The organism is uncultured Ruminococcus sp., assembly GCF_934476685.1.
In the GTDB taxonomy this organism is placed as follows: domain Bacteria; phylum Bacillota; class Clostridia; order Oscillospirales; family Ruminococcaceae; genus Hominimerdicola.
This window is the reverse complement of the sequence record NZ_CAKSNX010000001.1, coordinates 229,496-344,838: the sequence shown is the minus strand read 5'-3', so window position 1 is coordinate 344,838 and position 115,343 is coordinate 229,496. Positions and strand designations below refer to the sequence as shown.

The window sequence follows — 115,343 nt, the reverse complement described above, 5'->3', positions numbered from 1 at the left end:
GGGCTTGCCTAAGTCAACTGCCGTAGGCGTTGACTTTTCACCCTGTGCGGAGCTCCTCCGTAGGGGATTTCGCTCCTGCGGGAGCGACTTAAGGCTCTGCCTTAAGAATCTGCAACCCCTTTTGAAAAAGGGGTTGATCCTAAAACTTGCTTTGTGCTATACCTACTTTGTATATATTTTTATTAATGTGACTCATTTTTTAGTTTGTTAGTTTATTATAGGCTTTGGCTTATTTATATTTGAAATTATTTAAAATGGAGGAATAGAAAATGATCAATCTTAAACTTAAAGACGGTTCTATCCGTGAAATTGAACAGGCTATGCCTGCAAGCGAGATTATTAAAGACATCGGTATGGGTCTTTACAAGGCTGCTTGCTGCGTTAAGATCAATGGTGAGGTAAAGGATCTCAGGACTATTATTGATTCAGACTGCGATTTTGAAGTTATGACTTTTGATTCAAAGGCCGGTAAGGAAACTTTCTGGCACACTGCTTCTCATCTTATGGCTCAGGCTGTTAAAAATCTTTACCCTGAGGCTAAGCTTGCAAGAGGTCCTGCTACTGAAACAGGATTTTACTATGATTTTGAGGTTGCAAAGCCTTTCGCTCCTGCTGACCTTGACAAGATAGCTGCGGAGATGAAAAAGCTTGCTAAGGAAGGCTTTGCTCTTGAAAGATTTGAGCTGCCTGCTGACGAGGCTCTCAAGCTTATGGAAGAGAGAAATGAAGATTACAAGATCGAGCTTATCCACAAGCATGATGACAAGGGTGAAAAGCTTTCATTCTACAAGCAGGGCGATTTCGTTGATCTTTGCGCAGGTCCGCACCTTATGAGCGTTGCTCCTGTAAAGGCTGTAAAGCTTCTGTCATGCACAGGTGCATACTGGGGCAAGGCTGAGGACGGAAAGCAGCTTTGCAGAGTTTACGGAACTGCTTATCCAAAGGCTTCGATGCTTGAAGAACATCTCAAGGCAATGGAAGAGGCTAAGCTTCGTGACCACAACAAGATAGGACGTGAGCTTGAATACTTCACAACTGTTGACTGCATTGGTCAGGGACTTCCTGTTATGCTGCCAAAGGGTGCGAGAGTTATACAGCTGCTCCAGAGATGGGTAGAGGACGTTGAGCAGGCTCACGGCTGTCAGCTCACAAAGACACCGCTTTTCGCTAAGCGTGATCTTTACAGGATATCAGGTCACTGGGATCATTATCTTGACGGAATGTTCATTATGGGCGATCCGCACGATGAAGAGAAGGAATGTTTTGCGCTGCGTCCGATGACTTGTCCGTTCCAGTATCAGGTATTCCTTAACAGACAGCGTTCATACAGAGATCTTCCTATGCGTCTGACAGAAACTTCGACGCTTTTCAGAAACGAGGACAGCGGTGAGATGCACGGACTTATCCGTGTAAGACAGTTCACTATTTCAGAGGGGCACTACATTCTCCGTCCGGATCAGCTGGAGGACGAATTCAAGGGTTGTCTGGAGCTTGCGAAATACTTCCTTGAAACTGTTGGTCTGCTGGAGAACTGCACATTCAGATTCTCACAGTGGGATCCTGCTAACCCGAAGAACAAGTACGAGGGTACAAAGGAGCAGTGGGAGCACGCACAGGCTGCAATGAAAACTATCCTTGACGACATCGGTCTTGATTATGAGATCGGTATAGATGAGGCTGCATTCTATGGTCCTAAGCTGGACATTCAGTACAAGAACGTATACGGCAAGGAGGACACTATCGTTACTATACAGATAGATATGCTGCTGGCTGAGAAGTTCGGTATGTACTATATTGACAAGGACGGACAGAAGAAGCTGCCTTACATCATTCACAGAACATCACTTGGCTGCTTTGAGAGAACGCTTGCTTATATGCTGGAGCATTTCAACGGTGTACTTCCTCTGTGGCTGGCACCGGAGCAGGTAAGACTTCTGCCTATCAAGCCTGAGCACGTTGAATACGCTCAGAAGATAGCAGACAGGCTCACTTCTATGGGTATGAGAGTTACTGTTGACAGCAGAGATGAGAATATCGGTCCTAAGATCAAGGCTGCAAGACTTGAAAGGATCCCTTATATGTTCATTATCGGCGACAACGAGGTAAGCTCGAACACGGTTACTGTACGTTCGAGAAAAGAGGGCGAGATGCCTGCTATGCCTGTTGACGACATCGTTGCAAAGCTTGACGAAGAGGTAAGGACAAAGGCTAAGTAAGGACGGATAAGAACATCAGACTATCCCCGCACAGGAGGGGCAGGACCGCAAAAGATTCTGCCCCTTTAATTTTGATTTTGGAGGAAAAATATGACGTCAACAATGATATGGACTCTTGCTGCATTTGTGGTATATCTGCTGGGTATGCTGCTTATCGGTGCGACTTACATGAAAAAGAACAAAAACTCGGAGGACTTTTTCCTCGGAGGACGTGGGTTATCGGGAGCGGTAGCCGCTTTATCTGCTCAGGCATCGGATATGTCGGGCTGGATGCTCATGGGACTTCCGGGAACGGTATATGCTTTGGGAACAGGACAGATATGGATAGCTATTGGACTGCTTATCGGAACGATACTGAACTGGATGCTTGTTTCGGGCAGGCTGAGAAGATACACTATCAGAGCGAACAATTCTATCACGCTGCCGAAATATCTTGAAAACAGATTTCATGACAAAAACAAGATACTGCTGGTAGTATCTTCGATCGCTATCGTTATTTTCTTTACGGTTTACACGGCGTCTGCACTTTCTTCGGGCGGAAAGCTTTTCAACTCCGTTTTCGGCATTGACTACAAGATATGCCTTACTATCGGTGCTGTTGTAATACTTGCTTACACATTTATGGGTGGATTTATGGCGGTATGCATCACAGACTTTATACAGGGTATGCTCATGCTGGTAGGAGTTATCACTATCCCTATCATTGCGGCTGTACTTGTTGGTGCAGGAAACATTATGGACAACATTGCGGCTACGGGTGTAAATGCAGAGCATTTTCTCAACGTAATGAACACAGGTGACGGAGAAAAGTTCTCGGCGGTAGACATTATCTCACAGCTTGGCTGGGCGCTTGGTTACTTCGGAATGCCTCACATACTGGTAAGATTCATGGCTATCAGAGATGAGAAGGAACTGAAGAAGTCAAAGTTCATCGGCTGCGGCTGGTGCGCTATATCACTTGCTTTTGCCTGCTTTATCGGCGTTATAGGAAGAGCATATCTCCCGCTTTTGGCTGAGGGCAAGTCGGAGAACGTATTTATCGAGATGATACAGAGAGTATTCAACAAGGACATAGGCATACCATTTATCGGCGGAATTTTCCTCTGCGGTGTTCTGGCAGCTATAATGTCAACGGCTGATTCACAGCTGCTTGTAACGGCATCATCTGTATCTGAGGATATTTACCACTCACTTATAAACAAGAAGGCTGACAACAAGAGGGTACTTCTTGTGAGCAGAATAACGGTTCTCTGCATTGCGGTAATAGCTTATCTTATTGCGCTTGATCCTAAATCAAGCATTATGGGACTTGTTTCAAACGCATGGGCAGGACTGGGAGCGTCATTCGGACCGATCGTACTTATGTCACTTTACTGGAAGAGGACAAATCTTGCCGGAGCGGCGGCAGGCATTGCAGGCGGTGCGGCGACTGTACTTTTATGGGATTATCCGAAGATCATAGGTGGACAGACCATTGCGGAAGCAACAGGACTTTACTCACTTGTATCGGGATTTATCGTTTCGATACTCCTTATAGTTATCGTAAGTCTTGCGACGAAAGCGCCTGATGAAGAGATACTGAAAGAATTCGAGGACGTACAGAACAGAGTGAACTGCGGCTGTGACGAGGGAACTGAGGCATAATGGGACTTTTTAAAAAGAAGCAGGCAGGAACACCGCTGAAAGAGATAATGACATATCACGGCAAGCGGCTGAGCTATGTGGTAGAGCGTTTCGGCGGTGATGAAGAGGTCATCGGCAGGACGGGCGGAATATCCGTTGACGAGGCGAACGGAAAGCTCACCATAGTATGCGACGGAAAGCCTGTGGCGGATCTGTCGCTGGAGGGGCTTATATGTGCGGAGCTTATGAGCCACAACGGTGCTGACATAAAGGGAAAGGATCACGTTACAGGGAAACAGAGGCATATCGTTGCGCATTATTCGGCAAGGAAATAGGGGGCAAACACATGACTGAAAGGTTTAAAAAGTGGAATGACCGTGTGTCTGAAACCACAAAGGACATAAAGATAAAAAACTGGTTTCCACTTTTATTATACTTATGTGCATATATAATAACAGATCTTTTTATGATGTATGCGATATTCAGAAATCCATATATTTCAGTAGACTCATATCTGAGGAGAATGATTTTTTCAAATCTTTTTCTGCTGTCATCATTTATATTTATGTTCGGCAAGAAAACATCGGCGATACTTTTTGCGGTATCTGAGCTTTTGTTTATCGTATATGGTTTTGCGCAGATGTGTTACAGCCACGCAAACAAAACGCTGTTCAGGATATCTGCAATTTTCTCTGCTAAGGAAGGCACAGGATTTGCAGGGAGCATAATGTCAGAGATAAGCACAAAAGTAAAGATCGGGTTTATAGTGCTTATCATACTGACGGCGGTGGTCACATTTGTTACGCTGAAATTCTCATCACCTCCTGAAAAGGGATTTGCGAGAAAATTCAAGTACATAGTAAACGGAATAATATTTGCGGCATCTCTCACTGTCGTACTGCTCATACCTTACTTTCTGTCTTCGGGAAGAATGGACAATTACGGCAGTTTTGACAAATACAATTACATTAATTTTCTTGACGCCACCACACTTTTCAAGCGAAAAGATCTTTTCACCTGTCTTGAACGTGACATTGTATGCACTGTAAAACAGCAGTTTACGGCAAGCGACAGTGTGGAAAACATCAACAACTACTTTGAAAAAAAGCAGCCTCATCAGGACAATGATATGACGGGGATATTTAAAGACAAAAATCTTATCGTTGTTCAGATGGAGAGCCTTGATTACAAAGGCATAACTGCTGAAAACTGTCCGAATCTCACAAAGTTCATGGAGGAGGGAATAAATTTCAAGAACTTTTACTCCTCACGATTCGGAAACACATTTACGTTCGGAACGGAAACGGCTATAAATACAGGACTTTTTGCTCCGTCTGGTGCGGTGCTTTCAACGGATTATGTGGAAAATTCATTCCCGTACTCGCTGGCATCAATGTTCAAGGCTGACGGATACAGCGCAAATGAATTCCATTTCAACACGGCTGACTACTACAACCGAGGTGTAATGAGCAAGGTTTTCGGATTTGACAACTACATAGAATTTGAAAAATATGCAGAAAACAAAGATCAGCTTTTCGAGGTGGATGACACGGTCGTAACGGACAACGGGCTGTACAATGAGCTTACAAAGAACGACAAGTTCCTTGACTACATTGTAACATACAGCGCACATCTGCCTTATTCGATCTACGATACTGTATACCTTGAGGCGATAAACAGACATCCTGAGCTTAAAACGGACGATCTTTATGACAAGCTTTCAATATACCGTGCAAAGGCTTCACTTACAGACGATATGGCAGGAGAACTGGTGGAGCGGCTTGAGCAGGACGGACTTATGGAAAACACAGTTATACTGTTTATAACAGACCATTTCTGTGCGGATCTTGCGGACAATGACGTAAGCGAGGCGCTTATATCCAACACGCCATGCTTTATTTACGCAAAGGGTATCGAACCGCAGACGGTGGAGAAGGTATGCAACACAAGCGACATTCTCCCTACGCTCATAAATCTGTTCGGCATGGAGAACTGCGGAAAGTACATAGGCAATGATATTTTTGACGACAGCTATGATGGATATGCCTGCTTCCAGAATCTTTCCTGGATAACAAATGACTTCTACTACTCAGGCGGCAGCATAGCAAAGAACTACACTGACGCTGTGGCAGATGATGATTTCATTGAGAAGATGAACGAGATGGTCAGAGAGAGGATAGACATAAACAATCAGATACTTTTCAACGACTATTACAAACAATAATAAAACACCGCACAGGCTTGATAATAAAAGCTTGTGTGGTGCTTTTTTGTTGGTAGAATTTTTATGCGTATGGGGTTTAATTGCGGGGAAAAATTTTTGTGGGTAAAGTTAAATGCGGAGGTTTTGGGGTGACATGGTGTCAAAGCGGCGACCGAAGGTCGCCACTACAAGTGAGCTGTGTTTTATTTTATGAGGCTTTGCCGAACATTCGGTAATATTCTAAGATATGATATTTATTTTTTGTATCGTCATAGGCGGACTTATCGGTCGCACCATGCCATTCGCCGTCGGCGGTCTTATAGCCGAATCCGCTTATTATCGGGATATCCTTTCGTATATCCTCCAATGCCTGCTGGTATGGAGAGAGGGGGATATCGGCGGCTTTCAGCACCTCATTGGAGAGGTAGTTAAGGCTTATATCCTCGATAGTTTCGGGGGAAACGCCTTTATTGCTCCAGATAAAGAACGGTGTTTGGTGGAGTCTTGAATAGTCCTCGACGGAGAGTGCGGACACTGAACTGCCGTAGAGTTTAGTGGTGAAGTCCATTATATGCGGATAGTGGTCGCCGAACATAACGATTATTACTTCACGGTCAACATTTCTGAAATAATCCACAAGCTCCCCTATTGCTTCATCGGACTTATAGATAGAACTCAGGAAAGTTTCTGCTTCTTCGCAGTCGATATCATTGAGGGTTATGCCTGTGGCTGGATTTTCAAGTCCTGTATATGGTCCATGGTTCTGCATTGTTGTTACCCACATAAAGAAAGGTTTATCCTTTGGACTATCCTCATAGACCTTTTCTACCTTTTTGAAGAGGGTTTTATCTGAATAGTTATAGTTTACAAATTCGGGGTCGCTTTCATAAGACAGGCAGTCGAAAATGCTTTTATCAAAGCCGAGATTTTCGTATGCCTCGCCTATATTCCAGAGGGTGGTACTGCATGGGGTCACTGCTTCGGTATAATAACCCATGGATTTAAGATAGCTTACGGTGCTTTCACGGCTGTCGTTCAGATATTGTGTAAAGACAGCTGTTCCTGAGGGCAGGAAGTTAAGGCTGTTGCCGCTGAGGAACTCATACTCGGAGTTGCAGGAATATCCGCCGTAGGCTGAAACTGTAACATAGCCTGAGATACTTTCCTGCTGGAGTTTATGGTAGTTCGGCATATAGTCCTTATTTGTATCAAACTGTGCGATATGTTCAAAGTCGGCAAATGACTCATTCATTATGCCGATTATGACAGGCTTTTCGTTGGTGGATACGCTGTCATCTTCATTATTATCGGTGGTATACTCGGACAATATTTCCTTGGCTTTTTCATCTGAATAATCTTCGGGTTCGGAAACTCTGTTATAGACTCCGTCGAAATAGAGCATAAGGTCAAAGCCCACAAGGCGGTAGGTATAGAGATTTTCCTCGCCTGAGAAGTTAAGGGTTATATATCTGTTTTTCACTCCGCTGTCGAAAGAATAGCCGCCGATGATATACATTGCTGCCATACCGATGATAAGTCCGCCTGCGGAAAAGGCTCTTTGTTTTTTTGACAGTTTTGATGGTTCGGAAACAAGGAGGAGCGTGGTTATAAAGACGAAATCCACTAGGCAGAAAACTACTACGGGGTTAAGGTCAAAGCTATACTGGCTTTTTATATCCAATGCGGAAACTGCATTTGACAGGTCGGAAAACTTAATAGGATTTCCTCTGAACTCATAGATATAATACTGCATAGCGGCATAGAGGTCGAAAAAGGCTGTGGCGACTATATTCCAAACCTTGCCTTTAGGGAACAGAACAAAGCCCACAAAGTGGATAAGGTAGCACAGCAGTATGCCCAGCAGGAAGAAATCTGCTGTTATTTTTACCGGCGGTGAATCCATTGCAAACTCAGGGACGTAGAACGAATTTACAGCGAGGAGGAAGCAGAGCGCATAGCGGTTTATAACAGGCTTTGACTCTGATCTTCTTAGGCTTATTATAATGGATACGACGGCAACTATGGAGAAACCCAAAAACAGCACGGCGAAAATATAGCACCATGTAGGAAAAACACCTTTTCCAACATAGTCCAAAACGAAAGAACCTATACCGAAAGAAATAATGGTATTTATATACTTCGAGATAAGGACGCTGCCTTTAACGGTTTTTGGTTTTGCATCGGACTGGTCGAGGGGCGTATCTGTTATGCTGTCGGGGTCAGTTGATTTCTGCTGATCTTCTGATTTTTTTTCTTTTACAAAAAGTTTTTTAAGCTTACATATAAAATTCTTCATATTGGTCATATATCTCCCATTTCTATCTTTTTAATTTTCTTTATTCTCTTTATTCTCTTTGTTCTCCGTCCTATAATTCTGCTTTTCTTCACGATATGTGAAAAATCGGCACACTGTTTATTATATCACATTCGGAATGAATAAGCAACTGCCGCAGGGCTTGTTTTTCTTAAATTTTAATTCGTAAATTTATAAGACATATCTTATCAGGCTTTGTCCGGCTGTCGGGACGGATATGCGCAGGAATTAAGAGATGCAGTGATAAAAAAATTAATTAAAAAGAAACAAATTGGCATACTTTCTCCTTGAAAAGCGTGAGAAAGTATGCTATAATAAATTATGTATTACTATTGACTGATATGGAGATAAACTACACTGGGAAATGAGGTTAAATATATGACTAATGAGTTTATACTTATTCTTGACTTCGGCGGTCAGTACAATCAGCTTATTGCAAGACGTGTGCGTGAATGCAACGTTTACTGTGAGGTAAAGCCTTACAATAAGGTGACTATTGACGAGATCAAGGCGCTTTCTCCTAAGGGAATAATCTTTACGGGCGGTCCGCAGAGCGTTTACGGCGACAGCGCACCGAGCGTTTCAAAGGAGATATTCGAGCTTGGCATACCTGTACTGGGAATATGCTACGGTTCACAGCTTATGGCGCACGTTCTGGGCGGAGAGGTAAAGACCTGCATAGCTTCGGAATACGGCAAGACCGAAACTGAATATGACAAGGACTGTGTACTTTTCGGTGCAGTAAAGGATATGCCTGAAAAGGCTGTTTCATGGATGAGCCACACAGACTACATTGCAAAGATACCTGAGGGATTCAAGGTAACTGCTCACACAGCTAACTGCCCATGCGCTGCTATGGCTGACGCTGACAGAAAGCTTTATGCTGTACAGTTCCACCCTGAGGTAAACCACACAGAGCATGGTCTTGAGATGCTGGACAGCTTCTTAAAGAACGTATGCGGCTGCACAGGCGACTGGACAATGGAGAACTATGCTGAAAAGGCAATAAAGGACATAAAGGAAAAGGTCGGGGACGGAAAGGTACTGCTGGCGCTTTCGGGCGGAGTAGACAGCTCTGTACTTGCGGCACTTCTTTCAAAGGCGGTAGGAAATCAGCTGACCTGCATTTTCGTTGACCACGGATTTATGAGAAAGAACGAGGGTGACGAGGTCGAGGCTGCGTTCAAGGACTGGGACATAAACTTTGTAAGGGTAAATGCAAAGGACAGATTTATGGACAAGCTGAGAGGCGTATCAGATCCTGAGACAAAGAGAAAGACTATCGGCGAGGAATTCATCAGAGTATTCGAGGCTGAGGCAAAGAAGATAGGCAAGGTAGATTTCCTTGCACAGGGAACAATATATCCTGACGTTATCGAGTCGGGTGCAGGTGACGCTGCGACGATAAAATCTCACCACAACGTAGGCGGACTTCCTGACTATGTTGATTTCAAGGAGATAATCGAGCCTTTGAGAATGCTTTTCAAGGACGAAACAAGAAAGCTCGGACAGGAGCTTGGACTTTCTGACACGCTGGTATGGCGTCAGCCTTTCCCAGGTCCGGGACTTGCGATAAGGATCATTGGAGAGATCACAGACGAAAAGCTTGAGATCCTTCAGGACGCTGACTGGATATTCAGAGAAGAGATCGCAAAGGCCGGTCTTGACAGGGACATCAACCAGTATTTTGCTGTACTCACAAACAACCGCTCGGTAGGTGTAATGGGTGATTTCAGAACATACGATTACACTCTTGCGCTGAGGGCAGTAGAAACAACTGACTTTATGACTGCTGAGTTCTCAAGGATACCATACGAGGTACTTGCGGTATGCTCAAGCAGGATAGTAAACGAGGTAAAGAACATCAACAGAGTAGTGTATGATGTGACTACAAAGCCGCCGGCTACTATTGAATGGGAATAAAAAACAAGACTTCAAAAATGACGAATTTACGTCGTTTTTAAAGCCTTAAAATCTCAGTGATAACAATTTGATAACAGGAAGTAAAACTGAAATGTTCTGCATTTCAGGCGGTTTACAGGTCACGCCACTCTTTCGAGGGTTCATGTTTACCGCAGTCATCGGTCGTTTTCGGCCAGTTAAGCTTCCATTCTGTATATTCGGCCTTGCTGATCTTACCGTCAGCAAGGTCTTTTTTTCGTCTCTGCCACTCCGCAAAGAAGTCGTTCAGAAGAATAGAGCCGAAAATAATGCCCTTACGTTTGTTTCCGTCCTCATCTGTACAGTCCTCAACGCTGATCGGGTAATGTTCGTCCAGTTCAAAGAGCATCATCATAACGCCCTCCGCTCCGAGAATTTCATCATCAGCAAGGAAACGAGGGTTTATATCAAGCACCTCGGCAAGCCGTTCCACAAGTGCTTGTTTTGGTGTACGAGTGCCTGATTCGTACTGTGCGATACGGACATCGGCAGATTTCTCGTCAAAGCCGACAGCCATACCGAGCTGCTTCTGTGTCATTCCACGGAAATCACGGATACGGTGTATTTTGTCTCCCATTATACTCATGGTGGTTTACTCCTTATAATATCGTTCTGTTAGTAGAATCATTATAACATATATGTTTAAGTCAGTCAAGAGATACTAAACAAAAAAATTTAGAAAATACGCAAAAGTGTCTTGACAAAAGCAAATTTGTTTAGTATAATGGAATTAAGCAAAAATGTTTAGAACAGATTTTGCGAATACAGAACACAGAAAGGAACAAATGTATATGTCAGAAAAATTTATTCGTGCAGAGGAAGTTGCTGAGGTTATGGAGATCTCTGTTGCCTATGCGTACAAAATCATTCGTAAACTCAATCAGGAACTTTCCGACAAAGGGTTTATCACAGTAACAGGCAGAGTGAACCGTGAGTACTTTAACGAGCGAGTGTACTCGGTGAACCCTCCTAAAAAGAAAGCTGGTGAGGAATAATGCCCGTATATAAGGATAAAAACGGCACTTGGTATGCTATGGTTCGTTATGAGGACTGGCAGGGGGAGCGAAAACAAAAGTGCAAGCGTGGCTTTGTTACCAAACGTGAGGCACAGAACTGGGAGCGAAGATTTCTGCTTCAGGCAAACAGTGACCTTGATATGCTGTTTAAGGACTTCTACAAGCTGTATGAACAGGATATGAGATCTCGCTTGAAACAGAATACATGGGAACATAAGGCACACGTCATTCAGTCGAAAATCCTCCCTTATTTCGGGGATAAACCGATGAAGGATATTCAGGCAAGAGATGTGCTTTCGTGGCAGAATGAACTGCTTCGTCACCGTGACAAAAATGGAAAGCCCTATTCGGAAACGTATTTGAAGAATCTGCACAATCAGCTTTCCTGCATCTTTAACCATGCGGTTCGCTACTATGATCTTGGCGTAAACCCAGCTGCCAAAGCTGGAAGTATTGGCGTAAAGAATGCCAAAGAGATGAACTTCTGGACAAAGGACGAATATATGCAGTTTTCTGAGGTCATGATGGACAAACCAGTTTCGTTTTATGCCTTTGAAATGCTGTATTGGTGCGGTATCCGTCTTGGCGAACTGTTGGCTCTCACACCAGAGAACTTTGATTTCCAGAATCGAAAGCTCCGCATTAACAAGTCCTATCAGCGTATCAAGGGGCAGGACGTTATTACAGAGCCGAAAACCAAGAAAAGCAACCGTACCATTGAAATGCCTGATTTTCTTTGTGAGGAGATGCAGGACTATCTCCGTATGCTTTACGATCAGAAATCAGATGAGCGTATTTTCACAATATCCAAGAGCTATTTGCATCACGAGATGGACAGAGGGGTAAAAGAAACGGGTTTGAAGCGTATCCGTATCCATGATCTGCGTCACAGCCATGTTTCGCTTCTAATCGAACTTGGGTTTTCGGCTGTTGCTATTGCAGATCGTGTGGGACATGAGAGCATTGAGATCACATACCGCTATGCACATCTGTTTCCGTCGAAACAGGCGGAAATGGCGAATAAACTCAGTGAGTTGAAGAAAGGAGATAACGCAAATGTCAGCGAAAAACCTTGACAGCAAAGGCAGATTTCGTTCCAGAACCATCGGATTTCGGGTATCTCCCGAAGAAGAAAAGCTGATAAATTCAGCAGTGGCACTTTCGGGACTGACCAAGCAGGACTACATCGTAAAAAGGCTTCTCTGCCGTGATGTGGTAGTGCAGGGCAATTCGAGAGTATACAAAGCTCTGAAAAATCAGCTTGCGGAAGTGCTTTCAGAATTGCAGAGAATAGAAAATAGTTCTGTAAGTGATGAACTTCTTGAAACGATACGACTCATCAACACCACATTAAATGGAATGAAAGGAGAATCCTGATGTCAGAAGAAAAAGAAATGACCGCTCCGAACGTATCTATTGGCGTAGATACGGAGCAGTCATCCATAAAACAAACTACTAATAGTATATCAAATCGTGATGTAAATTTCAACCCCTTTGACGAATTTTTCAAGAAAATTGATCCGTCATACATGAAAACAGTCACGATGCAGGAACTGTATCAGGATATTTACAGCAAGAAACCACCTGTTATTGAGGGCTTGCTCTATCAAGGTACTTATCTGTTTGTCGGTTCACCTAAGATCGGCAAAAGCTTCTTTATGGCACAGCTTGCCTATCATGTCAGCACAGGTACTCCGCTTTGGGACTATCCTGTGAAAAAGGGTACGGTTCTCTACCTTGCACTGGAAGATGATTACAGACGATTGCAGGAACGAATGTACCGAATGTTCGGAACGGACAGTACGGAAAACTTGTACTTTTCCGTATCGTCCAAACCGCTTGGAAATGGTCTGACCGATCAGCTGAGCGGTTTTATCCGAGAACACCCTGACACAACGCTTGTGATTATTGATACACTTCAAAAAATCCGTGAGGTGGACAGTGATTCTTACAGCTATGCCAAAGATTACGAGATCATCAATCAGCTGAAACAGTTCTCTGACAGTTGGGGAATATGTCTGCTGTTAGTTCATCATACGAGAAAGCAAAAGTCATCTGATAACTTCGACATGATCTCAGGAACAAATGGGTTACTTGGCTGTGCAGACGGAGCATTTATGCTTTACAAGGAAACCAGGACTTCCAATAAGGCAACACTTGAAATTTCAGGCCGTGATCAGCAAGATCAGAAAATCCATCTCATTCGTGATGAAGAAAAACTCTGCTGGAATTTTGAAAAAGCAGAAACAGAGCTTTGGAAAGAACCTCCCGAACCGTTGCTGGAATGTATCGCCAATCTTGTAACAGAAGAAAATCCGACTTGGCAGGGTACAGCGACTGAACTGATAGAAAAGCTTGGACTTGATATGAAGCCGAATGTGGTTTCGTTGAAACTCAATGTCAATGCAGGCAGGTTGATGAATGATTATAGCATTCGATACACGAATAAGCGTAACCACAGCGGACGCATGATTTTCTTTTCTTTGTTATCAAAAGAGTAAATTTCAAGTGGTTGGCGTGTCAGTCCGTGACGGTCGTGACGATGTTTTGTGAGCGGTGTAATCATCGTCACCATCGTCACACATCGTCACGGCGTTGGCGGTTTATCCGCCGTTCAAGCCTCGCAGAGCCCCGATAGCATTTTTGATAGTCCGTTAGGCTGTCGAAAGTGCTATGGGGTTACCGGCGGCATTCCGCAGGTAACCCGGCTCTCCGAGCCGTTTGGTTTGCCGATCTCCGTATCGCTGCAAACCGTTTTGCCCATAGGGCATTCTCTCGTCAGAGAGTCAATTCAAAAAGGAAGGTAGGTGTTTCTATGTGTCAAAAGACGATCTCAATGTGTCAGGGCAAGGGCAGCTTGTCCCACAACAACCGTGCATTTGCTGCCAAAAATATCGACAGTTCCCGAACAGCGGACAACATTACATTTGTACATCAGAATTTGCGTGATGCTTATGATATTCTTTTCAGCGATGCAGTAGAAAGATACAATGCCCGTCAGAAACGAAATGACCGCCGTATCCCCGACTACTTTCAGCATTTGTTCAGCCGTGAACCGAGTGCAAGCGTTATCACTGGGACAAATAAGCAAAAGAGTTTCTATGAAGACTTAGTCCAGGTCGGGACAAAAGATGATACAGGTGTCGGTACTCCCGATTCGGAGATTGCTGTTGCCTGTTTACGGGAGTACATGGAGGGCTTTTCAGAAAGAAATCCGAATTTCTATGTGTTCAATGCTGTGATGCACCTTGATGAAGCAACTCCTCATCTGCACATCGACTATATCCCCGTCGGGCATTTCGACAGAGGGCTTGACACAAGAAATGCTATGGCGAAAGCTCTCGAAGAAATGGGGTACGGCAAAGGTGCAAATGCGATCAACCGCTGGCGATTAGCGGAATGGGAAGTCCTGCACCAGATATGTGCTGCTCATGGTATCGAAATCTCAGAGCCGAAGAAGTCCAGAGGGTACAGCTATACGGTTGAGGAATACGGCAATCATCAAGACGAAATTAGGCGGCTGAATGAAGAAAAGGAGCAGGCTCTTTCTGAGCGTGACGAAGCCCGTGCGGAGCTTGACAAGGCAGCAAAGAAGAAAGTCAAGCTCGATGAGATCGAGAGCATTGAAGCCAAGGAGTCGATGTTTGGAAAGAAAGTTACTCTCACAAAAGAGGACTATGACAAGCTCAGCGACACGGCAAAGAAGTATGTGGCAATGGTCAAGACCAACAAGAAGCTCAGATCCGAGCATGACACGGCAGTGCAGGAGCGTGACAAGCTGAAAGAGCAGTTGTCGGCTGTTTCCTCGGAGCTTGCCGCTTACAAGAAAGCTGAAAAGGAAAAGGCTCTTTTCACTCGTGAGAAGCTAAACAAGGAAGCAAAGCGTATCAGCCGTGAGGACGAGCTTTCACGCAAACTGAAAAAGGCGGAGGCTTTTATCTCTGCTTGTGGATTGAGTTCCGACTATCAGCAGTTCAGATACAACAGCACAATAAAAAGCAAGAATTTGGAATGAGGAGAAAAATTTTATGATTATCAGAAGCAAAGACAAAGTTCAGGTGATCGGCAAAAACAAGTCGGTCTGGGTGTTGGATACCAATGCACTTACCGTTACACACAATACAGTTGATACTGAGCCAACAGTAACAGCATTCTGTTCCGAGCATATCAAGTATCACCTGCATTATTCTGCGGAGTACCGCAAGGACAGACTGAGAAAACTTGTAAATAACGGCGAAATTCTGGGTTATCTGACTGAACTTGATAAGGCAGTGGAAAATGCTATGGAAAGACAGGTTGAAAAGTGGAAAGCTGACGATAAGGAATATCAGCAGTCACTTGCTGTTGGTGATCTCTGCAAAGCTCAAGGTTTGGAGAATATGTTTAGGTTGTGTGCGAGGGAGGTGGTGTATGCGGATTTGGTGTATGTGTGATCTGAAATAGAGATTTGAGCTGTATCATTTTGTATACAGCTCTTTTTTGATGATGACTTGACAAGAATGAAGATTAGTATTATAATAATAGTATGTAAACTAACATACTATCATTATCAAGAGGGGTGATGATATGGATGAAGATGTTAAGTTCGGAGAGTTACTAAAAACACTAATCAAGGAAAATGGAATGACTCATTCTGAGTTTTATAGCAAACTGAGAATTACCAAACCTTATTTCTATGATATTATTAAAAGTCGAGTAAAGCCACCACCACTTGAAATGCAATGCAAAATGCTGAAATTATTAAATGTTTCTGATGAAAACAAAAAGCGATTCTTTCAGATAGCAGGATGTGAACGAAATGAAGTCCCAGGTGATATAGCATATTACTTAAAGAATAATCCTCAGATAGTTGAGAAAATAAGAAAAAATATTGATTACGATTCACTTTTAGGAGGAAATCAAAATGAATCTGAATGAATTATTTAAGAATACCGATTATGAAGGAACCATTTTTTCTGATCAGGATAAAGCTGCACTGGAAACAAGAATATTCACCAAAGCAGTAAAAAACATAGAAGTGCCCTATGTTAAATGTATTATTCGAGAAAAAGACATTAAGCTTACTCCGGAAGAAGCGGTAAGGCAACTTTACACTCAAATGCTGATTTCGAAGTATGGTTACCCCAAGGATAGAATCCAGTTTGAAACCCATATCCATTTTGGAAGAGAAGTTAAAAGAGCAGATATTACGATTATGGATAAGGATCGTCCTATGGTGCCTTATATTATTGTAGAACTGAAAAAACCTAAACTGAGTGATGGCAAAGAACAGTTGAAATCATATTGTAACGCTACAGGTGCGCCTATTGGTGTTTGGACGAATGGTGAGCAAATTTCATGCTACAACAGAAAAGATCCTAACTTTTTTGAAGCAATCAGCGATATTCCCAAAGCTTCACAAAAACTATCCGATATAATTAACGAGAAATACACTTACGAGGATTTAAAGCGTATTGATAAAATCAGTACGCAAAAACGTTCGCTGCGTGCTTTGATTAAAGAAATGGAAGATGAAGTGCTTGCTAGTGCCGGCGTTGATTCTTTTGAGGAGATCTTTAAACTTATCTTCACAAAACTGTATGACGAGCTTATCTGTGCAAACGATAGCACAGCATATCTTCAGTTCAGAAATAACGGAAACACTGATTATGAACTGAAAGAAAAAATCCAGTCGCTGTTTGATGAAGCAAAGAAAAAGTGGGAAGGTATTTTTACTGATGAAAGCAAGATTTTGCTCTCGCCTTCGCATCTTGCTGTGTGTGTATCAACGTTGCAGGATATTAAGCTCTTTAACAATAATCTTGATGTTGTTGATGATGCTTTTGAATATTTAATGAGCAAAGCACAAAAGGGAGAAAAGGGACAGTACTTTACTCCTAGATATGTTATTGATATGTGTGTAAAGATGATGAATCCGACTTCAAAGGATAAGATTATTGATACAGCTTGTGGCAGTTCCGGATTTACAGTTCACAGTATTTTTAAAGTGTGGAAAGATATTAGAAGAGAAAAAGGACTGGAAGAAGGAGAAGGTTTTACCGCAGCAGAACGCATACCCGAAGAGACAAATTTTGTAAGAGATAATGTGTTTGCTATCGACTTTGATGAGAAAACCGTTCGAGTAGCCAGAACTCTGAATTTGATTGCGGGCGATGGGCAGACAAACGTTCTTCACCTTAACACGCTCGATTATTCGCGTTGGGTAGAGATTACTAAGCAGGAAGATTGGATTGACACTTATAATGAAGGTTTCAAAAAGTTGAAAAAACTCCAGCCTAAAGGTGTAAGTGATTTTAGCAGATTTAGCTTTGATCTTGTAATGGCAAATCCTCCTTTTGCAGGAGATATAAAAGAAAACACGATCATATCTCGTTATGAACTGGGTAAAAATACTGCTGGTAAATGGCATAAGAAGGTTAGCAGAGATATTTTGTTTATCGAACGTAACCTAAGTTTTCTGAAACCCGGTGGCCGAATGGCGATTGTTTTGCCGCAAGGACGTTTCAATAATGCAAGTGATAAGGCTATTAGAGATTTTATTGCTGAGCGCTGCCGTATTTTAGCTGTAGTAGGCTTGCACGGAAATGTATTCAAGCCCCATACTGGAACAAAAACATCGGTGCTGTTCGTTCAGAAATGGGATGACGTACTTTGCCCCCGTAAGGATGACTACCCTATATTCTTTGCAACAATGCAAAAGCCCAGTAAGGATAACTCCGGAGATAAGATCTATGTAAAGAATCCTGAAACTGGTGAAAATCTTCTGGATAGTCACGGACATTTGATCGTGGATCACGATTTGTATAACCATGATGGAATGACGCAGGACGGAATTGCAGAGGCATTCGCTGAATTTGCAAAAAGGGAAGGTTTAAGTTTTTTTCAGTAAGCCCGTCCATTGAACCTTTCAATGAAGCTAAATATAAGGCTTTGATGGATGGGCTGGAATGCAGCGAAATATTAATAAAGAATCAATCGTTTTATGCTAGAATAGATGCCGAATTCTTTTCCAAGAAAAACCTTTTTTTGCAAGAAAGATTGAATGCTTCTGGAGCATATCCCATGAAAAAATACGGAGCATTACTCGATTGTAGCGCGTTTTATCCTTCTATTACAGATTATTATAGCCATGATAGATCGCAAATCCCTTTTTTAAGAGTTAATGAAATACAAAACGGACTTATAAACATTACTGATGAAACAGTCTTTTTACCAGAAGAGATACTTGTAGCAAATAGAAAAACAATTGCAATTGCATATCCGGGTGATATTATTATTGCTAAAGGCGGAAACACCCTTGCTAAAGTTGGGCTTGTTACAGATGAGTTCCCCTGTTATGCAACTTGTCGTGATGTAATCATTTTAAGAACTGATAATCTAAAAAACTTAAACAAGTATTATTTATGGGCTTTCCTTCATTCTGCATATGGACAGGGAATACTTTGGCGATCTGCAAGTCAAACAGGTCAACCTCATCTTACGCTCCCGTCAATCCTTGAGATAAGAATTCCCGATATAACTAATATCCAGAATGATATCGAAACATTATATTTAAAATCGGTAGAAAAGAAACATCAAGCAGAATCTCTTTATGATTCGGCACAGCAACAATTATTAAACGGCTTGCAATTTGCATTACCATCAGTATCTGCAAGCAGTATAGCTGAAAAGAAATTATCAGACTCGTTTGGATTATCCGGAAGATTAGATGCAGAATACTACCAGCCTAAATATGACGAACTATTTGCTGTTTTAAGTAAACAAGTTAGAAGACCGCTTGGTCAGCTTGTAAGCAGGATGAAATCCATCGAACCTGGCAGCAAGTATTACGGTGATACAGGCATTCCTTTTATTCGTGTTAGTGATGTAAGCAAAACGGGAATAGACAATCCATCTATTATGATACCAGAGAACATTGAGCCTAATATTGATAGACTCTATCCTAAAAAAGACACCATACTGTTTTCAAAAGATGGAAGCGTCGGTATAGCATTTAAAATCACAGAAGATATGAAGGCTGTCACATCAAGTGCTTTGTTGCATTTGCGTGTGAATAATACATCAGAAATACTTCCTGATTATTTAACCTTAGTACTTAATTCTGAGATTGTACAGCTTCAGGCAGAACGAGATGCAAGTGGTGCTATTATTCAGCATTGGAAACTAAGCGATATAGAAAAAGTGGTTATTCCTGTTCTTCCGTATGATATGCAGTTTGAAATTGCTAAAAAGGTTCAGCAGTCATTTTTGTTGCGGGAAAAAGCTAATGATCTTATACAGATTGCTGTAAAGGCTGTAGAACTTGCAATTGAAGATAGCGAAGAAATCGCTTCTAAATGGCTGGAAGAAAACACAAGATTGTTGGAGGGGTAACTATGCCAGAATCACCTAAATATAAAAATTGGAAAGTTGTTACCGAAGCCGATTTTGTGTCTTTGTTCATAAAGACATGGTTTGCATATATTTCTACACTAAGAGTAATGTTTCCAGAAGCTCAAAATAGACGTGGTGACGGTAAGTATATTAATGCATATAAGTCATACTATAAGAAAGACGGACGGAAGCAAGTTATTGTAGATGATAAAATTATGCATTCAATAGAAACATTATATCGTGAAGGCAGAAAAATAATCATGTCACAGTACCCAGAATACTACTTTTGGGATTTCTATCATGTTAATGAAGATTTTGAATATACCTTCAAAGATATACCTCCTGACAAATCAGAGTGTTTGATTGTAGGATTAAAAATGAATCGAAATCGTGGGACTAAATGGAGCTTTATAATATCAGGATTTGTAAGATTTTGGGGTACTCATTATAAAGTAGATTACAAGGGAAATGTCCAATTTCAATATAATATTTCTGAAATACTGAATAGCTCAGCGGATTATATCAAAGAAAATCCTTCAATATCTGAACAAGATTATTTATCATGGATCTTGCAAAAAATAAGCGAAGAAGTGACACATAGCCTTGTACAATCTTTCAAATCATATTATAAGCAATCTAATGATGGAACAAGGCAAAAAACGAAAATAGGAGAGCTGGAGAAGAAAGCAATATGGATGATTTGGTCAGTGTTTAATCTAAATGGAAAAGATGACAGTAATAAATCCAAAGAGGAAATGGAACGCTCCAGAAATACATATGAGATAATTCAACAACTCCCTATAAGCTATTTTCAATATCACATGGATGTAGATATACAGCCTCAAGATCGAGTACTGTCTTCAAGTGAGGAAGAATGGTTTAAAAAGTTATATGAAAAACGAAATCAGAATAGTATATTTTGGTTTTTGAGTTTTGTGTATCGTTTAAGGAATGCTTTGTTTCATGAAATCATTGATCCTTTGAATGAAGAATGGCAAATTGTGTTTAAGAATGCATATCTTGTGCTAAAGGAAATCGTTGATCTAAATATACATATAATTGATGAAAAAAAGAAGAGCTAACCTCTTGACAAACCACCCCTACCTGCGCTATAATACCAAATAAGGAGCAAGCCACCAGGCACACATCGTCTCCATAAGTCGCACGGCGTGTTATCAAGGCGATAACAAATTGATAACGGAGCATCAGCAGCCAAGTACAATACAGAACAAAATGTATAATTGAGATACCACAGCTCAAATCTCCTAAACAAAATTGTTTAATCTAGAGGACGATTTGAGGAGTGGGAATAAAATATAATAGTTCATACCAAAATAGCTGTCTGATAAAAATCAGACAGCTATTTTTTTACTTCATATATTCTGATAACCATTTGTTTTCTTTGAGCAAAACTGGAAAGCACTTTTTGAATTTACTTAAAAGTGAAAATTCAGGCTCTATTCTAAAAGGAATACTGTTATCATACAAAAATTCACAGATTTCAAGTATATTATAGAAAGTTACTTTTTTAATCAGAGGTAATTTATTTTTTATTATGGTATAAATATGAGTTAAAGTCATATCCATATATTCACTCACAACATACATTTTCTCTTTAGATAACTTTGATATAATATAAATATCATATTCTTTATAAAGCATCTCATATTCACATTTTTTCGTACAGCTAAAATCAACAGCAAATGATGTGATTTTATGATGGTTAGAACAAAAAATCTCTCTTGTATACAAATCTCCTATAACTTTTCCTGTATGGCATTCTGGGCATTGCCCCAAATCAATATAACGATTCCCATACTCACAATATTCACACAAACTATCCATATGCAATGCTCTTCCAAATGTTATTCTTATGAAATCTATATCACTTTCCTGTTGAGCCGAAGCCGCCTGCTCCTCGGGTGGTGTCGGAGAGGGTTTCCCTCACTTCGACTTCGGGGGTAAAGACGGGGGTCACTACCATTTGCGCTATGCGGTCGCCGTGGTTTATTGTATAATCCTCCTTGCTTGAATTATGGAGGGCGCAGATTATCTCACCTCTATAATCCCAATCGACTACTCCGACGCAGTTTGCCGGGGCGATGCCGAATTTTGTGGCGAGGGAACTTCTTGCGTAGATAAGCAGGACGACGTCCTTTGTGCCTTCGATCTCGGCGCTTATTCCTGTGTGTATTTTTGCGGTTTCCCCTGCTTTTATGACTATCGGCTCGTCTGTGCAGGCGCAGAGGTCATAGCCTGCGCTGTACTGAGTCTGTCTTGCGGGGACGATGGCTTTTTCGTTAAGTTTCTTTATAAGCAGTTTCATTTTACAATACTCCTCTGAAATATAATCCTCGTGTTATGACGCTTTTTCCGCTTTTCGCTTTGTTTAAATAGCGGCTGACGATATCATTAACTTCTTCGGGGGATTCGTCATAAAATTCTAAAGTGATGAAATCTATCCCTCTGAACTCGTCTAGCTTATCGGCGAGATACAGCACTTCCGAATTAAGTATCTCTGTATAGCCGCAGTGCTTTGAACATTTTACGGGGAAATCACGTCCTGTGCGGTCGGTGACTTTTCCTGTGCAGTTTTTACAGCCTGCCGCCTGCTTTATAGGGCAGTTCACCGTCAGCATAAGGGGCAGTCTTCCATAGGCTGTGATGCCAATGGGGAGAGGTTTTTTAAGTGCGGATATCTGACCTGCTTTAAGCTCAAATGACACGACTGCGTCAGCTGCGCCGAGTTTTTTCACTGCGTTTAGGGCGGCTGAATTTGTGATATTAAAGCCGAAATCGGTATGCAGTTCAAAGCCTTTTTCCTGCGCACATTTGACGTGGGCGATATTTTCGGCAAGCAGTTTTGTTATGCCTGCGGCTTTTATGATATCAAGCTGTTTGTTTTGTTTTTGTTCGTCAAAGGTGAACCTTGGCATTACTGCCATAAGCTTATGGGCAGGATATTTTTCTGCTGCTTTTGCCGCAAAGGACAGGGGCACTCCGCAGAGGTCGATCTTATCAAAGTCAAGCTGTTCAAGCTGGTATGGGTAGCTGACCTTCACTCTTATCTTTGGCTGTGAAAGACGTTTTTCGGGACATTCAAAGCTGAGGATATCAGCGTTTTCAAAATCAACGGCGGCAGAATTTTTCTCCGCACGTTTTTTATCCAGTTCTTCGCATAGGGTACGTCTGAGGTCATTAAGCACAGAGGGACTTACAAAAAGGTCATCGTCTATATCACATTCCAATCCGCCGAACGAATAGATCGTATCGCCAAGTTTGGAAAGCTGTTTTTCAACTGACTGCGCTGAACAGGCTTTGCTTTTGGCTTTTGCGGGGATATCACCTGCGGCGGTGACTGAACAGCCTGCATTATCCTGTGCGGTAATGGTCAGAGGTTGGTTTGATCTTATTTTGACGCTGAATTTAATTTCGGCACGTTTTTCTTCACGGCGGTAAATTTCATGTATTTCGGGGAGTATCTTTGCGGAGGCTTTTACGTCCTCCTTTTGTCTTATGCCGAACATTTCTCTGCCTGTTTTTCCATAGAGGTAGCCGTCGGTAAATCCGCCTCTTGAAAAGACATCTGAAAGGGCAGATCTATCGTATTTTTCGCCTGCAAGCGCCTGTTTAAGGCTTTTTACGGAGAGGGCGACATATTCGGGACGTTTCATTCTTCCCTCTATTTTAAATGACGTTACGCCTGCGTCGGCAAGTTTTTGTATGCTGTCGAGATAGGACATATCTTTAAGAGAGAGGTCATAGCGGTCTGCGCCTTTAACTGCGCTGCATGGCAGGCGGCAAGCTTGTGCGCACAGGCCACGGTTTGCGCTTCGTGAGCCGATAACTGCGCTCATATAGCACTGTCCCGAAACGGACATACATTCTGCGCCATGGACAAAGACTTCGGTTTCAGTGCCGAGATCGGACAACTCTCTGATGATATCCAGTGGAAGTTCTCTTGCGAGGACGGCTCTTGAAAAGCCAAGGCGTTTTGTCATTTCCACTCCGTTGGCGGTATGGACTGTCATTTGGGTAGATGCGTGTATCTCCATATCGGGGCAGCATTTTTTCACTATTTCCACAAGGGCAAGATCCTGCGTGATAAGTCCGTCTATGCCTATTTTTGCGCAGTACTCCACAGCCTTTTTACACTCTTCAAGCTGGCTGTCGAAAATGACGGTATTAATGGTACGGTAGACCTTTACGCCACGCTTATGGCACTCATAGACGGCTTTTGCAAGCTCCTCATCAGAGAAATTTACTGCGTTCTGTCGGGCGGAAAAGCTGCTTCCGCCCAGATAAACTGCATCACAGCCTGCTCTCAGGGCGGCGGTCAGGACTTCGGGAGAACCGCAGGGCGCAAGTATCTCCGTCATTTAGTTTCTTCCTCCGTCTTTAGTTTCAAGGTCGGGATTATAGTTCATTGTTCCGACAAAATTTGAGCGGCGGTCCTGATTTGTTGCGGCAGGTCTTTCAACAGGCTTTGCTATTGCCTCTCTTATATCCTGCGAAATTATATCCTCAGCGCTGACAGTTTCCTCGGTAGTTTTAGCGGCATCGAAATTTGTACGCTCGCTAAGCTCCTTTTCCAATGCGGCGACCTTTTCTTTAAGGGCATTTATCTCACGCTGAGAAGCGTTCGCCTGATTTCTTGCTCTGCCTGCGTCGTCAACGTAGTCCTTTATCTGAGAACGGATATTGTCTATATTCTGATTAGCCTTTATAAGCTCGTCCATACAGTCCATTGCGGTAAGCACGGCGCAGTCGGTAACGGAAAGGCTTGGGAACTTGACTTTAAGCTCCTTTATTTTCTTATCGAGAGTCATACCGAGCTTGACTGTATAGTCCTTGCTTTCCTCGCTGACGAGGGTATAGTCCTTATTGCAGACGGTAATTTTATATTTATTCACCATAAAAAAGCCTCCTTAATGATATGATAGATATGCTCATTTTAATTATACAACATTTTTCTATAAAAATAAAGTCCTCACGGCAAATATTTTATCAAAAAAAGCGGAGAAACAAAAATTTCTCCGCTTTTGAAATATCAGTTCTGTCTGTAATCCTTTAGGAAATTCCTAAGTTCGCCCATGGCAAATTCGAGATCCTTTCTTTCGGGCAGGTATACTATTCTGAAATGGTCGGGGTTTTCCCAATGGAATCCGCCGCCGTGGACAAGAAGTATTTTCTTCTCTTTCAGAAAATCGAGTACAAACTGCTCGTCATTTGTGATATTAAATCTCTTTGCATCTATTTTCGGGAATATGTAGAATGCCGCTTTCGGCTTTACTGCTGAAATACCGTCGATATCGTTGAGCATAGAGCAGATACACTCCCTCTGCTCATATATTCTTCCCCCTGGGAGAAGTTCCTTTTCGGGAGCGCCGCTGCCTTTAAGGGCTTCTGGTATGATATACTGAGCCTGAACGTTTGAACAAAGTCGCATTGAGGAAAGCATATTTAATCCCTCTATATAGCCTTTTGCTCTGCTCTTATCCCCGCTGAGCACCATCCAGCCTGCTCTGAAGCCTGCTGCCATATGGGATTTTGAAAGTCCGTTAAAGGTCACGCAGAAGAGGTCTGGAGCAAGTGATGCGATAGAAGTATGCTCCACACCGTCCATAAGAAGTCTGTCGTATATTTCATCTGCAAAGATGATAAGCTCATGCTTTCTTGCAAGCTTGACTATATCCTCAAGGACTTCCTTCGGATAGACTGCGCCTGTTGGGTTATTAGGGTTGATGATTACGACAGCCTTTGTTTTCGGGGTTACTTTCTTTTCCATATCCGCAATATCGGGATACCATTCAGCCTGCTCGTCGCAGACATAGTGGACGGCATTTCCGCCTGCAAGGGTTATGGCGGCTGTCCAGAGCGGATAGTCTGGAGAAGGTACAAGCACTTCATCGCCGTTATCGAGAAGTCCCTGCATAACCATAACTATAAGTTCGGAAACTCCGTTTCCTGTATAGATATCGTTTATGCTTTCGATAGAAAGTCCTTTTCCTCTGTGGTAGTTTATGATAGCCTCTCTTGCGGCGGCTATACCCTTTGAGGTAGAATAACCCTGAGCGTTTCTAAGGTTATCGGTCATTGCTGAAATTATATTATCGGGCGCATTGAAGCTGAAAGGGGCGGGGTTGCCGATATTGAGCTTTACTATCTTTACGCCCTGAGCCTCCATACGGTCTGCTTCGTCCAGTACAGGTCCTCTGATATCATAGCAAACGTTATTGAGCTTGCTTGACTTTGAAAAAGTTCTCATTTTACTAACCTCTTTTATTGAAATACTAAATCAAATTGTATCACTATTTTTTCCGCCTGTCAAGTCAAAGCGTCAGCATATTCTCGGCAGGAGCTCGCCGTTAGGCTGAGGTAGGAGGGTCTGAGAGCCTATTTCGGTTTTCATTATGACTTTTCCTGCATTCTCGGCGGTCACAGTACCGATGATGGCGGCATTTTTTGAATATGGGCATTCTCTGAGGGCGGCAACTATCTTTTCAGCCTCGCTCTGTGGGGCGAATATCACAAGTCTGCCCTCGCAGGCAAGGTAGAGGGGGTTAAGTCCAAGCATACCGCAGACGCCTTTTACTTCGGGGGCAACAGGTATTTTTTCCTCGTCGATAGTTATGCCTACTCCGCTCTGACCTGCTATCTCATAGAGGACTGTGCCTGCGCCGCCTCGTGTTGCGTCACGGATAACGTGGATATCGTCGGAAACTTCGTACATTTTTTCAACTGTTCCCCACAGCGGAGCGCAGTCGCTTGTGACATCGGCTTCGATACCGAACTCATCTCTTGCAAGAAGTATCGTACAGCCGTGTCTGCCAACATCTCCGCTGACGATAACTGCATCGCCTGGTCTTGCATATGTACCGGAGGTATGGGCTTTATCCATTATTCTGCCTATGCCTGTGGTGGTGATGAAGATATTATCCACCTGTCCTTTGCCTGCGACCTTTGTATCACCCGCGACGATCTTTACGCCAGCTTCCTTAGCGGTCTTTTCCATGGCGGCGGCTATCTCCTCCAGCTTATCGAGGGGGAAACCCTCTTCGATAACGAAGGCACAGGTCATATACAGCGGTTTTGCGCCCATACAGGAAAGGTCGTTCACTGTTCCGCAGATAGAAAGTTTTCCGATATTTCCTCCTTCAAACTCATAGGGGGAAACGATAAAGCCGTCGGTGGTAAAGGCTAATCTGCCTGCGTCCATATTCAGGACGGCGGCATCATCGGCGGTAAATTCGGGGTTTGAAAAATGAGCTTTGAACACCTTATCAATAAGCTCGCTGGTCTGTTTTCCTCCTGCACCGTGGGCAAGGGTAACACATTTATCATTTATATCTGACATATTGATCTCCTCTTTTCAATTTTTTACTTAGTCCATTCCGTACTGATAGTAGGCTGAGCAAGCGCCCTCGCCAGACACCATACACGCTCCTACGGGGTGCATAGGGGTACAGACTTTGCCGAACACTTTACAGTCGCAGGGGCGGCACTTGCCTTGAAGGACATCTCCGCAGCGGCAGGCCGGGTTCGGCTTGCCTTTTATTTCGTCTATGCCGTACTTTTTGAGGGCATCGAACTGGGCATACTCGTCACGCAGTGCAAGTCCAGACATAGGGATAATGCCAAGACCTCTCCACTCGCTGTCGCAGGGGATCATAACACGCTTTACAAGCTCCTGCGCAGGCTTACTGCCCTCTGAGGTTACTACTCTCGGATAGCAGTTTTTGAAAAAGGGTTTCCCCTCCTGCGAAAGCTTTATGATAACGGCAAGGGCGGTCAATATTTCGGCGGCGGTAAAGCCTGCCACAACTCCGCTTATACCCTGCCCGCAAAGCTGTTCACAAAGTTCTGTGCCTGTTATGGCATTAACGTGGCCTGGGTAGAGAAAAGCGTCGGCAGAGCCTTTCAGCGCTTGATATGCATTGGGCATGGTTTTATTTGCGCCGAGGATAGAAAAGTTTTTCAGTCCCTCTTTTTTTGCTTTTTCCACGGCAAGGCAGGCGGCAGGGGTAGTCGTTTCAAAGCCCACCGCAAGAAAGACCACCTGTGTATCGGGGTTATCCCTTGCTATATCGACAGCGTCAAGGGGGGAATAGACTGTTTTAAGCTTTGCGCCCTCAGATCTTGCGCCTGCAAGGCTTTTTTTCGTTCCGGGGACTCGGATAAGGTCGCCGAAGGTACAGATAAGGCAGTTCTTTTCAAGGGCAAGCTTTACAGCCTCGTCGATATATCCAACGGGGGTAACGCAGACGGGACATCCGGGGCCTGAGATAAGCCGAACATTTTCGGGCAGGAGTTTTCTTATGCCGAGGCGGAAAATCTCGTGGGTATGAGTGCCGCAGACTTCCATTATCCTCAGCGGTTTTCCGTTATAGCTTTGGATAATATCCTTTGCGGTCTGCACCGCTTTATTATCTTTCAGACTTTTTGTATTATTCATATCGCTCATAGCAGGCTCTCCATTATATCCTCAGCCTCGTCCTTATCGTCAGAGGTTATTTTTGCGATAGCCGCTCCTGCGTGTACCATTACGTAATCACCGGGTTCGAGATCCTCGATAAGATCTGCACTGACATTTCTTTTTGCGCCGTTTGCGTCAATAAGGGCTGTACCGTCCTTTACGCTGACAACTTTTGCTGATAGACCTACGCACATTTTTAATTACCTCACTTTAAATTATAAAATTATAATATCTATGTTATTTACTTTATTTCATTGTTTTAGGATACTGTATGCATAAAGAGCCTGCCCCAATGCTATGCCGCCGTCGTTAGGCGGGATAAGGCTGTGGGTAAGCACCTTAAAGCCTGCGGCAGAAAGCCTTTTTACGGTCAGCTTTGTAAGCAGGCGGTTCTGAAAAACTCCTCCGCTGAGGGCGCAGACATCAAGTTCTGTTCTCTGCCGTATCTTTTCACAGCCTGCGCATATCATATCCGCAAGGACTGCATGGAACTCATAGGCAAGCTTATCACGGACAGAACTGCTGAAGCCGCTTTGGATATATGCTTTGGCTATGTGGTATGCAAGCTGAGTGGTATTGAGAGTAAAGAAGTTATTCTTTTCACTTTTTTCACTCAGCATATTTTCTGACTTTTCATAGCTGTTTTCGGCATTTGAGTTAAGTTCTTCATAGTGTTCCGCCGCAAATTCAAGGGACATTGAGGCTTCACCCTCGAAGGAAGAGCTGTTTCTTATGCCGAGTATTGCAGAAACTCCGTCGAAAAGCCGTCCACAGGAGGTGGAGTCAACGCAGTTTATCCTTTTATCCGCCATGGCTTTCTGGAACACAAATGTTTTTTCATCGCACAGACCGAGGACAGAACACATTTCCTGTGCTTTTGCTTGTTCCTTTACTGCGCTGTAAATAAGCTGGACGGCTATGCGCCAGCCTTCTTTTGCGGAGATATCTCCCCCTGCCTGAGTAAATGGTTCTATACTGCCTGCACGTTCAAAGCCGTTTAAACTGCACAGGAGAAATTCTCCGCCCCATATGGTTTTATCCGTTCCCATACCTGTGCCGTCAAATGAAACGCCTATAACTTTTTCCCTGTAATTATTTTCAGCCATACAGGAAAGGATATGGGCATAATGATGCTGGACCTGAACAAGCGGCAGAGAATTTTTCTGCGCATACTCCTGCGCAAAGGCGGTAGTATTATACGCAGGATGGAGGTCGCAGACCACTGCCTGCGGCGTACATTCAAGTAGATCGAGCATTCTTTCCGCACAGTCGCCTAGTGCTTTTACGGTTCGGATATCTCCCATATCGCCCACATAGGGGGAGGGGTAAAACAGGCTGTTTTTTGCGGCGCAGAATGTATTTTTAAGTTCGCCGCCAACTGCAAGCACCTGAATATCCTTTCCTGCGTTTATGCCCTCAAGCATAACGGGCAGGGGGGAAAAACCTCTTGAACGTCTTATCATATATGGCTTATCTAACAGCCAGTCGCAGACGGAATCATCTGCACGGATAAGGATATCCCTGTTATGGGACAAAATTATATCGCAGAAGTCTGATATCTCGTTAAGAACGTCCTCATCACATCTGCATATAGGCGCTCCCCTTGCGTTTGCGCTGGTCATAACAAGGCAGTCGGTCATTTTCACATCGTCGGGATAGCTGAAAAGCAGCATATGCAGAGGAGAATACGGCAGCATAACTCCTACGGTGGGGTTATGGGGGGATATTTCCTCGCACAATCCGTTTTCGGCTGAATTTGCACGTTTTTTCAGCAGCATAACAGGCTTTTGCCAGCCGTCGATATATTTTTCCTGTGCAGGTGATATCTCACACTCACGTCTGACGGTGGAGAGGTCTTTCATCATCACAGCGAAAGGTTTTGCAGGGCGGTTTTTGAGCTTTCTCAGCCTTGCACAGGCTTTGCTGTCATAGGCATTACAGCAGAGGTGAAAGCCGCCTATGCCTTTTACGGCGGCTATCTTTCCGCTCATTATTTCCTTTCGGACAAGGCTTATGGCTTCTGCACCTTTTATATCTTTGCCGATCACATAGACCTGCGGACCGCAGTCGTTACAGCAGACAGGCTGGGCATCATATCTTCTTGTTTCGGGGGAAAAATATTCCTCCTCACAGCTTTTGCACATAGGGAATTTCGCCATGCTTGTACGCTCTCTGTCATAGGGCATTTTATCAAGTATGGTCAATCTTGGTCCGCACTGGGTACAGTTTACAAATGGGTGGAGATAACGTCTGTTATGAGGGTCGAAAAGCTCCTTTTTGCACTGTGGACAGACGGCTATATCGGGGGAAACGAATATATCCCCATACTCCTTTTCGCTTTGGATTATGTGAAAATCCTCAAAGGGGATATCCTCACAGGGCTGAACGTCAAAGCTGAGTATGACCGCTCTTTCGGGCGGGGAATTTTTTATTTCATCGGCAAAGCGGCGGATATGGTTTTCTTCGCCCTTTGCTTTTATCTCAACATACGAACCTTTATTTGCAACTGTTCCTTTGATATGGTTTTTATCGGCTGTTACGGCAACGAACGGACGGAAACCTACGCCCTGAACTATGCCGCATATTCTTATAACAACGCTCTGCAAATTTTCCCCGCCTTTCATTTTAAATTTCATAAATTTGGTTTAAAGAATCATTTCAGAGAACGGGCGACCGCAGGTCGCCCCTACGATGTGGTTTTATATTAGCTGTCTGACAAGATCCTTTATTTCGTCTTCTGTATCGTTTCGGTCGAGGACGGCTCTGATGATATCCCTGTAATCCTCGGCTTCCTCATCTCTTCCCTCGTTATCGAGATAGGTCCTTATGCGGTCGAGCATCCAGACGTTATGGAGATTTGGTCTGCGTTCAATGGAGGAAACAAGCAGCTTTTCATAACCTTTCCCGAAAAACTGCTCCGCATAGCGGACTATTGCGTCAGACATTCCGAAATCGAGCAGAGGGTGTCTTTCCATTAATTCAAGCAGGGGTTCTACCGCCTGTATGCCTGCGCCGCTTTCGTCAAGCTCCTGCATACAGTTTTCAGCTATATACCCAAAATCGTCATCATCTATGCTTTCTTCAAGCTGTTCAATTACATCTTCCGTCATATCTATGCTCCTTTACAGGCGGTCATAAAGTCTTCCCGAAAGGGCGAAGTGGGGGAAATCCACGAACTCGCCCTCAAAGCCTTTCAGCACACGCTTACAGGCTTTATCGGCTATGACCACATCATAATTTTCGGCTTTAACTTTTTCGGCAAGGTCGGTTTCGTCCTTTATATGAAAATCATTTGTCTGAGAGAACTTATCTTCAAAGGCGAACCAGCCTGCACAGCTAACTTTACAGTTACAGTTTGTTTCAAGTATCCTTTCACGGAGGGCATTTGCGGCAAACTGCTGGTGGATAATGAGTACTTTTTTTGCTTTATCAACGGCTGTCTGCGCCGCTTTTACCACGCTTTCGGGGAGGCAGGGGAAAGCTGTTTCGTATGGGATACCGAAACGCTCCTTTAGATACTCTGCGGCGGCAATGCCTGAGGGGGATATGACAATATTCTTTTCGCACTCCCCTGCTCTTTTAACAGCCTCGATATCGCTGCCCATTCCAAAGCACACAGCCTCGCCGCCGTTTTTTTCAACTGCGGCTTTTAGTCTGTCGGCGGAGGTTTCGGAGAGATTAAGCGGTGTTGCGCCGATAACTCCGATCTTACCCTGCTTTTTTTCACAGCCGTCAAGGCAGAAAGTCTTGAAAAGCTGGAGATAAGTCTTTTTTTCGCCCTCGTCATACAGCTTTGTGCCGTCGGTGTCGATACAGATGCAAGGCAGGTCGGTCTTGCGCTCGGTCATTCTTTTTAAGGCTCTGTAATCCGTTGCTATGACGGCAGGGACTGGAGTGCCGATAATGGCGCAGAACTGAGCTTTAACGGCTTTTGCGGCTTTGGAGAGTTTTTCCACAAGCTTATCATCTCTGCCGAGGACGGCATCCATATCACGAAGTCCTGCGCTGAAGAGGGCGCTTTTTCTGTTCTCCCAGCGAGGTTCGTCAAAGCCGCAGATATTTCCTGTACAGCCGCCTGCGTCGCAGACGACGATAATTCCCCCAAGCTCGAAAAGCACACCGCTTGCGCCTGAATCGTCCGGAGCGGGAGGAGTCATATATTTCAAAAGCTTTTTCATTCTGATAAACGCTCCTTTCCCTGAGAAGATCTCGTCAATGCGCTGTCGAGTTGTTCAAAGAGGGACACTATGCCCTGATAGCCGAAAGGCTGAGTTTCCTCATTGAAATGTATGCCTGCGATATCGGGGTGATAGTACACTGCGTCACTGCCTATGGCGGCATCTGTTTTTTCTGTATTTTCGTAATAGAGCATGGTAGGCGAAAGGTTTGAATATATCCTCGTCTGAGGGGAAAGCTGTGCAAGCTTTTTAACGAAAACGAAATTGCGCTGGGTGACTGTGCCGTATATTTCGGACACTTTAAAGCCGAATCTTGTAAGCGCAAGGGAAAGTTCAAAGCTGTCTGCGTTAAGGCATTCGCCAACGGCAAAGGTGAGTTCGCCGTATTTTTCCCTAAAATCAGCAACGGCTTTTTCAGCCTGTGCGAGATATTCACTGTCGTCAAGGACAACGCCTATCGCCTGCGCAAAAAGCATATACTGGTTATGTATTTTGTCCGGCTGATACATTCTCACAAGCTCGATACTTGGTATGCCGTACTCTTTTTCCATTTTCTGCGCCGCATATCTTGCTTCTGCATTTAAGACAAGGTTGAAATTCGCTCTTGAAAGCTTTTTATACTCGTCAAAGGTCTTACAGCGTGACAATTCTCTTACCTGTTTTATGCCTGCTGAGCGGAGCAGAGGATAGAGTTCGCTTTTATCGTCGATGGGTGAGAAAAAGCCTAGTATATTGCACTCGTCGGCGGCACGTTTCTGCGGTTCGAGGAGAGAATAGACCGACCACCTTACTGCCGCCATAGGGGGAAGGCGCTTTTCCCTTGTGAGGGCATACATATAGCACGGTGCGCAGGGAACGTTTGCGGTATCGGAACATTTTCTGCACACTCTTTCCATATCCGTGCCGAGGAGAGCGTCAACGCAGGTTATGCATATCATCACCACGGAGGGGGTATAGTCAAGCTCGTCAACTATCTCCTTTACCGCCTGTGGTATTTTGGAAAGATGTCTGCCTGTGACGATATCGGTATCGTCAAGGAGGAGATAGAAAAATCTTTCGCTGTACCCCAGTTCGCTGAGCAGGGCGGTATTTCTTCCGCAGCAGCCAGGTGCGACAAGGAGCATAACGGAATTCGGAACGGCAAGTCCTGCTCTTTTCACTCCGAAGCCTTTTGCTCCCGGGGAATTGAATGCCAAGGCGGCAGGAGAGCTGTATATAAGATGTTCGGAAGAGGTAAGCTCTTCGGGGATATCCCCGTTCATAGCCGCAAGGTTCTCGGCGGTGATATAGAATGCTTCGGACATGGTTTTGTTCCTCTCTGATTATTTTTCACTTTTTTCATTTTTATCTTTTTCATCTTCGTCTATGAGTTTTTTTGCAAGCTCCAGAAATCTTTGGGCGGCGACAGAGTCGGGTGCGCCTTCTATTACGGTTTGTCCTTTATCCTCACATCTTATGATATCATCTGATCGGGGGATATCCGCAAGTATCTCTGTTCCTGAGTTTTGGGCAAAGGCTCTGACTTTCTCTTCTTCATTTTCCACATTGCGCCTGTTCATTATAAGTCCACGGACTTTGGCATAGCTTCTGTCCTCAAAGTTTCTTACGGCGCTGCATATATTATTTGCGGCATAGAGAGCCATTTTTTCGCCCGACGTTACTATGATGACTTTATCCGCATAGCCCTCTCTTATAGGTGCGGCAAAACCGCCGCAGACTACGTCGCCGAGGACATCGTAAAGCACCACGTCGGGGGTATATTTTTCAAAAAGCTCCAGTTCTTCAAGCAGGCTGAATGTGGTTATGATACCTCTGCCTGCACAGCCAAGCCCAGGGGTAGGTCCGCCTGTTTCGATACAGAGTATTCCGCCGTAGCCTGTTTTTGATATTTCCTCTATGCTGTCGGGTTCGTCATTTTCTCTGAGGTAGTTCATCACAGGCATAACGGGTGTTCCGCCCAGCAGGTTTATTGTGGAGTCAGCTTTGGGATCACAGCCTATTTGTATGACCTTTTTGCCGAGGCTTGAAAAGGCTGCTGCAAGGTTCGCTGTACAGGTGGATTTTCCTATACCGCCTTTGCCGTAGACCGCTATTTTTATCATATCTTATGCTTTTTCCTTTCCTTTTTAGTCGGCGAAAAGGGCTTTAAGATCGCCGTTTATAAGATCGGGGATATCCTTTGTATAGCATCTTCCCGAAAAAGCCTGATGGGCAAGCTCGATGAATTTATGCTCCCCTGCTATCGGCTTATACATAGGGTCGGCTGCAACGCTCTCTATATCCTCAAATGCCAGTTCATTTTCGATATCCTCTTCGGAGGAAAGCTGTTTATCACAGCCTGTGAGCAGGGCGGTTTCGGTATCGAGCGGGCAGATTATCCTTGTGCAGATATCAGCGTCCATTCTTAGGGCGGCGGCGAGAGAGCCTGCAAAAATACTTTCGCCGATTATCACACAGCCGTCCTCATAGGTCTTTCTTTCTGCGCAGGGGTAGAGGGTAAGCTCATCATTTGCCGCTGACCAGAGATGTTCCATAAGGCGGGCGGAGAATTTTGTTCCTATCGGCACTCCGCAGACATATGGTATGCCGTAGCGTGTTCTCATAAACTCTGCCGCAGGGATACCGCTGTATGAGATAACAAGGTTTGCTCTTGCGGTGGCTGCGTTTGCGATCTCTTCGAGGGAAGAACCCATTCCGAAGCAGGAGATGATATCAAAGCCGCTGTCGGAAACTTTGGCTTTTATTCTGTCCATTGTGCCGTCGATAGGGAAATCGAGTGGGGTTGCGCCGAGAATATTTACGGCAAGGCCGTTTGACTTAGGCTTATTTCCAACAAATTTTTCTGCAATGGCTTTGAAAGCTTCACCTGCGCCTGCAAGGTAGGACTTCATTCCGTTGGTATGGAGGGCGAAAGAAGTTATGCCTGTTCTCTGCTGTATCTCTTCTGCAACGGCATCAAAATCCGTGCCTGTCATCATCGGCATAGGCGAGCCGCAGAGGGCGATAAACTTCGGCTTTTCCCTTTCGGCAGCCTCACATATATCGTTTATGAGCTTTTCGTCGTTGCCCATAACAGCGTCCATTTCCGTAAGGGCGGAAATAAATATCATTGACTTTTTATCGAACCAGCGTGGTTCGTCATGGGTGGAATATGTAGAATTGCAGCCTGATGCATCATGGACTATTACCATTCCTCCCAGTTCATAGAGGGCGGAACATACTCCTGCTGTATCGGCAGCATAGCATGGGATTATTTTTGCGTTATTTTTCATTTGATTCTTCCTTTCGTATGGGTCTTGTATTTTACAGACATGAGGGGCAGCCTATTCCCTTATGCTGGATAACTTTTCTTCTGTCTTTTGGGGTTTCGGCGGCATCTGAGATAAGCTCGGCAAGCTTTTTTACGCCTGCGATGCCGTAAAGTCCGCCGTTTGCAACGGTATTGACAAAATGGTCGGTACGGCAATAGAAAGCGGCTTTCTGCCCTATGGCGACTATTTTACTGCATTCGCTTTCATCTGCTGATGTGAAGAGCATTGCCGAACCTGTGACGGAACATATCCTTATATTTGGGAAGTTTTCTTTCAGCCACTCAAAGGACAGTTTATCCTCTTCGGAAATCGAATCGGCGAAAATATATTTAACTTTAAAGCCGTATTTGCAGAGGACTTTCGCAAGCTCGAAAGGTCTTGCAGCGGCGGTAAAATCTATGGCTATCACCCTGCCGCTGAGCTTTTCCGCTGCGGTTTTCATTGTCCTTTCTGCGGCGGAGATATCCTTTGAAAAGTCGGGGATATCTATATCCAAAGTATCACAGAGCAGCTTATAATTTTCTTCAATAGTCTTTACATCAAAGCTTATGGGGAGATAGAGGTGCTTTGCGCCGAAACGGTCGGACAGCCTTTCCCCTGACAGCTTTGCGGCCGGCATACAGGTTATATTTACTGCACTTTCAGCCATTTCAAGATATTCGTCATATGTTCTGCACAAAGTCAGATCCCTTAAAGTAAAGCCATTGGAGCGAATAATTTTCAGCAGTTCTGTATCTTCGTCAAGAGGTCTGTCGCAGCCTATGATATTCACAGATCTTTTATTCAGCGACAGAGGTCTTAATGCGTCATACAGCTGCATACGCATTTTTGCGTCGGGAGAAATGGTTTTCCTCATGGTAGGGGTCATATAGCAGTCTGTGAAATCTATATCGGGGAACTGCGCTCTCAGCTCGCTTAGTATCATTTCAAAATCACAGCCTGCAAAAAGCTGTATACAGCTTATAAAAAGCAGCACCGATCTTGGTCGGCAGGGCAGCTTTTTCAGTATATCTGCTGTGCCGTCTATTATATCCTGCTCCATAGTGCCGTCGAACATATCCTCTTCCTCGACGGCTATCCAGCTCATTCTGTCCATTGCGTTCATTTCGGCTGCGGTCAGGAGAACTCCTCGAAGGCAGCCTTGTGCGCAGGCGAATATCTGATGTGACTGCGGGACTAACATTCCTGTATGGACTATATTCCACACTCCCCTTGCGGGGGGATTATATTCAAGTCCCGCTTTGAATGGTGCAGGGTAAAAAGCTTTTGATATCTCAACGCTCGCAGGCTTTTCATCAAGACGTCTGAGCATTCATCTTCCCCCTTTATTTTTTCATTTGTTCATTTCTTTAAGTATATTTTCCGCAAGCACATTAAACTGTTCTGCGGCTTTGCTTTCGGGGAATGCATTCACAACAACTTCTCCCAGCTCATCACACTTCGCTATATCCTCGCTGCGGTCGATATAGCCTGTTACTGAGGTATTAAAATCCTCCGCAAGCTCTTTTACAGCTTCATCTTCATTTGCCACGTTCCTGCGGTCAAGAATTATGCCGCCGAGAGCAGCATATCCTCTGCCTTTGAAGTTTTCAACAGCCATACAAATATTTGCGGCTGCATAGCGTGACATTTTCTCTCCCGAACAGACAACGAAAACTTTATCTGCATAGCCTTTTCGCATAGGCATGGAAAATCCGCCGCAGACCACATCGCCGAGGACGTCATAGATAACTATATCGGGAGAAAATTTTCCATATGCGCCCTTTTTCTCCAGTGCTTCAAGGGCGGCGATTATACCTCTTCCTGCGCAGCCTAACCCAGGCACAGGACCGCCTGCCTCAACGCATTTTACTCCGCAGCTGCCCTCATAAACTATATCGGAAAGCTCATATGCGTCGCCTTTTTCCCTTATGGTATCAAGGACTGTGGGGATACGCTCCGACTTTCTCAGAAGTGCGGTGGAATCGGCTTTAGGGTCGCAGCCTATCTGCATGACCTTATATCCCATTTTTGAGAACGCAGCAGAAAGGTTTGACGCACAGGTGGATTTTCCTATGCCGCCTTTGCCGTAGATAGCTATTTTTATCATTTATATGTACCTCCGAAATCTCCCCTTGAAACGGATATCTCGTAGCCTATGGATCTCATTCGCATTTCAAGGCAGTTTCTGCACTGGGCGGACTCGTCGCCTGTGCAAATCTTATTATCATAGAGCATATACTTTTTTCTCACCGCAAGCGGGGAAAGGTTCGGCATTATAACGTTCGCTCCTGCGAGAACGCCCTCCTCACGTCCTTTCGGGTTTATCGTACCGAGGGCGGTAGTGGCAGGCAAAAGGACTTCGGGCAGCATTATCCTGCACAGGCTCAGCAGGAATAGTGTAAGCTCATAAGATCCAGACGGCATATCCCTGAAAGGAGTATCCTTATGGGGGATAAACGGACCGAGCCCTATCATATGCGGTCTGAACTCAGAGAGAAACTGCATATCCTCCGCAAGACATTCTGCGGTCTGATATGGCGAGCCTATCATCATTCCTGCGCCTGTCTGAAAGCCGAGGTCTTTAAGATCACGCAGGCATTTCATTCTATGCTCCCATGACATTGAAGATGGGTGAAGCTTTTCGTAGTGGGTTTTATCTGCTGTTTCGTGGCGCAGGAGATATCTGTCTGCTCCTGCGGCTTTGAGTCGGGCATAATCCTCACGCTCCATTTCGCCCATAGACAGGGTAACGGCGCAGTCAGGGAAAAGCTTTTTTATCTCTCTGACGATATCGGCTGTTCTGTCAACGGTGAACCATGCGTCCTCTCCGCTTTGCAGCACAAAGGTACGGAAGCCGTACTCATGACCCCCTTTGCAGCAGCTTATGATCTCTTCCTTTGTGAGCCGATATCTTGAAAGCTCTGCATTTGATCTTCTTATGCCGCAGTAAAGGCAATCGTTCCTGCATATATTTGAAAACTCGACTATACCACGAATGAATATCTTTTTGCCGAAAACGGACTGAGATATTTCCCTTGCCATATCCGCCGCATATTTTCGGTCGGTATCGGAAAAGTCTGATATAAGCCGTTCCCACTCGGTGAGGGAAAGCTGTTTTTGCGCATTAAGTTTATCTATAAGATCTTTGTTCATTAGTTTATCCCTTAAAGCTGATCGTACAGGTAAGGGAATACCTCCAGACTTCTTTTTAGTATGCCATGCATATGGGCGATAGCAGTTCCGTAATTTGTGAAAGGCACGTTCTGATCCTCGGCACATTTCATACGGTACATCATTTCTCTTCCGCCGAGCATACAGCCGCCGCAGTGTATACAGAGGGCGATACCCTCAAGATCTTCGGGGAAATCCCTGCCTGAGGTGGTGCGGATAACGAGGTCTTTTCCTGTATGCTTTTTAAGCCAGTTTGGCAGCTTTACTGTTCCGATATCTCCGCATTGTCTATGGTGTGTACAACCCTCGGATATAAGAACGGTGTCACCGTCTTTCAGCGTATCAATGGCTTTGACGCCTTTTACGGCGGTATCGAGAAAGCCTTTGTACCTTGCCATAAGTATTGAAAATGATGTGAGCTTTATATCGGGCGGGGTATCTGCGTTCACTTTTCCGAAAGCCTGACTGTCGGTTATAACAAGGGCAGGCTTTTTTGAAAGTCCGCTCAGTGCAGTTTTTAGTTCGGTTTCCTTTACCACCAATGGACAGGCAGAGGCTTCGAGGAGATCCCTTATGACCTGCTGCTGAGGCAGGATAAGCCTGCCTTTCGGAGCGGCGGAATCTATGGGGACTACCAGCACGGCAAAATCCCCCTCATTCACAAGGTCGCCTGCAAGCCGTCTTGTATCATCACCCGATGAAGTAAGAGCCGCTATTTTTTCACGCAGGCTGTTGATGCCTGTTTTTTCGGCGGCGGAAATGTATATCTCATTATCGGGAACATTTTCTGTTGGCATTTTTTCAAGTAGATCGCATTTATTTCTTGCGATCATATATGGGATATTTTTCTCTTTAAAGACAGAGATAAGCTGCTCCTCACACTCCCCTTGCGGCTGTGTACAATCCGTCACAAGCACTGCGCAGTCGGCACGGTTAAGCACCTGTTTAGTTTTTTTCACACGCTGTTCGCCAAGCGCACCCTCGTCGTCAAAGCCCGGGGTATCAATTATGACAACAGGTCCCATAGGGAGGATCTCCATTGCTTTCATAACGGGGTCGGTAGTTGTTCCGAGAGTATCGGAAACCACCGCAAGTTCCTGCCCTGTGACAGCGTTCACAACGCTTGATTTTCCTGCATTTCTTCTTCCGAAAAAGCCGATATGCACTCTTTCGGAGGACGGGGTATCGTTAAGTCCCATAGTTTTCGCTCCTTTTCATATTTGATAGTAAAAATGTTGGTCTGATGATATGGTCGGTCTTATGCTGAATGAATATAAAAACTATAAAAACAATAAAAAAGGGGACGCTGCTGTATGCAAGAAGATACAGCTGTCCCCTGAAAATACATTTATGCGTTTTTGCAGTCAATGTACAATGTACAATAGTACAAAGCTATCTATCTTTCACCTCAAATAAAATTTTCGGCGTCAGGAGATCGTTATTATATTTTATTAAGTTTATTATCTTTAAACGGCTGAATAAAGCGTTTTGGCTGTAACGCCGTCAAGTCTGCCTATTTTGCCTGCGAGGGTATTTATCTTATCCTGCGGAGCGTCTATGGCTACGCTTATGATATTTACTCCTTTACTGCGGTAAGGCACACCCATTCGTCCTATTATATAGGCGCTGTAATCGTGCAGAAGAGCATTTATGCTCTCGGCAGAATCGGTATTCTGTGCAATAATGGCAATGACTGCCACCCTTGTTTCCATAGGCTTACTTCCTCCTGATTGATATGATATCACTTTTCCCGAAAAAAGTCAACAAAAAAGGAGGGAAATTATGATATATCACATACGGGCATCAGCATTATATTACGCTTTTCAGGCGATAATTTATATCTCTTTTTACAGAAATTATTATATAATGTATTTTAATAATTGACGAAATTAAAATTATGTGCTATAATTTAACGTAATAAATAAATCATAACATATAGAAACAGGAGTGATATAAATGGCAGCAGGGGAATATAATTTATCCGTACAGATACTCGACACCATACCTATGGGGATATGTGTGTTTACCTACGATCACATCATATACAGATGTATTCACTGCAACTCATATTTTTTCAAGATGTTTTCAAATATCCCTGAGCCGTCATTTGAGGACGGTGCTTTCACTCCATATGACTATATTCACGAGGACGATATCGAAGAATACAAGGAAGTGCTTGAAAAGGCATATCTTACAGGGGAAGAATTCAGCGTAAGAAAGCGTATACTTTCAGAGGGTGGAATATACAAGTGGTACAGCATAAAAGGCTCGGTAACAAAAGAGTCCGACACGCTATGCTGTATGACCACAACATACACGGACATAGACAATCTCGTGAAAACGCAGGATCAGCTGAAGCTGACGGAGCAGATAAAAAACATTGCGCTGGACAGCGAACAGCTTGTTATATGGCGATACGATCCCCAGACAAAGGCAAACTCGATCATTTCGGGAAATTCATTGTTGACGAAAAAGCCTGTTGTGGAAAATGCGCCCGAAAGCAGTATTCAAAACGGATTTGTAAAGAACACAAGCATAGAGGATTACAGGGAACTTTTTGCGGCGGCTGACAGGGGGGAAAGGGTTACAAAGAGGATACTGCTTTTCGACGGTCAGTACAACGCTTTCCGCTGGAAGCAGATAACTTTTATCCCTATGTCGGAGCGTTCGGGGGATTTTTCCTATGCTATCGGCTGTTCAAAGGATATAGACAGGCAGGTAAAGGAAGAGCAGAGATTTAACGAGAAGATATGCTCTGTAACGGCGGCAAATCAGAACACGCTGGGAGTATTCCGTTTTGACCTCACAAAGAACCGCTGTTTTGACGGGTATTCCAGATTCAGTCAAGTACTGAAAATGGCGGAGAAAGGCACTGTTGACGGATATTATGAATATGCCTATGCTGTATCTCCCGACAAGAAGGAGCTTGCGGATTTTAAGAAGGAATTTAACCGTGAGGCACTCATAAAGGCATACGAGGGCGGACGCTCGACCATACAGCGTGAACACAAGGTATATGATCCGAACGGAAAGGTATGCTGGATAAGCTCGGTGGTGGAGCTTGCGAAGAACCCTGTTACGGGAGATATTGAGGGAGTAACATACTCAACGGACATTACAAAGACAAAGACCATGGAGGCTCTGCTGTCGGCAGTAATTGATGTTGACTATGATATGCTATGCGTATTCAATGCTGAAAACGGTATTCTGAGCAGTCTGCATCAGAGCAGCAATTTCAGTCTTACAGATCTGAGCGATGCAAAGAACATTTCGAATATAACGGACAGATATGAAAAGCTGATGAGCGGTTCGGGAGAGAAAGACACTGCAAAGGCGGCGAAGGTCTTATCAAGAGAGGCGATAGTAAAGGAGCTTGCAGAAAAGCCTGTATGCTATGCGGCTTACTCGATAACTGCGCCGGACGGAAAGGAATACAGAAAGTACAATTCATACTGTTATCTTGACGACAGTCATTTTGAGATATGCTGCATACAGCACGACATAACTGAGGTATATCTTGAACAAAAGCAGCGCAGCGAACAGCTGACGGCGGCATTGAAAGAGGCTGAGAGAGCGAATGCGGCAAAGAGCGAATTCCTGTCGAGAATGAGCCACGAGATAAGAACGCCGATGAACGCTGTCATAGGCATAGCGGATTTCGGTGCGGAGGAAAGCACTGAGCCTGCAATAAAGGACTACTTCACGAAGATAAAATCCTCGGCGGACTATCTGCTGGGCATACTCAACGACATACTGGATATGTCGAAGATAGAGAACGGAAAGGTGACGCTTTATCCGAAGCCGTGCAAGCTGGAAGATTTTGCGGAGAGCGTGAACACTATCATTCTTCCGCTTATGCAGAAAAAGAACATTGATTTCAGATTTGAGCTGCATGACATTTACGCTGACACACTCATTATGGACGATATGAGGGTAAAGCAGATATTTATAAATCTTCTTTCAAACTCGGCGAAATTTACTCCCGACAAGGGCAGGGTGGATTTCACAGTATCACAGATGCCAGGCAAGGGCAGCAGGATAAAGACCATATTCACTGTCCGTGACACCGGAATAGGAATGAGCAAGGAATTTATTGAGCATATTTATGAGCCGTTTGTACAGGAGAGGACGGTAGAAACTTCTTCCGTTCAGGGTACGGGGCTTGGTTTGCCTATATCGAAAAATCTTGTGGAGATAATGGGCGGAACGATGTCGATAGAGAGCAAGCTTGGCGAGGGGACAAAGATAACGGCGGAGATAGAGTTTGACTCTGCGGCGGCGGTAGGTGCACAAAATCAGCCTAATGCGGCGGAATTTGATTTTTCGGGCAAGAGGGCGCTTATTATAGAGGATCACTCAATAAACAGGATACTTGCGGTAAAGGTGCTGAAAAAGGCAGGTTTTGAGGCTGACAGCGCCGCAAACGGGTTAGAGGGACTTAAAAAGTTCATGGACTCGGAGGACGGCTATTATGATGTAGTGCTGATGGACATAAGAATGCCTGTTATGGGCGGTCTTGAAGCGGTGAGAAAGATAAGGGCGCTGAACAGAGCGGACGCAAAAAAGGTCATTATACTCGCCATGAGCGCAAACGCTTACCCTGAGGATATACAGAACTCACTTGACGCAGGAATGAACGGACACGTTGCAAAACCTATCATACCAGCTCTTCTTCTTTCGGAGATAGAGAGGAATATTGAGTCGGCTGACGCTGAGAAGCCGTGATGATATGCCGTTTTGTACATAAGGTATGAAGAATTTTTTTGATATTGCGCTTGACTTTTAATATGAAAAGTAATATAATTAGATTATCAATTTTAATAATTTATTTGGAGGGTATTAAAAATGGGTAGAGTTTATAACTTCAGCGCAGGTCCTGCGGTACTTCCTGAGGAAGTTCTCAAAGAGGCTGCTGACGAAATGCTTGACTACAAAGGCACAGGAATGAGCGTAATGGAGATGAGCCACCGTTCCAAAGCTTTTGACAACATTATAAAAGAGGCTGAGGCTGATATCAGAGAGCTTATGAATATCCCTGACAACTACAAGGTACTTTTCCTTCAGGGCGGAGCTTCTCAGCAGTTCGCAGCTGTTCCTATGAACCTTATGAAGAACAAGAAGGCTGCTTACATAATCACAGGTCAGTGGGCAAAGAAGGCTTATCAGGAGGCTCAGAAGTACGGTGACGCTGTTGCTGTTGCTTCATCAGCTGACAAGACTTTCTCTTACATTCCTGACTGTTCAGACCTCGACATCCCTGAGGACGCAGACTATGTTTACATCTGCGAGAACAACACTATTTACGGCACAAAGTTCAAGACTCTTCCTAACACAAAGGGTCACACTCTGGTAGCTGACGTTTCATCATGCTTCCTTTCTGAACCTGTTGACGTTACAAAGTACGGTGTTATTTACGGCGGTGTACAGAAGAACGTTGGTCCTGCCGGCGTTGTTATCGCTATCATCAGAGAAGATCTCATCACAGATGATGTTCTCGAAGGCACACCGACAATGCTCAAGTGGAAGACACAGGCTGACGCAGATTCTCTTTACAATACGCCTCCATGCTATGGCATATACATCTGCGGCAAGGTATTCAAGTGGATAAAGAAGATGGGCGGTCTTGAGGCTATGAAGGCTCACAACGAGAAGAAGGCTAAGATCCTTTATGATTTCCTGGATCAGAGCAAGCTTTTCAAGGGCACAGTAGTTCCTGAGGACAGATCCCTTATGAACGTTCCTTTCGTTACAGGCGATGAGGAGCTTGACAAGAAGTTCGTTGCAGAGGCTAAGGCAGCAGGCTTTGAGAACCTCAAGGGCCACAGAACTGTCGGCGGTATGAGAGCTTCTATTTACAATGCTATGCCTATCGAGGGCGTTGAAAAGCTTGTTGAATTTATGAAGAAGTTCGAGGCTGAAAACGCATAAAGCATTACTGATATGAAACTTGATTTTCAGCTCAGTGAAGAATATAAGGATAAGATAAGGCGGCGGAACAGGTTCCGTCTGAAAGCTGCCGCTGTATTTCTTGTTCTTGCAGTCATCGGCTGTGTGGTCGTAAGGATCATAAGCTGATGATAATAACAGAAAGAGGTAATTTCAATGTATAATATTCTTACTCTTAATAAGATCGCCGCAGTAGGAACAGATAAGTTCGACAAGGCGGCATATACAGTAAGCGATAATACTGCTGAGCCTACCGCTATCATGGTTCGTTCGGCAAAGATGCACGACATGGAGATGCCTGAGAGCCTTCTTGCTATTGCAAGAGCAGGCGCAGGTGTAAACAACATTCCTGTTGACAAGTGTGCTGAGCAGGGCATCGTTGTTTTCAACACTCCAGGTGCAAACGCTAACGCAGTTAAGGAGCTTGCTATCTGCGCACTTCTTCTTTCATCAAGAAAGATCACAGAGGCTGCTGCATGGGCTGCTTCACTCAAGGGTACACCTGACGCTCCTAAGACAGTAGAGGGCGGCAAGTCAAAGTTCGCAGGTCCTGAGATCTACGGAAAGACACTTGGTATCATTGGTCTTGGTGCTATTGGCGGAAAGATCGCAAACGCAGCAGTTGCACTTGGCATGAAGGTTATCGGATACGATCCATATCTTTCAGTAAACGCAGCACTTAAGCTTGACTCTTCCGTTAAGGTCGCAGCTGACATCAATGACATTTACAAGAACAGCGATTACATTTCAATACATATGCCATACACACCTGCAACAAAGAACACTATTGATGCAGAGCAGATTGCAATGATGAAGGACGGCGTTCGTCTTATCAATCTTGCAAGAGGCGAGCTTATCAACAGTGAGGCAGTTGTAAAGGCAATAAAGGACGGCAAGGTAGCGAAGTATGTAACTGACTTTGCAGATGACGTTGTACTTGGTGAAGAGAACATAATCGTTCTTCCACACCTTGGCGCATCTACACCTGAGTCAGAGGACAACTGCGCAGTAATGGCAGCTGACGAGCTTATGGATTACATTGAGAGAGGTACGATTAGAAATTCTGTAAACTTCCCAAATGCAGAGCTTGCAAAGACAGGCGACGCACTTGTATGCGTACTTCACAAGAACGTACCTGCACTTCTTGCACAGATCACATCAGCAGTAGGCAGCAAGGGTGCAAACATTGAGAACCTTGTAAACAAGTCAAAGAAAGACTGGGCTTACACAATGCTTGATGTAAACGGCGAAGTTGACGCTGAGGCTATAAAGGCTGTTGACGGCGTTGTAGGCGTTCGTGTACTTTAATTTCAAGAATAAAAATTATGCAGCAAAGGGGCTGTCTTTTCACAGGGGTGTGTCAAGGCAGTCCCTTTTTGGCAGCATACAACAGAAAGGAATGTTCAGACGATGGGGAAGGTATTAGCGGCTTTATTATTCATAGGCGGACCGATGGCGATAATGCAGGTACTTTACCGAATAGTTGACAGAAAGGGAGTAAAGACTGCAAAGCTTGTAGAGAAATTCCCGATACTAAAGCGCAGGAAATTCATAATACAGATACTTATACCGATGCTGTTTATAGTATTATTCGGTATTATTTCTGTACTATGCAACATTCCGTTATACGCATTCTTTATAGTATGCGGAGCATTTGTGGGCATAATAAACGGCTTAGCAGTAACCATAATGTATAATTCCTAAGTGTCCTCGCCGGACGGGCGTCCTCGGGCGGACGGCTCGGTTCGGGACGCTCGGTCCTCACCGGACGGGGTAATTCGCTACGCTCGACAAGCTCGCTGTCTGTTGTGGGAACTTTTCATTTTGCGCTCGGAAGAAACGGAGTGCTGTCTTTTACTGAAACAGGGTTTGATAAGGTCTTGTATTGGTTCTTTTAGGTTTGATAGGTCTTATCTCGGCTTTAAAAGTTTGCACACAAACTATAAACACCCAACAAAGAAAAAACAATCACAAACCCTCAAACGCACAAGGCAAAGCGGTCGATCAAGCCCGCCGCTAGAGGGCTTGCAGGGGTAAAATTCTTACTCGACAAGCTTGTAAGAATTAAAAGGGGGCAGCGCCCCTTTGTCGCTCCCTCAGGAGCGAAATCCCCATCGGAGGAGCTCTGCATAGGGTGAATTTGAAAATAGTCCAGCGGACTGTTTTCAAAGAGGGGCATGCCCTGCGATAGAGTGCTGCCCCTTACTTGCCTACCGCACAAACTCCCCCGCAAGGGCTTGCCCCTTGCGCTGTCCTCGGTCGGGTCTTCCCAGACGGGGTAATTCGGGACGCTCGACAAGCTCGCTGTCTACTGTCGGGGCTGTTACTTTGCGCTCGGAAGAAACCGATATATAGATTTTACTTAAACCTACTTTGATTAGGTTTTATGTGGATTTACAAAATTTGCGTAGGGGCGACCTTTGGTCGCCAGTATTTCCTAACTAAAATCTGCATTGTGGCGGATTTTGGTTAGCTGTTTTTTACTTCTTATTTGCATTTTATCAGAAAGAGCCGCATTTTCTGCGGCTCTTTGTTGATATATTATCATTTTTCCTGCTGGCTTGCACTGGCTATAACGGACTCGTCGTCTTTTTTGATAACAAGTTCGGGTTTGATTATATAGCAGGGTTCTCCGTCAAGGAGGAACTCTCCGCTTATAAATCTTGCGTTGACCTGCTCATTTATATCGGGGGCAGGCTGGATATTGCTGCTGTCTATCTCTCTGAAACCTGAGATACTGTCGCAGAGAAGTCCGATATTTTTTTCACCGTCGCAGACGATTATACAATCCCTGTCGGAAAAATCCTTTACTGCATAGCCGAAACGCTTACGCAGATTTATTACGGTTATGACCGTTCCGTCATAGACTACTGTACCCTCTGCATAGTCGGGAAAATCGGGGATCTTTTCGGCTTTCTGAGATGGGATAATAACTTTGACGTCCGTAAAATTTATCGAGAACGTTCTTCCGTCGGCGGAAAATATCAGATACTTATTTTCTGCGCTTTCGGCACTTTTTTCATCTATTTTATCTTTTTTATCTTTTTCTTCGCTCATAAACGTTTCTCCTTTATTTTCAAATATACGTTGATCTTATCCCCGATCTCTTCAAGAGGACATCGTATGTTCACTGCGCCAAGTTCATATGCGGCTTTCGGCATACCATAGACCACGGAAGAACTTTCGTCCTGTGCTATATTGTATGCACCCATTTTTTTCATATTGAGCATACCGTCTGCGCCGTCCCTGCCCATTCCTGTTAAGATCACTCCTACTGCATTTGACTTTGCGGCATAGGCTACCGAATCGAAAAGCACATTTACTGAGGGGCAATGGCCGCCTACTCTTACGCCGCTCTCGCTTGTGATGAAATAGCCTTTTTTATCACGGAACACACGGAGATGTTTTGCGCCTGCGGCGATTATGACCTGTCCCTGACTGACATACATTCCGCTTTTCGCTTCGCAGACGTTAAGGTCAAGGGAAGAATCTAGCTGTTTTGCATATATGCCTGTATAGCCTTCGGGCATATGCAGGACGCACACTACGGGAGGACAGTCGGGTTTAAGGCGCTTTAATATTTCGGGGAGGGCATTTGTGCTGCCTGTTGAGCCGCCTATAGCTATTATCCCTGAGCTGCCTGCAAGGACGTGTATTTTATTTTCTTTTACTGCACTTGCGGCACTTTGTATACTTCCTGCAAGGCGGCTCATAAACTTTCCGCCGTTTTCGTCTGTATTGCGGTGAAATCTTATTACGTCTACTGCGCCTGCGCTTATCATAGCGTACCGCAAGTTGAGCTGTTCGGTGACCACGATTATCGGGACGGCATATTTCGGGGCAAGCTTTACGATATAATCCGCCATATCAATGCTGACATCAGCGTCTGCATTGAGTATTACAAGTTCAGGCTGAAAGGCTATAAGACTTTTTCTGCCGTTTTCGGGTTTTGCGGAAAGTATCTCGCATTTTATGTTTATATGGGAAGCTGCGCCTTTCACAAAGTCGGTCAGCACATTGCTGTCGGTGATAACAAGTATTTTCATATACCCGACTCACCTCCCGATTTTCTGTAAACGGCAGGCTGTTCCTTTATGTAAGGCATATCATCGGGCGGGCATTCCGCTGCGCCGATATAGAGATAGCCGCCGTCCTCGGTGGCATTATAAAAACGTTTACAGAGTTCGGATTTTGTTTTATCGTCAAAGTATATCATAACGTTTCGGCACATTATGAGGTCGAACTGCTTTTTAAAAGTTATGGGCTCCATAAGGTTATGATATTTGAAGATAACATTGCTGCGTATCCTTTCGCAGACCTGATAAAGACCGTTATTCATCTTTACAAAATACTTTGCCCGCCAGCTTTCGGGCATATTCTCCAATGACGCCTCGGTAAAGACGCCTTTGGAGGCTGCACGGAGGGCATTAAGGGAGATATCCGTTGCAAGTATTTTCAGATCCCATGCTGTCCGTCTGAAACCGAAATACTCATCAAGGCACATTGCCAGATTATAAGGCTCGTTTCCGAACGAACAGCCTGCCGACCAGATACGCAGGTCATGATCCTTGCACGTCTGCTCCGCCTGCGGCAGGAAAACGTTCATAAAATGCTTGAAATGCTCAGGCTCACGCATAAAATATGTGAAATTTGTCGTAAGCTTATTGATAAGGTTTGCGATCTCCCCTCCCGAAGTATCGCTGTAAACAACGGACAGATAGTCGGAAAAATCTCTGAAACCGCAGTCGTCAACATAGTTGCTCAGCCTTGACTGGACCATGGCTTTTCTGCCCTCAAGATCTATACCGAATTTCTTTTTTATAAAACCCACAAGCTGCATGAAATCAGCGTCGGAAATTTCCTGCAAGGTTATCCCTCCCTCATAATTTTACCGTGTATCTTTATGCAAATTACCCCTTTGCCTGATACCAGCTTTCGCCTCTGCCAACGTCCACGGTAAGAGGAACGCTGAGCTTTACGGCATTTTCCATTTCATTTTTCAGTATCTCAGCCGCTTTATCTGCGTCCTTTTCAGATACCTCCACGATAAGTTCATCGTGTACCTGAAGGATAAGTCTTGCGTCAAGATCCTCTTCCTTTAATTTGCTGTACACTTTGACCATTGCTATTTTGATTATATCTGCGGCTGCGCCCTGTATTGGGGCATTCATTGCTGCTCTTTTACCGAAAGCCTGAAGAACTTTATTTGCGGCGGACAGTTCGGGGATATATCTTCTTCTGCCGAAGATAGTTTTTACATAGCCGTTCTTTATGCCGTCCTCGACGGTCTTATCCATAAACTCGGAAACTTTCGGGAAGTTGTCAAGATAGTTCTTTATATATCTTTTAGCCTCGGCAACGGTAACACCGATATCCTTTGACAGGGAGAACGCACCTATGCCGTAGATGATACCGAAGTTTACCGCCTTTGCGGCTGATCTCATTTCAGGCATAACGAAATCTTCAGGGATATCAAAGACCTGTGATGCGGTCATGGTATGGATATCCTTTCCCTCTGCAAAGGTCGCCTGCATATTTTCATCACCGCAGACAGCGGCAAGGACACGCAGTTCGATCTGACTGTAATCGGCATCGAGAAGAACGCAGCCTTCCCTGCTGACAAAGAACTTACGCATATTTCTGCCTATCTCCTTACGGACGGGGATATTCTGCATATTCGGTTCGGTGGAGGAGATACGGCCTGTTCTCGTTTCGGTCTGCTTGAAAACGGAATGAACTCTTCCATCGCTGCGGACGGATCTCAAAAGTCCGTCAACGTATGTTGAATTAAGCTTTGTGAGTGTTCTGTATTCAAGGATAAGCGGGATAATGGGGTGCTTATCGGAAAGAGATTCAAGCACCTCTGCATTGGTGGAATATCCCGATTTAGTTTTCTTTTTGGCCGGAAGTCCAAGCTTTTCAAAAAGCACCTCGCCAAGCTGTTTTGTGGAGGCGATATTGAACTCGCCGCCAGCGTAGGCATAGATATCGTTGGTCAGCTCGGTTATTTTTTCTTTCAATCCCTCGCCGAAAGCCTTTATTCCGTCCGTATCGGCTTTTACTCCGTAATGCTCCATAGACGCAAGTACTTCGCAGAGTGGAAGCTCCACGTCATTATAGAGGCTGAGCATTTCGGTCTGTTCAAGCTGCATTTTCAGATTTTCGGACAGGGCAGTAATTGAAGATATATCGGCATAATCGCCCATATCCGAACGATAGAGGACTTTATATGACAGGCAGAGATTTTCAACTGTATACTCGCTTGCCTGTGAATTGAGCAGATAGCCTGCAAGGTCGCAGGCGAAGATCAGTCCGTTAAGTCTGCTATCGTTATCAAAGGCGAACCTATGGGCAGTTTTTCCCTCAAAGGTCAGCTTTTTGCAGGCTGAGGCGAAAAAGGCAAGTATTATATCCTTATCCGAACAGGTGAAAATCTTGTCGCCGCAGAACACCTCCAGCTTTTCGCCGTCAAAGATAAAAGCTGCTGTTTTATCCTCTCCGAAAGCCGCATTATCGGCAGTCAGTTCAGTCACCTCATACTTAGGCAGGTCTTTCAGTTTCAGCTTGCTTTCGCTTTCGTTTGCACTGCTTTCGGTTGTGTCTGAGGATTTTCCTGTCAGACCGAGCCTGTCCATAAGTCTGAGCATTTCAAGGTCGGCAAGGAGCTGTTTTGCTGTCTCTGTATCCATATCGGCGAGCTTATAATACTCTGTATTTTTCTCAACAGGTGCTTCAAGGCAGATCTCTGCAAGGAAGTGGCTGTCAAGAGCGTCCTGTTTGCCGCCCTCAAGTTTTTTTCTCACCGACGGGGTAAGCTTTATCTCATCAAGCATTTCATACAGCTTATCCACAGAGCCTGTCTGCTGGATAAGGGAAAGGGCTGTTTTCTCACCTATTCCCTTTACGCCAGAGATATTATCAGAGGTATCGCCCATAAGCGCTTTTACCTCGATCATCTGACGTGGGGAAACACCGTACTCGGTCATTATCCTGTCGGGGGTATATATTTTTGTTTCCTTTGTGCCTGCAAGGCGGACGGTGGTATGCTCGGAAACAAGCTGAAAGCTGTCCCTGTCACCTGTCAGTATAACGCAGTCATTGCCCGAATCTGCGGCGGCTTTGGAAAGCGTACCGAGGATATCGTCAGCCTCGTAGCCCTCACACTCGACAATTTTTATGCCAAGGACAGTAAGGAGCTTTTTGATGATAGGCATCTGCTGTGCAAGCTCCTCAGGCATACCCTTTCGGTTTGCTTTATAGGCTGCGTTGGCTTTATGCCGGAAAGTCGGCGCACGGAGATCGAACGCCACAGCAACGCAGTCAGGCTTTACCTCTTCCTTTTCTTTAAGATAAATATTCATAAAGCCTGTTATGGCATTGGTGAAAACTCCTTTAGAGTTTGTCAGCACCTTTATGCCGTAAAAAGCTCTGTTCATTATGCTGTTGCCGTCTATTGCAAGCAGTTTCATTTTTGCACCTCTTTATCGTAATAACAATCCTGTTCCCATTTTTCAGGATTTTCATATATATATTTTATTATCATAAGATATTCTTTTTCACTTCTGATAATATGATCATAAAATGATTTTTGCCATATGTGGAAACCAACCTTTTTTGTTACCGCACCTTTGAATTGCTGAACTATCCTCGATATGGTAGGGGCGACCTTTGGTCGCCAGTTTTCTGAAAAACAACTCCCGCTTATATTTTTATCCAGCTTTATTATAATGTGTATATGGTTCGGCATTATAACATATTTATCTACTGCAACACACCCATCATATATGCTGTCAATATGGTTTATCTCATTTTCAACTATTTTTCCATACTCACTCAGTACTCTCTCCTGCGATCTATAATCACAAGGCATACGATATTCCTCAGATGATTTTCCGCACAACAGACCTATGTCGGCTTGTGGCTTCCAAAATACTTGCGCTTGATACTGTGTACAGATAGTTATAAAATACAAGCCGTTTTGCGAATAATCATAATTCTGCAACCGAATTTGCTTGCGCTTAGGTAATTCCATAATTATCACCTGCGAATATTGATACGTTTTTTCCAGTACATAAACATTACAGGCTTAATGCCTTGAAACACGGGCGACCACAGGTCGCCCCTACAAAGTCAGCCGTCTTTACTCAGATATCTTATCCAGCGACAGGGTGGCTATGCCGTTAAGGCTTTCGTCTGCACGTTTTCCTGCGATATAGTCATAATATCCCTGACAGGCTATCATTGCGCCGTTATCTCCGCAGTATTTAAGTTCGGGCATATACAGCTTATATCCACGCTTTTCACATTCCTGCGAAAGCTTTGCTCTTACTCCTGAATTGGCGGAAACTCCTCCTGCGAGAGCTATGGTAGTATAACCGAGATCCTCTGCGGCAAGCATTGTTTTTTCCGTGAGGATATCTGCGACAGTTTTCTGAAAGCTTGCTGCCATATCCTCTCTGCATATCTCTTCGCCCTTTTGCTGTGCGTTATGAACTGTATTTATAACGGCTGTTTTAAGTCCCGAAAAGCTGAAATCATACTTGCTGCCCTGAACCTTTGGCTTAGGCAGTTTGAATGCGTTCGGATCGCCTGTTTTTGCGGCATTGTCTATGAACTTTCCGCCCGGATACTCATAGCCGAGGGTTCTTGCAGCCTTGTCAAAGCACTCGCCTGCTGCGTCGTCCCTTGTTCTGCCCACTACATGATAGTGAGTATAGTCCTTTACCTCAACTATGTGGGAATGTCCTCCCGACGCAACAAGGCAGAGATAAGGCGGTTCAAGGTCGGGGTGAGAGATGTAGTTTGAGGCTATATGCCCTGCAATATGATGAACAGGGACAAGGGGCTTTTTTGCACTCATGGCAAGTCCCTTTGCAAAGCTTACGCCCACAAGCAGCGCTCCTATAAGTCCAGGCGCATAGGTTACGGCTATGGCCTCGATATCGTCAAGGGTACAGTTTGCCTCTTCAAGAGCGGCATTCGCCACCCAAAGTATATTTTCCGCATGGCGGCGTGAGGCTATCTCAGGCACTACTCCACCGTAAAGCCTATGCTCGTCTATCTGACTTGCAACTATATTTGAAAGCACTGTCTTTCCGTCCTCAACAACGGAACAAGCAGTTTCGTCGCAGGAACTTTCTATTCCTAATATCTTCATTTTAATTCCTCCGCTATCAGATCTTTATAATAGATCCGTGATAATTCTCCCGCTAAACTATTCAAGTCCGTATATCCTTTTCATCTCTTCCGAATTTCCGCCGTCGGCAGAGCGGACATACAGTGGTTTTTCTATTTGAATAAACGGCTTTGCTCCCTTTTTCCCCTCCACCAGTATGAGCCATGGCGGACATTCGGGGTTTTTATGCACTGTTCTGAGTCTTTTGGGTTCAAGTCCGTTTTTGCGCATTGCGGTCATTATATCGCACAGCCTTTCGGGGCGGTTGCATACGCACAGCCTGCCGCCGAATTTAAGGTTTGCCTTTGCCGCAGCGCAGACATCGTCGATGGTACAGAGCATTTCGTGCCTTGCAACAGAAACTGCCATACTATCATTTTTTGCACCTGTATTATTTATTTTATACGGCGGGTTGCAGGTTATAAGGTCAAGCTCCTTTTCCGATCTCCATTCTTTCAGATCAGCCAGCACGGGAGTTAGATTATCCAGCTTTGATCTTTCAATGGATATCTTCAGCTGGTCATGAGCCTTTTCCTGTATCTCGACCGCATATATTTTCTGCGGCTTATAGTATTTTTGCAGCAGCAGTGCGATTATGCCGCTGCCTGTGCAGAGATCTGCGCATATATCCTTATGCCTTGCTGCCGAAAAATCAGCCAGCAGAAAAGCGTCCGTACCGAACCTATGCTCGTCCGATATGCATATCTCTATGCCGTCCCCAAGGGACTCAAAGGTGAAATCCGTATAGGTCATATTCAAAGTTTTCTCCATAAATTTTTATGCTATGTATTTTGATACCGCTTTACCATTATGACGGCATTCTCGGTGGGGGCAGAATAGAAATCCTTCCGTTTGCCCTCGGCTTTAAAACCGAAACTTTCGTAAAGCGCTATTGCAGGGGCATTTGACTCCCTTACCTCCAGCACACAGGACACAGCCTGCGGAAAGTCATTTTCCATACGTTTGAGCAGCTGTGCGGCTATACCTCGGCGGCGGAAGTCTTTTGACACTGCGATATTATTTATCTCTATCTCTCCGAGGACATACCAAAGGCTCAGAAATCCGCAGTAAACTCCGTCCTCCTGCGCAAGATAGGTGGTATCGTTTGGGTTTGAAAGCTGCTTGAAATAGGTCTGCTCGCTCCATGCCTCGGCAAGATTTTCTGCGGCTATTTTTGCGGCAGCCTTATAATTTTCCTCCGTCATAGGGACAATGTTCATGGCTTTTCTCCTATAAGGCAGAATGCTTTATCCTCTTTCAGTATCTTGACTTTCACATTGACAAAGCCGTTTTCCCTTGCCATTGCTCTGAGCTTCTGAGGGGTAAATTTTACAAAGCCGTCCTTTGCAGGGGGAAGCTTATCGAGAAATTCGTCGCTGTAAAACGTGCAGATAAAATTTCCGCCGCTTTTCAGCACTCTGAGTATCTCTGCGAAAGCCTTTTCATATTCTCCCCAGAAATAAACTGTGTTGATAGTATAGACCGTATCGAACCAGCCGTCATTATATGGGAGGTCTGTGACGCTTGCCTGCGAGAGCATTATCCTGTTGAGTGAAACGCCGTCCGCATTCAGCGCCTGAGCTTTTTCAAGCATATCGGGGGAGATATCTATACCGTAAAGCTTTACCCCTGCATATCCGCTGAGGAGTTTTATCATATGCCCGTTGCCGAAGCCGATATCCAGTACCCTTGCTCCGTTATTTTTGCACACATACTTTTTAACGGCTCTGTAATGCTCCTTATTTATGATGTTCATTGTCTTTGCGGCGATAGTTCCGCCTATGCCAACAGGGTTTGAAAACTGTCTGCCCACATATTTATTTATAGTTTTTAATGCCATTGTTCTCACCTTTTTTCTTACGTTCTGACAAGCCTGTCCAGATTGAGCATTGAGATACGCTTATCGTCCTGTGTGACAAAGCCGCTCACCACGCCGTTTTCCGCAGGAGATACTGCGGTCTGCTCAGGCAGGACTCTTATAACGTCGGAAACACGGTCAACCTTTATGCCATAGGGCAGACTGTTTATTTCCGTCACGATTATGCAGCTGCGCTCGTCATACTCCCCTTCGGGAAGTCCAAGCCTTAGTCTGAGGTCCATAACTGGGACAGCTTTTCCTCTGTGGTTCATTATGCCGAGAACATAGTCGGGAGTTTTCGGGATAAGTGTAACGGGAGGTATCTCGATTATATCCGTTACCTCGCTTATGACGAAAGCGTAATATTCTCCGCCGACGATAAAGGTCAGCGCCTGTCCGCCATGTTCGGCAAATTCTTTTATATCAGCCATAGCCTTTACCTCCCTTATGATTTTTCATTTTTATCTGCGTTTATCATTTCCTTGACATCAAGTATGAGGGTTATGCTGCCGTCCGCCAGTATCGAACAGCCGTCAAGCCCGCTTTCTTTCAGTTTGAACTGATTGAGCAGAGGTGAAAATGGTTTTACTACCACCTGCTGATCGCACACAACGCTGTCGGCAAAGAGGACAGTTTCATTTCCGCCGTCCATACAGTATATAAATATACCCTTTTCGATATCCTTTTCTCCGTCCAGTCCGAAAAAGTCTGTCAGCCTTATAACCGGCAGACATTTTTCTCTGAGGTAGACGAATTCATTGCCGTCGGGGTCTTTAACAAAGCTTTCGCTTGTGCAGGAGAACACTTCTCTTACGGACATAGACGGCACAGACAGGCTGTTTTCGCCCACCATAACGCTGAGTACATTAACGATAGAAAGTGAAAGCGGTATCCTTATGGTGAACACAGAGCCTTTGCCGAAAACTGAGTCAACGTAAAGCTTTCCGCCGACTTTCTCTATATTTTTCTTTACAACGTCCATACCTACGCCACGTCCGCTGTATTCAGTTACCTTTTCGTTGGTTGAAAAGCCTGCTGCGATAACGAAATTGAATATCTCTTTTTCTGTATACTCACTCTCAGGTTTAGTGAGAAGTCCGTTTTTCTTTGCTTTCGCCATGATCTTTGCGCTGTCCATTCCTGCGCCGTTATCGGTACAGGATATAACGACTTCGTTTGAGTCATAGCCTGCTTTAAGGGTAACGGTTGGCTTTTCGGTCTTTCCTGCCGCCGCACGTTCTTCCGGAGTTTCTATGCCGTGATCGACGGCATTTCTTACGATATGCATAAGCGGGTCGCCGAGGATATCAGCAATGGACTTATCAACCTCGGTTTCCTGTCCCACAAAGGCGAGGGTAACGTTCTTGCCAAGTTTTGCGTTCATATCTCTTACGACACGGTTCATTTTCTGGAAGGCAGTTGAAACAGGCACCATTCGTATGGAAGTAACAACGTCCTGAAGCTCGTCCGTAAGCTTTTTCAGCTCACGGGAGGATTTATTGAAACGATCCATATTTTCGCTTACATTTTTCAGATCTGGTGAGGATATTACCGAGCTTTCGGCTATAACTATCTCCGAAACAAGGTCGAGAAGTCTGTCCAGCTTTTCAAGCTTGACGGATATCATACTCTGCTCTGCTCCGTGAGGTTTTGCGGGGGATTTCGGTTTCTGCTCGGCTTTCGGCTGGGCAGGTTTTTGTTCGGGCTGCTTAGGCGGTTCTTTTTTCTGCGGCTTTTCAACGGCAGACACCGCCGCAACGTCCTTTCCGCTCTTCATTATTTCGGCAGCGGCATTTTCATCATCGGTAATAAGCTTTATGTAAAGTCCACTGGACATTATGGCGTCATCTGCGCTGTCATCATCAAGGTCGGGCGGAACTGTACGGCACACCTCGCAGACCTTGCCGAGCTTTCGCATAATGACCATTGCTCTTGCCGACGGCATTGCGCAGCTTTCCGCATACTCGACCTTAAAGGTCTTTATGTTTTCCGGGTCGGAATCTTTGAAAACATCATCGGGGATACCGCCGCTTTTTCCTGCGTGGGAAGTTTTTTCGGGAGCGCCTTTCATCTTCGCCGCCATAGCCTCTATCTTACCCATAAGCTCGGTGAAATCCGACAGAGGGGTGTCCTCATCGGGCAGGCTCTCAAGTTCATTTTTCAGACAGTCTGAGCTTGTGAAAAGCAGTTCATAGAGGGCAGGCTTATCGTAGCTTACGTCCTCGTTGGATCTTATGATATCGAAAAGATCCTCTACGCAATGGGCAAGGGCAGACATATTTGTAAGCCCCATCATAGCCGCAGAGCCTTTTATGGTATGCATTGTACGGAAGATCTCATTTATATCGTCGGACGAGATCTTCTCTTCCTGCTCGGTCTGCATAAGCATATCGTCAAGCTTTTCAAGCAGACCGCCTGTTTCAAACATAAAGGTATCGAGCATAGACTCCATACCAGCCTCAAATTTCGGCATACATTTCCCCGCACCGCTTTCTGCGGCACAGGCTCGCCCCCTTTCTGCGTTTTATTCGTTTCTGAGTTCCCTCAGAACGGATATCCGCTGCGTTTGAGCAGCTTTGTCAGCTTTTTATAGTTAAGTCCTTTTACAACGTGCCTGCTGACAGTTTCGGCATTTGTGTATATCCTCAGCGTACAGGTACGGCTGACTTTCTGAAAAGGATTTTGTGTTACGGTTATCTTGCTTATCCTGTCACGGTTCACTACTGTTCTGTGGAATCTGTAAAAGCGGCAGTATGAAAGCGTACAGTGATCTTTGTCAAACCCTACTGCTGTAAAGAACGCTGCATTGAGCTTTACAAAAAACAGCCACACCAGCGGCAATGTTGCGAGCAGGGCAAGATTTTTCAGATACATCTGCCAATCTGGGAGGATATCCCCCACGAAAGGTATCATGGGTATGAAAAAGCCTGCTGTAAAATACACCGCTGTCGGCACAAAGCAGAACACAGCAGGTATCGTAACAAATCTTCCGATATCAGCCTTTCCTGTTCTGACATCATATTTCGCCGCAGGCACTCCCGGCATAAGCATTTTGATAGACGTTTCCGCCTGATTATTTGTTGTTATCGGGATAAGGGCGGATATCTCCATTCGCCTTTTTCCATAGCCTGTACACTGCACCGAAACCGTACATATATCGAACAGCTTCATAAACATAGACTGCTGATAGTCGATATAATTTATCCTGTCACGCTTTAATGCATGGCGGCGCTTTGTTCCTTTTCCGCTGGATATGAGCAGCATATCCGCACAGCGCACACAGGTAAAGTTCCAATGCCGCATAAGGTTCGATATAAATGACAGAAACCAGCCGCCTGCTATGACAAGCGCTGCTATAAGCAGATATTTCGGTATGAATATGGTCAGCTTTTCTATCTCGGTATTAACTCGCTCGATAAAGCGTTCCTCAAATTCTCTGCCGAATATCTGATACACTTCATAGATAAAGGTCAGCGCCAGCAGCACTCCCGAAAGCGTTGATGAGAACAGCAGGGAAAATATCACAAGGTTGCTTTTCTTTGAGTTGAAAACATATTTCGGTTTATTTGCACACTTTTTTGTTGCAAGCTCATATATCCTGTAAGCCTGACGTGTGCTTATATCAAGCTTTATATCAGAATCGCTCAGCGACTGTGCGTCTGTATCAATATATACTGTACAGGCGTGTATGGCTCGGTAGATGTACCCCTGACACATGGACATGGAGGACATCTCGCTGAAATATACTCTTGTAGAAGCTATACCGAAATAACCCGTATGGGCTATTATACAGTCGTCCTCTATCTCATAGTAAATGAACATCCATCTTAGTATGCCGTAGCCGAATATGACCGACAGCGTGAGGATATCCACCCAGTTGGTCTTCACCCAGTCCTGAAAGTCGAACCTTGTGGCGATGAGATACTTCGCCAGCGGAATGACCAGCAGCCAGAGATACTTTGCGATATAGGTCAGTATTTTTACAGGGTGCTGTCTGCTGCGGAAAAAGTTTCTCAGCCAGCTGTGTTTTTTCCTTGTTGTATGATTTTTCGTCATTATGATAAAGTTTCCTCTTTAGAACTGACTTCTGTTTCTCGCCCTTATGGAATTATTTATAGCGGCAGATATCTCCTCTGCGTCCTTTCGGGAAAGAAACGGCATTATAAGCTTTGCTCCCAGCGTATTGAGAATGATGAAATTCAGTCCCGTAAGCCTGCTGAGAGGGGTGATTATGGAAGTTACCGACTTCACCGATTCGGTGAGCATAAAATGCTTTGCGGTAACGAAAAGTCCGCCCACCGCCGTTATCTCCTTGGAGGAAACAGTAAATTTCACCTTATGGAAATAAAACGGCAGGACCAATACTGCAAACAGCGCCGCTATCACCCACAAAGGCAGCAGTACATAATAATCTGCAAAAGGCACAAATCTTGTTATAAGATTGAGTGCGAAATTTATAAGAAGCAGCACCGCCGCAAGCAGTGCATATATCAATACAAGAGGTTTTCTTGAAAGTCTGTATATCTTTATTTCAGCCTTCCTCCGTTTCTGTTGGATTTAAAGTCAAAAACTTTAGTCTTTATTCTGCATTAATCTGTCTTGTAAGTCATAAATTATATTATATATTTTAAAACTCTTAAAACTCAGAAGGCAGGTCAATTTACATATGACAGAGCGTTTAAATAATGCGGTGGAGCAGATCAACGCCGCTTTATGGGGGATACCCGTACTGTTCCTGCTCATAGCGGGAGGGATATATCTCACCGCAAAGACAGGCTTTCCGCAGCTGCGGATAATAAGCATATTCAAGACCACCGCAGCCACCATTTTCCGCAGCAAAGCAGGCGGCAAAGGCGGTTCGGGCCTTTCAGGCTTACAGGGATTTTCTACCGCTCTCGCTGCCGCTGTGGGAACAGGTTCTGTGGCAGGAGTAGGTGCGGCTATTGCCGCAGGGGGAAAAGGCGCAGTTTTCTGGATGTGGATATCCGCACTCATCGGAATGGCTGTATCCTACTGTGAAAACTATTTAGGTGTAAAATACTCACGCATGACAGGGATATGCGGCGCAATGTCGTATCTCCGCCGTCTGAAAAAGGGAAAATACATTGCCTGCGCATACGCAGTCTTTACCGTTCTCGCCTCCCTCGGTATGGGGAATATGGCTCAGGCAAGCTCTATCGTAACAGCCGCTGAACACGGATTTGGTCTTTCAAAATACATCACAGCTTTTGTGCTGCTGCTTTTCACCGCTCTCACCATAGGCGGCAGGAACTTTTCGGCAAAGCTCTGCGAACGGCTCGTACCTTTCATGGCGCTTATTTTCATAGGCGGAAGTCTTTTCGTTATCATCACCCACCCATTCAAAGCGGCTGAGGCTGTAAAGGACATAGTTATGTGTGCATTTTCTCCGAAAGCCTTTGCAGGCGGCACTTTAGGAACGGTCTGCATCGAGGGGATAAAGCGTGGAGCATTTTCCAACGAGGCAGGTCTTGGTTCTTCTGCCGCAGTACATTCCTCCTGCGCAGACGAGTCAGCCGACTGCTGCCGCAGGCTTGGCATAATGGGAATGGCTGAAGTTTTTATCGACACCATAGTTATATGCACTTTAACTGCACTGGTCATAATCATAAGCGGAACGGATCTCGGCTCTGCGGACAGCGCCGCAGAGGGATATTCCGCCGCTTTAGGCATATTCGGGAAATACTTCATCTGCTTTTCACTTATACTTTTCGCCCTCGCCACCATTGCAGGCTGGTTCTTTATCGGGGAAAAAGCTTTCCTATACATTTTCGGGAAAAGTCAGACATACCGAATGGTATTCCTGATATGTATATATTTCGGGTGCATTTACAGTCCCTCTTTAGTATGGGGGATAAGCGATATTTTCAACGGTCTTATGGCTATTCCAAATATGGCAGGTGTTCTGCTACTTTCGGGGGAGATACCAAATCCGTTGCCTTGCAAGAACAAAGCTAAGTAAGACTTGGTCAGATCACACCCTCTGCATGACGTGTAACGTGACAGCCTATGTTTACTGACACAGGCAGTCCTGCGATATGGGTCGGTGCCTGCTCGATATTTACTGCAAGGCAGGTCTGCGTTCCGCCAAATCCCTGAGGACCGATACCGAGCTTATTTATCTTCTCAAGCATTTTCTTTTCGAGGTCGGCATAGAGAGCCTTTGGATTGCGCTGTGAAACAGGGCGGCAGAGGGCTTTCTTTGCAAGGTATGCGCACTTTTCAAAATCGCCGCCGATACCAACGCCGATAACGATAGGCGGACATGGGTTAGAGCCTGCCTTTGCACAGACGGAAACTACCCAGTCAACTATTTCGTCCTGTGTGACGGAAGGCGTCATCATTTTGAGGGCGGACATATTTTCGCTGCCGAAGCCTTTCGGTGCGACCATTATCTTCACCTTATCTCCGTCTGTATATTTGAGGTGTACAACAGGCGGAGTGTTGTTGTTTGTATTAACTCTTTCAAGAGGGTCTGACACTATGGAACATCTTAATCTGCCGTCGATATATCCCCTTGCAACGCCGTTGTTCAGAGCATCGTTTATCGAGCCGCCGACAAAGTGTACGTCCTGTCCTACCTCCATAAAAATCACAGCCATTCCCGTATCCTGACAGATCGGGATAGTTTCGTTTCTTGCGACGTTTATATTTTCGATTATATCATCGAAAACATTTTTGCCGACGGGTGATCTTTCAGCCTTTGCGCCGCACTTTATACATTCCTCCATATCCTCCGGAAGATAGAGGTTAGCTTTTATACAAAGCTCTCTTACAAGGTCCTCGACCTGTGAAACATTGACTTCTCTCATTATGATTTCTCCTGAATATTTGAATATTATTTTATATTATTTTTTCTCAATTTTTCGCCGTAATCAGATCACTGCGGCTATATTTTCAATGGACTTGCCTATAAGCTTTTTGAACAGCGGGGCAGCTTTATCTGCACACTCCTGCACCTCGTCATGGGTAAGAGGGTTATTTGTCATACCTGCCGCAAGGTTTGCAACGCAGGATATTCCGCATACTTTCATACCTGCGTGATTTGCGGCGATAGCCTCGCAGACTGTTGACATTCCCACAGCGTCAGCACCGAGCGTTCTTAACATTCTTATCTCGGCAGGGCTTTCAAAGGACGGACCTGTAAGCTGGACATAAACGCCCTCTTTAAGGTCGATATCAAGTTCCTTTGCGGCAGCCTTTATCTGCTCACGGAGATCCTTCTTATAGACCTCGCTCATATCAGGGAAACGTGTTCCCATTTCTTCGACATTCTTACCGATAAGCGGATTAGGGACAAAAGATGAGATATGATCGTTGATGAGCATAAAATCTCCTGCGCCGAACTCAGGGTTTATTCCGCCTGAGGCATTTGTGAGGAAAAGTGCTTTTGCGCCCATCATTGACATAAGTCTTATGGGCAGGACAACGTCTTCCATTGAATAGCCTTCGTAATAGTGTACTCTTCCCTGCATGATAACAACGGGGACTTTTCCAACATAGCCAAAGACAAATCTGCCTTTATGACCGATAACTGTTGAGGTAGGGAACCCTTCTATCTCGCTGTAATCCACTGTACCCGCAACTTCTATCTCATCGGCGAATGCGCCAAGACCTGAACCGAGGACGAGGGCGATCTGCGGCTTGAAATCTATTTTTTTCTTTACACAATCCAGACATTTGCATATCTTATCATAAGCTGTCATATTTATTCTCCTTTAAGCTTTTAAGTTATAAATATCAAGGCTTTAAACCATACAATTACTCACTATATATTTTACTCCATTAAGGCTGATTTGTCAACCGCAGGACAGGTCTGATCTGCCCGAAAAATGCGGAACGGGACAGCCTTTTTCTCCGCCCCTTTGCAGCATTTTTCGCACTTGACTTAAATGGGCAAAAGTAGTATAATAATTGTAACCGTATTTTTGTACAGGATTTTATCCTGCCGACGAAAAATACCTATCCTATTCACGAAAGGGGCTCAGAATGATATGAGCAATAATGAGAATAAAAAGCCTTTTTATATCACCACACCTATTTACTATCCGTCAGGCAATCCGCACATCGGTCACTGTTACACAACAGTTGCCTGCGACTCTATCGCAAGATACAGACGTATGCAGGGATATGACGTGATGTTCCTTACAGGTACAGACGAGCATGGTCTTAAGATAGAGCAGAAGGCTGCCGAAAAGGGTGTTACTCCGAAGGAATACGTTGACGAGATCGTAAAGGTATTCAAAAATCTGTGGAGCTATATGAACATAAGCTACGACAGATATATCAGAACTACTGACGATTACCACATTGAAACTGTACAGAAGATATTCAAGGCTCTGTACGACAAGGGATACATTTACAAGGGCGAATACAAGGGCAAATACTGCACACCTTGCGAAAGCTTCTGGACAGAGTCACAGCTTGACGAGAACGGCTGCTGCCCTGAATGTCACAGAGAGGTAACTGAGGCAAAGGAGGAGGCTTACTTCTTCAAGATGTCGTCTTTTGCAGACAGGATAGAAAAGCTTCTTACTGAAACTGATTATCTCCAGCCTAAGACAAGAGCGACCGAGCTTGTAAACAACTTCATCAAGCCCGGTCTGGAGGATCTCTGCGTATCGAGAACTACATTTAAGTGGGGCATACCTGTAACATTTGACGAAGGTCACGTTGTTTATGTATGGATAGACGCACTTTCAAACTACATTTCCGCTTTGGGATTCTGGAACGAGGAATACGCTGATTTTGAAAAGTTCTGGCCTGCTGACGTTCACATGGTGGCAAAGGACATAATGAGATTCCACGCTATCATCTGGCCTGCAATGCTTATGGCGCTTGATCTTCCGCTGCCGAAGCATCTTGCTGTACACGGCTGGATAACATTCAACGGACAGAAGATGTCGAAATCTCTCGGTAACGTTGTTGACCCGTTCATTCTTGGTGAGAGATACGGTGCAGACTCTATCAGATACCACATTCTCAGAGAAATGGCTCTCGGTGCAGACAGCTCATTCTCAAATGAGATAATGATAAACAGAATAAACTCAGACCTTGCAAACGGACTTGGAAATCTTGTTTCAAGAACTGTTGCCATGGCTGCAAAGTACTTTGGCGGAACTCTTCCTGTGGAGAGAGAAGCAGGCGAATTTGATGACGAGCTTATTGCTGAGGCTTGTGCGCTCAGGGGCAAGGTCGATGAATTCATGGACAAGACCCAGCTTAACAATGCGCTTGCGGAGATATTCAAGGTAGTATCGAGAGCGAACAAGTACATTGACGAAACTGCGCCATGGGTACTGGGCAAGGATGAGAGCAAGAAGGCAAGACTTGCAAGCGTACTTTACAATCTGCTCGACACAATAAGGATCGTATCGACTCTTCTCAGCAGCTTTATGCCTACCACAATGCCAAAGGTATGGGAGCAGATAGGTGCAAAGGCAGAGGACGTAACATACGAGAACGCAGGAAAGTTCGGTGTTCTGCCTGCTGACGTAACAGTTTGCAGAGGAGATATCATTTTCCCAAGAATAGATGTTGACAAGGAGATCGAGGAGCTTAACAAGATCATTGGTTCAAAGGCAGAGCAGCCTGCTGAGGAAGAGGCTGACGGTTTTGAGCCTGCGCCTGTTGCAGACGAGATATCCATTGAAGATTTCGCAAAGGTAGATCTGAGAGTTGCAAAAGTAACAGCCTGCGAAAAGGTAAAGAAGTCAAAGAAGCTGCTTTGCTTACAGCTTGATGACGGATTTGGCGGCAGGCAGGTAGTATCTGGCATTGCGGCATGGTACAAGCCTGAGGATCTTATTGGCAAGAAGGTAGTTATTGTAGCGAACCTGAAGCCTGTAAAGCTTTGCGGAGTTGAGTCAAACGGCATGATCTGTGCGGCTGACGCACCTGACGGTTCTGCAAGTGTAATATTCCCGGATCAGGATCTTCCTTGCGGAGCGAAGCTCAGATAAGATACAAAACTTAAAAACAAGCGGGGGCGGAAAATTCCGTTCCTGCTGATATGCGTCTGTAGCTCAGCTGGATAGAGCGCAAGACTCCGACTCTTGAGGTCGCAGGTTCGACTCCTGTCAGGCGCACCAGTCCTCCCGGACGGGGAAATACGCTACGCTCGTAAACTCGCTGTTTGCAGTGCGGACTTCTCATTTTGTACTCGGAAGAAACAGAGATATGGCTTTTACTTAGGAAAATTTGATTAGATTTTATATGCGTTTTTCAAAGTTTGCGTAGGGGCGACCTGTGGTCGCCTGTATAATGTGCAAAGCGGATTTTCATTCTTTTGCTCACAAAAACAAATATATGGATTTTACCTAGGCAAAATTTGATTAGATTTTATATGCGTTTTTTCAAAGTTTGCGTAGGGGCGACCTGTGGTCGCCTGTATAATGTGCAAAGCGGATTTTCATTCTTTTGCTCACAAAAACAAATATATGGCTTTTACTTAGGAAAATTTGATTAGGTTTTATATGGCTTTTTCAAAGTTTTCGTAGGGGCGACCTGTGGTCGCCTGTATAATGCACAAAGCGGCTTTTCATTCTTTTGCTCACAAAAACAAATACACGGATTTTACTTAGGCAAAATTTGATTAAGTTTTATATGGCTTTTTCAAAATTTGCGTAGGGGCGATCTGTGGTCGCCTGTATAATTTGCAAAGTGTCTATTTGTTCTTTTGCTCTGCTGAAATTTATTCAATACGGCACAACATTACAATATTTTCATCAACGAAATAACGATTGCGGATAGATCCGCTTTTCTCCGCAAAGTTTTCTCTGCGGAGATTTTATTTTCTTTTGGCTTTTTTATTTACATTAACCTATATCTGACTTAGAATAGAAAGGAAACTATATGATAGTAAAAAACGTTAAAATATACACCATGAACGATGCGGCTGAGGTCATTGAACACGGTTATGTAAAGATAACCGGCGGCAAATTTACTGAGGTCGGTTCGGGTGAACCTTCCTTTGATGATAAGGATATCATTGACGGTGAGGGCATGGCGCTTTACCCTGGGTTTATTGACGCACACACTCATCTTGGGCTGACTTCCAGCGGAGTTGGCATTGAGGGTGAGGATCTTAATGAAGAGTTCGATCCATGCACTCCTCAGCTGAGGATAATCGACGGAATAAACCCTATCGACTACTCTTTTGAGCAGGCGAGAAAGGCTGGCGTTACCTCTGTACTTGTTTCACCGGGATCAACAAACCCTATTGCAGGGCAGATCTACGCTATAAAGACGGCAGGAAAAAGAATAGACAAGATGATAATACGAAATGTGGGAATGAAGTTCTCCATGGGTGAAAATCCTAAGCTTACATACATGGACAAGGACGATTCGCCATGCACAAGAATGGCTGTAGCAAGCACCATTAGAGAGGCTTTGTTCAAGGCTGTGCGTTACAACAGTGACATTGATGCGGCGGAAAGTGAAGAAGATCTTCCTGATTACGATATAAAATCTGAGGCTTTGCTGCCTGTGCTTCACAGAGAGGTCACAGCTCATTTTCACTGTCACAGGGCGGACGATATTTTTACTGCAGTGAGGATAGCGAACGAATTCAATCTTGATTACACGCTTGTTCACTGCACAGACGGTCATCTTATTGCAGACGAGCTTGCAGAGGAGAACACGACCTGTATTGTCGGACCTGTGATATGTGACAGGTGCAAGCCTGAAATGGCAAATCTCACGCCTGAAAATGCGGCTGCGCTTACAAGGAACGGCATAGATACGGCTATATGCACAGACCATTCGGAAGTTCCGATAGAATATCTTCCGCTGTCGGTGGGAATAGCTGTAAAGAACGGTCTGAGTTTTTACAACGGACTAAGAGCTGTTACAGAGATACCTGCAAAGATAGGCAGGATATTTGACAGGACAGGTTCGATAGAAGTCGGAAAAGACGCTGACTTCACATTATTTGAGGGAAATCCTTTTGAGGTATTCAGCTCACCGTCGCTCGTTTCGATAAACGGCAGCATTGTATACAGAAATACAGGAGAATAAAAATGGGAAAATTATATGTAGTCGGAACGCCCATAGGCAACCTCGGCGATATGACATACAGAGCGGTGGAAACGCTGTCCAACGTGGACTTTATATGTGCAGAGGACACGAGAGTGACCGCAGGTCTGCTCAATCATTTTGAGATAAAGCGTCCGCTTGTAAGCTATCACGAGCATAACGCAAAGCAGGTTGGGGAACAGATAATAAACAGGATACTGTCGGGAGAGAATGCGGCTATTGTAACGGACGCAGGTATGCCCTGCATATCCGACCCGGGAGAGCTGCTTGTAAAGCTTTGTGCGGAAAATGATATAAAGGTCGAAGTCGTTCCGGGTCCGTCGGCTGTGGTATCTGCGCTGGCGATAAGCGGATTAAGCACATCACGCTTTCAGTTCGAGGGATTTTTGTCCACGGCGAAAAAGCAGCGGTTTGAACATCTTGCGGCGGTAAAAAACTGCACAAACACACTTATTTTCTATGAAGCTCCCCACAAGCTGGAGAACACGCTGAGGGATATGCTTGAATATCTGGGCGACAGAAAAATATCGCTTTGCAGAGAGCTTACAAAGCTCCACGAAGAGGTCATAAGGACGACCATAGCTGAGGCACTTGCTTTTTACAGTGAGAACAAGCCTAAGGGAGAATTTGTGCTTGTAATAGAGGGGGCAAATGAGGAAGAGATCTCCCCTGCGGAAACTATCGAGCAGGCTTTTGAACAGGTAAAAGAACTTGTGGGAAAAGGTATGCGTGGTGCAGACGCTTGCAAGCAGATAGCAAAGGCAACAGGATTTTCAAAGGGCGAACTGTATTCCATGCTTGTTTCTGCCCGTGAGGAATAAATTTAATAAACAAATAAACAAAAATAACGGACAAATATAAAGTGACAAATGAAAGAGTGAAAAAATATGAAGTATGAAAAGAACGACCCTGTCCGATTATCGGAGGACGGAACAGCAGTTGAGATAATAGACCAGACGCTGCTGCCGAATATGTTTAAGATAAAGCGTCTGCACAATGCGGACGAGATATGTTCGGCTATACAGCTTTTGGAGGTCAGGGGCGCACCCTGCATAGGGATATGCGCAGCTTACGGAATTTATATCTGTGCTTTGAAAATAAGCGCTGAAAACGAGAGCGAATTTTTTGTTCAGCTTGAAAAGTGTGCAGAGCAGATAGGCTCGGCAAGACCTACCGCAGTAAATCTTTCCCTTGCGGTAAAGAAAATGCTAAGACGTGCAAAGCTATGCAAGGGCAGGACAAGAGATGAGATGATGGCGGCGCTTAAAGACGAGGCTGAAACTATCCACTCGGAGGATATTGAGACCTGCCACATTATTTCCGAATTCGGTCTTACGCTTATGAAAGACGGTGACAGCGTTCTTACACACTGCAACGCAGGCGCACTTGCAACATCACGCTACGGCACAGGTCTTGGAACTCTTCTTCTCGGTGCGGAGAGAGGATATAACTTCCACGCATACGTTGACGAAACACGTCCTCTTTTACAGGGCGCAAGACTTACTTCATATGAACTTTCAAACGCAGGGATAGACACCACCCTTATATGCGACAATATGGCATCATATGTTATGTCAAAGGGACTTATCGACGCCTGCTTTGTGGGCTGCGACAGAGTGGCTGCAAACGGCGACACGGCGAACAAGATAGGAACGTCGGGAGTAGCTGTGCTGGCGAAACATTACGGCATACCGTTTTATGTTTTCTGTCCTTTCACTACCATAGATACGGAATGCAAAACGGGAGAAGATATTGTTATAGAGATGCGTGACGGCGACGAGATAAAGAAGATGTACTTTGAAAAGCCTGTCGCTCCCGAAAATGTCAAATGCCTTAACCCCGCTTTTGATGTTACGCCTGCCGAACTTATAACCGCTATCGTGACGGAAAAGGGTATATTCTATCCGCCTTACGATTTTTCTGAGAAATAAAAGAGGTAAAAATTATGATAAGATTTTACAACGGAAAAGTTATCACAATGAACAACGGCATTGAGCCTGAGGATATCGAGGTATGGACAGACGGGGCAAAGATAGCCTTTGTCGGAAAGCCTGACGAGAAAAAGCTGAATGAAACGGAGTTTGAGCGTGAGTATGACCTTAATGGCAACCTCCTTATGCCGTCATTCAAGAATGCCCACACACACTCGGCCATGACCTTCCTGCGTTCATATGCAGACGATATGCCTTTGCAGGACTGGCTTTTCAAGCAGATATTCCCTATGGAGGCAAAGCTTAACGGCGAATATGTTTACTGGCTCACAAAGCTTGCGATACTTGAATATCTTTCAACAGGCTGTACGGCGGCATTTGATATGTACTTTGAGCTTGACGATTATGTAAAAGCCTGCACGGAGAGCGGTTTCAGAAGTGTACTCTGCGGTGCGGTGAGCGGTGACAAGTCCAACGCTGAAAGGCTTGAAAGCAACTATCTGAAATTCACAGGCAAAGATCCCCTTATTTCATATATGCTCGGTTTCCACGCTGAATACACCTGCGACTTTGAGCTTTTAAAGGCTGTGGGTGAGCTTGCACAGAAATACAAAGCTCCTGTCGCAACACACAATTCGGAAACTGCAAAGGAAGTAAGAGAATGTGTTGAAAAATACGGCAAGACTCCTACTGTGCTTTTCAACGAACTCGGCATATACAACTACGGCGGCGCAGGATTCCACTGCGTTCATATGTCGGACGAGGATCTTGCCATATTCAAGGAAAAGGGAGTTTATGCTGTACACTGCCCAGGCTCTAACGTAAAGCTTGCCAGCGGTATCGCACCTATCGTGAAGATGCAGGATATTGGTATAAACATCGGTCTTGGAACAGACGGTCCTGCAAGCAACAACTGTCTTGATATGTTCAGAGAAATGTTCCTTATGACAGGTTTGCAGAAGATAGCGCAGAATGACGCTGCTGCCTGCCCTGCCGACAAGGTGCTTTATGCTGCGACAGCAGGCTCGGCAAAGGCTATGGGACTTTCCGACTGCGACATTATTGCAGAGGGAAAGCAGGCTGACCTTACAGTTATAGATCTTAACAGACCAAATATGCAGCCGCTCAACAACATAGGAAAGAACATTGTTTATTCCGGTTCAAAGGAAAATGTAAAGCTGACAATGTGTGCCGGAAAGATACTTTACGAAAACGGCGGATTTGCTATTGGTGAAAAGCCTGAGATAATTTACGCAAAGGCAAACGAGATAATCAACACGCTGAAAGAGCAGTAAAAAGTGCATACACAAGTGGGGCGGTCTTTGACCGCCCTCTTTTTGTCTGACATTTGCCACCGACTTAAAAATTTTATAACAGAAAAGGACTGACGCAAGCAAATACGTCAGTCCTATATTTTAGTTTTTATTTACTGCTGTCATTATCCGAATCGTCTGCCTCGGTCAGCGAACCCGAATCTTCCATAAGCTTGAAAGTAATATCAAACTCCTTTGCAGGTTCGGTATCGGTCTTTTCCCTGTAAACGTGGCAGGTGACTTCATCTCCTGCTTTCTTTTTGTTCACAAGGGCAGGCACGTCATCACAGTCGCCTGTATCTGTGCCGTCTATATTTGTGATTATGTCGCCGACCTCAAGCTCGGTATTGGCAACATCGCAGCTTTCGTCTATGCTTGCTACGCATATTCCTGCTTTTACGCCGTAGATATCGGCTGTTGTGCTGCTTATCTGATAGAACGTTATGCCTATCTTTGCTCTGTCAGCAACGTGGCCATACTCGATAAGCTGCTCGATTATCCCAGACGCTTCATCTGAGGAAATTGCAAATCCTATTCCCTCATAGTCCACAGATGACAGCTTTGAAGATGTTATGCCGATGACCTGACCGTACATATTGAAAAGCGCACCACCCGAATTACCGGGGTTTACGGCTGCGTCTATCTGTATACAGTTCACTCCCGAAGAAGAATTTTCAAGACGTATCTTTCGGTCGAGTCCCGAAACTATTCCCTTTGTGACGGAGTTTCGATAGCCTGCGGGAGTGCCGATAGCTACGACCTCCTCGCCTAGCTTAACGTTCGCAGAGCTTGCGAACTCGGCTGGGGAAAGATCTGTGGCAGGTATCTTTATAACGGCGATATCCGTTTTCGGATCAGAACCGATTATCTCGGCTGCATACTCTCTTCCGTCGCTGAGGACAGCTTTCACAGCCTTTGTGCCTTTATCCACAACGTGGGCATTGGACACTATATAGCCGTCCTTGCTGAGGATAATGCCGCTGCCCTGTCCGACAGGGACAAACTCTGAATCCTCGGAATAGATATCAAGTGACACCACAGACGGAGAGCATTTTTCGGCTATCCCCTGTGCGGTATACATTCCGTTTTCGTCCTTTTCAGCACCGCTGTCCTCGGGCTGTTCAGACATAGGCAGGCTGAAAGTCATATGCTTGCCGCCTGTGACGAGGTTTGAAAGCACACCTTTTCCTCTTGCGGAAACGCAGGCTATACCAAAGCCTGCTGCGACGAACACAATAGATGTGACTATCGTCATAATGATACGCTTTGGGCTGCGCTTTTTCGGAGCAAGTTCCGTTTCGGGGAGAGTTATCCCTTTCCAGAAATCGTGACCCACTATCCTGCTGCCGTCCTCTGCACCTTCGGGCATCTTAAAGCTTTCCTCTGCACTTTCGGTAATATTTTCGATGATACTTTCATTGGTCTGTTCAGAAGTATCTTTGATGATATCAGCATTATCTATGCTTTCCATGCTGTCTTTGTTATCAATGTTATCCATATTATCCATTTAAGGCTTTCAGTCCTCCTCAGGTTTGTTAGGCAGAGTGAAAATAAACTCAGTATATTCGCCTTTAACACTCTTGACCATAATTTTACCGCCGTGCAGGCTGACGATCGAACGGACAATATTAAGTCCCAGACCAAGTCCCTGAGCGTCAAGACCTCTGGACTTGTCTGTTTTATAAAATCTGTCGAACACAAGAGGAAGTTCCTCCTCGGACAATCCTTCTCCGCTGTTTTTAATGGATATAGCCGTCATATCTCCCTCAGGCACAAATGAAAACTCCATATATCCATGGTCGTCAACAAATTTTATAGCATTTTCTATAAGGTTATACATTACCTGATGCACAAGGTCGATATCCGCATAGAGCGGCACTCTGTCAACATCAAGCCCTCTTATGTCGATATGCTTTGCATCTATCCTCGACTCAAATGTAACGAGGGTATCCACGATAGGTTCGAGGGCAGAGAACTTCGTCTTTGTCAGCTTCATTTCTCCCGCCTCTATCTTCGCAAGATTGAGCATACTCTTGACAAGTCTTGTAAGCCTATTGACCTCGGAGGAGATAAGCTTTAGATAGTATCTCTCCTGATCCTTTGGTATCGTGCCGTCAAGTATGCCGTCCACAAAGCCGCCGATAGAAGTCATAGGCGTTCTAAGCTCATGGGAAACATTCGCCAGAAAGCTGTTACGCATAGTATCGTAACTCTTTAAGTTTGCCGCCATATCATTGAAAGCCGTACTAAGCTGTTTGTACTCGCTTATGCTGTAATCAGGCAGGGTAGCGGAAAAATCTCCTGCGCCCAGTTTCTTTGAAACAGCAGCGATCTCCTTTATAGGCTCTGTCAGCTTCAGAGTTGCAAAATACACAAGGAACATAACGACTATCAGAACCATTACGGCTGAGATAATAAATATCTCCATTATATTCCATATATAATCATCCTGATCGGATTTTGGAGAATAAGCCAGCATATAATATGTGGGGCCATTCGCCTTGAACTGCACGCCCATTATATGAGAAGTTTCCCCTATCGCCCCGTCAAGGTCGCTGTAAACATAGCTGCCGCTTTCGCCGAACTGTTCAAGGTCGGCTGTACTTATCCCATTCTCTGTTTTTCCCGTGGAGATAACGATATATCCCTCGCCGTCGGAAAGAACAAAGTCTGCGTTGCAGCTTATAGAGTAATCCTTCATTTCCCCTGCGCAGTCATCACGCCACTCTTCAGGATCTTCCAGCATTTTTTCCTGCGTATATGAAGCAAGAGCTTTCGCATTTTTCAGCAGCAAGCTCTTTTTTTCATCTATAAAATAACGGGAAGAAACAAGCAGTAATACTGTTCCTAAGCAACAAAAGCTTACCAGTATTACTGCCGAACAAATTGCAAAGTACCTGAGGAATATACTTTTGCCGTTATTCATTATTCTCTGCTACTTCAAACTTGTATCCAACGCCCCATACTGTTTTGAGCGCCCACTTGTCTGAAACGCCTTCGAGCTTTTCACGAAGTCTTTTAACGTGTACGTCGATAGTTCTGGAATCGCCGTAATACTCAAAGCCCCATACTTCGTCAAGAAGCTGATCTCTTGTATATACTCTGTTTGGATTTGACGCAAGGTGGAAAAGAAGTTCAAGCTCCTTCGGCGGTGTATCCAGTACAACACCGTTTACTCTCAGCTCATATCTTGTCATATTTACTGAAAGCTTGTCATACTTGACTTCCTTGATCTCAGCCTCTCCTGAGGACTGACCAACTCTTCTGTAAACAGCCTTTATTCTTGCGATAACTTCCTTTGTATCAAAAGGTTTTACGATATAGTCGTCTGCACCAAGTTCAAGTCCCAGGACCTTATCGAATGTTTCTACCTTTGCGGTTATCATTATAATAGGTACATTTGACTTCTTCCTGATCTCTCTGCATACCTGCCAGCCGTCGATGCCGGGCAGCATGATATCAAGCAGGATGATGTCAGGCTTAAGTGCATTGAATTTTACAACAGCTTCCTCGCCGTCATGTGCAAGGATAACTCCATAGCCTTCCTTTTCAAGATAAAGACGGAGCAGCTCACAGATATTTTTATCGTCGTCTACTACTAAAACTCTGCCAAGTGACATATTCATCTTCCTTTCATCACCGAATATTTATCGGTTATTTTTAAATTCTTTACGGTTTTTAATAATACAATAACTTATGTTCGTATTATCTAACTCGTCGTATCCCCAATTTTGAACAAAGCTAAATCAAAATTTCAATTAATGTCTACATTATAACAAATTCACAAACGGAGTGTATGACTATTTTGTTAATTTTTAATTAATTCTATAAATTTTTACGTCAAAATAAGAACAAATGTTAATATTATTATCACATATCCAGACTTTTGAAACGTTTAAGTAATTTATTATTATCAATTAATATTATATCACACGTCAAGCATATTACAAGAAGTAAAATGCAATAAATATTAAAATTTGAAAGCCGCAAATTTGTGCAAATCTCCAAAAATGTTGAAAATCAGCTGAAAAACAGAATAAATGACTTGAAATTTATAAAAAAGGTGGTACAATATATTTAGCACTCAGAGAGAAAGAGTGCTAACAGTCTGGCAGGCTGACCGCTAAAAGCGTAAAAGTCAATGCAGGCTGAAAGCAAAACAGAGAACTTTTTCAATAATATAAAGGAGGACATTTATTATGACGATCAAACCTTTAATGGACAGAGTTGTTATCAAGATGACAGAAGCAGAGGAAACTACAAAGAGCGGTATAATCCTTGCAGGTTCCGCTAAAGAAAAGCCGCAGGTAGCAGAGGTCGTTGCGGTAGGTCCGGGAAAAACTGATGTTGCTATGGGCGTTAAGGTCGGCGACAAGGTTCTTATCTCAAAGTACAGCGGCACAGATGTAAAGCTTGAGGGACAGGAATACACGATCCTTAAAATGGAAGATATCCTTGCAGTTGTTGAATAAAAACAGATATATTATACATTTATAATGGAGGTAACTTATAATGGCAAAGCAGATTATTTACGGTGAAGAAGCCAGAAAGGCTCTTCAGTCAGGTATTGACCAGTTAGCAGATACAGTAAAGATCACACTCGGACCAAAGGGAAGAAACGTTGTTCTTGACAAGAAGTTCGGCGCTCCGCTCATCACAAACGATGGTGTTACTATCGCAAAGGAGATCGAGCTTGACGATGCTTTTGAAAACATGGGCGCACAGCTCGTTAAGGAAGTTGCTACTAAGACAAACGACGCAGCAGGCGACGGTACAACTACCGCTACTCTTCTCGCTCAGGCTCTTGTAAGAGAGGGTATGAAGAATATCGCAGCAGGCGCAAATCCAATGATCCTTAAGAAGGGTATGTCAAAGGCTGTTGACACTGCTGTTGATTCTATCATTGCAAACTCAAAGAAGGTAGAAAGCTCTGACGAGATCGCAAGAGTTGGTGCGGTTTCAGCTGCTGATGACAACATAGGCAAGCTTATTGCCGAGGCTATGGAAAAAGTAACAGCTGACGGCGTTATCACTCTTGAAGAGTCAAAGACTGCTGAAACATACAGCGAAGTTGTAGAGGGTATGCAGTTCGACAGAGGATACATTGCACCTTACATGGTAACAGATACAGACAAGATGGAAGCTGTTCTTGATGACGCTTACATTCTTATCACAGACAAGAAGATCTCAAACATTCAGGAGATACTTCCGCTCCTCGAGCAGATCGTAAAGTCCGGCGCAAAGCTCCTTATCATTGCTGAGGACGTTGAGGGCGAGGCTCTTTCAACACTTATCGTAAACAAGCTGAGAGGAACATTTACCTGCGTTGCAGTTAAGGCTCCTGGATTCGGCGACAGAAGAAAGGAAATGCTTCAGGATATCGCTATCCTCACAGGCGGCGAAGTAATTTCTTCAGAGCTTGGTCTTGAACTCAGCGAAACACAGATCTCACAGCTCGGCCGTGCAAGACAGGTAGTTGTTCAGAAGGAGAACACAATTATCGTTGACGGTGCAGGTGACTCTGACGCTATCAAGGCAAGAGTTGGTCAGATCAAGGCACAGATCGAAACAACAACTTCTGATTTCGACAGAGAAAAGCTTCAGGAAAGACTTGCTAAGCTTTCTGGCGGCGTAGCCGTTATCAAGGTCGGCGCAGCTACCGAAGTTGAAATGAAAGAAAAGAAGATGAGAATAGAGGACGCTCTTGCAGCTACTAAGGCAGCTGTTGAAGAGGGTATCGTAGCAGGCGGCGGAACAGCTCTTATCAACGCTATGCCAGCCGTTAAGAAGCTTGTTGACAAGCTGACAGGCGACGAAAAGACAGGCGCACAGATCGTTTACAAGGCACTTGAAGAGCCTGTAAGACAGATCGCAGCAAACGCAGGTCTTGAAGGCAGCGTTATAATCGACAAGATCATTCGTTCAAGAAAGGTCGGCTACGGCTACAACGCATATTCTGACGAATATGTTGAGATGATCCCAGCAGGAATCGTTGATCCTACTAAGGTAACACGTTCAGCTCTCCAGAACGCAGCTTCTGTTGCAGCAATGGTTCTTACAACTGAGAGCCTTGTTGCTGACAAGAAGGACCCACAGGCTGACGCTGCTATGGCAGCTGCCGCAGGTGCAGGCGGAATGGGCGGAATGTATTAATAAACAGCTTATTTCTCCCTATATAAATATAAAGGCAAAAGGCTCTGATCTCAGAGTCTTTTGCCTTTTTTACTGATCTTATTGATTATAGTACACATAAAAATAAGCCGGCGCATAAACGTCGGCTTATCTGTTATTAGGAAATTTTCAAATCAGAACTCTATCTTCTTTGCGATATAGTTTACAAGCTCGTTGATCTTTACTCTCTCCTGCTCCATTGTATCTCTGTCACGAACAGTTACGCAGCCGTCCTCAAGTGTGTCAAAGTCATATGTAATGCAGAATGGTGTTCCGATCTCGTCCTGACGGCGGTATCTCTTACCGATAGAACCAGCCTCGTCATAATCAACGCTGAAATGCTTTGCAAGCTCGTCAAAAAGCTCTCCGGCCTGCTGGCTGAGTTTCTTTGAAAGAGGAAGTACGCAAGCCTTGAAAGGTGCGAGAGCAGGGTGGAAATGCATTACTGTTCTTACGTCAGGCTTTTCCTCTGTTCCGATATTTTCCTCATCATAAGCCTCTACTACGATAGAAAGGAAGAGTCTTTCTACGCCAAGTGACGGCTCGATAACATATGGTACATATCTTTCGTTTGTTTCAGGATCAAAATAGTCAAGGCTCTTGCCGCTGGTCTTGATATGCTGTGTAAGGTCATAGTCAGTTCTGTCTGCTACGCCCCAAAGTTCGCCCCAACCGAATGGGAAGAGATACTCGAAGTCTGTTGTAGCCTTAGAGTAGAAGCAAAGCTCTTCCTGTGAGTGGTCACGGAGTCTGATGTTCTCCTCCTTGATATTAAGGCTGAGGAGCCAGTTCTTACAGAACTCTCTCCAATAGCTGAACCATTCAAGGTCTGTGCCAGGCTTGCAGAAGAACTCAAGCTCCATCTGCTCGAACTCTCTTACTCTGAATATAAAGTTACCAGGAGTGATCTCGTTTCTGAATGACTTACCTACCTGTGCAACACCAAAAGGAACTTTCTTACGGCTTGTTCTCTGGATATTTGCGAAGTTTACGAAAATACCCTGTGCAGTTTCAGGTCTGAGGTAAAGTTCAGACTTTGAATCCTCAGTAACACCCTGGAAAGTCTTGAACATAAGGTTGAACTGACGGATATCTGTGAAGTTATGCTTACCGCACTCAGGGCAAACGATATTATGCTCATTGATGTAATCCATCATCTGCTGATTTGTCCAGCCTGCAACATTTGTTCCGTCAAAATCTTCGATAAGGTTATCTGCTCTGTGTCTTGTCTTACACTCCTTGCAGTCCATAAGAGGGTCTGAAAATCCGCCGATGTGACCTGAAGCCACCCAAGTCTGCGGATTCATAAGGATAGCGGAATCAAGACCTACGTTATACTTATTTTCCTGAACGAACTTCTTTCTCCAAGCGTCCTTGATATTATTTTTAAGCTCGACGCCTAAAGGACCGTAATCCCATGTATTAGCAAGACCGCCGTAGATCTCACTGCCCGGATAAACAAAACCTCTGCCTTTACAGAGGGCAACGATCTTGTCCATTGTCTTTTCTGTATTCTTCATAATCAATGACTCTCCTCTACTGTTTTGGAATATTTCTGATAACTTCTATTTTACCGCAAAAAGCCGATATTGTCAAGGGAAAAAGCCTTTACAGGCACATTTTATGCCGAAATTTTCCCTTTTGCATTTTTTGTGTGTTGGTACGGAGAAAAGTCGGGCGGTGTGCGCATAATGCAGACCGCCCGACTTTTACTTATCATGATTTTTCAATTTATTATTTAGCTGATACGATCTACACTTCCTGACTTACCATTATAGGATCGCCGTAGTAATATCCACAGCCGTTTATATTGTTTTCTTCATCGCCCATGATTTCTATTTTCAGTAAGAAATACAGATAAACCGTATTCTGGCCTTCATCATTCCAATAATTATCATCTTCATTGGCATAATCATTCAGGAAAGTTTCATAATACACATCATAGCTTTTTATCATTGTCGAATGTGCATCAAGCTCGCCCATTTCAAAATCAGCTGTGATCGTATAGTCACCTGTAAATTCAGCATTTATGCCCATTCGTGGATGCGCACGGCAGTCAGCAACTATATCATAATCTGTATTGTTTGTAAACTTCATTATAAGCCTTGCTGAACCTTCCCTGCCCTCAGAAAACGAAACACTGCATTCAACTGTAAAAGCGCCGTCCTCAGAAACATAGCGGTTATCTCCGTCCTGTATCAGCCGCATATCTGTATTTTCTTTTAAAAATGCGTAATCAGTTTTTTCAGGCTCGGAGGATACCGAACTGCTGTCTGTATCCGTTTTGCTGTCTGAAATATCATAGTCTGCTCTAACGGTATCTCCCATATTTATAACTCTTTTGATAGGGAATGACGATGGATCAGCGGTCAAGCCTTTTATTCCACGGTGCACCTTGAAATCTTTCCAGTCCTCATCAGTTATCTCAAAGCCTATACTATAATTATCTATATCCTCATACAGATTACCAAGATAAACAGGATCAAAACCGCCGCCTGCCGCTATCCTTAATGCAAAAGCGGCTATCGCTTGATCTCCGTCAAGCATCACATAAATATTCGCAGGATCATTTATATCACCATAGTAATCATAAGGCTGGCTGAGGGTACAGCTTTTAAGCCCTGCTTCCTGCATATAATCCTTGCATTTTTCAAGTGCAAAATCATACATAGCTTTCTGATTGCTTAGATATCCGCTGCTGATGTCCTGTTCATCATACATATCATTCTGTTCTGAGAAATACAGCTGACTTAATGTAAAGCTCATTCCGTCGGGGTCATTCACTGAGGTACATACTCCGTTATTGACCTCAAAAAGCCACTGCCGATCATTAACAGGCTTGTTGCCGTCAACGGTAAATATCACATAGACTTTTCCTGTTTCAAAGCCTAACATACCTTCCGAATCGTCCCCAAGGGGAAAATATGTTTCATACATCGTCACGTCATACTCTTTGTTTTGACCTGACGGCTCTTCAGACCACTGGTAATGTTCATCCTGACTGTTCATTTTACTGTCGTCATAGTGCCATACATATTGATCGTAGCAGCTTGTATAGAGATAACCGTCCTTAACATCTCCCCATATATATAATATCTGCTTCACCATTCCTGATGCGGATATAAGCGACTCAAGATCGTTGTAATACTCATCGGGAGTGTCATTATTTATACTGCTATCTGTATCACTTTTACTGCTCATATCCGAAATGACGTCCGTTTGCGGTGATGATACTGCCTTGTGAGTATTCACATCAGCCTTTCTGCTGCTGTTTAAAGCTGCAAACACACCCGCTGTACAGAATACGACAGCTGCCACACACGCTGCGGCAAATCCGCCTCTGCGAAGTCTGATCTTTTTATTGCTTTCTGCATTTTCTATATTTTCTGTATTTTCTTTAATATTATGGGATATGCCGTCATCTGAAAGCAAAATTCTTTTTTCTATCTCATCAAATTTACCCGATGAGGGAGATCTCTCTGTATCAGAGCTTGTATCGGTCATATACTCGTCAATCAGCTTTTTATAAAAATCCTTTTCTCTCATAATGATTCCTCCTTTCCATAAAGGCTGCGAAATTCCTTTAACGTTCTGTATAATCTGTTCTTCACAAAGGATTCTGACACGGACAGGCTTTCTGCAATTTCCGGGATCGCCATATCAAGGCTGTAAAACATTGCGAATATCCGCTGAGTTATATCAGGCTTTTCTCTGAGTCTGACCGATATTTCTTCATACAGCTTAACGTTCACAACGCTGTCCTCAATACTGTAATTTTCAAGAGCCATTTCATCGGGATCAATATCTCTGTTTTCGTCCTCCGATACGGCTGTTTCTCTTTTTCTTACCCTGTTGAGCTGTTTGTAATAAACATAAAGCTTGCGCCTAGCGATAGTCATCAGATATGCTTCCGGCTCTGATATCTCCCGTCCTGTTTTTAATGCGTTAAATAGGTCAACATAGGTTTCCTGAAAAATATCCTCTGCGTCAGATCTGTCCGCTGCCCCTGCAATGATACGGCTGTATATCTTTCTGTTTGTCTGCTCATATATTTTTCTGAAAGCTTCAGTGCTGCCGTTATCAATGCTTCTGTTTTTCTGCTTTAAAATTACAGCCATCAGCCTCACCTCCCTTTGTTATAATAGTAGCGTTTCAGGCTGCGGCAGTTTCAAACTAAATGTTAAATTTATGTTAAAAGGAAAACGCAGGATATATTCAAACGCAGTTTCACTGCGTTTGCAATTTAACTGCGTTTGAAATACCCTGCGTCTGAGGTTTCATATACAAGCTCATACCCGTCTGCATTGAGCAGATAAACATAGAGCGGTCTTGATTTTGAAATAAGAAATCCGTCGAAATCATATTTGTCTATCATTTTTTCAACATCAATATATTTTTCTGTTGAATTTTTGCTTGTCTGCTGAAGATAGAGAAGTCCTACACCGTCCCTCATTATATTTTTCTGCGCATACAAGTCTGCTCTTGCGTCAAAGAACACCTCTACATTATTATATATAAGAGTTTCACCATAGTTATAGTCATTGAACAGTCGCTCTGAAGGATCATTTTTCACATAGTCAACCATTTTCTGATCCAGCGCTGTTGATACAAGGCTGTCGGAATCATTCAGTATGACCATTTTTCCTGCGCCGTAAAAGCTTAGTCCTGCAAACAGCACGCACAGCAAGCCGACCGCTGCTTTCTCAGATTTTTTCTTTATATTCCTGCTCTTTATATCTGCTATATAGTCCGCTGCAAAGAACACAGCCGCAATACAGAAAAGCATTATAAATCTTGAACTTCTGAAAAACAGATAGAGGAACATCAGAAAATATGCTGTATCTGTGAAATTCAGTTTCTTTTCCGAAAAGATCATACCATGTCCGATAAGGAATATCGGCACAAAGAAGCAAAGTATCTGCGAGATCTGTTTTGCGTCGGGTGAGGCCCACTCGCTGATAACATCAAGCATAAAACTGTCGCTCATACTTTTATAAGGGTAAAGGAAAACATCTTTTCCAACAGGGTTTACAAATATGGCTGCCGCTGCACCTATTATCATTGCACAGGTTATAATGATCTGTTTTTTGGTAAACTTTCTGCCCTCAAGTCTTGCGCAGCTGAACTGTTTAAGATTTGTCACAAGGAAAACTATCGGTATGATATATGCCATATTCGATGAACCGCCGTGGAGGTTGCTCCACAATGCAGCTATAAGCGGCAGGGCAAATATGCCCTTATAATTTTCGTTATCCCTGAACTTATACAAAACATAAAACAATGCAAACATAAGAAAATAGCTGAAAAGGTGCGGTCTGCCGTAAAAGAACATACTTGTCAGTACTGTAAAAAAGCATATATAGCAAAGGGTAACAGGCATATTGCAGAAAAGCTTTTCTTTTAGTCTTATACCTATGAGCAGCACCATTATGGCAGCAGACAAAAGTGATAAAATAAATATCCCCGCTTGTCCTGCCGCTGAATATACAAGATAGAAAATAACGTCCGAGAGCCATTCGTGCGGTGTCCACGAGATATTTTCACTCATACCATACCATGAAAAAATGTCATGGCTAGGCACATAGCCGTTATCCAGTATCCACTCGCCGACCTTTATATGCCACCAGAAATCATTTCCCGATATGCCCCTTGAATAGCACAGCATAAGCACAGCCAGAGAGATAAACACCGTTATCATCATTATTATCTTCTTTGTCTGAGAGGTCAGTTCTTCACTGATTTCTTTTATTTCTTTTGGTTCTTTGTTTTTTGCTGTCTTACTTTTTGTAAACATCATAGATCAATACCTCATCTTCTTTTTCTGCATTTTTTCTTACTTCTTCATCACACTCTGTCGGGTACTGCCAGTTGTGTGAAAGTCCTTCCTTTAAAACATAAATATAGTCAAACTCAGCTGATCTTTCGTTCAATATATCCTTTGCTTTTCCGCCAAGATTGCCTTTTAGGAACATATCAAGATCTTTATTGTATATATCCAGCGGTATCATATAAACAGCTGCCGAGGCGTCAAGTATGGCTGTTTTCCCGTTCATTTGTATGATACTTTCGTCTATAAGCTTTATCTGTTCCTCTATTGAACTGTCCATAGGGATAAACTTATAGTGCTTTATATCGGAAAAATTCATCTTATCATCGAATGTAAATGCGGCTGATGACACAAGGCATATTGCTGCGGTGAGAAGTATGCCTAAATTTTCGCCTTTCATATTGATCTTATCTGACTTTTCTTTCAGCAGATATACAAGAAGAATTATTATTATCATAAATGGGATAAATGAATGTGTTATATCTGCTATGGGATAAACTGTCGGCAGAAGTCCAAAAAACGCTGCAAGAATTATCTGTGCGGTGATATCGCTTTTTTTCACACACCTTATCATTGCACACAGGAGAACAGCTATTGTGCATACCACAGTTACAAAACCTATGGGCGATTCAAGCGCAAACTCCATGATGGATTCCTTATTGTCAAACTCCTTTATGCCGATAAAGCAGTACCTTATAAAATCCCCTGCGGTATTTGTAAAAAGAAGATATGAAAGAAAGATAATTCCCATTATAAGCAAGGCTGCAAGTCCGCTTAAAACTGTTTTTGCAGTCTTTTTACTGCCTTTGCCGTATTTCTTTGTGCATATCAGCACATTTGAGATAGTCACAGCTGCAAAGACAAAAATACCTGTTGTCTGTTTGCAGAACACCGCAGCCGCACCTATGACCTCAGCTGCTATGAGAAAATTCTCTGCTTTCCCCTCCTGCATATCCAGTGCTTTAAGCTGCATATAAAGAGCTAAGATCGTCATATTCAATATAAGTTGATTATAGTCATATGTAAATACCATTGAATACAAAAGGCTCACAAAGCCGCTTATTATCAGCGAAAAAGTCCTGTTCACTTTTACTGTACACAAAATCCTGTAAACAAGCAGACAATCACCAAAGGCGAGCATTACCGCAAGGAAACGCATTACAGCAAGCTGTTCGCCGAATATTTTTATGACAAGGGCAGATATCATATGGGACAGCGGTGTAGTTATGATGCTCACCTCGCTGTAAGGTTTAAGTCCTCTTGAGATATTAAGCCCCATATTGAATATCCATAATTCGTCCAGCGAATCAAACTTTCTAAACATTATCCAGATAAAAAGTTCCGCAAATACCGCTGTAAAAAATATGGCTTCTATGATACGGGATCTGTTCGCCCCTTTTTTCATTTTTTATCTTCCCCATTCGTTTGCCTGCTGTGCAGATTTTTGCTGTAAAAAGCGGATAATGGTGAACATTATCCGCTTTCACAAATTTCTCAGACAAAGAAAATATACGTTACTTTATCTTCTCTTTTTCTTTACTATAACAAATACCACTGCTGCGATCAGAAGAAGTATTCCGCCCAGAGTTCCGAAGAACGCAGGCTTGTTGTTATAAAATCTTACCCAGAAGTTGGTCGTTACATAGAAGTCTGTAAACTCAGCCTCGGAAGTATTTCCGGCCTTATCGGTGCAGATTATCTTCATAGTATGTGCCGAAGTTGAATTTCCGTCAACAGAAACGATAAAGTCGCCGTTTGCACTGAGTATCTTTTCTGTTTCCGCTTCATTCCAGCTGCCTGCTTCCTTTCCGTCAAGCATTACCTGTACACTTGAAAGCTGTATATTATCACTTGCTGAAATGCGAACGTCAAGCTTTGTTACAGGATATGTTTTATTTGATTCAAGGTTTGTGACGATTATCTCTGGCGGAGTTTTATCTACCGCAAAGCTTATGTCTGTTACCTTTGTATCAAGAGTATTTTCCGCAACATTTCCTGCCTCATCCACTGAATGTACCTTTATGCTGTAAATACCGTCATCTTCAAAATTGCTCTTGAAAATAGTATAAATGTACTTGTACCATTTTCCGTCGCCGCCCTCAACGCTTACGGAATAATCTTTATCCTTAACGAGAGTGATGACCTTTTCATTCTTTACGATAGTAATGGTCTGATCTGCAAGCTTGTTTGCATTGTATTCCGAGATCACTACATCCTGCGGTTCTTTTATGAATGAGTTATTGAGCTTTCCTGTTGCGCTGTCCAGTTCATATGTTGAACCGAAACGGTTTACTGAGAAAACTACCTGGGCTTTTTCATTCTCATTGCCAGCCATATCCTTTGTTACGGCTGTAAGAGTATAGATATCATCATTATCCTTTATCTCTTCGATATTATCAAATACATATTTTACGCCGTTCTTTGTTTCCTTGACGGTGTATTTGAAGTTCTTTACCTCGCCCTTGTTTGCGCCTGTCAAAGTAACGCTGATGCTGTCGGCGTTAAAGTTTATATCGGAGAATGTTATCTCAGGAGCTGCCTTTGAACTGTATGCCGCCTTATCCTCAACACCGCTGATCTTTACGACCGGCTTGACTGTGTCGATATGGAAACTGTCATCTGCATATGTCTTTATCTCGTTTCCTGCAAGGTCCGTATACTTTATGCCAAAGGTGTAATCTCCGTCGGCTTTGTACTCTATCGTGGAAACATAACTGTCGTTTGAGCCGCTCCAGTCTGACTGCTTAGGCTTTGAAATATCCTTGCCGTCAAGTCTTGCTGTAAGGGAAACGCTTGCGTCATTTTTGCTGAAATTATGTTCCTTTATGGTGATAGTTGCTTTTCTTGCTGAATCGTAGTAATTGCCGTGCTGTGCTGAATTATTGTCATAGCTTACGGTAAGTTCAGGAGCAGTCTTGTCGATCACAAAGTCCTTTGCGGCAGCTGTGCCTGACACGATATTCAATCCGCTGTCGCTGTTTCCTGCCTTATCTGCGCCTGTGATATTTACATTATACTTTCCGTCAGTATCAAATTTAACTGTCGTTCTCCATACTGCATTATCACCATTGCCCGAACCGCTTGACACCTGCGTCCAGCCTGATACACGGGGAACTGAACCCTCTGAGTTCTTTATGTCTATCTTGATATCGTCTGCGCTGAAGTTACGCTCCGTCACCTCGATAACTGCCGTTCTGTCATTCTTGAAATACTTATCATTTCTTACGCTGTTATTGTCATATGAAAGTCTGATAGAAGGCTTTGTTATGTCGATAGAAAGGTCATAGTTCTTTGCACTTGAATTTCCTGCATTATCTGACGCATAAATTCTCAGCGTTACATCATTGCTGTTGTTTGCGGCACTGTTTATTGTAAGCGCTGCTGTTTTGTCATAAACCTTTGTCATTTCAGCTCCGCCTCTGAACAATGTTCCGCTTGACGTTACTGTACCCATATTTATGACTTCATATGTTACGCTGGAAAGTCCTGAATAAACATCTGCGCCTGTTGACGGATCAACTACTCTGATATCGAAAGGAACATCTGAGTTGAACACGCCTGAGAATGAGGTCTTGCCCGGAGTGATCTTTATCTGCGGTGCTTCCTTTTCAACAACAGGCTTTGTCGCATCGAAGATAACACCGTTTGAGGAAATGTATGTTTCATTTCCCGCCTTGTCCACTATATGAACATAAATGATGACCTTTTCATCTGGAGAGATGCTGAATGAAGTACTGAGGTTATCTGCTCTCATCCAGCCTGCCGCCTTAGCAGCCTGCGTTTCATTATAGATCTTATCTGTTCTGAGATATTCAACATGATCTATTCCGCTGAGAGTGTCGCTGTCGGTAATGGATACCTCCTGCGATCTGTTGCTCCAGCGTGTGAAATCATAGCTGTTTCTGAAACTGCTGTCGGAAGTGAGCGAGCCTATCTTTACTGTACCCTGAGGCTTTACAGTATCAACGGTAAAGCTTTCGGGAGCTTTTGAACTGCCGTAGTTCACTCTTCCGCTTGTGTTTCCAGCCATATCGGTGTAAGCAAAATCAAAGGTGTAATTTGCATCGTCCTTGAACTCGACCTTTGCGGTGTAGACATCGCCGCTCTTTGTCCATGAGGTTATTGAATCAGCATATGTCTTTACTGTTCTGCCGGATGCGTCCTTTGCTGTTACGGTAAGCTTTGAACCGTTTTTTGTATCAAAGTTATGCTCTGTGACCTTTATAGTCGCTGTTCTTGCTGCCTTGAAATACCTGCTGTTTGATGCGCTGTTGTTATCATATGTTACATTGATAACAGGCTTTGTCTTATCCACAGTAAACTCATCTTTATAAACAGCATTCTGTTCGTTGCCTGCAAGGTCTGTACACTCAACGCTGAACTTATAATCTGCATCGTCGCTGAACGTATAAGTCATTGTGTGGATATCACCATTTGAGGTAAAGTCAGGATTTACAACAGTTGAAGTATAGCTTGAAGAGTTATTTGCTCTCTTCTCGACAACTATCTTTACACCGTCTGCATAGAAATTATGCTCATTGATCTTTATTGTTGCCGTTCTTGATGATTTATAGTAGTTTCCGTTTTCTGCGCTGTTGTTGTCATATGTTACGTTTACAACAGGCTTTATCTTATCTACTGTGAAATCTGTGCTGTATGCCTCCTCCTGCTCGTTGCCTGCAAGGTCTGTACACTCAACGCTGAACTTATAGTCTGCATTGTCGCTGAATGTATAAGTCATTGTATGGATATCACCATTTGACGTAAAGTCAGGCTTTACAACAGTTGAAGTATAGCTTGAAGAGTTATTTGCTCTCTTCTCGACAACTATCTTTACTCCGTTTGCATAGAAGTTATGCTCATTGATCTTAATTGTTGCTGTTCTTGATGATTTATAGTAGTTTCCGTTTTCTGCGCTGTTGTTGTCATATGTTACGTTTATAACAGGCTTGATATTATCTACTGTGAAATCTGTGCTGTATGCTTCCTCCTGCTCGTTGCCTGCAAGGTCTGTGCATTTTACGCTGAATTTATAGTCTGCATCGTCGCTGAACGTATAAGTCATAGTATGGATATTTCCGTCAGATGTAAAGTCAGGCTTTACAGTTGATGAGATATATTCAGAAGAATCATTTGCTCTTCTCTCGACGATGATCTCAACATTGTCTGCGCTGAAATTATCCTCTGTTATCTTTATTTCCGCTGTTCTTGATGATTTATAGTAGTTTTCATTTTCTGCACTGTTGTTGTCATATGTGACATCTATCACAGGCTTTATCTTATCTACCATAAAGCTGTCGCTGTATGTGCTTGTATGACCTGAATAATCCTTAGCCTCAACATACAGTTTGTATTCGCAGTCCTCATCGAAAGTTACCTTTGCGGTGTATACATTACCCTCGGTATGTTTAAATTTAAGGTCATTAAGCACCTCGTCAACAAACTCACTGTTGCCAAATTCACGCTTGCTTACGGTAACTTTCACGTTTTCAGAGTAGAAGTTATCTTCCTGGATCGTTATAGTTGCTGTTCTTGGTGATTTGTAATAATCATCATTTTCAGCACTGTTGTTGTCATAAGAAACGTCAATTACAGATCTCTCGTTATCAACAACATCAACAATATCTCTGCCGTCCTCATCTTTCTTATTGAACGTCTTGGAATTATTCGATTTATCGTATGCTGTAAGCTTTATCTTGCCCTTGAACTGAGGCTCAAGTGTGAATGTATAAGATACAATTGAGTTATCAGCATACGTTGTCAGAGAATTTTCCACAACGCTGTTGTTTCCTATGCCGTTTCCGTTTACATCCACATAGTCATAATCCAGCTTGCTTATGCCTGCTATTCTGTCTGATGCGGTGATCGTAACGTCTACTGAGTCATTAAAGAAATTGATCGGCAGCTCGTTAAGCAGCTTATTTATAACAAACGAAGATGTATCATATGTTATATTCAGATCAACAGGTGATTCCTTATCAACGCAGAATGATTTTGCATCTGCTTTTTTTCCGTTGTATGATATTTCAAGAGTATAATTTGCTGAAGCAGTAAATTCAAGCGGATATTCTGATTTGTCGTAAAAAAGATAATAATTTTTATCTCTGCCTGTGCCCTCTGTTCTCCAGTTATCGGGATCTTGGATCATATCGTTAAAATCTGCCTGAAGTTTTTCAGCTATGCTGCGGTGGTCCTGATCAGCAACTTCATTGCCGTTTACATCAACAGCTGTAACTTTCGCACTCAGTAATTTGACATCTATGCTTTCCGCATTTATGCAAAGGCGTGCATTTCTTGTATTATCAAAATACTTCTTGTCATTATCACCCTCGAACTGGATTATTTTATCCGATTCATCTAAATTCTCGACGACAGAAAACTCAATATATTTCTGCTCTGCTTCATTGCCTGCCTTATCCGTGCTGTCAACAACAAGCTTGTATATGCCTGCCTTGTCAATAGTGACCACAGCAGTATGTACATTTGAACCCTCTTCACTGGTAAATTCAGGTGTGAAATTTTTCACCGGTTCATACTTGCTGTTCAGATCTCTGTCGAAAAGCTCGATCTTAGTTTTGGTCGGATCAAAATTCTCTTCTGTGATCTTTATCTTGACCTCACCTATTTTATTGCTTACCTTATCTGTGGAAAGTTCAATAACAGGCGGAGTCTCTTCAATAACAAGATTTTCTTCACTGTTGCAAACCCTTCCTGCTTTATCTTTTGCAATAAAGTGTATCTTGCCCTTGTACGTTTTATTTATATTAAAAGTATAGCTTGCAAATACGCCGTCGGAGCTGTTTTTTATTGTGATATGTTCAGATTCGTTTCCATCACTGTCAACTGTCCAGTATTCAAATTCAGCTATGCCGGAAATATTATCTGACGCTTTTAACGTTACATCAACATCAGGCTTATAGAAACCAAACGTGATCGTTTCAAGGAAAGTATCAAAATTTTTCTGCTTGTATTCTATGCCGAGATCAGTAGGCTCTGACTTGTCTATGCAAAAACTGAACGTTTCTGTCAAAGTTTTATCGCCGTAATTGATATAGAATTTATAATTTCCTTCGACATCAAATTTCAGACCTTCAAGCTTATATGTTCCGCTTTCCTCGTCATGTTTCCAAAGAGTCTTGTCACTCAGCTTTTTAGTTAATTCCTCAGCAAGGCCGTTAGAATTAATTTTCGTTCCGTCAAGTGTTGTGATCTCGCATACTGCCTTTAATGACCCAAAATCAACATACTGAGAATTTATCTCCACTGCTGCAGTGCGGTCTGCGCCATATATATCTGCTTCATTTGTGCTGTTGAATTCAACGCTAGTTGACGGCTTTTCCTCACCGACAATAATTCCGTCTTCATCACTCACAGCACTATTGCTGTTGCCGCAGATATCTTCGCAGGATACATTTATTCTATAATTACCGACCTCTTTAAAAGTCACGTTGGCAGTATAGATGCCTGTATTCTTTCTCTGTTCAACAAATTTTATAGGCGGGATACCGTTATATTCTTCACCGTCTTTTTCAATGTTGACGGTTGCTATATTGCCGCCGCTTAGGGTCTTTATATTAGGTTCTTCGATCCTTATTGTAACGGTCTTTGAACCGATAGCTACCTTATCCTTGTCCTTTTCAACACCATCAAATGTTATTTCCGGTTTGGTATTATCAGATACAAAATTCTTTGAGGTCTTTTTCCATTCTGTACTGTTTCCTGCTCTATCGACTATCTTGTACTCCAGCGATGATACTCTCTCAGGAGCAATATCCAATTTCGCATTAACTGTTCCGTCTTTTAAGACCTCGATATTATCAGAACCGCTGTCTGTGCTTATCTCGGTTTTGGTACCACCAAGCTTGAAAACGAACTTTTCAATGCCCGAACCATTGTCCATTGCAGATACGCCAATACTGATATTACCCTTTGAAGTAACAAGATCGTCAACATTGTCTAATGTCTCTCCGTTACAAGTTACATTTACCACTTCCGGAGGAACGGTGTCTATTTTTACGTCAACGCCGTTCTTGTCCTTTTCTATTGATTCGTCACTTTTACGCTTTCCGAAAACATCATTCTTGTGAATTCCATCTTCCAGTATCAGTTCTTTCTGGAACACGTCATTCTGACCATAGGCTATGCCCTCATAATCAGCTTTCGGACTTATTGTAACATAAGAAGTATACCAGCCGTTTTCGCCTTCTGTACCTTTAATATCAATAACATCAGCAGATTCGTTCATTACAACGCTTACTTTTATTTTAAAAACTTTATCCTCGTAATTTTCTGCTTTCGCTGTTATTGTTACGATATAATCGCCAAGCGCCAATTTGTTGTTTATAGTAAGCTTTCCGCTTTTCGGATCTATTTCGGCAATATCATCATCAGATGAACAGCTGAACACTGTATCAGCGGCATCATCGTTCTTGCCTGTAAAGCCGGGGTCAGCTTCCCTTTGAGATGAACCGAACTTTATTTCACAGGTATCTTTAGCCGCACGGATACCGAGAACACCTTTCTTAGTTTCTACCTCAAAGGTGCTGATTTTTTCGTTATACTTGTTGTCGCCTGCTATTTTTACAACTATTAATGCCTTACCGCCTGATTGCAGTGGTTCTATCAGACCTTCTTTTTTATCAACAGATACAACATTTCCTCCTGATTGTACACTGTATGTCAATTCGCCGCTTGAAACCTTATTGAGGATCGCCTTATTAAGTGTTGCACCACACTTTACTGTAAGGCTTGGATCACTATAGACAAATTCCGGCTGATCTGCTCTATTTACTATAAGAGTGTACTCAGTATAGGCAGAAGAGTCTGAACTTGATTCTGCTTTCACCACAAACTCGCCTGCTGAATTTACTGTCAGTTCTCCGCTTTCGGAGTCTATTTCAGCACCATCAGTTATTTCCTTTCCGTCAAGGGTCTGCTTTATAATAGAATATTTTAATTTCTCATCGCCGTACCTTGCTGTGTTCTGAAACTTCATATCAGGCTGATATACCTTTTCCATAGGCTCGGATATATCAAAGTAAATTTCATCATGGCTTTCAAGGGCGGTTATCTTATATGATGCGCTGAAAGCTTTATAACTGTCATTTTCTTCAGCTGTTGCTGTTATCTTGACTGTTCCTGCTTTTTTGAATGTTACAGTACCGTCCTCATCAACTGTGGCAACATCATCATTATCCGACGAATATGTCACCTCATCAGCAAACGTTCCCTCTATCGGGTTTTCAAATACTGTTTCATTTTCATCATCGAAAATTATGTCGCTTGGGTCTGGATATTTGAAAGAAAGCTCTCTTTCGCCCTTTTCCACAACTGCGGTATAATATTTTGTGCTTGTCTTATAACCGCTCTTGCTCAGTCTTACGCCGACCTTATATGTGCCTGTGTCCTTTACGGACGGTACTTCCTCTGAAAAATCTCCGCCGTCGATATTATACTTTACTGTACAATCCTCGTCATTGCTTATGACCGCAACGGCATCATTCTCCTCATCATTGAACGGCGCATTGTACGGCTGAACAGTTACATCTGAAAAATCCACGCTGTCGAGCGCCGACAGTATAACGTTTCTCGTATTTTCTTCGGAAACATCTATGCTGTCCGATGAGCTCTTATAGCCGTTTTTGCTTACCTCAAAATCAAGGATAAGCGCATCATCTGAGTTTTTCCACTCTTCAAATTCAGGGAACTCAACTGTGCCGTTTTCGTCTGTTGTTCTGTCGATGAGTATGCCGAGATCATCGTTTTTCAATGTGACCTTTGCCCCTTTTACAGGAGAATCCTTTATATTATGCACATTGAAAACAAAGCTTTCCGAACCGTCCGGCGCAAGTCCCTCTGCTGTGACTTCCAGAACCGATGTTGATGACACCATCAGCGCAAAAGCCATAGATAACGAGCAGACCCGCTGAAAAGTGCTGATATTCTTCATATTCTCTTCGTTCCTTTCCGTTTTATCTGACTTAATAGCCTAAATAAGATCAAATTTATTCCTGTATAAATTACCCCTGCCGCAAAAAGCGCAGACGATACAAAGACGTTATCTGCACCAATGCCGTTTTTTACCCCTATAAATATCATTACCGCCAAGACCGCTGCATCTGCAAGAACAAAGTACAAAGGCTTTTTCCCTGCAAGTACCGCCGCTTTTCGGAATATATGATTTTCTATTTTTTTACTTCTTATCATTGCCGCCGATACTGCAAGCCCTGCCGCACTGCCCCAGAACAATATTCCGTTGCAGACAAGCGGCACCCTTGAACCTATGCGGAATGACGCTCCGCTCATTATCGGCATAAGGAACACCGATAAAGCAAGAACAGTCAGCGCACAAAGCTGAACTATCGGCAGTTTGCTTTTTTTCTTCACATTCAGCCTCCGGATTACTGTATGATCTCTTTGCTGTCTGTATAATTTATTTCATACAGTATATTGAAAATAAATGCTCCGCTGTTTATCTGCTGACCGCCGCTTTGACCAATATCTGTGGCAGTGCTGCCTTGACTTCCGCCTGCGGTATTCTGACTGTTCAGCAAAGTTGTCTGTTCGCTGAGGATAGTCGTTTCAGGTGAAAGGACTTCCGTCTGTGCGTCTGAAAGCACGGTGGTTTCATTTTTCGCTGCATCTATCCTGCTTGTGCTTATCTTCTCGGTTTTCGCAAGATTTCCGCTTGCCGACGTTCTGAGTTTTCCGCTCAGTCCGTCTGTATGCTCCAAATTCTGACCTCTTATGCGGCTTATTGCCTTTGCCCTGTTTTTGCCTGTAAGATATCCTATCAGATCAGGCACTTTAAGAACAAAAAACAGAACAACTGCGGCGGCGAACATTACACCCGCCATAATGAACGATACCAATGAAAGTATCTGCTGTAACTCAACCGACATCGCTCATATCCTCCTTAGTCTGCTTTTTGGTAGAAAATGCTGTGCTTATTTCCTGCTGAGCAGAATCCATGCTTTGGATTATATCGTCATAAAGTTCGGTGGTGCGGTCAGTTGTGGGAGTTATGCTGTCGCATATCTTCTTTATCCTGCTGCACATATCCTCCATATCCTTCTGAGTAACGCCGTCCGTTTTGAACTTTGTGGGGTATGCACACATTGCGTCACCTGCAAGCTTGAGAAGTTCCAGTCTGACGATCTCGCTCTCATTCTGATCGGCTGCCACCGTATCTATAAGCTCGTTAACGTCATCAAAGAACGGCTTGTATTTTCCCTTATCGTTCGCTTCAATGGTGTTTACGGATATCTCGGTATAGAATGTTCCTATTCTTGAATAGACCTTAGCCATACCAAGCTGTATCTTATCCGAATTTTCTCCGGCAGCGTCGATGGCATAATCGAACCATTTTACAGAGTTCTTTCTCCTCGTCATATCGCTGTCGCCGTCATAATAATACCAATATAGCTTTCCTATCTCAAAGCATATCTCTGCATATCCGTCAGGATCTTTTTTCAGCTCTTCTTCATTGTTTTTTACCAGCTTTACGATGTTTTCAGCCTCGTCCTTGGTAAAGACGGAATCGCTTTCATCATTTTCCTTATAAAGGGTTATCAATGCAAGATAAGCCGCTTTATCTCCCTCTTTATTCGGGATCTCTATACACTGCTCATACATACGAGCCTTTTTGTCGTAGTCAACTTCTGTTGCAGCCTCGTCCATAAGAACATCATACTGATCCTCTGCATTCAGCTGCGCCATATGATCGAATATAAATCCGCCTGCCAGAAATACTATGGACATAAAAAATGTCAGCAAAAATGAGGCAAGCTTTCTTTTCTGTTTTCTTCTATACGTTTCATCAATGGTCTTATAGTTTTCAAGATCGTACATCAGCTCTTCGCAGGACTGGTAACGATCGTCAGGATTATCCTGAATACATTTCTGAATTATCTTCTCCAGACCTGTGGACAGGTTTGGATTTATCTCTGTTATGGGTCTGATAACATACGGCGGTTCGCTTGGGTTACAGCCCGTCACAAGATGATACAGCGTTTTACCCAGACAGTATATATCTGTTCGCTCTGTGGTCTGCCCCATTCCGCCGAACTGTTCGGGGGCTGCATAGCCTATTGTGCCGAGGCACATGGTATCGGCAAGATTTTTCTCCTTGAATTCTCTCGCCGCACCGAAATCTATGAGAGTTATATCCTTCTCATCTCTGCCCGAATCAGGCTTGAGCATGATGTTGGCAGGTTTCATATCACGGTAGATTATCTTAGGCTCTCTTGTATGGAGATATGCAAGCACGTCGCAGAGCTGCTTTGCCCATTTTATAACAAGCTCCTGCGGCTGTGCGCCGTATTCTTCAAGAAGTTTGGACAGCGGTTTTCCCTCTATGTAATCCATAACGATAAGGAGGCTGTCCTCATTTTCTATTACGTCTATTATACTGGGCAGGTTAGGATGCTTCAGCTTTTTAAGCAGCTCGGTTTCTACAATAAGTCCCTGAGTTACTGCCTCAAAGTCCATTACGCCGTTTTTTCTTACTTCCTTTATCGCCCACGTTTTATTCGCTTTTTCGTTGATAGCAAGGTAAACTATACTCATTCCGCCGTGTCCTACTTCACGCAGTATACGGTATTTGCCGTCAACCAACGATCCTATTTCCAGCATATTGCACCTCTGGTTCTGATAGTATTGCTAAGCTTGGTCAGAATGTTCTGACAGTAATGACAGAAATATTATCACGCTCGCTGCGCTGCTTGTTCAGACCGATCAGATATAGCTCATTTTTCTGCATATCCTCGGCAGACATCATATTATCGGCATTAAAGCATGAATATATCTCTTCGGGCGTGATCTCGTGTCGAAATCCGTCGCTGCAAAGCATATAGACCGCATTCTGAACAGGCTGTCCGAAAAATATATCGGGGCGCACCGTATCCGACGCACCTATGCATTGCAGCAGAACGCTTCTTCTCGGATCGACAGCAGCCTGCTCTTCTGTAAGCAGACCGTTTTTCACTTCCATTGCTACTACTGTCTGATCTTCTGTAAGGGGACGGGCAGCTGTGCTGATCTCATATGCTCTTGAATCTCCCACATTGATGATATAATATCTGTCCTGTGTTATGAGCATTGCCGTTACAGTCGTACCCATCTTAAATCCGTTCTGTGCGCCGTAGGCTTTTATCTTGTTATTCATATCAACGGCGATATCCGTCCAATCCCTGCTTATGTCCTCGTCTTTTATCCCTGCGGCTGCCATAGCAGGCAGGCGCTCTTCCGACCATTTGCAGAAAGCATTTACTACGCTTGCGCTTGCGACCTCGCCGCACTGCAGACCGCCCATGCCGTCGCATAAAACAGCCAGCACCATTTTTCCGCCCGATGTTTCAAGCACCCTTACATTCAGGCTGTCCTGATTGGTGGATTTCACGTTTCCGATATCAGAACTGGCAGAAATAATAAACTCCATTCTTCACATCTCCATCTTCACAGACGTACTGATCCTTTACTCAAAGAACTCGAAATACTCGTTGGCAAGTTTTATGCTGTCGCCATTTTTGAGTTCGACCTCCACGTTGCTCTGAATAATACTTTCATTTACATAGGTATGATTTGTTGAGTTAGTATCAACTATATACACCTTTCCGTTCTTTGTAACGATATTTGCATGAGAACGGCTTATGGCGGAATTATCGCCTATAAAGTAGTCAACAAAGCTTTTTTCCTTGCCTATTCTGATAACTTCCTTGTTTAGGTCGATACGCTCCTTGTTCTTTGTTCTTATAAGATAAGGCAGTGACGCTGCCGCATTGTTGTATTCGCTGAGGATAGTTGTATCCTGTACAACAGACTTGCTGTTGAGTACAGTAGTTCCCATAGGCATTGGCTGAGCCTGCGGAGTCTGCTGCATGGGAGCAGGATTCATTGCCTGCTGAGGCATAAATGATGACGCTCCGCCTGTTGGTATAGCTGACATATTGTTATTGTTCACAGGCATAGCCGCTGATGGCTGAGGCTTTGGTTGTGATGAAGGCTGCGGTACAGGTACCGACTGTGATACAGACGGCTGAGGTGCGCCAGGGATAGCAAAGGAAGAATTCTGATATGCGTTGTTCTTTGCCTTTGGTGCAGCCGGCTGTGCTGCCTGATTTGCTGCCTTTGCGGCTTTCTGTTCTTTATACTTAGCTGCATTTTCCTTGCTGTAATGCATAAGAAGATAAGCCATAGACATTTTATCCTTATCGTCAACAGGAGCAGCTGCGACATTCTGATTATTCACAGTTGTCTGCGGCTTTGGCTGCTGAACAGGAGGAACATTCATCCGCTGCGGTGCAGGCTGAGGTATCGGCTGTGGAGCAGGAGTCGGGATAACATTCTGCGGCTGCGGAATAGGGTTTGCGCTGACTGGGCGCTGCTGTGCTATAACCGACTGAGCCTGCTGCATATTATTCACTGTATTTGCTGCTGCGGGAGCTGTCTTTACCGCAGGCTTTGGAGCGGCTGAACCGTCCAGTCTGCTTACAAGCTCATAAAACTCGTCAATTACAAATCCGCTCTTGCGGTTAAGATAGCTTATGATCTGAGCGACATAGTCGCAGTTTTCGGACTGATCGTACTGAGTTGAAAATACGATATTCTTAAAGAAAGATACGATATCAGTAGTTTCTTCGCTGATAACAGGCAGGCATATCACCTCTGCTTTGCAGGTAGACACATCAACGAAAATATATTCAAGATCGAGCAGAAGAGAATTTATCTCGATCATATATTCGTCTGCACTTTTTATAGCTTCAAGTACGCTCTTGAACACGCCAAGCATCTGCTTTCTGCCAACAGTTTCTGCAAAGAACTGACTGCATGGTATCTTTGCCGTTACATTGTACTTCATAAGCTTGCGGTCATCTGACTGCGTGTAAAATGCAGGCGCAAGTCCGCTGATCTTATTGTTGATTATCATGCCCATGCTGAGGGTATCAACATTGCCGTAATCGCTTATCTCATAGACAAGATATGTATTTGTTCCCTGCGTTTCATAAGAAAACATATTTCTACCTCCAATTACTCCAATTAGTTGTCATAGCTGTATAATTTAAGGAGCGACCAATCTTCTCCGTCCTTTACATAAACCGAACCTGCATCGGTAAAGTCCTTTGCATCATCGAATGTATAGTCGATACAAAGCTTATTATCACTATCTATAAATCCCCATTTACCGTCCTTTTCAACTGCGGCAAAGCCGTTGCTGAAACTTCTTGCATTATCGTAAGCAGGCTCTATTACCCACTTTCCTTCGGAATCTATAAATCCCCATTTGCCGTTTTTCTTCACCGCCGCATAGGTAGCGTCTGCAAAAAGTACAGCGTCCTCAAAGGCTTCGTCCGTTATCTCGCTGCCGCTGTTGTCGATCATATAATATGAGCCGTCCTGCTTTACAAAAAGTCTTTCGTTTCTGTAAGCTATATCCTTTTCATCAACATATATCTCATCATACTTTTCAGAGGAAAGCTCTTTTCCATCTGAATCAACAATGCTCCACTTGCCGTCCTTTTCAACAGCTATGGTGTCGAGATTTATAGATGACGCATAGTCATATCCGTCTGATATCTTTCCTTTTTCGACATTGTATATCGCCCATTCCTTGCCGTCATAGGCTGTACATACATCTCCCGAAAGTATGCCGAGAGCATTTGCACTTGGCAGCGCTTTGATATACTTTACCTTTTCGCCTGATTCGTCTATAAAATAAGCGTAGCCGTCCTGATCTATGACCGCCGCATAGCCGTCTGCCATAGGACCTGCATAAACATATTTTGCGTCTATTTCCACGTTTCCCGATGTGTTGACATATCCCCACATATCTTCCTGCTGCATGATACAATAACCGCCGCAGTAAACGCCGACATTTGAAAATGTTGATTTAAGATAATATGTATACTTTATATCTTCCATTATCTTTTCTATCTTATCTGAATGATCGCTGCGCTTTTTGTATACCTCATAAAGTTCAAAGCATGAACTATAACTCTTTCTTTCGAGATCCATATCCATTGCAAGCTCATAGCCCTTTGCATACTTCGGATATTCTTCCATTATGTCAGAGCATACTGACATTGCGTGTTTATAGTCCTGCTTATTATAATAGTAAGCTGCAAATTCATAATACAGATCTTCTGAAGGCTTTATATCCAGAGCTGTTTCATAATTTTCTATTGCATACTTGTCTATGCCGTCTTTTACATACTGACGTGCAGCTTTTACAGCCTCGTCATACTCAGCCTGCACCTGTGATCTTGCATCATAAAGCATATATATAGAACCGAGCATTGCGACAACAAGTATCACAGGGACTAATAATTTATAACTTTTCATATGTACAGCACCTCAACAAATTGACAGGAATAATGACAGATATGTACCCAGCACGATAGCAGGTCCGAACGGTATAGTATCTTTTCTGCCTTTCTTTTTGGTTATAAGAACATAGCAGGCGATAACAAACGACACCACCAGCGAAAAGAAAACTGCGCTGAAAATGCCGCTTATACCGAGGAACAAACCGAGTACGGCGAATATCTTTATATCTCCGAAACCGATAGAATTTTTAATTATCATCGTGCAGAGGAAGGAAACTCCGACTATTATTGCCGCAGCTATAAAGTCTGACATAAATACAGACAGAGCCGCTTTTTTCAGAGTTATTATCTCATATATCAGCACCGCACCTCTTATGCCCAGACCGCAAACCACAAGCTTGTTAGGTATGCGGTAGGTTTTCAGATCTATAAATGCAACGGGCCACAAAACGCTTGTAAGACCAATGGTCCTGCTGAGATATTCTATATCTCTTATTCCACGGAAATATATGAACAGCGCAAATCCGATATTTATGACCACTGCCACTGCACAATATATGACCGCCGCCTTGCTTACCGTAAGCTCAGTTTCCGTATCATGTATTTTGTAACCGTCTTTTTTTAATATGTAAAAGAACATACCTGCTGTCAGCGCATTTAAAAGCACGGTTATCAGAATATAAATTCCTATCATTAAATTGCCACCTCAACTAAGCTGCATTTTCATTTGAAGATCCGCTTGAATCATTCTGCTGTTCGACCTTCGGATCTCCGTATCCTGTTTTTATCTCATATTCTATGGTAACATCAGGATATGAACTCTTCAGATTTTCAACAGCCTTTTTCACCATTGTCTGATCTCCGCTGTCAGGAACGACTATTACCAAACGATAAGTTCTTGTTGCGGGGTCAGATCTCTGCGTTACGTTTTCACCATTCTTTGTAACAGTTATATCCTCAGGCATACCCTTTACGCTGTTATACATAGCCCTAAATTCTTTTTTGACACGGTCATTTACACCGCTCTGAGTCTTATATGTGTCATATGTTATATTGTCAATAGAGAATATAGTTACAAACTCATTCTTTCCGTTCTTATTGTTGTAAGCGTCATACTTTTTTCCTGTTGATTCATAAGGGAAATTCTTTTTTTCATTAGCAACGATCATCTTACCACGAGCCGTACTATCCGGTAAATCCCATATAGACTGAGGCTCTATCTCAGATACACCGCTGCCCCATGCATTTGTTCTTGCGCATTGAGTAATTTTAAATGTGTAGTCGATATTCAGCAGTTTAAGCACCTTTATTTCGTATGTACACACCAGCTGTATAGAATTTTTTCCTGCCGGCAGCATATATGAGCCGCCGAAATCCAAAGCATCAAGTCCTTTTTTCTCTCCGCCCCCTGCTGTGCTGACTATATGCATTCTGTTGAGAAATCCCTCAGGATCCTCATCAGCAGCAGACTTGAGATTTTTCTCCATAAGAGCCTTTGCTGCAAGCTGAGCAAGGTAAACCTTTGCTTTTTCTTTAGTTTCTGAAACGGCTAGCTTTCCCATACTCATGGCAAAGCCTTTCGGGTCTTTCGATATCTGTTCCTTATAGGAATTATACAAAGTATTTACGTCCGTTGCGCCGCTTTCAAGACTGTTCAACATTCCGTCAAAGTCATATTCCTGAGCACTTTCAGTCGCATCTGTCATTTTTCCTGTAAAGGTCACAAGGGAATCGACTGTCTTTTTAGACTGCTCCTTTGCATCCTCAGTACCAGCCGACAGGTTTGCATCCATTTCATCAACGCCCAGTTTAAAATAGAGGTATGAATACTGTGAAAGTTCCTTTGTGGCATAATTCAGCGCCGAACCGATCTTAGCCTGCGCATATGCCATATTCACTATCATAAGCACCATTACCAGCGCAAAAATAAATGCTGTAAAACTAATGGTCGCCTCAACAACGATAGCTCCTCTTTCAGAATTTCTTTCCATACTCACACCCCTGATTTTTATATCTCTTTAATTTTACTTTTTTATTCTGCCTCGAAATTTACACCCAGTTCATTTGCATAAGTTTCTGCATATGATCCTGCCTCACCCACTATTGTAAGGTTATCAGTTCCGCTTAAGAACATATATTTATTTAGTTCTGTTACCCCTGCTGGAATATACAGTTTTTCTACACCTTTTTCAAAATAATTACTTTTATTTAAAGAAGTAAGATTATCACCCAAATTAACTACCTTAAGTGCCGTATTATTTGCAAAAGTACCTTCACCAACAGTTTCAACTCCAGATGCTAAAACCACTTGCAATGCCGCATTATTTCCAAATGTCCATTCAAGTTCTTTTATTGTGCTTGGCAATGAGATGCCCTTTACAAAGCTGTCATTTGTAAAAGGTCCGTCTGTTATTCCTACAACATCTTTTCCGTCTATCTGTTCAGGGATAACAACTATCGGATCACTGCCATTATATGCCTTTATTGAAACATTGTCGCCATGATCCACATATTCAAAATCTGACGCAGGTGTTTCTGCATGATTTCTTACATCATCTTCTGTTATCTCTGTATTGTCTGTTACTGGTGTTTCATCATCATTATTATTCTCATTGCCGTCTGCTGCATCGGCTGCGGTGCTTGCTGTTGTATTTTCTGCATTGCTGTTTGAATCATTTTCATCTCCGCAAGCTGCAAAGCTCAGCATTACTGCCATTACCGCCATTATTGTTATCAGTTTTTTCATAATAAAAGATCCTTTCTTTGCATAACTTAATTAAACAGATCAGGAGTATCCTCTTGTTGTGGATATCTTGTATGTACACCAATCCTTCTGATCCTTAAAATCACTGTTAAAGTTTACGAATGTCGGCAGAGCCACCATAAGCGGTCTTACTCTTACCTCTGCTTCAAGCTTAAAATACACAACGGAATTTTCAAGCTTATATGAACTCTTGCTGACATCTCCATGACCTATGAGGTATCGCATATTCATTTGTATGACCTCAGCCATTCGCTCATACATTACCTGACTGGTTTTTGAAGAACTTAGTCCTGAGATAAGGAAGAATGTCAGATAGTCACTATAAAAAAGGCCTTTATCTGGATTAGGGTGTTCGTCAAGCTTAATATTCGATAGCGAACTTAAAAACGATCCTACCGATCTTATATCTCCGCTCAAAGAAAACCACCACATACTTACTTCCTTTTTATAAAGCTCAACAGGAAATCCTTTTTTTAAGCGCTGCATATCTATAAAAGTTTCAAAAACAGTTAACAATGGTATCAATATAACTTTAGTAACCGGTGTTGGGATTATTCCTCCCGTTAAAGAGGCAATTGTAACTGCTACAAGATCTATACAAGCTGCTGTTGCATTATCTCCACTCCAAAAATGCTGGAAACCTGAAACAAGATTTAAGCCATATCGAATAGTATATATCTGACCTATCGCCTTGTTCATGTTATCCTGATTCTTCTGACCATACAGAATGTACTCAATTTCACCTGTATAAGCAAAATTATTGGTTTTGTTTATCAGCTTATTGGTCATTGATTTATTATAATCATCTGTAAGAAGTGTACTCAGCCACTTGCCCTGATTATCAGTTGGATTTGCAGGATTTTCAGAACCCATATAATTTTTATATGTGTTCTCTGCATTTTTTAGGTTTAACTCCTCCGCTTTACCATCTTTCTTTACAAGATTATAACAGCCCTCTTTTTCGTAGGTTGAGTAGCTGAACATCTCACGGATATATGTTGTGGTATAGAGCGTATCACGCATATCTCCGAGATTATCCAGTGCATCACCAGTGAAAAATTTTCCAACTGTATCGCAAACACCTTTAAGGACATCATCAAGACCGAATACAGAGTCGTTGGTGGCTATCTTTCCGTCGCCAAGACTATTCTTTATATCATGATCGCCTAGTGTTCCGTTAAGATCACCTGTTTTAGCCGCTTCTTCTTTTTCTTTCTGTGCATCCTTTGCCTTATCCTGATCATCCTCCGCCTCATCTACGGCGCCTTTCTTGTCCTCCTTATCCTTATATGCCTCATGCATATACCTGTAAAGTTCAGGTATATTGTTGTTTCCTGTTTCAGGATCAAGCGTTGGATCATATGCGTCATTATTTATCTGACTCTCAGCATTAGTGTTTGCATCATTGTCAGTTGTAAATGAAAATGACGAATCCGCATTGCTGTCAAGCTCTGAATTTTTCATTGGGATATCACTAACACTTACCTGGCCTTTCAGCTTGTCTTTAAATTTATCAAAGCTTGTTATATCTTTGACTTTTTTGCCGCAGTACTCCATATCATTGAGCATGCCCTTGACATTCTTGAGCAATGTACGGATATTTGTAAGTCTGGTTTTTAATGCCTCAACATTTTCTCCTGTTATCTTATCTATACACTCATCTTGTGTACGATCATTTATCTCGGTCTGGTCTTGCTGCCACATACTAGGCTCTTGACCGTCACCTACGGGGTCTGTATCCCGGCTGAATGCCTCATCGTTCCAGCCATTAAGATCAGTATTGTACTGACCGGCAAGATCTTTAAGCTCATCAAGCTTTTTAACTTTTCCCTTACCGTCAATAACTATGTCCAAGTATTTTATTGCTTTATCAAGTTCATCTATCTTGCTATCCAACTGCTCTGATATATATTTCAGAGCATCTTCATAGCTTTTTTTCTGTCCGTCAACAGTTACCTTATATTTTGATACATCTATTTGATCCTTATTATCATTTGATATCTGCGAAAGCTTAGATACAAACTTATAATAATTTGTGCTTGTATCTATGGTCGAACTGTTCAGATACTTTTTATAAAGGTCATCTGCAAAATCAATAAGCTCCTGATATGTTTTATCATTATTATACAGTGAGTATCTGTATCCGCCATCATTAGTGTCATTGTCCTTTTTATCCCAGAAAGTCTGTGCTTCTGCAGTTCTTGAAAGCTTTTTATCGTCACTTTCATTACTAAGAAGCTTTGCTTTTGCATAGGCTTTCATAAAATCATTGGCTTTATCACTAAGGTCACCCAGACTGCTGTCTTTTTCCTTATTGGCTTTTACCCACCACTGAACAGGATTATTCTGTCCTGCGTCAAAGCCACAGTCCATTCCTGCCAGATTAGAGATGTTACCATTTTCGTTTATACCGTTAAAATAATCACTAAGATCCTTGCATGCATCTCCAAGATCGTCTATGTAAGTTCTCATATCTGAATCGTTAATGAAATATTCTCCATTTTCTGAATATGAATACACCTCACTGTTATCCCTGCTGTATGTATTTTCAAAGGAACTGAGATCACGGTACTCTATGGAATATGTTGAAAGTCCATCTGTATTAAGAAGATACTTATATGTGTTTTTATGCATCTCTTTGTATGCTTTCTCATATTCCTTGTACTTATCAATATAATCTGATTTTATTTTATCCTTTGTTATTCCCATATCGGAATAATCTCTTATTGCCCAATAGCTGCGGAATGCTGCTGAAGTAAATTTACCCTCAGTTTCATAAAAATCCTGCTTGCTGTCAACGAGCGGTTTTTGCTCTCCTGCGTCTGAAACAGCACTTATGGTATCGTCCTGATTTTTTATTCTGTCGATCAATTCTTCTGCAAGATCTATTGGCGCACGATATTTCAAAAATTCGATAAGCTGATTTTTTATCATCGTAGCATTTGCCATATTTGCGCCTTCAACAGCTGATACTATATTCCCACTATCTGTCTGAACATCAACAGCTATAAGGTCTGCCGCTTTTTTCGTAGGCTCATCATCATAACCGAAAAACTCCTGAAGAGAATCGTATATCGCACCATTCTGAGTTGCCGCAGCATAGTAATCTGACAGCAGCATAACTTCGTCTTTGGAAAGGTCTTGTGATGAGAGCATTCTCAGAAAATAATCCGCAGATATCTCATAAAACTCGTCTATGTTCTGGCATGATGAAACAAGTCCATACCATTCATTCAGATCTGCATCATAATTTGTCATAAGTGAATTAAGTGCAAGATCTGCCGAAGAGCTTGCCTGGCTTTTGCTCAGCTTTACTCTTGAAAGGTCCACAAACAGGCTTGTCACGAGCAAGCAAGGCACTAATATCAGAACAAGAAATACAGACACCGCACCTTTTTTCAGATCACGCTTTTTTATTCTCTTTATGCGCTTTTTTAATTGTTTCAACTTCATAATATTACCCCATTAATCTGTTCCTGCATCTTTATATTTCTTTGTCCATTCCGTAACCTTGTTTAGAACATCATTTATACTGTCCATAAAGCCTGCTCTTTCCAACAGATCCTCCACAAAATCAGTATTCTGAATAAAATCAGGTGAATCTGTTACAGGAAGCTCATTATATGCCGAAAAGTGGATCATATAATTGCTCCTTTCGCCCAAAAGACGTACAGGCATCTGTATTTTATAATCTAAGTCTATCGAAAACGTCGAATAGATAAAATTGCTGTTATAATTTACATTAAGATCTGTATCTGTAAATATAGGTTTCATTCCTGAAAACAGACCCGATGACAGCTTTTTAAGTTCCTTTTCAGTATCGCTTTCGATATCCGTTACTACATTATCCATATTTCCGATCAAATATCTGTAAGGCTTTGAATGATAGTCACCGAACTTAGGCACTTCGCCCTTCTCCTCAATAGTTGTGAGCATAGGGTCAACGCACCTTGCCGCTCCTTCAACAGCCATTCTGTTGACAAGCGATTCGATACGGGCTTTCTGAAGATAAGCGTTCCCCATAAATATCATAAAAAAAATCGCAAGAAACATTACAGGAAAGACTATCGTTGCCTCAACTATGACCATTCCTGATTCATTTCTTTTTATCTTCTCCTTGTTCACTATCGCTTCACCCCATAAATATTTTTTCGTCAGTAACACAAATAAGTAAGTCAGAATATACGCATAAAGCATATATTCTGCTTACTCACTGTCTGTGTTAGTTAGTAATTGCGTTTGTTGCGCTGTTGTTGATCTGTTCAAACAGCATATTGAGAAGGTTCTTTACCTGTCCCTTGAAAATGATCGCAAGAAGTACAGCTACGCCGATAAGCAGAACTGTCGCTACGATATTTACCTCACCTTCTTCTCTGGCAGCAAAGTTCATAGCCTTTACATATGCCTTGATAGAAAGCATCTGAAGCTTATTCATAATTCTTTCTCCTCCTTTCTCCCCTATTTATTCTATGCACCCAGATTTGTGAAAATCGGGATCAGAATCATTATCAGGATACCTACGAACATCATCATTATAGGTATCATAAGTTTGCTGGCGGCTTTTTCGCCCTCTCTTTTTACTCTCTGCTTTTTCAGATTCCAGACTTCTGCACTCTGCTGCTGGAGCATAGAGGTAAGCTCGCTGTTGCCCTTGATAAGACCTTGTATAATGGTCGATGAAAATTTCTTTATCTCAGGTATTATGCAGCGTGAACCGAAATTGAAAACTGCGTCTACTTCTGAAACGCCGTTATTCATCTCTTCTATGGACTTCTGCATTTCCTTGTAAATAACTCGATCGCCTGTTCCCGCTACTTCTTCCCAAGCCTCTCTGAATATCATACCTGCATTGGTGAGGAGTGCCAGCTTTGATATTACCTCGGAAAAGTCATTGAGCATCTCTTCCGAACGCTTTTTAATTCTTTCAGATGTGAGCGTACCGAAATAGTAGTATGCAAGACCTGCAAACACCAGCATGACCACAAAGCCCGCTATGGAATCCGCCAAACCGTATATTGCAAATGCAAGCACGAACACAGTAAATGATACTGTCACTTTCTGCGCATAGATCACTCTGAGATAGTAATCCGCATATTTTCGGTCGTAAATGACCTCTACCTCTCTGCGCAGCCTTCTGTCGGCAGCAGATTTATATTTATACTTTATCGTATCCATTATCTCCAGACCGACAAAGTATATCTCTTTGAGCGGATATTCCTTTTCTGTCAGCGGTTCAAAAAAGCTTGCCTTTTTATATCCCTTGATATAAAAGAAGAGCCACACCAGCAGAAAAAATCCGCCTACCGAAAATAAAACTATGTCTAATGTTGTCAGCATTCAAATCCCCCGCAATGTCAAAATAAGGAGCTTAAACCTTTATATCGAGAACGATCTTTCCGATATAGTAAGCCGCAACGAACAGTATTACACCGATGGTCGTAGCGATGATACCTGTTACAGTTGTAAAATTCGCTGCAAAGTCAGGGCTCATATACTTTATTACGCCGATAAGCACTATCGGCATGATTATCATGATATTCTGCTCGTTTTTATTACCCGTTACAACAGTTTCGATCTCTTCTCTGATCTCCATTTTGTCGCTCAGGATCTCATATGTACTTCTTATAGTATCCTTGATATTTCCGCCTTTACGGTAGCTTATCTTGAATACGTTCGCAAAGCTTTCGATATCGCCGTTTCCGCTGCGCTTGCCCAGATCTTCCAGCATATCTTCGATATCTATATTGTTAGCCATTCCGTTTACGATAACTTCAAGCTCTTTGAGTATAAAAGCTGATTCATCATACTGCATACTCAGGTCGCTGTAAACGCTGCGGAAAGAGTCAGGAACGTTCTTTCCTGCGCCCAGTGATGTATTCAGCGCTTCAAGCATATCTCTGAACTGAGAATTTAGCTTTTTCTTTCTTGAATTTATTATCTGCGATGTTCTTATAGGAATAAATCTTTTTCCTGCAAACAGTCCGACTGCACACGATACTGTAATATCGATCACATGAGTCAGCGTTGTCGGCTGGTCGAACTCGTCCTTGCCTATTCCGCCGTAGAAAAGATATCCTACCGCAGCACCTATCGCAAAGGCAATAATGAAATACAATGCCTTTTCAAGCGGTTTCATATAATAGACCTTATAGTTCAGCGTCTTCATATTGGTCGCAGAAACGTAATACTGCGGTTCCTTGACCTTTTTTTCTTTCTTGCTATTTTTCTTCTTTGTATCTTTAGTTTCTTCCTTTGACAAAAGATCTCACCCCGTTAAATTACTGTTTTTATGCCCGAAAGCTGGAGCTTAAACACATTTTTCATAGGATTGTCCGTACGTTTCAGCGAACCGGACACCTTTTCAAGCGTACTTTTTTCGTCCTCTTCAAAGACGTACAGCGGATTAAGCTGTATCTCGCCGTTTTCATAACCCAGCACTTCTGTTATCTCCATTGTCTTTCTGGAATGATCTCTCAGTCTTGAAAGGTGGATTATAATATCTATCGCCGATGCGATCTGCTGTCTTATAGCTTCAAGAGGCAGTCCGTCCGCACCCTGAAGTACCATTGTTTCAAGACGGCTGAGCATATCGTGAGTGGAGTTTGCGTGACCTGTTGAAAGAGAGCCGTCATGACCTGTGTTCATCGCCTGAAGCATATCCAGAGCCTCGCCTCCACGGACCTCTCCGACAACTATTCGTTCAGGACGCATACGGAGAGATGATTTGATAAGATCTCTGATAGTTATTGCACCAACACCTGCCGCATTGGCATTTCTTGTTTCAAGACTTACCAAGTTATCTACGCCGACGATCTGCAGCTCAGCAGAGTCCTCAATAGTGATAACACGCTCGTCCTTCGGGATATAGTTGGAAAGTGCGTTCAGGAATGTAGTTTTACCTGAACCAGTACCTCCGCATATAAAGATATTGTACTTTGCCTTAACTAACATCTGGAGCTTATCGGCTATGTCCTGCGTAATAGAACCATACTGAATAAGACGCTCGATAGTCATAGGTGTTTTTGAAAACTTTCTTATGGTAAGGGTCGGGCCGCACAAAGCGATAGGCGGCAGTACCACGTTTACACGGGAGCCGTCAGGAAGTCTTGTATCGCATATCGGGTTAGCCTGATTGACTTCACGTCCTGCAAGACCAACGATACGCTGAATGATATCTTCCAGTCTGCGCTGGCTTTCAAAACGCTTGTTGAGCTTAAAGAGCTTACCGCTCTGCTCTATGAAGATATTATCAGGGCCATTTATCATGACCTCTGTGATAGTATCGTCATTTATTATCGCATCAAGAAGTCCGAAACCTCTTATCGAGCTGTAAACCTGTTCAACGATAGAAACACGCTGTCTGATAGGACAATACTCGTTTTCAAGTTTCTGCTCGGTTAGTTTCTCTACCTTTTCCTCCAGCTCTTCATCTGAAAGCTGGCTGAGAGGGAGATTTTCCGTTATATACTGTTTAAGCTGTGCAACTATTTCCTGTTCACGTTCAAATGTCATTTCAGCATTCTCTCCCGATCACTGTAAATTATTAAATACATTCATACCTGCGATCTGATCTATTATCTGCTTATAGTCAGCATTTTCAAACCTTGGTATACCGCCGAGATTTTTAAGTTCAACTGTATCAAGCACCTGTGAGGTCTTGTTGCTGAACTTGTTGTAGAGTACATAAGACTTGCTCTGGAGCCATATCTCGTTCTGTTCCTCCACAGCTTTAATAGCCACATATGCTCTTGCGAATTTCATTCTTGAAATATGCGAACCGTCGCTGACAAGCACGATAGAATCTGCCAGTCCGAGAAGTTTAAGCTTGTCCTTTTCAAGACTGAATCCCATATCAATAACTATGGTGTCATAGCTGCCTGTAAGAGAAAGCTCTTTTATCATCAGCATTTTATCGTCCTCTGTCATCTCCATCATATCAAGAGCAATAACAGGGTTGCTGAAAAAATATACTCCGCTTGGATCCTGCTTTACAGCACTTTCGAGTTTGAGTGCAAGGTTCGACTTCTTGCTTTTCATAACATAGATTATGTCGCTGAGATTGCTCTGTCCCTCGCCGCTGAAAAATACGTCTGCGCAGCCGAAGTCTTCAAAGTTTATGTAGATAGCCTTTTTGCCTTTCATAGTCTGATTTTTAGCAAAAGCCGCAGCCGCAGTAGAACTTCCTGCTCCGCCGCTCACCGGCATAAACACATATATGTTTGCAACGCCCTCCTGCTTCATCTTCATACCTGAAACAACACTGGAGTTTTCAGCATAGAATCCGAGTATCTGCTTGTATATAAGATCAGCCTTCTGGAATTTTGATATGGCTCTCTGATCCTTGATAGTTTCTATCTCGGAGTTCTCCACAAAGTATGCAAATGCACATCTTGGAGGTATCTTGCTTACGTCCACATCAAAGTCCGGTGCTGCAAGGAAAATATCTATTTTGTTTTCTTTGATACATCTTACTGCGGCATCAAGCTCGGTAAATGAATAGATCTCAGTCTTTTCCGAGTATCTTGCCGAAAAAGCAGAAACCATTCTCGATAAATAGTTTTTATCACTGTCTAAAATAGCAATTTTAATCTTCATAAAGCCGCTCCTTATTAAAAATTAACTTTGAATATCAAAGTAATATTGATAATATTTTCTTGAAATTTTGATATTTGAACCTACTGCATTTGGGTACAAAATAGGCATATTTTTTAACTATACAATATAATTATACCAAACATTTCCCATTCTGTCAACGAAATTATGACAGCGGCCGTGGAGTTTTACGAAAATTTGTGCATTTAGCACCTTATTTTCTGAATTTATTAACTAATTTGCTTAAAAGCTATACAAATAAACCGTTATCTTATACTTAATATTAACTAGACAAATTTCGACAAAGTTAAACTTTTGCTTAGCGATATCCGTTCTGTTTACGGTGTTAGCGAGTGTTAATCATTTAGTTCAAAAACAGCCAAATTATTAATTTTTGAACTTTAATTTTGCTTGCCATTCTTCGCATTTCCCCTTATTCCCCAAAAAAAGATAAATAATTCTTGCATTTAGTTCATTATTATGGTATTATATATTAATAATAGCTTACAGACGGACAATGCCGCACGGGTGAGCTTTATTTATCAGCGGCACAACACAAAAACAAATCAAAAAAACTAAATTAGAAAGGGATTTTATTTTTTATGGATCTGGTCATAATCGCCATACTCATCGTTTTATCTGCAATATGCTCCGCTACGGAAACGGCTTTTTCTTCCTGCAACAGGATAAGGCTGAAAAAAATGGCGGACGGGGGAAGCAAGAGCGCAGCAAAGGCACTTTACATTTGCGATAATTTTGACAAGGCGCTAACGGCAATTCTTATCGGAAACAACATCGTAAACATAAGCTCGTCATCACTTATGACGGTTTACTTCACACAAAAATTCGGTCCAAGCAGCGTTGGTGTTGCTACTGTCATTATGACTGTGCTTGTGCTTGTTTTCGGAGAAATTCTTCCGAAAAGCCTTGCAAAGGAAAGCTCGGAAAGCTTTGCCACATTTATGGCTGTTCCACTTTCCATATTTATGTTCATCATAACGCCTGTAATTGCGATCTTTACAGGACTGAAAAAACTTGTCAGCAAGGCGATCGGCACAAAGAATGACGCACCGTCTGTTACTGAGGAAGAGCTGAAATACATCATCGACGAGATCAAAGACGAGGGCGTTCTTGAAGAGCAGGAATCTGACCTTGTACGTTCGGCACTGGATTTCGACGAGATAACCATAAGCAAGATACTTGTTCCGAGAGTCAGCATTGCGGCGGTAGAGATATCAGACAGCATAGAGGAGATAAAGGATCTGTTCATTCAGACAAAATATTCCCGTCTGCCTGTTTATGAGAAGGATATAGACCACATAGTCGGCGTTATACATCAGGCTGATTTCTTTGAAATGTACGTTTCGGACAGTGCAGATGATATAAGCAAGATAATGAGCGAGCCTATTTACATAACAGAAAACAAGAAAATATCGGAAACCCTTAAAGTCATGCAGAAAGAAAAGGTACATATGGCTGTCATCATCGACCAGTACGGCGGAACGGCAGGAATATGCACCTTAGAGGATATTATTGAAGAACTTGTGGGCGAGATATATGATGAAAGTGATGAGGAAGATACTTCATTCATTAAGCTTTCGGATAACTCCTGCGATATTTCAGCGGAGCTTTCAGTACACGATTTCCTCGACAGAATGGATCTGCCTGAGAATGAGATAGAAACTGAACGTCACTCAATGGGCGGCTGGATAATGGATTACCTTGACAGGATACCTGAGCAGGGCGAGCATATAAACAATCCGCCGTTTGAGATAGAAGTAAAAATGCTTGACGAACAGAAGATAGACAGACTGAAGATAACATACACAAAGCCTGAAAAGACTGAGGACGAGGACTAAAAATATAGCTTTGCAAGACGTGCAAAGCTATTGGAAGGAAGTAAATAAAATGCCGAAAAAAATCAAAAAGCCTGCATTTCTGCCATGCGAAAAGAAATACCGCATAAGCACGATCGTTACCCTTGGCACATCAATGCTGTTTTCCGTGCTGCTGGGAGGACTTATGAATATGCTTCTGAAAAAAGAAAGCATATTGGCAGGCATAATAATATTTGCAGGATATATACTTTTCCTTGCCGCAGGAGCAGTATCCCTTACACTAGGGGTAAGGTGCTATATAAAAGAGGACAACACAGCCGTTCTCGGGCAGAGCGCATTTTTCCTTGCACAGGTAATAATTTGTCTGATGAATTTAAGATTTGCACTTGTGCTGTTGTTCTCAGCATTGAACCTTGATTCCGCAGCAAGCGCTCTAAAAGGCTCTGCATCATACACGGAATTTGTCCAGTCGCAGTACACAAACTGGGTATGCCTTGCGGCGGCAATGCTGCTTATGATAGTAACGGGCATATTCGGAATGGCTAGGCTGATAAAAGTAAAAAACAGTTGACGGAAGATAGGCAGAAAATATAATAACATTACATAGAAACAAGGACGGTAAGTAAAATACCGTCCTTGTTTTTTATCACTATTATGATTATGGTTTATGCGTTGTCTGTGGAAAACCGACCGTGGACAGTGCAAGGGGCAAGCCCTTACGGGGAGATTTGTGCATAAGAAAAGAGGCGACCACAGGTCGCCCCTACGCATACTTTGAGAAAAACCTGCTTTAGACCTCATCAAAGTAGGTTTAAGTAAAAGCCCGCACTCCGTTTCTTCCGAGTACAAAATGAGAAGTCCATATCACTGACAGCGAGTTTACCGAGCGTAGCGTATTACCCTGTCCGGTGAGGACTCTTCCGAGTGCTAAATGAGAAGTCCGTACAACAGACATCAAGCTTGCGAGTGTCCCGAATTACCCCGTCTGGGAAGACACTGGCGACCACAGGTCGCCCCTACGCATACTTTGAGAAAAATCTGCATTATACCTCATCAAAGTAGGTTTAAGTAAAAGCCCGCACTCAGTTTCTTCCGAGCGCTAAATGAGAAACCCGACAGTAGACAGCGAGTTTACCGAGCGTCCCGAACCGAGCCGTCCGCCCGAGGACATTAGTCTTCGCCGAGTTTGAGGGCTTGGGAGATCTTTATCTTGCCTATCAGCCTTCCCAGTACTGCAAATGCCGTTAAAAGCATTGCTCCTATTACTGCGTATAACTTTAGGTAATCTCCCCTGTCAGGGATAACTGCAAATTCAGGTACTTGCGTGCTGGCATCAAATATGCTCTGGAACAGCGGTACAAAAAGATCACTCGTTATTCCGCCTATGAATATCGCCGCAAATATCGCAACTCCCGATACAAGTATCTGCTCGTATACTATCATCGCTATTATCTCACGGTATTTCATACCCATTGCCCTGAGTATTCCGAACTGCAATGTCCTGCTCTTTATTGACATTATCCAGTATATAAGAAATCCGATTATGCACATTATCATTATCGTGATAAATCCTAAAGTCAATGCACCGTTCATTCCCTGCAGCATAGGATCGTTCTTCTTCTCGGTTATCTCCTGCTTTGCACAGGTAACACCCGTCGTTTCTATGTCGGAATTGTCTATGCTTTCGTAGAAATCCTTTATGGACGCATCATCTTCAAGATCTATCCATACCTGATATGGCTCCATGTTCGTCTGTACGTTCACATAGTCAAGATTCATTACCGCAAAATCCATGTATGTGCCGTCCTTAGCCTCAGCATATGGACTGAGTCCGGGCCAGTAGTCAACAAATGCCAGAACTGTCGCCTCAAAAGCATCGTTCGCTCCCCACTCACATTCTATGGTGTCGCCAAGCTCTAAACCGTAATCCTTGAAACTTGACGAAAGGATAACTCCAGGTGCGTATTCCGCAAGTGCGTTGAGATATTCGTTTATGTGAACCGGCAGCAGCCTGTCCTCAAACCAGCAGACCTTTGAAAAATCTCCAGGCTGTACAGCCATAAGCTGTACGTTCGTGTCGGCAGTCTTGCCCGAACTTGTGTCCTGATCGAGATAATCGTCACGCCTGCGGTCAGCGTTGTCATCACTCTGCTTTGAGGATTTCTTGACAACATTCAGCTTGTTGCTCTTTATGGTAACTCCGTCATGTCTGAGTACCTTTGCCGCCGCTTTCACTCCGTCCAGCTTTTCAAAACGTTCGAAAACCGGTTCGATGTATGTGACAACTGTCTTTGTATCACTATCATCACTGCTTTCGTCTTCCGCCGCTGTTTCCTGCGCCGCAGAAACGTTCTGCATTGATGATGAGGTGGTTTTCTGTGCCTCTTCCGTTTTGCTTGAATACCATTCCTCCGTTATAACTGCGTCACAGCCTACCGAGTAGGATACAGTTTCCTCTGCGCTCCTGTTAAGCGCCCTCGCCGTGTTGGCAAAGAACACACCCATTGATACAGTCAGCACAAGGAAAAGCATAAGAAATCTCTCCCTGCCTGTGGAGGAACGTCCTATATTGGTCAGCGACACATACTGTGCAGGCGACCAGAAACGCTTTCCAATGCAGCTTATGAGCCTGATGATGTAAGGGTGTATCCTTATGAGGAAAAGTCCCAGACCGAGGATAAATGCTGTTGACGCAACAAACATCATAGGGTTGACCGTTGCGGTGGTGTCTGTCAAGCCCTGTGCAAC

At 43.4% G+C, this 115,343-nt stretch carries 92 protein-coding genes and 1 tRNA gene (1 of these 93 cut by a window edge); 31 read left to right on the top strand and 62 right to left on the bottom strand.

Annotated features, from left to right (window positions below; genetic code table 11):
- The first annotated feature begins 269 nt into the window (after nt 1–269).
- The 4 genes from thrS (at nt 270) to Q0E19_RS01540 (ending at nt 6,063) form a co-directional block, all read left to right on the top strand.
- Nucleotides 270–2,216 (top strand): threonine--tRNA ligase, encoded by a 1,947-nt coding sequence (gene thrS, locus Q0E19_RS01555; protein ID WP_294406519.1) that lies wholly within the window; start codon nt 270–272, stop codon nt 2,214–2,216.
- Between the two features lie 90 nt (nt 2,217–2,306).
- Nucleotides 2,307–3,860 carry a sodium/proline symporter PutP gene (gene putP, locus Q0E19_RS01550; RefSeq protein WP_294406516.1) on the top strand — a complete coding sequence of 518 codons (1,554 nt, stop codon included), beginning with the start codon at nt 2,307–2,309 and terminating at the stop codon, nt 3,858–3,860.
- Complete coding sequence (locus tag Q0E19_RS01545) at nt 3,860–4,174, top strand: hypothetical protein (protein ID WP_294406513.1); 315 nt, start codon at nt 3,860–3,862, stop codon at nt 4,172–4,174. The genes putP and Q0E19_RS01545 overlap by 1 nt, the downstream gene beginning before the upstream one ends.
- A gap of 11 nt (nt 4,175–4,185) precedes the next feature.
- Nucleotides 4,186–6,063: an alkaline phosphatase family protein gene (locus Q0E19_RS01540; RefSeq protein ID WP_294406510.1), complete on the top strand. Its 1,878-nt coding sequence runs from the start codon at nt 4,186–4,188 to the stop codon at nt 6,061–6,063.
- A gap of 187 nt (nt 6,064–6,250) precedes the next feature.
- Here the strand turns inward: Q0E19_RS01540 and Q0E19_RS01535 are convergent, their stop codons facing one another.
- Nucleotides 6,251–8,338, bottom strand: a complete 2,088-nt coding sequence (locus tag Q0E19_RS01535; RefSeq protein WP_294406507.1) for an alkaline phosphatase family protein — start codon at nt 8,336–8,338, stop codon at nt 6,251–6,253.
- A 396-nt stretch (nt 8,339–8,734) separates the two neighbouring features.
- Between Q0E19_RS01535 and guaA the strand changes: the two genes are divergently transcribed.
- Nucleotides 8,735–10,279: a glutamine-hydrolyzing GMP synthase gene (gene guaA, locus Q0E19_RS01530; protein ID WP_294406504.1), complete on the top strand. Its 1,545-nt coding sequence runs from the start codon at nt 8,735–8,737 to the stop codon at nt 10,277–10,279.
- Between the two features lie 112 nt (nt 10,280–10,391).
- Here the strand turns inward: guaA and Q0E19_RS01525 are convergent, their stop codons facing one another.
- Nucleotides 10,392–10,883, bottom strand: coding sequence for a helix-turn-helix transcriptional regulator (locus Q0E19_RS01525; RefSeq protein ID WP_021680832.1), 492 nt, complete (start codon nt 10,881–10,883; stop codon nt 10,392–10,394).
- Nucleotides 10,884–11,088: 205 nt separating this feature from the next.
- Between Q0E19_RS01525 and Q0E19_RS01520 the strand changes: the two genes are divergently transcribed.
- From Q0E19_RS01520 to Q0E19_RS01475, 10 genes are all read left to right on the top strand, one after another.
- Nucleotides 11,089–11,292, top strand: a complete 204-nt coding sequence (locus Q0E19_RS01520) for a transcriptional regulator (protein ID WP_040646623.1) — start codon at nt 11,089–11,091, stop codon at nt 11,290–11,292.
- A complete protein-coding gene (locus tag Q0E19_RS01515) occupies nt 11,292–12,389 on the top strand; it encodes a site-specific integrase (RefSeq protein ID WP_294406490.1) in 1,098 nt (365 codons plus the stop codon). The genes Q0E19_RS01520 and Q0E19_RS01515 overlap by 1 nt, the downstream gene beginning before the upstream one ends.
- A complete protein-coding gene (locus Q0E19_RS01510) occupies nt 12,370–12,690 on the top strand; it encodes a hypothetical protein (RefSeq protein ID WP_294406488.1) in 321 nt (106 codons plus the stop codon). Before Q0E19_RS01515 ends, Q0E19_RS01510 begins: the two co-directional genes overlap by 20 nt.
- On the top strand, nt 12,690–13,814 hold the full coding sequence (locus Q0E19_RS01505) for an AAA family ATPase (protein ID WP_294406486.1): 1,125 nt from the start codon (nt 12,690–12,692) through the stop codon (nt 13,812–13,814). Before Q0E19_RS01510 ends, Q0E19_RS01505 begins: the two co-directional genes overlap by 1 nt.
- Before the next feature lie 314 nt (nt 13,815–14,128).
- Entirely contained in the window at nt 14,129–15,328 is a 1,200-nt protein-coding gene (locus tag Q0E19_RS01500; RefSeq protein WP_294406484.1) for a plasmid recombination protein, read from the top strand.
- 13 nt (nt 15,329–15,341) lie between these two features.
- On the top strand, nt 15,342–15,746 hold the full coding sequence (locus tag Q0E19_RS01495; protein ID WP_294406481.1) for a hypothetical protein: 405 nt from the start codon (nt 15,342–15,344) through the stop codon (nt 15,744–15,746).
- 133 nt (nt 15,747–15,879) lie between these two features.
- Nucleotides 15,880–16,230, top strand: a complete 351-nt coding sequence (locus Q0E19_RS01490) for a hypothetical protein (RefSeq protein ID WP_278868489.1) — start codon at nt 15,880–15,882, stop codon at nt 16,228–16,230.
- Nucleotides 16,217–18,202, top strand: coding sequence for an N-6 DNA methylase (locus Q0E19_RS01485; RefSeq protein ID WP_294406479.1), 1,986 nt, complete (start codon nt 16,217–16,219; stop codon nt 18,200–18,202). Before Q0E19_RS01490 ends, Q0E19_RS01485 begins: the two co-directional genes overlap by 14 nt.
- Before the next feature lie 44 nt (nt 18,203–18,246).
- Complete coding sequence (locus Q0E19_RS01480) at nt 18,247–19,686, top strand: restriction endonuclease subunit S (RefSeq protein ID WP_294406477.1); 1,440 nt, start codon at nt 18,247–18,249, stop codon at nt 19,684–19,686.
- A gap of 2 nt (nt 19,687–19,688) precedes the next feature.
- Nucleotides 19,689–20,768 carry a hypothetical protein gene (locus Q0E19_RS01475; RefSeq protein ID WP_294406476.1) on the top strand — a complete coding sequence of 360 codons (1,080 nt, stop codon included), beginning with the start codon at nt 19,689–19,691 and terminating at the stop codon, nt 20,766–20,768.
- 286 nt (nt 20,769–21,054) lie between these two features.
- On the opposite strand, the gene Q0E19_RS01470 is transcribed toward Q0E19_RS01475, so the two are convergent.
- The 19 genes from Q0E19_RS01470 to Q0E19_RS01380 form a co-directional block, all read right to left on the bottom strand.
- Complete coding sequence (locus Q0E19_RS01470; RefSeq protein ID WP_294406475.1) at nt 21,055–21,531, bottom strand: hypothetical protein; 477 nt, start codon at nt 21,529–21,531, stop codon at nt 21,055–21,057.
- A gap of 40 nt (nt 21,532–21,571) precedes the next feature.
- Nucleotides 21,572–22,012: a dUTP diphosphatase gene (dut, locus tag Q0E19_RS01465; protein ID WP_294406474.1), complete on the bottom strand. Its 441-nt coding sequence runs from the start codon at nt 22,010–22,012 to the stop codon at nt 21,572–21,574.
- A 1-nt stretch (nt 22,013) separates the two neighbouring features.
- Nucleotides 22,014–24,065, bottom strand: a complete 2,052-nt coding sequence (locus Q0E19_RS01460; protein WP_294406473.1) for a U32 family peptidase — start codon at nt 24,063–24,065, stop codon at nt 22,014–22,016.
- Nucleotides 24,066–24,602, bottom strand: a complete 537-nt coding sequence (locus tag Q0E19_RS01455; protein WP_294406472.1) for a cell division protein ZapA — start codon at nt 24,600–24,602, stop codon at nt 24,066–24,068.
- 134 nt (nt 24,603–24,736) lie between these two features.
- Nucleotides 24,737–25,954 carry an aminotransferase class I/II-fold pyridoxal phosphate-dependent enzyme gene (locus Q0E19_RS01450; RefSeq protein WP_294406471.1) on the bottom strand — a complete coding sequence of 406 codons (1,218 nt, stop codon included), beginning with the start codon at nt 25,952–25,954 and terminating at the stop codon, nt 24,737–24,739.
- Nucleotides 25,955–26,026: 72 nt separating this feature from the next.
- On the bottom strand, nt 26,027–27,043 hold the full coding sequence (gene hypE, locus Q0E19_RS01445) for a hydrogenase expression/formation protein HypE (protein ID WP_294406470.1): 1,017 nt from the start codon (nt 27,041–27,043) through the stop codon (nt 26,027–26,029).
- Nucleotides 27,044–27,070: 27 nt separating this feature from the next.
- Nucleotides 27,071–28,141 carry a hydrogenase formation protein HypD gene (gene hypD, locus Q0E19_RS01440; protein ID WP_365904422.1) on the bottom strand — a complete coding sequence of 357 codons (1,071 nt, stop codon included), beginning with the start codon at nt 28,139–28,141 and terminating at the stop codon, nt 27,071–27,073.
- Between the two features lie 5 nt (nt 28,142–28,146).
- Nucleotides 28,147–28,356: a HypC/HybG/HupF family hydrogenase formation chaperone gene (locus tag Q0E19_RS01435; protein WP_294406468.1), complete on the bottom strand. Its 210-nt coding sequence runs from the start codon at nt 28,354–28,356 to the stop codon at nt 28,147–28,149.
- Between the two features lie 57 nt (nt 28,357–28,413).
- Nucleotides 28,414–30,768, bottom strand: coding sequence for a carbamoyltransferase HypF (gene hypF, locus Q0E19_RS01430; RefSeq protein ID WP_365904341.1), 2,355 nt, complete (start codon nt 30,766–30,768; stop codon nt 28,414–28,416).
- Nucleotides 30,769–30,861: 93 nt separating this feature from the next.
- Nucleotides 30,862–31,272: a hypothetical protein gene (locus Q0E19_RS01425; RefSeq protein ID WP_294406466.1), complete on the bottom strand. Its 411-nt coding sequence runs from the start codon at nt 31,270–31,272 to the stop codon at nt 30,862–30,864.
- A 12-nt stretch (nt 31,273–31,284) separates the two neighbouring features.
- Nucleotides 31,285–32,340 (bottom strand): nitrogenase component 1, encoded by a 1,056-nt coding sequence (locus Q0E19_RS01420; RefSeq protein ID WP_294406465.1) that lies wholly within the window; start codon nt 32,338–32,340, stop codon nt 31,285–31,287.
- Nucleotides 32,337–33,644, bottom strand: a complete 1,308-nt coding sequence (locus tag Q0E19_RS01415; RefSeq protein WP_294406464.1) for a nitrogenase component 1 — start codon at nt 33,642–33,644, stop codon at nt 32,337–32,339. The genes Q0E19_RS01420 and Q0E19_RS01415 overlap by 4 nt, the downstream gene beginning before the upstream one ends.
- Nucleotides 33,645–33,662: 18 nt before the next feature.
- On the bottom strand, nt 33,663–34,442 hold the full coding sequence (locus Q0E19_RS01410; RefSeq protein ID WP_294406463.1) for a nitrogenase iron protein NifH: 780 nt from the start codon (nt 34,440–34,442) through the stop codon (nt 33,663–33,665).
- Between the two features lie 24 nt (nt 34,443–34,466).
- A complete protein-coding gene (locus Q0E19_RS01405; RefSeq protein ID WP_294406462.1) occupies nt 34,467–35,612 on the bottom strand; it encodes a nitrogenase component 1 in 1,146 nt (381 codons plus the stop codon).
- Between the two features lie 31 nt (nt 35,613–35,643).
- Entirely contained in the window at nt 35,644–36,963 is a 1,320-nt protein-coding gene (locus Q0E19_RS01400) for a nitrogenase component 1 (RefSeq protein ID WP_294406461.1), read from the bottom strand.
- Nucleotides 36,964–36,984: 21 nt separating this feature from the next.
- On the bottom strand, nt 36,985–37,740 hold the full coding sequence (locus tag Q0E19_RS01395) for a nitrogenase iron protein NifH (protein ID WP_294406460.1): 756 nt from the start codon (nt 37,738–37,740) through the stop codon (nt 36,985–36,987).
- Nucleotides 37,737–38,786, bottom strand: coding sequence for a [FeFe] hydrogenase H-cluster radical SAM maturase HydE (gene hydE, locus Q0E19_RS01390; RefSeq protein WP_294406459.1), 1,050 nt, complete (start codon nt 38,784–38,786; stop codon nt 37,737–37,739). The genes Q0E19_RS01395 and hydE overlap by 4 nt, the downstream gene beginning before the upstream one ends.
- Nucleotides 38,787–38,797: 11 nt before the next feature.
- A complete protein-coding gene (hydF, locus tag Q0E19_RS01385) occupies nt 38,798–40,003 on the bottom strand; it encodes a [FeFe] hydrogenase H-cluster maturation GTPase HydF (RefSeq protein ID WP_294406458.1) in 1,206 nt (401 codons plus the stop codon).
- 267 nt (nt 40,004–40,270) lie between these two features.
- On the bottom strand, nt 40,271–40,516 hold the full coding sequence (locus Q0E19_RS01380) for a TM1266 family iron-only hydrogenase system putative regulator (RefSeq protein ID WP_294406457.1): 246 nt from the start codon (nt 40,514–40,516) through the stop codon (nt 40,271–40,273).
- Between the two features lie 244 nt (nt 40,517–40,760).
- Between Q0E19_RS01380 and Q0E19_RS01375 the strand changes: the two genes are divergently transcribed.
- The 5 genes from Q0E19_RS01375 (at nt 40,761) to Q0E19_RS01355 (ending at nt 46,454) form a co-directional block, all read left to right on the top strand.
- Nucleotides 40,761–43,529, top strand: a complete 2,769-nt coding sequence (locus tag Q0E19_RS01375) for an ATP-binding protein (RefSeq protein WP_294406456.1) — start codon at nt 40,761–40,763, stop codon at nt 43,527–43,529.
- A gap of 120 nt (nt 43,530–43,649) precedes the next feature.
- Nucleotides 43,650–44,732 carry a 3-phosphoserine/phosphohydroxythreonine transaminase gene (serC, locus tag Q0E19_RS01370; protein WP_294406455.1) on the top strand — a complete coding sequence of 361 codons (1,083 nt, stop codon included), beginning with the start codon at nt 43,650–43,652 and terminating at the stop codon, nt 44,730–44,732.
- A 12-nt stretch (nt 44,733–44,744) separates the two neighbouring features.
- Nucleotides 44,745–44,879 carry a hypothetical protein gene (locus Q0E19_RS01365; protein WP_294406454.1) on the top strand — a complete coding sequence of 45 codons (135 nt, stop codon included), beginning with the start codon at nt 44,745–44,747 and terminating at the stop codon, nt 44,877–44,879.
- A 27-nt stretch (nt 44,880–44,906) separates the two neighbouring features.
- Nucleotides 44,907–46,058 (top strand): 3-phosphoglycerate dehydrogenase family protein, encoded by a 1,152-nt coding sequence (locus tag Q0E19_RS01360; protein WP_294406453.1) that lies wholly within the window; start codon nt 44,907–44,909, stop codon nt 46,056–46,058.
- A gap of 102 nt (nt 46,059–46,160) precedes the next feature.
- On the top strand, nt 46,161–46,454 hold the full coding sequence (locus tag Q0E19_RS01355) for a hypothetical protein (RefSeq protein WP_294406451.1): 294 nt from the start codon (nt 46,161–46,163) through the stop codon (nt 46,452–46,454).
- Between the two features lie 840 nt (nt 46,455–47,294).
- On the opposite strand, the gene Q0E19_RS01350 is transcribed toward Q0E19_RS01355, so the two are convergent.
- From Q0E19_RS01350 to Q0E19_RS01290, 13 genes are all read right to left on the bottom strand, one after another.
- Nucleotides 47,295–47,807 (bottom strand): chemotaxis protein CheW, encoded by a 513-nt coding sequence (locus Q0E19_RS01350; protein WP_294406448.1) that lies wholly within the window; start codon nt 47,805–47,807, stop codon nt 47,295–47,297.
- Complete coding sequence (locus tag Q0E19_RS01345) at nt 47,804–48,796, bottom strand: CheB methylesterase domain-containing protein (RefSeq protein ID WP_294406446.1); 993 nt, start codon at nt 48,794–48,796, stop codon at nt 47,804–47,806. Before Q0E19_RS01345 ends, Q0E19_RS01350 begins: the two co-directional genes overlap by 4 nt.
- Nucleotides 48,793–49,617, bottom strand: a complete 825-nt coding sequence (locus tag Q0E19_RS01340; RefSeq protein ID WP_294406444.1) for a protein-glutamate O-methyltransferase CheR — start codon at nt 49,615–49,617, stop codon at nt 48,793–48,795. The genes Q0E19_RS01345 and Q0E19_RS01340 overlap by 4 nt, the downstream gene beginning before the upstream one ends.
- Before the next feature lie 43 nt (nt 49,618–49,660).
- Complete coding sequence (gene polA, locus Q0E19_RS01335) at nt 49,661–52,219, bottom strand: DNA polymerase I (protein WP_294406442.1); 2,559 nt, start codon at nt 52,217–52,219, stop codon at nt 49,661–49,663.
- Entirely contained in the window at nt 52,216–52,620 is a 405-nt protein-coding gene (locus Q0E19_RS01330; RefSeq protein ID WP_294406440.1) for a transposase, read from the bottom strand. The genes polA and Q0E19_RS01330 overlap by 4 nt, the downstream gene beginning before the upstream one ends.
- A gap of 270 nt (nt 52,621–52,890) precedes the next feature.
- Nucleotides 52,891–53,907 (bottom strand): tRNA (adenosine(37)-N6)-threonylcarbamoyltransferase complex transferase subunit TsaD, encoded by a 1,017-nt coding sequence (tsaD, locus tag Q0E19_RS01325; RefSeq protein WP_294406438.1) that lies wholly within the window; start codon nt 53,905–53,907, stop codon nt 52,891–52,893.
- Between the two features lie 57 nt (nt 53,908–53,964).
- Entirely contained in the window at nt 53,965–54,678 is a 714-nt protein-coding gene (locus tag Q0E19_RS01320) for a methyltransferase (RefSeq protein ID WP_294406436.1), read from the bottom strand.
- Between the two features lie 29 nt (nt 54,679–54,707).
- Nucleotides 54,708–55,145 (bottom strand): ribosomal protein S18-alanine N-acetyltransferase, encoded by a 438-nt coding sequence (gene rimI, locus Q0E19_RS01315; protein WP_294406433.1) that lies wholly within the window; start codon nt 55,143–55,145, stop codon nt 54,708–54,710.
- Nucleotides 55,142–55,765, bottom strand: coding sequence for a class I SAM-dependent methyltransferase (locus Q0E19_RS01310; RefSeq protein ID WP_294406430.1), 624 nt, complete (start codon nt 55,763–55,765; stop codon nt 55,142–55,144). The genes rimI and Q0E19_RS01310 overlap by 4 nt, the downstream gene beginning before the upstream one ends.
- Before the next feature lie 17 nt (nt 55,766–55,782).
- Complete coding sequence (locus Q0E19_RS01305; RefSeq protein ID WP_294406428.1) at nt 55,783–56,214, bottom strand: chemotaxis protein CheW; 432 nt, start codon at nt 56,212–56,214, stop codon at nt 55,783–55,785.
- Between the two features lie 14 nt (nt 56,215–56,228).
- A complete protein-coding gene (locus Q0E19_RS01300) occupies nt 56,229–58,256 on the bottom strand; it encodes a chemotaxis protein CheA (RefSeq protein ID WP_294406426.1) in 2,028 nt (675 codons plus the stop codon).
- A 71-nt stretch (nt 58,257–58,327) separates the two neighbouring features.
- The gene (locus Q0E19_RS01295; RefSeq protein ID WP_294406425.1) at nt 58,328–59,839 is read right to left on the bottom strand and encodes a PH domain-containing protein; all 1,512 of its coding nucleotides are present in this window, start codon (nt 59,837–59,839) and stop codon (nt 58,328–58,330) included.
- 18 nt (nt 59,840–59,857) lie between these two features.
- On the bottom strand, nt 59,858–60,277 hold the full coding sequence (locus Q0E19_RS01290) for a PH domain-containing protein (RefSeq protein ID WP_294406422.1): 420 nt from the start codon (nt 60,275–60,277) through the stop codon (nt 59,858–59,860).
- 172 nt (nt 60,278–60,449) lie between these two features.
- Here Q0E19_RS01290 and Q0E19_RS01285 point away from each other — a divergent pair, with 172 nt between their 5' ends.
- Entirely contained in the window at nt 60,450–61,763 is a 1,314-nt protein-coding gene (locus Q0E19_RS01285; protein ID WP_294406419.1) for an amino acid carrier protein, read from the top strand.
- 7 nt (nt 61,764–61,770) lie between these two features.
- Here the strand turns inward: Q0E19_RS01285 and Q0E19_RS01280 are convergent, their stop codons facing one another.
- Both Q0E19_RS01280 and Q0E19_RS01275 read right to left on the bottom strand, forming a co-directional pair.
- The gene (locus tag Q0E19_RS01280; RefSeq protein ID WP_294406417.1) at nt 61,771–62,613 is read right to left on the bottom strand and encodes a fumarate hydratase; all 843 of its coding nucleotides are present in this window, start codon (nt 62,611–62,613) and stop codon (nt 61,771–61,773) included.
- Between the two features lie 63 nt (nt 62,614–62,676).
- On the bottom strand, nt 62,677–63,507 hold the full coding sequence (locus Q0E19_RS01275) for a purine-nucleoside phosphorylase (RefSeq protein WP_294406416.1): 831 nt from the start codon (nt 63,505–63,507) through the stop codon (nt 62,677–62,679).
- 288 nt (nt 63,508–63,795) lie between these two features.
- Between Q0E19_RS01275 and metG the strand changes: the two genes are divergently transcribed.
- The 6 genes from metG to Q0E19_RS01245 all read left to right on the top strand — a co-directional run bounded on the left by metG (nt 63,796) and on the right by Q0E19_RS01245 (nt 71,063).
- Entirely contained in the window at nt 63,796–65,763 is a 1,968-nt protein-coding gene (metG, locus tag Q0E19_RS01270; protein WP_294406413.1) for a methionine--tRNA ligase, read from the top strand.
- 52 nt (nt 65,764–65,815) lie between these two features.
- Nucleotides 65,816–65,892 (top strand) — tRNA-Arg (locus Q0E19_RS01265).
- 763 nt (nt 65,893–66,655) lie between these two features.
- Entirely contained in the window at nt 66,656–67,819 is a 1,164-nt protein-coding gene (locus Q0E19_RS01260; RefSeq protein WP_294406411.1) for an amidohydrolase, read from the top strand.
- A gap of 2 nt (nt 67,820–67,821) precedes the next feature.
- A complete protein-coding gene (rsmI, locus tag Q0E19_RS01255; protein ID WP_294406409.1) occupies nt 67,822–68,658 on the top strand; it encodes a 16S rRNA (cytidine(1402)-2'-O)-methyltransferase in 837 nt (278 codons plus the stop codon).
- Between the two features lie 66 nt (nt 68,659–68,724).
- Nucleotides 68,725–69,768, top strand: coding sequence for an S-methyl-5-thioribose-1-phosphate isomerase (gene mtnA, locus Q0E19_RS01250; RefSeq protein ID WP_294406406.1), 1,044 nt, complete (start codon nt 68,725–68,727; stop codon nt 69,766–69,768).
- Between the two features lie 14 nt (nt 69,769–69,782).
- On the top strand, nt 69,783–71,063 hold the full coding sequence (locus tag Q0E19_RS01245) for an amidohydrolase (RefSeq protein WP_294406403.1): 1,281 nt from the start codon (nt 69,783–69,785) through the stop codon (nt 71,061–71,063).
- A 127-nt stretch (nt 71,064–71,190) separates the two neighbouring features.
- On the opposite strand, the gene Q0E19_RS01240 is transcribed toward Q0E19_RS01245, so the two are convergent.
- From Q0E19_RS01240 to Q0E19_RS01230, 3 genes are all read right to left on the bottom strand, one after another.
- On the bottom strand, nt 71,191–72,588 hold the full coding sequence (locus tag Q0E19_RS01240; protein WP_294406401.1) for a trypsin-like peptidase domain-containing protein: 1,398 nt from the start codon (nt 72,586–72,588) through the stop codon (nt 71,191–71,193).
- A gap of 9 nt (nt 72,589–72,597) precedes the next feature.
- Complete coding sequence (locus Q0E19_RS01235) at nt 72,598–73,827, bottom strand: HAMP domain-containing sensor histidine kinase (protein WP_294406398.1); 1,230 nt, start codon at nt 73,825–73,827, stop codon at nt 72,598–72,600.
- Nucleotides 73,828–73,999: 172 nt separating this feature from the next.
- Nucleotides 74,000–74,701 (bottom strand): response regulator transcription factor, encoded by a 702-nt coding sequence (locus Q0E19_RS01230; RefSeq protein WP_294406396.1) that lies wholly within the window; start codon nt 74,699–74,701, stop codon nt 74,000–74,002.
- Nucleotides 74,702–75,280: 579 nt separating this feature from the next.
- Here Q0E19_RS01230 and Q0E19_RS01225 point away from each other — a divergent pair.
- Entirely contained in the window at nt 75,281–75,553 is a 273-nt protein-coding gene (locus Q0E19_RS01225) for a co-chaperone GroES (RefSeq protein WP_294406394.1), read from the top strand.
- 40 nt (nt 75,554–75,593) lie between these two features.
- Nucleotides 75,594–77,234, top strand: coding sequence for a chaperonin GroEL (gene groL / locus Q0E19_RS01220; RefSeq protein ID WP_294406393.1), 1,641 nt, complete (start codon nt 75,594–75,596; stop codon nt 77,232–77,234).
- Between the two features lie 152 nt (nt 77,235–77,386).
- On the opposite strand, the gene Q0E19_RS01215 is transcribed toward groL, so the two are convergent.
- The 22 genes from Q0E19_RS01215 to Q0E19_RS01110 form a co-directional block, all read right to left on the bottom strand.
- On the bottom strand, nt 77,387–78,772 hold the full coding sequence (locus Q0E19_RS01215) for a glycine--tRNA ligase (protein ID WP_294406389.1): 1,386 nt from the start codon (nt 78,770–78,772) through the stop codon (nt 77,387–77,389).
- A gap of 232 nt (nt 78,773–79,004) precedes the next feature.
- Complete coding sequence (locus Q0E19_RS01210) at nt 79,005–80,798, bottom strand: hypothetical protein (RefSeq protein ID WP_294406386.1); 1,794 nt, start codon at nt 80,796–80,798, stop codon at nt 79,005–79,007.
- Nucleotides 80,795–81,370: a sigma-70 family RNA polymerase sigma factor gene (locus tag Q0E19_RS01205; RefSeq protein ID WP_294406385.1), complete on the bottom strand. Its 576-nt coding sequence runs from the start codon at nt 81,368–81,370 to the stop codon at nt 80,795–80,797. The genes Q0E19_RS01210 and Q0E19_RS01205 overlap by 4 nt, the downstream gene beginning before the upstream one ends.
- A gap of 125 nt (nt 81,371–81,495) precedes the next feature.
- Entirely contained in the window at nt 81,496–83,049 is a 1,554-nt protein-coding gene (locus Q0E19_RS01200) for a hypothetical protein (RefSeq protein WP_294406383.1), read from the bottom strand.
- Nucleotides 83,030–84,484, bottom strand: coding sequence for a glycosyltransferase family 39 protein (locus tag Q0E19_RS01195; protein WP_294406381.1), 1,455 nt, complete (start codon nt 84,482–84,484; stop codon nt 83,030–83,032). Before Q0E19_RS01195 ends, Q0E19_RS01200 begins: the two co-directional genes overlap by 20 nt.
- Before the next feature lie 114 nt (nt 84,485–84,598).
- Nucleotides 84,599–93,028, bottom strand: coding sequence for an Ig-like domain-containing protein (locus Q0E19_RS01190; RefSeq protein ID WP_294406380.1), 8,430 nt, complete (start codon nt 93,026–93,028; stop codon nt 84,599–84,601).
- Nucleotides 93,025–93,465, bottom strand: a complete 441-nt coding sequence (locus tag Q0E19_RS01185) for a hypothetical protein (RefSeq protein WP_294406378.1) — start codon at nt 93,463–93,465, stop codon at nt 93,025–93,027. The genes Q0E19_RS01190 and Q0E19_RS01185 overlap by 4 nt, the downstream gene beginning before the upstream one ends.
- 14 nt (nt 93,466–93,479) lie before the next feature.
- Nucleotides 93,480–93,980 carry a hypothetical protein gene (locus Q0E19_RS01180; RefSeq protein ID WP_294406376.1) on the bottom strand — a complete coding sequence of 167 codons (501 nt, stop codon included), beginning with the start codon at nt 93,978–93,980 and terminating at the stop codon, nt 93,480–93,482.
- Nucleotides 93,970–95,712: a serine/threonine-protein kinase gene (locus Q0E19_RS01175; RefSeq protein WP_294406373.1), complete on the bottom strand. Its 1,743-nt coding sequence runs from the start codon at nt 95,710–95,712 to the stop codon at nt 93,970–93,972. The genes Q0E19_RS01180 and Q0E19_RS01175 overlap by 11 nt, the downstream gene beginning before the upstream one ends.
- A gap of 37 nt (nt 95,713–95,749) precedes the next feature.
- Nucleotides 95,750–96,517 (bottom strand): protein phosphatase 2C domain-containing protein, encoded by a 768-nt coding sequence (locus Q0E19_RS01170; protein ID WP_294406372.1) that lies wholly within the window; start codon nt 96,515–96,517, stop codon nt 95,750–95,752.
- A gap of 36 nt (nt 96,518–96,553) precedes the next feature.
- Complete coding sequence (locus Q0E19_RS01165; protein ID WP_294406370.1) at nt 96,554–98,092, bottom strand: DUF6382 domain-containing protein; 1,539 nt, start codon at nt 98,090–98,092, stop codon at nt 96,554–96,556.
- 23 nt (nt 98,093–98,115) lie between these two features.
- Nucleotides 98,116–99,417, bottom strand: a complete 1,302-nt coding sequence (locus Q0E19_RS01160; protein ID WP_294406368.1) for a WG repeat-containing protein — start codon at nt 99,415–99,417, stop codon at nt 98,116–98,118.
- A gap of 12 nt (nt 99,418–99,429) precedes the next feature.
- Nucleotides 99,430–100,095 carry an A24 family peptidase gene (locus Q0E19_RS01155; RefSeq protein WP_294406366.1) on the bottom strand — a complete coding sequence of 222 codons (666 nt, stop codon included), beginning with the start codon at nt 100,093–100,095 and terminating at the stop codon, nt 99,430–99,432.
- A gap of 16 nt (nt 100,096–100,111) precedes the next feature.
- On the bottom strand, nt 100,112–101,392 hold the full coding sequence (locus tag Q0E19_RS01150) for a hypothetical protein (RefSeq protein WP_294406364.1): 1,281 nt from the start codon (nt 101,390–101,392) through the stop codon (nt 100,112–100,114).
- 41 nt (nt 101,393–101,433) lie between these two features.
- Nucleotides 101,434–102,147, bottom strand: a complete 714-nt coding sequence (locus Q0E19_RS01145) for a leucine-rich repeat protein (RefSeq protein WP_294406362.1) — start codon at nt 102,145–102,147, stop codon at nt 101,434–101,436.
- 39 nt (nt 102,148–102,186) lie between these two features.
- Nucleotides 102,187–105,618, bottom strand: a complete 3,432-nt coding sequence (locus tag Q0E19_RS01140; protein WP_294406360.1) for a DUF5702 domain-containing protein — start codon at nt 105,616–105,618, stop codon at nt 102,187–102,189.
- 12 nt (nt 105,619–105,630) lie between these two features.
- Nucleotides 105,631–106,290 (bottom strand): TadE family protein, encoded by a 660-nt coding sequence (locus Q0E19_RS01135; RefSeq protein WP_294406358.1) that lies wholly within the window; start codon nt 106,288–106,290, stop codon nt 105,631–105,633.
- A 97-nt stretch (nt 106,291–106,387) separates the two neighbouring features.
- Nucleotides 106,388–106,600 (bottom strand): Flp1 family type IVb pilin, encoded by a 213-nt coding sequence (locus tag Q0E19_RS01130; protein ID WP_294406356.1) that lies wholly within the window; start codon nt 106,598–106,600, stop codon nt 106,388–106,390.
- 32 nt (nt 106,601–106,632) lie between these two features.
- The gene (locus tag Q0E19_RS01125; RefSeq protein WP_294406353.1) at nt 106,633–107,502 is read right to left on the bottom strand and encodes a type II secretion system F family protein; all 870 of its coding nucleotides are present in this window, start codon (nt 107,500–107,502) and stop codon (nt 106,633–106,635) included.
- A gap of 31 nt (nt 107,503–107,533) precedes the next feature.
- Nucleotides 107,534–108,424, bottom strand: coding sequence for a hypothetical protein (locus Q0E19_RS01120; RefSeq protein WP_294406351.1), 891 nt, complete (start codon nt 108,422–108,424; stop codon nt 107,534–107,536).
- 14 nt (nt 108,425–108,438) lie between these two features.
- Nucleotides 108,439–109,677 carry a CpaF family protein gene (locus Q0E19_RS01115; protein ID WP_294406349.1) on the bottom strand — a complete coding sequence of 413 codons (1,239 nt, stop codon included), beginning with the start codon at nt 109,675–109,677 and terminating at the stop codon, nt 108,439–108,441.
- Nucleotides 109,678–109,695: 18 nt separating this feature from the next.
- Nucleotides 109,696–110,760 (bottom strand): chromosome partitioning protein ParA, encoded by a 1,065-nt coding sequence (locus tag Q0E19_RS01110; RefSeq protein ID WP_294406347.1) that lies wholly within the window; start codon nt 110,758–110,760, stop codon nt 109,696–109,698.
- 599 nt (nt 110,761–111,359) lie between these two features.
- Here Q0E19_RS01110 and Q0E19_RS01105 point away from each other — a divergent pair.
- Both Q0E19_RS01105 and Q0E19_RS01100 read left to right on the top strand, forming a co-directional pair.
- Nucleotides 111,360–112,616: a hemolysin family protein gene (locus Q0E19_RS01105; RefSeq protein ID WP_294406345.1), complete on the top strand. Its 1,257-nt coding sequence runs from the start codon at nt 111,360–111,362 to the stop codon at nt 112,614–112,616.
- Between the two features lie 49 nt (nt 112,617–112,665).
- Nucleotides 112,666–113,166 carry a hypothetical protein gene (locus Q0E19_RS01100; protein ID WP_294406343.1) on the top strand — a complete coding sequence of 167 codons (501 nt, stop codon included), beginning with the start codon at nt 112,666–112,668 and terminating at the stop codon, nt 113,164–113,166.
- A 599-nt stretch (nt 113,167–113,765) separates the two neighbouring features.
- Here the strand turns inward: Q0E19_RS01100 and Q0E19_RS01095 are convergent.
- Nucleotides 113,766–115,343, bottom strand: the 3' portion of a protein-coding gene (locus Q0E19_RS01095; RefSeq protein ID WP_294406340.1) for an FtsX family ABC transporter permease. It continues 1,401 nt past the right edge of the window; 1,578 of the gene's 2,979 nt are visible here — the last part of the coding sequence; its start codon lies beyond the right edge, outside the window; its stop codon occupies nt 113,766–113,768.

Coding starts and splice junctions, on each gene's coding strand:
- thrS (WP_294406519.1), top strand. CDS start 270: ATGATCAATCTTAAACTTAAAGACGGTTCTATCCGTGAAATTGAACAG.
- putP (WP_294406516.1), top strand. CDS start 2,307: ATGACGTCAACAATGATATGGACTCTTGCTGCATTTGTGGTATATCTG.
- Q0E19_RS01545 (WP_294406513.1), top strand. CDS start 3,860: ATGGGACTTTTTAAAAAGAAGCAGGCAGGAACACCGCTGAAAGAGATA.
- Q0E19_RS01540 (WP_294406510.1), top strand. CDS start 4,186: ATGACTGAAAGGTTTAAAAAGTGGAATGACCGTGTGTCTGAAACCACA.
- Q0E19_RS01535 (WP_294406507.1), bottom strand. CDS start 8,338: ATGAAGAATTTTATATGTAAGCTTAAAAAACTTTTTGTAAAAGAAAAA.
- guaA (WP_294406504.1), top strand. CDS start 8,735: ATGACTAATGAGTTTATACTTATTCTTGACTTCGGCGGTCAGTACAAT.
- Q0E19_RS01525 (WP_021680832.1), bottom strand. CDS start 10,883: ATGAGTATAATGGGAGACAAAATACACCGTATCCGTGATTTCCGTGGA.
- Q0E19_RS01520 (WP_040646623.1), top strand. CDS start 11,089: ATGTCAGAAAAATTTATTCGTGCAGAGGAAGTTGCTGAGGTTATGGAG.
- Q0E19_RS01515 (WP_294406490.1), top strand. CDS start 11,292: ATGCCCGTATATAAGGATAAAAACGGCACTTGGTATGCTATGGTTCGT.
- Q0E19_RS01510 (WP_294406488.1), top strand. CDS start 12,370: ATGTCAGCGAAAAACCTTGACAGCAAAGGCAGATTTCGTTCCAGAACC.
- Q0E19_RS01505 (WP_294406486.1), top strand. CDS start 12,690: ATGTCAGAAGAAAAAGAAATGACCGCTCCGAACGTATCTATTGGCGTA.
- Q0E19_RS01500 (WP_294406484.1), top strand. CDS start 14,129: ATGTGTCAAAAGACGATCTCAATGTGTCAGGGCAAGGGCAGCTTGTCC.
- Q0E19_RS01495 (WP_294406481.1), top strand. CDS start 15,342: ATGATTATCAGAAGCAAAGACAAAGTTCAGGTGATCGGCAAAAACAAG.
- Q0E19_RS01490 (WP_278868489.1), top strand. CDS start 15,880: ATGGATGAAGATGTTAAGTTCGGAGAGTTACTAAAAACACTAATCAAG.
- Q0E19_RS01485 (WP_294406479.1), top strand. CDS start 16,217: ATGAATCTGAATGAATTATTTAAGAATACCGATTATGAAGGAACCATT.
- Q0E19_RS01480 (WP_294406477.1), top strand. CDS start 18,247: ATGGATGGGCTGGAATGCAGCGAAATATTAATAAAGAATCAATCGTTT.
- Q0E19_RS01475 (WP_294406476.1), top strand. CDS start 19,689: ATGCCAGAATCACCTAAATATAAAAATTGGAAAGTTGTTACCGAAGCC.
- Q0E19_RS01470 (WP_294406475.1), bottom strand. CDS start 21,531: ATGGATAGTTTGTGTGAATATTGTGAGTATGGGAATCGTTATATTGAT.
- dut (WP_294406474.1), bottom strand. CDS start 22,012: ATGAAACTGCTTATAAAGAAACTTAACGAAAAAGCCATCGTCCCCGCA.
- Q0E19_RS01460 (WP_294406473.1), bottom strand. CDS start 24,065: ATGACGGAGATACTTGCGCCCTGCGGTTCTCCCGAAGTCCTGACCGCC.
- Q0E19_RS01455 (WP_294406472.1), bottom strand. CDS start 24,602: ATGGTGAATAAATATAAAATTACCGTCTGCAATAAGGACTATACCCTC.
- Q0E19_RS01450 (WP_294406471.1), bottom strand. CDS start 25,954: ATGAGAACTTTTTCAAAGTCAAGCAAGCTCAATAACGTTTGCTATGAT.
- hypE (WP_294406470.1), bottom strand. CDS start 27,043: ATGTCAGATATAAATGATAAATGTGTTACCCTTGCCCACGGTGCAGGA.
- hypD (WP_365904422.1), bottom strand. CDS start 28,141: ATGAATAATACAAAAAGTCTGAAAGATAATAAAGCGGTGCAGACCGCA.
- Q0E19_RS01435 (WP_294406468.1), bottom strand. CDS start 28,356: ATGTGCGTAGGTCTATCAGCAAAAGTTGTCAGCGTAAAGGACGGTACA.
- Q0E19_RS01425 (WP_294406466.1), bottom strand. CDS start 31,272: ATGACGGAAGATGTAATTGAACAGCTTGAAGAAAGCATAGATGATGAC.
- Q0E19_RS01420 (WP_294406465.1), bottom strand. CDS start 32,340: ATGAAAAAGCTTTTGAAATATATGACTCCTCCCGCTCCGGACGATTCA.
- Q0E19_RS01415 (WP_294406464.1), bottom strand. CDS start 33,644: ATGTCCGAAGCATTCTATATCACCGCCGAGAACCTTGCGGCTATGAAC.
- Q0E19_RS01410 (WP_294406463.1), bottom strand. CDS start 34,442: ATGATAAAAATAGCGGTCTACGGCAAAGGCGGTATAGGAAAATCCACC.
- Q0E19_RS01405 (WP_294406462.1), bottom strand. CDS start 35,612: ATGAAAAATAACGCAAAAATAATCCCATGCTATGCTGCCGATACAGCA.
- Q0E19_RS01400 (WP_294406461.1), bottom strand. CDS start 36,963: ATGCTCAGACGTCTTGATGAAAAGCCTGCGAGCGTTGAGATATCAAAA.
- Q0E19_RS01395 (WP_294406460.1), bottom strand. CDS start 37,740: ATGATAAAAATAGCTATCTACGGCAAAGGCGGCATAGGAAAATCCACC.
- hydE (WP_294406459.1), bottom strand. CDS start 38,786: ATGAACAAAGATCTTATAGATAAACTTAATGCGCAAAAACAGCTTTCC.
- hydF (WP_294406458.1), bottom strand. CDS start 40,003: ATGGGACTTAACGATACCCCGTCCTCCGAAAGAGTGCATATCGGCTTT.
- Q0E19_RS01380 (WP_294406457.1), bottom strand. CDS start 40,516: ATGGAAACAAGGGTGGCAGTCATTGCCATTATTGCACAGAATACCGAT.
- Q0E19_RS01375 (WP_294406456.1), top strand. CDS start 40,761: ATGGCAGCAGGGGAATATAATTTATCCGTACAGATACTCGACACCATA.
- serC (WP_294406455.1), top strand. CDS start 43,650: ATGGGTAGAGTTTATAACTTCAGCGCAGGTCCTGCGGTACTTCCTGAG.
- Q0E19_RS01365 (WP_294406454.1), top strand. CDS start 44,745: ATGAAACTTGATTTTCAGCTCAGTGAAGAATATAAGGATAAGATAAGG.
- Q0E19_RS01360 (WP_294406453.1), top strand. CDS start 44,907: ATGTATAATATTCTTACTCTTAATAAGATCGCCGCAGTAGGAACAGAT.
- Q0E19_RS01355 (WP_294406451.1), top strand. CDS start 46,161: ATGGGGAAGGTATTAGCGGCTTTATTATTCATAGGCGGACCGATGGCG.
- Q0E19_RS01350 (WP_294406448.1), bottom strand. CDS start 47,807: ATGAGCGAAGAAAAAGATAAAAAAGATAAAATAGATGAAAAAAGTGCC.
- Q0E19_RS01345 (WP_294406446.1), bottom strand. CDS start 48,796: ATGAAAATACTTGTTATCACCGACAGCAATGTGCTGACCGACTTTGTG.
- polA (WP_294406442.1), bottom strand. CDS start 52,219: ATGAAACTGCTTGCAATAGACGGCAACAGCATAATGAACAGAGCTTTT.
- Q0E19_RS01330 (WP_294406440.1), bottom strand. CDS start 52,620: ATGCCTTGTGATTATAGATCGCAGGAGAGAGTACTGAGTGAGTATGGA.
- tsaD (WP_294406438.1), bottom strand. CDS start 53,907: ATGAAGATATTAGGAATAGAAAGTTCCTGCGACGAAACTGCTTGTTCC.
- Q0E19_RS01320 (WP_294406436.1), bottom strand. CDS start 54,678: ATGACCTATACGGATTTCACCTTTGAGTCCCTTGGGGACGGCATAGAG.
- rimI (WP_294406433.1), bottom strand. CDS start 55,145: ATGAACATTGTCCCTATGACGGAGGAAAATTATAAGGCTGCCGCAAAA.
- Q0E19_RS01310 (WP_294406430.1), bottom strand. CDS start 55,765: ATGGCATTAAAAACTATAAATAAATATGTGGGCAGACAGTTTTCAAAC.
- Q0E19_RS01305 (WP_294406428.1), bottom strand. CDS start 56,214: ATGGCTGATATAAAAGAATTTGCCGAACATGGCGGACAGGCGCTGACC.
- Q0E19_RS01300 (WP_294406426.1), bottom strand. CDS start 58,256: ATGCCGAAATTTGAGGCTGGTATGGAGTCTATGCTCGATACCTTTATG.
- Q0E19_RS01295 (WP_294406425.1), bottom strand. CDS start 59,839: ATGACGAAAAATCATACAACAAGGAAAAAACACAGCTGGCTGAGAAAC.
- Q0E19_RS01285 (WP_294406419.1), top strand. CDS start 60,450: ATGACAGAGCGTTTAAATAATGCGGTGGAGCAGATCAACGCCGCTTTA.
- Q0E19_RS01280 (WP_294406417.1), bottom strand. CDS start 62,613: ATGAGAGAAGTCAATGTTTCACAGGTCGAGGACCTTGTAAGAGAGCTT.
- Q0E19_RS01275 (WP_294406416.1), bottom strand. CDS start 63,507: ATGACAGCTTATGATAAGATATGCAAATGTCTGGATTGTGTAAAGAAA.
- metG (WP_294406413.1), top strand. CDS start 63,796: ATGAGCAATAATGAGAATAAAAAGCCTTTTTATATCACCACACCTATT.
- Q0E19_RS01260 (WP_294406411.1), top strand. CDS start 66,656: ATGATAGTAAAAAACGTTAAAATATACACCATGAACGATGCGGCTGAG.
- rsmI (WP_294406409.1), top strand. CDS start 67,822: ATGGGAAAATTATATGTAGTCGGAACGCCCATAGGCAACCTCGGCGAT.
- mtnA (WP_294406406.1), top strand. CDS start 68,725: ATGAAGTATGAAAAGAACGACCCTGTCCGATTATCGGAGGACGGAACA.
- Q0E19_RS01245 (WP_294406403.1), top strand. CDS start 69,783: ATGATAAGATTTTACAACGGAAAAGTTATCACAATGAACAACGGCATT.
- Q0E19_RS01240 (WP_294406401.1), bottom strand. CDS start 72,588: ATGGATAATATGGATAACATTGATAACAAAGACAGCATGGAAAGCATA.
- Q0E19_RS01235 (WP_294406398.1), bottom strand. CDS start 73,827: ATGCTGGAAGATCCTGAAGAGTGGCGTGATGACTGCGCAGGGGAAATG.
- Q0E19_RS01230 (WP_294406396.1), bottom strand. CDS start 74,701: ATGTCACTTGGCAGAGTTTTAGTAGTAGACGACGATAAAAATATCTGT.
- Q0E19_RS01225 (WP_294406394.1), top strand. CDS start 75,281: ATGACGATCAAACCTTTAATGGACAGAGTTGTTATCAAGATGACAGAA.
- groL (WP_294406393.1), top strand. CDS start 75,594: ATGGCAAAGCAGATTATTTACGGTGAAGAAGCCAGAAAGGCTCTTCAG.
- Q0E19_RS01215 (WP_294406389.1), bottom strand. CDS start 78,772: ATGAAGAATACAGAAAAGACAATGGACAAGATCGTTGCCCTCTGTAAA.
- Q0E19_RS01210 (WP_294406386.1), bottom strand. CDS start 80,798: ATGAGAGAAAAGGATTTTTATAAAAAGCTGATTGACGAGTATATGACC.
- Q0E19_RS01205 (WP_294406385.1), bottom strand. CDS start 81,370: ATGGCTGTAATTTTAAAGCAGAAAAACAGAAGCATTGATAACGGCAGC.
- Q0E19_RS01200 (WP_294406383.1), bottom strand. CDS start 83,049: ATGATGTTTACAAAAAGTAAGACAGCAAAAAACAAAGAACCAAAAGAA.
- Q0E19_RS01195 (WP_294406381.1), bottom strand. CDS start 84,484: ATGAAAAAAGGGGCGAACAGATCCCGTATCATAGAAGCCATATTTTTT.
- Q0E19_RS01190 (WP_294406380.1), bottom strand. CDS start 93,028: ATGAAGAATATCAGCACTTTTCAGCGGGTCTGCTCGTTATCTATGGCT.
- Q0E19_RS01180 (WP_294406376.1), bottom strand. CDS start 93,980: ATGTCGGTTGAGTTACAGCAGATACTTTCATTGGTATCGTTCATTATG.
- Q0E19_RS01175 (WP_294406373.1), bottom strand. CDS start 95,712: ATGCTGGAAATAGGATCGTTGGTTGACGGCAAATACCGTATACTGCGT.
- Q0E19_RS01170 (WP_294406372.1), bottom strand. CDS start 96,517: ATGGAGTTTATTATTTCTGCCAGTTCTGATATCGGAAACGTGAAATCC.
- Q0E19_RS01165 (WP_294406370.1), bottom strand. CDS start 98,092: ATGTTTTCTTATGAAACGCAGGGAACAAATACATATCTTGTCTATGAG.
- Q0E19_RS01160 (WP_294406368.1), bottom strand. CDS start 99,417: ATGAAAAGTTATAAATTATTAGTCCCTGTGATACTTGTTGTCGCAATG.
- Q0E19_RS01155 (WP_294406366.1), bottom strand. CDS start 100,095: ATGATAGGAATTTATATTCTGATAACCGTGCTTTTAAATGCGCTGACA.
- Q0E19_RS01150 (WP_294406364.1), bottom strand. CDS start 101,392: ATGGAAAGAAATTCTGAAAGAGGAGCTATCGTTGTTGAGGCGACCATT.
- Q0E19_RS01145 (WP_294406362.1), bottom strand. CDS start 102,147: ATGAAAAAACTGATAACAATAATGGCGGTAATGGCAGTAATGCTGAGC.
- Q0E19_RS01140 (WP_294406360.1), bottom strand. CDS start 105,618: ATGAAGTTGAAACAATTAAAAAAGCGCATAAAGAGAATAAAAAAGCGT.
- Q0E19_RS01130 (WP_294406356.1), bottom strand. CDS start 106,600: ATGAATAAGCTTCAGATGCTTTCTATCAAGGCATATGTAAAGGCTATG.
- Q0E19_RS01125 (WP_294406353.1), bottom strand. CDS start 107,502: ATGCTGACAACATTAGACATAGTTTTATTTTCGGTAGGCGGATTTTTT.
- Q0E19_RS01115 (WP_294406349.1), bottom strand. CDS start 109,677: ATGACATTTGAACGTGAACAGGAAATAGTTGCACAGCTTAAACAGTAT.
- Q0E19_RS01110 (WP_294406347.1), bottom strand. CDS start 110,760: ATGAAGATTAAAATTGCTATTTTAGACAGTGATAAAAACTATTTATCG.
- Q0E19_RS01105 (WP_294406345.1), top strand. CDS start 111,360: ATGGATCTGGTCATAATCGCCATACTCATCGTTTTATCTGCAATATGC.
- Q0E19_RS01100 (WP_294406343.1), top strand. CDS start 112,666: ATGCCGAAAAAAATCAAAAAGCCTGCATTTCTGCCATGCGAAAAGAAA.